Genomic DNA, 103,253 nt, shown 5'->3' on the forward strand with positions numbered 1-103,253 from the left:
TGACGGCCTGTCAGGTTATCAATCCAGCCCGGGCAAACACCCAGCCCCTCAAAACGTCTGCCCCAGGTTCAGGTACACCGCCTGTTCATCGTCGTCGTTGAAGCCATAGCTGAAGTTCAATGGCCCCAACGGTGTATCGAAACCGAGGAAAATGCTGGCGGCGTTGATGTAGCCACTGTCGAATTCATTATCGTTGTTCCAGGCCCGGCCGCGTTCCAACGAGCCGCCGATGTACAACGGGAAATCCAATGGCAGGTAGGCCCGCGGTGTGAGGCGGCGGTAATACACGGCACGCATCAGGCTCATGTTCTGTCCGGACACCCCATCTTCGCGAAAGCCGGACAATTGCCGCGCGCCACCGAGCACAAAGCTGGAGGTCACGACCTCCGCGGTGTCCAGGGTGCGGCCGTAGCGCCCGCCCAGGATGAAGGTGTCCGGGCCGCTGCTAAGCGCCTTGTCCAGTTTGAATTCCCACTGGCGGTAGCGCTGGTCGGAGCCCAGCCCCGGTTCGTATTGGCGCCAGCTCAGGCCGATGTCTTCCCCTTCATGGGGGAAATACACGCTGTCGAGGGAGTCGAACGAGTACTTGAGTTCGTAGAAACCTTCGTTGAAATTCTCGCTGGGCTGGTCGTGGTCGCCGATGCGCACATCGGCCTTGCCCCAGGCCTGGCCGACACCGAAGCGGATTTCGCCGCTGTTGCCGATCTGGCGGCCCACGTTGAGCCCGAAGCCATAACGTTCGACGCGATACTGGGCCACCGGATCGTTGTCCAGGATGGACTCCACATTGCGCGATTCGAATTGCCCATAGGGGGCAATGAAGTAGCGCGAGCCGACGTCCAATGGCTGGTAGAACTCGCTGTACAACTCCTGCTTGTCGCCGATCTGCGCCCGGGTCAGCCACTCGGCGCCCAGGCGATTGATGCCGTTGACCCGATAGCTGGCCCCCAGGTTGAAAGCGCTGTCGCCGCGCATATCGTCCGACAGGCTCAGCCCCAGCCGCAGGTAGTCGGTGCCGGTGCGTCGGCCCCGGGCGCTGATCACCAAGGTGTGGTCCGGGCCCTTGTGGACCACGCGGTATTGCACCTGTTCGAAGTAGTCCAGGCCGTACAGCGTGCCCATGTCGGTCTGCAGGCGGCCCAGGTCCAGCGGCTCGCCGATCTGCTGGCGAATGTAGTAGCGAATCACGTCATCGCCGACTTTCGAGTCGTTCTCTACGCGAATGGCGGTGATGACCGGTGTGCGTTCGCTGGGGGCGCGGGCGGCCATGAGTTCGGCGTCGGGGGCCTCGGAAGGACGTAGAGGGGCCAGGCGTGACTCGAGTATCCGGGTGGCGCGATAGCCGGCGTCGATCATGTCCTGGGCTCGGCCGAAGTCGGTGGAGCCGAAGCTCGCCAGGGCCGGCTGGATCAATACGTCGCTTTTTTTCAGGGTGGCCAGTTGTTCTTCAGAGTTGCGCCGGGTCATCAGGGTGGTCGACTGGTTCAGCACATCCACCACCGTGACCAGTTGCTTGCGGGTGCGCAGCGGGGTGCCGATGTCGACCACGATGGCCACGTCCACGCCCATGTCCCGGGCCACATCCAGCGGGATATTGTCGGCCATGCCGCCGTCCACCAGCAGCCGGCCGTCCAGCTCCACCGGGGCGAACACCGCTGGGATCGACATGCTGGCGCGAATGACCTTGGGCAGGTGGCCTTTGCGGAACACGACTTTTTCGCCTGTGGCGATGTCGGTGGCGACGGCGCGAAACGGGATCGGCAGTTTGTCGAAGTCCCGCGTGTCGCTGGCGTGGGCCAGCAGGCTTTCGAGCAGCAGGGCCAGGTTCTGGCCCTGGATGACCCCCAAGGGCAGGCCGAGGCTGCCATCGTCGCGAAAGCTCAGTTTCTGTTTCACCAGGAAGTCGCGGTCATCCTGCTTGCGCCGGAACGGCACGTCCTTGCGTGGCGGCGCATCGGACAAGGCCTGTTGCCAGTCGATGCCCAGGGCGAGTTTTTCCAGCTCGTCGATCTTGTAGCCCGAGGCATACAGCCCGCCGATCACTGCGCCCATGCTGGTGCCGGCAATGGCATCGATCTTGATGCCTTGCTCCTCCAGGGCCTTGAGCACGCCGATGTGGGCCAGGCCCCGCGCCGCGCCGCCGGACAGCACCAGGCCGATTTTCGGGCGTGGCGTTTCGACGGCGGGCTGGTTGGCATGGCCGGACAGGGGCAACAGCAGCAGAAGCAGGAGGGGGAGCAGGCGGCGCATCGTCTATCTCGGGGCGGGCGATCAAAGGCAGGTATTATAACGACGCCTTCGAACCCAGGAGTTCACCCGCAATGACCGAACACAAGCCCGAAGTTGTCATCACCTATTGCACCCAGTGCCAATGGCTGCTGCGCGCCGCCTGGCTGGCCCAGGAACTGCTCAGTACCTTCGGCGACGACCTGGGCAAAGTGTCCCTGGTGCCGGGCACCGGCGGTGTGTTCCACATCAGTTGCGACGGTGCGCAAATCTGGGAGCGCAAGGCCGATGGTGGTTTTCCCGAGGCCAAGGTCCTCAAGCAGCGGGTCCGCGACCGGATCGATCCGGAGCGGGACCTGGGCCACAACGACCGGGTTCAGTGAGACGCGGCTTGGGCGCCCACCTCCGGTTTCTTCGAACCGCCCAGCTGGCTCGAGATCACGATGGCCGCGATGATCACCACGCCGCCCAGCAGCATGCGCAGCGTCGGGCGTTCGTCGAACAGCCACCAGGCCATGGCGATGCCGTAGACCGGTTCCATGGCGAAGACCACCGCCGCCGTGCGGGCCTTGATCACCGCCAGGCTGGCGACGAACAGGCTGTGGGCCAGGCCGGTGCAGAACACGCCGAGCAAGCCGATCCACAACCAGTCGAGGGGGCGAACGTCGCTCAGTTGTGGCGCGGCCATCGGCAACAGGCACAACCCGACCACCACGTTCTGGCACAGCGCGGCCTGCACGGGCGGTACATGCGCGGAGCCGGCACGGTTGGTCAATGACAGCAGTGAAAACAACAGCCCCGAAGCCACGGCCCAGAGCAGGCCGGTGGTGGCACCGCTGGCCAGGTCGAAGTTCGGGGTGACCAACACCAGGCCGACGCTCACCAGCACCACCAGCCAGATTTCATTGGCGCGAATCCGCTCACGGAAGATCAGCCCCTCGAGCAATACCGTGAAGGCCGGGAAACTGGCGAAGCCCAACGTGGCGATCGCCACGCCGGCCACCTTCACGGCGATGAAGAAACTCACCCAGTGCCCGGCCAGCAACAGGCCGCCCAGCAGCAATCGCCGGCCATCCTGTGCCCGCAGTTTCTGCCAGCGACTGCTGCTGGCGAACCGGGCGAACACCGCCAGGGCCAGCACGGCGAAGACGGCGCGACCGAACACGATAACCGCAGGCGAAGCCGCGGCGAGTTTGCCGAAGACACCGGTCAGGCCAAACATGAGTGCACCAATGTGCAGGGCGCCGAGGGCGGTACGGGGCGTCATTTCAATCCTTTCGACAGACAGTGGGGCAACTGGCGAGTGTCTTCTGTGGGAGCGAGCTTGCTCGCGAAAGCGGTGATTCAGGCAATGCAGATATTGACTGACAGATAGCAATCGTCGGATTGCCGCCCGGAGCAAGCTCCCACAGGACCGCCGCGTCACGGATGTCAGTATTTAAGCGTGGGTGAGGCGGCTATGTCTGTCGCGATCCTAGCGATTTTTAGCGCGCCTCTAGCGCTGACGCCGCAGCTTGCCCGGCGAGGCGCCGAATTCCCGCAGCACCGCTGCGGCGAAAGCGCTCTGGGAGCTGTAGCCGACCCGGTGGGCGATCTCGCCGATGGGCAGGTCCGACTCGCGCAACAACGCCACGGCCTGGTGCAAGCGGCGGCTGCGGATGTACTCCATTGGGGTTTGTCCGCACTCGGCGATGAAGCGCGCATGCAGGCGGGCGCTGGAAAGGCCGGCGACCCGCGCCAGGTCCGCCACTTGCAGCGGGTAGGCGGCGTTCTGGTCGATGTGGGCGTTGAGTGCGGCGTAGGGCAGGCGCCGGCCACCGAGGGGGCGCTGGCGAACGTCATTGAGAGTCGCCAGTAGCAGCACCGCGCCTTGCTGGGCGATCACCGGGTCGTCCACCCGGCTGCCTGCCAGCCAACTGACCAACTGGCTTTGTCCCGGGTCCAGGGGCAGGCGAGCGGTGGCATCGAGCAAGCGGCGGCTGGCGTCGGCGTGATCCCCCAGGCATTGCCCGACCCAATCGTCACTGGGCACATCCAGCACCAGGCAGCGACTGCCCTGGGGACTGCCGCAGGCATGATGGGCACCGGCGGGTACTACCACGAAACTCTGTTGCACCACCTGGCTGCCACGCCCTTCGACCTCGAAATCCAGCGCGCCGGACAACCCGAACACCAGTTGCGCGTGGTCGTGGCTGTGGACAATCAAATCGTGGCTGTAATGGCGTAGCGTGAGGATCGGTCTCATCGCGGTCTCCCGTCTCAGGCCGCCAGCATACACCGAGGGCGCACCGCCCCGCGCTGTCATGTAATTGACTTGTGTTTGTCATGGGCCATTAACCGCTGGCGTGCACAGTGGCGAAAACGATCAGAGGGTTGCCCAATGACCAGCGCCGAGCTCGCCAAACCCAGCCGCAAGCAGCGTGTTCGCACCCTGTGGATTTCCGATGTGCACTTGGGCACCCGGGATTGCCAGGCCGAGCACTTGTCGCAGTTTCTCAAGGGCTACCACGCCGACAAGATCTACCTGGTGGGTGACATCATCGATGGTTGGAAACTGCGCGGTGGCATGTATTGGCCCCAGGCCCACACCAACGTCATTCGTCGCTTGCTGACCATGAGCAAGCGCGGCACCGAAGTGATCTACGTCACCGGCAACCATGACGAATTCCTGCGACGCTATTCGAAGCTGATCCTGGGCAATATCCAGTTGGTGGACGAAGCGGTGCACGTCACCGCCGATGGTCGGCACTTGTTGGTGATCCATGGCGACCAGTTCGATGTCATCACCCGTTACCACCGTTGGCTGGCGTTCCTTGGGGATTCGGCCTACGAGTTCACCCTCACGCTGAACCGCTGGCTCAACCATTGGCGAGCGCGTTATGGCTACGGCTACTGGTCGTTGTCGGCGTACCTCAAGCACAAGGTCAAGACCGCCGTCAGCTTCATCAGCGATTTCGAAGAAGCCATCGCCCACGAGTGTGTGAAGCGCGAACTGCATGGCGTGGTCTGTGGACATATCCACCACGCCGAGATGCGCATGGTGGGCGAGGTGGAATACCTCAATTGTGGCGATTGGGTCGAATCCTGCACGGCGCTGATCGAGCATTGGGACGGGTCGATCGAGCTGTATCGGCTGGCGGAAGCCCAGGCGCGGGAGGCGCTGCTCAAGGCTGAGTTGAAAGTGGCCGAGCCGGTTTAGACCGGTCTGATGCTTTCGCAAGCAAACATATAACCCCCTGTGGCGAGGGAGCTTGCTCCCGCTGGGCTGCGCAGCAGCCCCCAAAAACAGGGCGGCTTCGCCACCCAGCGGGAGCAAGCTCCCTCGCCACGGGTTTTGCTGTGTCTGTCAGGCCGGTATGTCAGCCATCGCCGCCTTGTAGATCGATTGCTTCGGCGTGGCAAAGACCCTTTCCAGCATCGGCTCGAAGAAACTCAACGGCAGGGTGTCGTATTCGGCATCGAATGCCGCCGCGTCGTACTTCGCACAGAACTCAATGGTCGCCTGGTATTGCGGATGGCCACTGAATTGCTCGCGCAGGTGCCGGTCCATGCCCAGGTGATGGAAGAAGTAATAGCCCTGGAAAATCCCGTGCTTCTCCACCATCCACAGGTTTTCGGCGCTGACGAAGGGCTTGAGGATCGCCGCGGCGATGTCCGGGTGGTTGTATGAACCCAAGGTGTCGCCGATGTCGTGGAGCAGGGCACAGACCACGTATTCCTCGTCCCGCCCGTCCCGGTAGGCACGGGTGGCGGTTTGCAGGGAATGAGTCAGGCGATCCACCGGGAACCCGCCGAAATCGCCGTCCAGCAGCTTCAAGTGGGCCAGGATCCGGCCCGGCAATTGCCGCGCGTAGGCGCTGAAGTCGGCCGCGATGATCGCCCAGTCTTGTCGGGTGCCTTCTTTCATGTGGGTAAAGCGTGCGTGGTTGCTCATCGGCAGTCCTTGTTAGAACGCGACCTTGCCCAGCAGCATGTCGCGGTACATGACGAAATCGCCGAGCAGGCTGTAGAGCGGATGCTGGAAGGTGGCGGGACGGTTCTTTTCGAAGAAGAAGTGCCCGACCCAGGCGAAGCCGTAGCCGGCCACGGGCAGGACGAGCCACAGCCACCCGTTACCCACGACCAGAGCGAGGGCGAACACCAGGATAACCAGGGAGGTGCCGATGAAATGCAGTCGCCGGCAGGTGCTGTTGCTGTGTTCGCTGAGGTAATACGGGTAGAACTCGGCGAAGCTATTGAATCGTTTAGCGTTTCCCACGACGGCTGGCTCTGTGGTTATTGTTCCGGTACTTGAAGTCTAGAACCATCAATCGCTACGGCCAGTGACAATCAGCGCCACTTTAGTATCCTTCGCAAATCCAGCCGTACCCTGCGGCTCGTCATGCAAGTAAAACGTCATGAGCGAACGAACCACTTCTTCAAGCTGGGCGATGGGGATTGTCAAGGCGTTGGAAATGGACGGCCTGAATTGTCGGATGCTGTTCAAGCAACTGGGGCTGGACTTCGATGCGCTGGAGGATCCGGATGCGCGTTTCCCCCAGGACTCGATGACCCGGCTCTGGCAACGGGCGGTGGAGTTGTCGGGTAACCCGGCCATTGGCTTGAACATGGGCAAGGTGGTGCGCCCGGCCTCGTTCCATGTGGTTGGCTACGCCTTGATGTCCAGTCGCACCCTGGTGGAGGGTTTCCAGCGGTTGGTGCGTTACCAGCGGATCATTGCCGAAAGCGCCGATTTGAGTTTTCGCCAGTTGGAAGAGGGCTACGGGCTGATCCTGACGGTGCATGGCGACCATCTGCCCCCGACCCGTCAAAGTGCTGAAGCGTCCCTGGCGTGTGCGCTGGCCCTGTGCAGTTGGTTGACCGGGCGCACCCTGCACCCGGTGAAGGTGTTGCTCCAGGGCGCGGAACCGTTGGACCTGGCGCCTTATCACCGAGCCTTCCCCGCGCCACTGGTGTTTGGCGCGCCTTATGACGCGCTGATCTTTGAGCGGGCCGACATGGAGGCGCCGCTGCCGACGGCCAACGAAGCCATGGCACAGCTTCACGACCGGTTTGCCGGGGAGTACCTCGCGCGTTTTTCGGAAAGCCGCGTGACCCACAAGGCGCGACAAGTGTTGTGTCGGCTGTTGCCCCAGGGGGAACCCAAGCGAGACGTGGTGGCGCAGACGTTGCACCTGTCGCAGCGCACCTTGCAGCGGCGCTTGCAGGAAGAGGGCACCAGTTTCCAGAACCTGCTCGAAGACACCCGTCGTGAACTGGCCGAGCAGTACCTGGCGCAGCCAGGCATGACGCTGCTGGAAATCGCCTATCTGCTGGGGTTCGCCGACCCGAGCAATTTTTTCCGGGCCTTTCGCCGTTGGTTCGACACCACGCCCGGCGAATACCGGGCGCGACTGGCAAGCCAGCCTGAACCGGTCAGTGGCGCCAGAACGCCGGGATACACAGCACGAACACCGTGATGATCTCCAGCCGGCCCAGCAGCATGCCCCCGGACAGAATCCACTTGGCCGCGTCCGGCAGCGGTGCGAAGTTGCCGGCTGGCCCGATGGTTTCCCCCAGTCCCGGGCCGACACCGGACACGGTACTGGCCGCGCCGGTCAGGGCCGTCATCCACTCCACGCCCAGCAGCGACAGCAGCAGGGCGATCACGCAAATGGTGATGGCGAAGAAGAACGAGAACGTGAGGATCGAGCGGACGATTTCTTCGTCGAGGCGATGACCGTTGTACTTCTGCTTGATCACCGCACGGGGGTGGATCAGTTGGTTGAGGTTGGCCCGAAGCAGGATGTAGGCGACCTGGAAGCGGAAAATCTTGATCCCGCCAGCCGTCGAGCCTGAACAGCCGCCGACGAACCCCAGGTAGAAGAACAGCATCAACGAGAAATTGCCCCACAGGCTGTAGTCGCCCAGGGCGAAGCCGGTGGTAGTGACGATGGACGTCACGTTCAGCGCCACGTGCCGCAGCGCGTCCAGCCAATGCAGGTCGGTGGTCGCCCAATACCAGGTGCCGAGTACCAGCCAGGTCACCAGCAGCACGCCGATGAGCCCTTGGACCTGCTGGTCCTTGATCAGCGCCCGGCGATTGCCGCGTAGCGTCGAGACATACAGGGCAAACGGCAGGCTGCCGAGGATCATGATGACGATGGCGACCCAGTGCACCGCCGGCTGGGTCCATTTGGCCAGGGACAGGTCCGAGGTGGAGAACCCGCCGGTGGAGATCGCCGACATCGAATGGTTGATGGCATCGAACAGGCTCATCCCGGCCCACCAGAGCGCCAGGGTGCCGAGGATGGTGATGCCCACGTAGGACGCCACGATCAGCCGCGCCACCATATGGGACCGGGGCATGACTTTTTCCGAGCGGTCCGAGGACTCGGTCTGGAACAGCCGCATGCCACCGATGCGCAGCAGCGGCAGGATCGCCACTGCCATGCCGATGAAGCCGATACCGCCGAGCCAGTGCAGCAGCGAGCGCCACATCAGGATGCCCGGGGACATGGTGTCCAGGCCGCTCAGGACGGTGGCGCCGGTGGCGGTGATGCCCGACATGCTTTCGAAGAACGAATCCGTATAGCTGATGTGCTGGGTCAGCAGGAAGGGCAGGGCGGCGAAGATACACACCACCAGCCAGCTGCTGACGGTCAGCAGGTACATGTCCCGCGGACGCAGGTGGATGTGTTCCGGGCGCCCGGGAAGCACCAGTGCCAGGCCGGCGACGAAGGTAATCATGCTCGACCAGAGGAACGACGGCAGGTCGCGGGTGCGCTCGAAGACCAACAGGGTGGCCATGGGCACGACCATGAAGATCGCCAGGGTGATCAGGAAGATGCCGATGATGAAACCAATGATCCGCAGGGTCGGCAACGCCATGAAGTCCGCTCAGGCTGTAAAGGGAAGGGCGCCATTCTACCCGCGACAAGCGGCATGTAAACCGGCAGCCGGCGGCGCTTCCCGCTAGAATAGCCAAACATTTTTTCAGGAGGTGGCCGATGCAGGCTCTCGACGCTTTGCTCAATCGTGTTTCTGTCCCGCGCCTGGTGGAGCCGGCACCCACGCCGGAACAGCGCGAACTCATGTTCGCCGCGGCCATGCGGGCGCCGGATCACGGCCAGTTGCGGCCTTGGCGCTTTCTGACGGTCGAGGGACAGGCGCGGCATCGCATGGGCGAACTGCTGGCCGAAGCGGCGAAATTCAATGACCCGCTCGCCCCTGAAGCCGTCGTGGAAAAAGCCCTCAACGGCCCATTGCGCGCGCCGCTGGTCGTGGTGGTGATTGCCCGTCTGCAGGACCATTTCAAAATCCCGAAATCCGAGCAACTGTTGGCGGCCGGCTGCGCGGCCCATGGCATCTTGCTGGCCGCGTATGCCCAAGGGGTGGGTGGGGTGTGGCGTACCGGTGAACTGGCGTATTCGCCGCATGTGGCCAGGGGGCTTGGCCTTGAAGAGGGGGAAGAGGTGATCGGTTTCCTCTACCTGGGCACACCGCAGAAAGAAGCGCGCACCGCGCCCCAGGAAGATCTCGGGCAGTTTGTCCAGGAGTGGACGGGCTCGTAACGCCTCAAGGGCGGCGGATGACTTCGGGTGTGTTTGATCCACTGTGGCGAGGGAGCTTGCTCCCGCTGGGCGGCGAAGCCACCCCAAGTGCCTGGTTAGAGGCCGCCTGACACTCCGAGGTGCCAGGTTTCAGGGCTGCTGCGCAGCCCAGCGGGAGCAAGCTCCCTCGCCACAGGGGAAGTGCCCGGCCTTGGGTTACTTGCAAGCGTCGGCAATCGCCTCGGCCAGCAGGTCCAGGCGCGTGGCGTCGATGCCGGCCACGTTGGCCCGGCCGGTGCCGACCATGTAGACACTGTGGCGCTCGCGCAGGTGCTTGACCTGCTCCGGCGTCAGGCCAGTGTAGGAAAACATCCCGCGTTGCACGCCGATATGGGCAAAGCGCTCGCGCAAGCCATGGGATTCGAGGGCTTCCAGCAAACCGCTGCGCAATTGCGCGATGCGCAGGCGCATGGCCTGGACTTCATCGGCCCACAGGCTTTTGAGTTCCGGGTCGCCGAGGATGGTCGCCACGACGGCCGCGCCATGGTCCGGCGGTGTCGACCAGAGATTGCGGGCGATGTTTGCCAGTTGGCTGCGGACGTCCACCAGCTTCTCGCCATCCCGGGCGCAGACGATCAACGCACCGGTACGGTCGCGGTAAAGGCCGAAGTTCTTCGAACAGGAACTGGTGACCAGCACTTCCGGCAGGGCCTGGGCAAACAACCGGACCGCCCAGGCGTCCTGCTCCAAGCCATCGCCGAAGCCCTGGTAGGCAAAGTCGATCAGCGGTAGCAGGTCGCGGCTGCGCACCACCTCCAGCACCTGGCGCCATTGCTCATGGGACAGGTCGAACCCGGTGGGGTTGTGGCAGCAGGCGTGCAGTAGCACCACATCGCCTTTGGGCGCCTGGTTCAAGGTCGCCAGCATCGCCTCGAAATCCAGGCGATTATCAGCGCCCACGTAGGGGTAATGACTGGCCTTGACCCCGGCCGCGGCGAAAATGGTTTCGTGGATCGGCCAGGTCGGGTTGCTCAGCCATACGCCACGGCCCGGCAGGCACTGGGCGATGAAGTCGGCGCTCAGGCGCAGGGCGCCGGTGCCGCCCGGTGTCTGGGTGGCGCCCGCGCGTTTTGCTGCGATCAGCGGCGAGTCGGCGCCCAGTACCAGCTCATTGATCAACTGGCCGAACGCGGCGTCACCATGACCACCGATGTAGGTCTTGGTGGTCTGGCGATCCACCAGTCGCTGCTCGGCCCGTTTCACCGACTCAAGAATCGGCGTCAGGCCCTGGGCGTCCTTGTAGACACCCACGCCCAGGTCGAACTTGCTCGGGTTGCTGTCCGCCCCGTAGGCCTCCATCAGGCCGAGGATCGGGTCGCCGGGTACCCGGCCGATGGCATCGAAATGCATTACTTGCGGCCCTCGGCGGTCTTGGCCACGTCATCGGTGCGGGCGGCCATGATGAAGTCGTTGCGGTGCAGGCCCTTGATGGAGTGGCTCCACCAGGTCACGGTGACTTTGCCCCATTCGGTGAGCAGGCCGGGGTGGTGGCCTTCGGCTTCGGAGATCTCGCCGACGGCGTTGGTGAACGCCAGGGCGTGCTTGAAGTTCTTGAACAGGAAAACTTTTTCCAGCTGCATGACGCCGTCGCGCACTTCGATGTTCCAGTCGGGGATCTGCTTGATCAGCACCGGCAGTTCTTCGTCGCTGACTTGCGGGGCATCGGCGCGGCAGGCTTCGCAATGGGCTTGGTTCAGAGTGTTCATGGTGTGTTCCTGGATCGAATATTTGGAAAGCGTCGATGCACCCACGCTAAAGCAAAGCAGCGTCGTGCAACAGACTCAATTGGGATTAAAAGAGGCGGTTCACGCCGCTTTTGGTGGGAATTTCGGGGCATGCAAGCCCAGCTCCCGACCGCGCTTGACCATGCCCATGATGTCTTCGTGAGCCAGGTCGAACAGACGCTTGAGTTCGGGCAGCACGAAATACACCGGTTGCAGGATGTCGATGCGATACGGCGTGCGCATGGCTTCCAACGGATCGAAGGCCTGGTGTTCCGGCTCGTCAGACAGGCAGTACACGGTTTCCTTGGGCGAAGACAGGATGCCGCCGCCGTAGATGCGCCGGCCCTGCGGGGTCTGCACCAGGCCGAACTCGATGGTCATCCAGTACAGGCGCGCCAGGTAAACCCGTTCTTCCTTGGACGCCTGCAGGCCGAGTTTGCCGTAGGTGTGGGTAAATTCCGCGAACCAAGGGTTGGTCAGCAGCGGGCAGTGGCCGAAGATCTCGTGGAAAATGTCCGGTTCCTGCAGGTAATCCAACTCTTCCCGGGTGCGAATAAAGGTCGCCACAGGAAACTGTTTGCTGGCGAGCAATTCGAAGAAGGTCTGGAAGGGAATCAGTGCTGGCACCCGGGCGACTTGCCAGCCCGTGGTCTGGCCCAGCACCTTGTTGATTTCGTCCAGTTGCGGGATACGGTCGTGGGGCAGGCCCAGCTTGTCGATGCCATCCAGGTATTCCTGGCACGCACGGCCTTCGATGACTTTCAGCTGGCGGGTGATCAGCGTGTTCCACACCGCGTGTTCTTCAGCGGTGTAGTGGATAAAACCTTGCGCATCGGGCTCGCGGGCCACGTACTGCGTCTGCTTCATGCTGCTCTCCTGCTGATTTCCCTCAGGGGGATGATGTGTTTGTTGTTATGTCCAGCGATGCAATAGAGATAGCGCGAAGCAGGGATACGTGCAGTAGGGGTGAGCCAGCTAGCGGGGCCAAGAATGGCTCACTTCGTAAACTTATCGTTACACAATTGCCTATACTTCGGCAGTATCAGGATTTTTGAGTGGGAAACGGCCTACAGCTGTCACATAATCTTGACAACTATTTGTGTGCCTAGACAAAAAGCCCTACGCAAAACCCCGTGGCGAGGGAGCAAGCTCCCTCGCCACAGGTGGGTGTCGGGGCTTGAATGGCGCGTCTCTCTCATCCAAATCCGGGCCTTTCCATGCGCATCAAAGTCCATTGCCAGAACCGCATCGGCATCCTGCGGGACATCCTCAACTTGTTGGTGGAATACGGCATCAACGTCGCCCGAGGGGAGGTCGGTGGTGAGCATGGCAACGCGATCTACCTGCACTGCCCAAACCTGATCAACATCCAGTTCCAGGCACTGCGTCCGAAATTCGAAGGCATCGCCGGGGTGTTTGGCGTCAAGCGCGTAGGACTGATGCCCAGTGAGCGTCGGCACATGGAACTCAACGCCTTGCTCGGCGCCTTGGAGTTTCCGGTGCTGTCCATCGATATGGGGGGCTCCATCGTCGCGGCCAACCGGGCGGCGGCGCAGTTGCTCGGGGTGCGTGTCGACGAGGTGCCGGGCATCCCCCTGTCCCGTTACGCCGAGGATTTCGACTTGCCGGAACTGGTGCGCGCCAACCAATCGCGTATCAACGGCCTGCGGGTCAAGGTCAAGGGCGATGTGTTCCTGGCGGACATCGCGCCACTGCAATCGGAACACGACGACAGCGAAGCCATGGCCGGTGCGGTGCTGACGCTGCACCGGGCCGACCGGGTGGGCGAGCGGATCTATAACGTGCGCAAGCAGGAGTTGCGCGGCTTCGACAGTATTTTCCAGAGTTCGAAAGTGATGGCGGCGGTGGTCCGTGAGGCCCGGCGCATGGCCCCGCTGGACGCGCCGCTATTGATAGAAGGCGAAACCGGCACTGGCAAGGAACTGCTGGCGCGCGCTTGTCACCTGGCGAGCCCGCGCGGGCAATCGCCCTTGATGGCACTCAACTGCGCCGGGCTGCCCGAGTCCATGGCCGAGACCGAACTGTTCGGCTACGGGCCGGGGGCCTTCGAAGGCGCCCGGGCCGAAGGCAAGCTCGGCCTGCTGGAACTGACCGCCGGAGGAACGCTGTTCCTCGACGGGGTCGGGGAGATGAGCCCGCGCTTGCAAGTGAAATTGCTGCGCTTCCTGCAGGACGGTTGCTTCCGGCGTGTCGGCAGCGATGAAGAGGTGTACCTGGACGTCAGGGTGATCTGCGCCACCCAGGTCGACTTGTCCGAACTCTGTGCCCGGGGCGAATTCCGTCAGGATTTGTACCACCGCTTGAACGTGCTTTCCTTGCACATCCCACCCCTGCGCGAATGCCTCGATGGCCTGGAGCCGCTGGTGGAACATTTCCTCGACCAGGCCAGCCGCCAGATCGGTTGTGCACTGCCCAAGCTGGCCCCGGCGGCAATGGACCGCCTCAGTCACTACCACTGGCCGGGCAATGTCCGACAGCTGGAAAACGTGCTGTTCCAGGCCGTTTCCCTGTGTGACGGCGGGAAGGTGAAGGCCGAGCATATCCGTCTGCCGGACTACGGCGTGCGTCAGCCCCTTGGCGATTTTTCCCTTGAAGGTGGGTTGGACGAGATCGTTGGGCGTTTCGAGAAAGCCGTGCTGGAGCGCCTGTATTCCGAGCACCCGAGCAGCCGGCAATTGGGCAAGCGGTTGGGGGTTTCCCATACGACCATCGCTAATAAATTGCGTGAGTATGAGGTCGGCAAAGACGCACCGTAAGGCAACCGATTATCGGGGTCACCGGGAGTTGGCCGATTTTTTGCTGGGGTACCTCCACATCAAGAGTCAGCTGTCGGTTTCATGGCGTTGCAGCCCGCCGATATAGACCGCGATGCAACGCCGCGTCAGAGGAGCTCCCGAGCCGTGTGCCATTTTTCAGTCACCCGAGTAGTGTACCCATGGCCGATTCCATTACCGTTACCAGCCCGCTGCTACCTCCTCTGGAAGAGTTCACGCCTTACCTGCAGCGAATCTGGGACAGTAAGCGCCTGACCAATGGCGGACCCTTCCACCAACAACTGGAACAGGAGTTGGCCGAATACCTCGGGGTCGAGCATCTGTCGCTGTTTTCCAACGGCACCCTGGCTTTGGTGACCGCGCTCCAGGCCTTGCGCATTACGGGTGAAGTCATCACGACGCCTTATTCGTTCGTGGCCACCTCCCACTCGCTGCTGTGGAACAACCTCAAGCCAGTGTTCGTGGACATCGACCCAGTGACCAAGAACCTCGATCCACGGCGTATCGCCGAGGCCATCACTCCGGCGACATCGGCGATTCTTCCGGTCCATTGCTATGGCATTCCCTGTGATGTCGAGGGCATCCAGGCCGTCGCCGATACCTACGGACTCAAGGTTATCTATGACGCCGCACATGCCTTCGGGGTCCGGCATAACGGCGCAAGCGTTCTCAACAACGGCGACCTGTCGATCCTCAGCTTCCACGCCACTAAGGTCTTCAATACATTTGAAGGCGGCGCCATCATCTGCCGTGACGAAAAAATCAAGCAGCGTATCGATTACCTGAAGAATTTCGGTTTCGCCGATGAAGTCACGGTCATGGCTCCCGGTATCAACGGGAAGATGAACGAACTGCAGGCGGCGTTCGGAGTGCTGCAGTTACGCTACATCGATGAGGCCCTGAACCGTCGGCAAAAGGTGTTTGAGTATTATCGGAGCGCCCTGGAGGGCATTCCCGGTATCAGCCTGCTGGAGCAACCGCAGGGGCTGGACTGGAATTTCGCTTATTGTCCGATCCTGGTCGATGGTGAGCGGTTCGGGGTGAGTCGGGATGAGCTGTACGACCGCTATCGCGCCGAAAACATTCTCGTGCGCCGGTATTTCTACCCGCTGATATGCGAGTTTCCAATGTATCGCGGTCTTCCCAGTTCGGACCTCTCCCAATTGGGCAATGCCTACAACGTGTCCCGCCAGGTACTTTGCCTGCCGATCTATCCGGATCTCGATCCGCAGACCCAGGCGCGAATCATCGAGGTACTGCTCAGGGCCCGGGTGGCATGAGCCAGGCCAATACCTCGAAGAAGTGCGGCCCTGCAGCTGACGAGCAGTACCGGGTTGCGCTCATGCAACCTTATTTCCTGCCATACCTGGGTTATTTCCAGCTGATCGCCGCTGTCGACTGTTTTGTCATCTACGACAATGTGCAGTTCATCAAGAACGGCTGGATCGAACGCAACCGTTATCTGCTGGAGCAGGAGCCGAAGTGGTTCCGTGTACCACTGAGCAAGGGCAGTCACACTCAGCAGATCATGGAAAAACGTATTGCCGAGACGTTCGATCCTGGCGATATCCTCAACAAGCTGAGTTTCGCCTATCGCCGCGCGCCCCACGCTCCGTACCTGCTGGCGTGGCTGGAAGCGCTGCTGGTCGAACCGGCTTCGAGCATTGCCGAGCTCAACGAACGAATCCTGCGAGCCTGCTGCGCGCTGATAGGGTTGCAAACACCGATCATGCGCTCCAGCGATCTGTCGATTTGCGCGGACAGCAAAGCCCAGGATCGGGTACTCGAAGTGGTCCAGGCCTGCGCCGGCACTCACTACCTCAATCCTGTCAATGGCGGTCACCTCTACCAGGCCGAGGTATTCCAACAGGTTGGTATTACCCTTGAGTTGCTCAAGGCGACCTTGCCCGACTACCGGCAGGGAGGGCGTGAACAACCCTTCGTGCCCGGCCTGTCGATTCTCGACGTCTTGATGTACAACGACGCGCAGACCGTAGGGGCCTGGGCCAAAGGTGGAGAAATTGTCCGTGCCTGAAGCCATCGGCGGTTATTTCGAACTGGAACTGCGTAAAGGACATAATCCTTACCCGCAGGCCGTTGCCTTCAACTCGGCCCGCTCGGCCTTCAAGGCTCTGGTAATGGCGCGCAGCCTGCGCCGGGTTCATTTGCCTTTTTACATCTGCGATGTCATGCAGGACGTGCTGCGCGGATCCGGCATCGAGGTGTTGCGCTATGCATTGACCGAACGGCTTGAGCTGCAGGACTTCCCAGCCCTGCAAGCCGATGAGGCACTGCTGTTCGTCGATTACTTTGGACTCAAGGCCGACTACATCGGCCAAGTACTCGCTGTTCGCTACGGCGAGCAATTGATCGTGGATAATTCCCAGGCGCTGTTTTCCCGGCCGCAGCCTGGGATTGCAACCCTGTATTCACCCCGTAAGTTCGTCGGCGTTGCCGATGGTGGCTGGCTGGCCAATGCGCCCGCTGATCTGCCGCAAGCGCCGACCAGTCGCTCGCAGGGGCGTTTTGCCGCGCTGCTGGGGCGTCTTGAAGACCCTCCACAACATCACTATGCAAGCTTCCAGGCATTGGAACAGGCATTGGAGAGCGATGGCATCAAGGCCATGGCCGCCAGTACCGCGCGCCTGCTCGACAGTATCGATTACCACGAAGTTGCCAGGCGCAGGATAGACAACCTGGCGCATTTGCGCGGGCGCCTGGACCACCTCAACCGCTTTGCCGTCTGGCCCGCGCAGCCCGTTGCCGCATTGTGTTACCCGCTGCTGGTCAAGTCCGCCGAGACGGCGCTCCGGCTACACGCTCAACTGCTGGACCAACACATCTATATACCCAGCTATTGGCGTGAAGTGCTGAGCAGCCCAACGGCGCCGCCCATAGAAAAGGATTGGGCACAGTGCTTGCTGCCGCTGCCGATCGACCAGCGATACAACGTCGATGACATGAATCGTCTCGCCGACGCCATCCTTCAGAACACGGGGAAATCATGAGCATTCTAGGTCAACGCATCCTGCTCAGGGCGCTGGAGCTCGAGGACTTGCCGCTGTTGCATCAGTGGTCCAACGACGAAGCCCTCTGGAGTCTGCTGGGTGGCTGGCATTTCCCCACATCGCGGGAAGCACAACGGGACTGGCTGCTGGGTCTCAAGAACGACTCGCTCAACCAGCGCTTCGGTATAGAGGTCCCGGGCCATGGCCTGATCGGTACGGCGAACCTGGTCAGTATCGACTGGAAAAACCGCACAGCCGAACACGGCATGATGATCGGTGATCCCTCCCTGCGCGGCCAAGGCCACGGCACCGACGTGATCGCCACGGTGATGCGCTATGCCTTCGACGAACTGGGTCTGAGTCGTCTCTCGACCACCATCATCGAGTACAACGCAGCGTCGCTGGCGACCTACACGCGCAAGACCCCTTGGGTCATCGAGGGCGTACAGCGCCAGTGGTACTACCGCAAGGGCCAGCGTTGGGATCGCATCATGCTTGGCGTGAGCGCCGAGGAGTATCGCGTATGGCAAGCTGCGCGGGGGGACAGCCTGTGAATCCGATCTTGCAGGAGCTGCAAGCGAACGGCTACGTCTGCCTGCCCTCGCTGATTACCGATCCGTTGCTCGACCAGCTGCGTGAAGACCTGGCGTGTGCAATAGACCGTTGCCGTCGGGTACAACTGGAGAACGGTATCACTCAGCGAACCGAGCAGACCGCGCACCATATACTTGCGCCAGACACCCGTTTCGTCGAGTTGCTCGATCGATTCGCCGAATGGGGGATCGTCGACGTCCTGCGGCATATGCTGGGCGGTGCTGCGATTCTCAATTCGTTCGGCGGCCTGAACAACCTGAACAGCACTGATGCCTACGTGCGTAACGTGCACCGGGACGTGCGTTCCTGGTCAGCCGAGTCCATGCAGATGGCCCAGGCGCTGGTATTGCTCGACGACTTCACCATCGACAACGGCGCAACCTTGTTTCTGCCAGGCTCGCACTCCGCTCCTGAAAAACCCGACCCTCAGGTATTCGAGGCTCAGGCCCGCAAGGCCTTGGGCAGCGCCGGTTCGATCTACTTGTTCGACTCACGTATCTGGCATGCCGCCGGCGTCAATCGTACCGACCAGCCACGACGCTGCCTGACATTGACCTTCACGCGAAGCTATTTCAAACCGCAGTTCGATTATTGCCGAGCTTTGGGCGAAGACTTCTGCCGCTCGCAAACACCGAGCATGCAACAACTGCTGGGGTGGTATGCCCGTACTCCCTCGACCCTCCATGAGTGGTACCAACCTGAAGAGCATCGTTTCTACAGGAAAAGCCAGGAATAACGCCATGTCCGTACGTGATTACAACAAAGAGTTTCAGGATAACGCTCATCGCAGCTACTTCTACGACTTCGATGCGCGCCTGCGACGCTACATGCTGGACAGCTTCGGCCCCTGGCTGGCGGAGGGACCGACCCTGGAAATGGGCTGCTTCGAGGGGGCTTTTACGACACTGTTCGCAGAGCGCTTTGCCGACCTGACGGTCATCGAGGCGGCCAGCGACCTGATTGACGTCACCCGGAAAAAGGTCGGCTCAGGCGTCAAGTTCGTCTGCAGTACCTTTGAAGAGGCCGAGCTGGAGCCGCGCTTCGATAACATTTTCCTGATCCACACCCTGGAGCACCTCGACGACCGCCAGGCGGTGCTCAAGCGCGTGCGGAACTGGCTCGCTCCCGGCGGTCGCCTGTTCATCGCCGTACCGAACGCCAATGCCCCTTCGCGGCAGATCGCCGTCAAGATGGGCTTGATCGAACACAACAGTGCCGTGACCGAAGGCGAGCGGCTGCATGGCCATCGGATCACCTACACCCTCGACACCCTCGATCACGAAGTACGCAGCGCCGGTTGGCAAGTGAGTCACCGTGGCGGGGTGTTCTTCAAGCCATTGGCCAACTTCCAGCTGGACAAGGCCCTGGAAACCCAATTGATCGATGACCGCTTCATGGATGCCTGCCATGCGCTGGGGATGGTCTATCCAGACCTGTGTGCCAGTGTCTTCGTCATTTGTGAGCAGCCCTCCAGCCCCAAGGCAACCATATGATCACCCCATCCGTGCATGGCAAGCCGCGTCACCCTTACTACATTGGTGCCCCTAACTATCGGGAGACCTCTTCGGGGGTATGCGTGCTGCACTACCTGTGCCACGTCCTGAACCTGTCCGGCTACGAGGCCTATGTCACCCCATGCCAGGTCAACCCGAAACTGCGCACGCCGATCCTGACCGATGAAGTGCGGCGGCATCATCGGTCAATCGGCTTGGCGCCGATTGCGGTCTATCCCGAAGTGATGGACGGCAACCCGGTTGGCGCTCCAATCGTGGCGCGTTATCTCCTCAATCGCGAAGGCTTTCTCACCGGCCGTGCGATCAGCGTGCAGAAGTCAGACCTGTTCTTTTATTACACCCAGGATTTTGGCGGCGACGGCCAGAGCAGCAACTTGCTCCTGTTGCCCGTCATCGACTCGGAGTTGTTTTCGCCGCCAACCGAGCCGGTGCAGCGTAGTGGCAACTACCTGTATCTGCACCGCTTCGACAAGACCAAGGTCGACTATTCGCTGCTGCCGGACGATATCGAAGTCCTGAGCATGGCCAACCCCAAGACCCTGGCCGAGCTGGCGCAGATTTTCCGAACCGCTTCAACGCTTTACAGTTACGAGATCTCAGCGACGTGCACCGAAGCCATGCTCTGTGGCTGCCCGGTTATCTACATGCCCGGCGGTCACGTCAAGACCCAGCCTTTCGTCGAGCAGTTTGGTGATGCGGGCTCGGCGCTCTATGGCGAGGTGGGCGGGCTGGAGCGCGCCCGCGCAACCGTGATGCAGGCGCGCAGGCGCTGGCTGGACCTTGAAAAGGCCTTTTGGCCTCAGTTGGAGCGTTTCATCGATATCACTCAGCAAGCTGCCATCCAGCATGCCATTGATGTCCGCGTACCTTCCGTCAAGGACTGGCTGCGCAACCGCGTACTGACGCCGATCCAGCAGCAACTTGTCGACAAGCGTCGTCAACAACTCAGCGGACAAACCAGCCTGACGCTGTTGGTGCGCGATCCCCTGGGCGATTTCAATGCCTTGAGCGATACCCTGGAAAGTCTTGCGTTGTGGCGATCACGCTCATCGATCAGCTTGCGCATGGTGGTCCTGAGCACCTCGCCATCGCCTGTCAATCTGCCCGACAGCCTGCACTGGCTGACATGCGTCAACCCGGGGGCCTTCGAACTGAACGAGATTCTGCAGGCAGACGACAGCGACTGGATCATGCTGCTGACGGCTGGCGATGAGGTCCTGCCCGCCGGTACGTTGATGCTCGATCTGGAACTGCCGGGTGCCGATGGCTGCCGAATGATCTATTGCGATGGCATGTATCGCTCGGAGAATGGTGCTCAAGCGGTTTTTCGACCTGATATCAACCTTGACTACCTCTTGAGCCTGCCATTGGCCATGGCCAGCCATTGGCTGATCCGTCGCGGGCTGGCGCTGGAGGTTGGCGGTTACGACCCGCAAGTGCCCGCAGCACTTGAATTGGACTTGATCCTGCGACTGATCGAAAGCGGTAGCATGAACGGCATTGCCCACCTGAGCGAACCGCTTGTGGCAAGCAACACCCCCCACCTTGTCGATAACCCGGACGAGCGCCTTGCCCTGCAACGGCACCTGGACAATCGCGGCTACGCGAACGCCAGGGTCCTGCAGGAACCGACCCGCCATTACCACATCAAGTACGGTCATGATCAGCAGCCCTTGGTGTCGATCCTGATTCCTACCCGGGACCAGTTGCCACTCTTGCAGCGCTGCGTGGACAGCCTGTTGTCGAAGACCCGCTACCCCTATTTCGAGATCATTCTGATCGACAATGGCAGCGAGACCGAAGAGGCGCTCACCTGGCTGAGCGAGATGGAGTCGATTGGCGGTGACAAGATCCGTGTCATCCGCTTCTCCTCTGCGTTCAACTTCAGCGCTATGAACAATTTGGCGGTCAGCCGTGCGCGTGGCGAGTACCTGGTGTTGTTGAACAACGATACGGCAATCATTCGCGAAGATTGGTTGGACGAGTTGCTCAATCACGCCTTGCGCCCGGAAGTTGGGGTCGTCGGCGCCAAGCTGATTACTCCGGCGGGCACCGTGCAGCATGCAAGCCTGATCACTGGCCTGCGCGGCCCCGCCGGCAGCCCTTTCATCGATCAGGCTGCCAACGGCGGCGGTTACATGCAGCGCCTGTTGGTCGACCAGAACAGCAGTGCGGTCAGTGCGGCCTGCCTGATGATCCGCACAGCGATCTATCTGGAAGCCGGTGGTATGGATGACGCGCAGTTCCAGGTCACCTGCAACGATCTGGACCTGTGCCTGAAGGTGGCGAACCTTGGCTACCTGAATGTCTGGACACCCCATGCCGTGCTCTTGCATGAGGGTGAAGCGACCTGGTCAAGCGTCGGCAAGGACCCACTCAACCAGCAACGCTTCGCCATGGAACAAGAGCAGGCCTTGAGCAAATGGTTGGGCGTCTTGGCCAATGATCCCGCCTACAACAGCAACCTGTCGTTGCGCGGTTCCGGCTTCGAACTGGAAGCTATCAACGAGTTGACCTGGCGCCCGCTGTCCTGGCGACCTCTTCCGGTGGTGCTGGTACATCCTGCGAAGTCGGCAAAAGCCGCCAATCTACGAGTTGTCGAGCCGTTCACTGCTTTGCGTGACTGCGGCAAAATCGAAGGTTGCATCAGCAGTAGCCTGTTACCGGCAACGACGCTTGCGCGCTACAACCCCGATATCATTGTCTTCCAGCATCAGAACGACCCGCTGCGTCTGGAGCAGATGCAGCGCATCAATACCCTCTCAAAAGCCTTCAAGGTCCTTGAGTTGGATGCATTGACGCCAGCGATCCCTGGGTGGGCGACTTCACTGCAACAAGCGGCAAGCCTGGTCGACCGCATCATTGTGGCGACGCCTGCGATGGCTCAAGCCTGTGCCGGACTGCACCGCGATATTCGCGTCCTTGAAACGCGTCTGGATAGCAGATGGCGCAACCTCCCCAATGTGCGCCAGACGTTTGACATTCCTCGCATAGGCTGCGATATCGACCCGGCGCAGCCCTTCGTTCAGCCGTTGATCATCGAGCTGATGCAAGCGCTGGCCGGTCAGGTGGAGTGGGTACTGTGGGGTGATGTGCCAGCGTATCTGCGACCGCTCGCCAGCGAGGTTCATGATGACGTTCACGACAATCCCGATGTCATGGCAAGCCTCAATCTGGATATTGTCCTCGCACCTCGGGGCTTCGGCCAGGCAGGCGAAGGCGCAAGTTCGCTGGATCATCTGCAGTATGGCGCTTGCGGCTACAGTGTGATCGGCAGCGATACCGCCGATTACCCGGGTGATCTCGCCATCACGCGCGTGGCTGACAGCCGGGAACAATGGCTGGAGGCAATTCGTGATCACCTGGCTGATCGGCAAGCCTCACGGCGCCAAGCCGCGCGACTGCGCGAGCAAGTGCTGGACAACTGGGTCTTCGACGATGCCTATGCGGCGCAATGGATCAAGGGGTGGATGCCTGACTGACGCAGACCTCAGAGGCGGCAGGGGAGTGCACCCAGCCGCCCCCGGGGGGGCAAGGGCCGACACTTGCCACTTACCGGCATAACCGCGCCGGTTTTTCGTCTTCGATACATCTCCACAAGCCCACCAACCCCCTCAAGCCCTTTGTTTACAGGCCTGCGTGGCATCAGGGGGAAGTTGGTCTGCAAATTGCTTGAGGCTGTGCAACACAGCAGTGGACGGCAAACGTCCGGCATGCAGAGGAACGACAGTGGACAAGTACCTTTATGTGGCAATGACCGGCGCCAGCCAGAACGCACTGGCGCAGCGGGCCCATGCCAACAACCTGGCGAACATCTCCACCAATGGCTTTCAGAAAGACCTGGAGCAGGCGCGCTCGATGCCTGTATTCGGTGACAGCTTTCCGGCGCGGGCCTTTGCCCTGTCCGAGCGTCCCGCTACTGACTTCACCCCGGGTGCGCTGGTGGAAACCGGTCGTGACCTCGATGTCGCGGTGAGCGGGCCGGGCTGGATGGCTGTGCAGAACCCCGACGGCGGTGAAAGCTACGTGCGCACCGGCAGCCTCAATGTCGATGCCCTGGGCGTACTGCGGGCCGGCAACGGCATGCCGGTGATGGGCAACGGCGGTCCGATCGCCGTGCCGCCGGAACAGAAAATCGAAATCGGCCAGGACGGCACCATCAGCATTCGCGCCATGGGTGAAGGCCCGCGGGTGATGGCTGAAGTGGACCGCATCAAGCTGGTCAACCCGGACCTCAAGAACATGACCAAGGGCCTGGACGGCTCGATCCGTACCAAGGACGGCCAGCCGGCGCCCATCGATGCCAACGTGCAGTTGGTGTCGGGTTTCCAGGAGGCGAGCAACGTCAACGCCGTGGATGAAATGACTTCGGTGCTGGCCCTGGCCAAGCAGTTCGAGCTTCACGTGAAGATGATGAACACCGCCAAAGAAGGCGACGAGGCCATGGCTCGGGTCTTGCAGATCTAACCATTAATTAAAGCGTCGCGCCGAAAAACAGGCGTACGAGGAGAATCGAATGCTTCCGGCTCTATGGGTTGCCAAAACAGGTCTGTCCGCCCAGGACACCAACCTGACGACCATTTCCAACAACCTGGCGAACGTTTCGACCACGGGTTTCAAACGTGATCGCGCCGAGTTCCAGGACCTGCTGTATCAGGTAAAACGCCAGCCTGGCGCCCAGTCGACCCAAGACAGCGAATTGCCGTCGGGCCTGCAAGTGGGTACCGGTGTACGCATTGTCGGCACCCAGAAGAACTTCAACGCCGGCAGCCTGCAGACCACCGAGCAGCCGCTGGACATGGCCATCGACGGTCGCGGTTTCTTCCAGATCCTGCAGCCGGACGGCACCACGTCCTACACCCGTGACGGTACGTTCCACCTCGACTCCAACGGCCAGATCGTCAACGCCAGCGGTTTCGCCCTGGAGCCGGCGATCATCATTCCGAACGATGCCCAGACCTTTACCGTGGGCCGTGACGGCACCGTGTCCATCACCGTGGCGGGCAACCCGGCCGCCCAGGTGATCGGCAACCTGCAGACCGCCGACTTCATCAACCCGGCCGGCCTGCAAGCGGTGGGCAACAACCTGTTCCTGGAAACCGCTGCCAGTGGCGCGCCGCAAGTCGGCACCCCGGGCCTGAACGGTTTCGGCACCACGCTGCAGAACACCCTGGAAACGTCCAACGTGAGCACCGTCGAGGAGATGGTCAACATGATCACCACCCAGCGTGCCTACGAGATGAACTCCAAGGTGATCTCCACCGCCGACCAGATGCTCTCGTTCGTTACGCAGAATCTGTAATCGTCACAACGCCCGTCATTACGTAGACAGGGCGGCCCCAGGGTCGCCTGCAACACCAAGAGGTAGGGTCATGAAACGCTTCGTATCTGTTCTGGCACTGAGTGGCATCACCGCACTCGCGGGCTGTGTCGCGCCGACACCCAGGCCCAATGACCCGTATTACGCTCCGGTGTTGCCGCGCACGCCGTTGCCGGCCGCCGCCAACAATGGCTCGATCTACCAGGCCGGCTTCGAGCAGAACCTGTACAGCGACCGCAAGGCTTTCCGGGTCGGTGACATCATCACCATCACCCTGAACGAGCGGACCCAGGCCAGCAAGAACGCCAACTCGCAGATCGACAAGACCAGCGAGACCAGCGTCGGCTTGACCTCGTTGTTCGGCTCCAGCCTGACCACCAACAACCCGGTCGGTGGCGGCGACCTGAGCCTCAACGCCGGGTACAACGCTGACCGCGCCACCAAGGGCGACAGCAAGTCCGGCCAGAGCAACAGCCTGACCGGCTCGATTACCGTGACCGTCGCCGATGTGCTGCCCAACGGCATCATCGTCGTGCGCGGCGAGAAGTGGCTGACCCTCAACACCGGTGACGAACTGGTGCGCATCGCCGGCATGGTTCGCGCCGACGACATCGCCACCGACAACACCGTTTCGTCCACCCGTGTGGCCGATGCGCGCATCACCTATTCGGGCACCGGTGCCTTTGCCGATGCGAGTCAGCCAGGCTGGTTCGACCGTTTCTTCCTCAGCCCGAAGTTCCCTTTCTAGGTGGCCCAGTTGAATCTTAAGCAGCTGTTGATAGGTGCCCTGGTGATGTCCGCGGCCTTTACCGCTCAGGCCGAGCGTTTGAAGGACATCGCCAGCATTTCCGGTGTGCGCTCCAACCAGTTGATCGGCTACGGCCTGGTTGTGGGCCTGAACGGCACCGGTGACCAGACCACCCAGACCCCGTTCACCCTGCAGACCTTCAACAACATGTTGTCGCAGTTCGGCATCAAGGTGCCGGCCGGCTCTGGCAACGTGCAGTTGAAGAACGTTGCGGCGGTGTCGATCAGTGCCGATCTGCCGGCGTTCGCCAAGCCCGGCCAGCAAGTGGATATCACCGTTTCGTCCATCGGTAACTCCAAGAGCCTGCGTGGCGGTACGTTGCTGCTGACGCCGCTCAAGGGTATCGACGGCAACGTCTACGCCATCGCCCAGGGCAACCTGGTGGTGGGCGGTTTCGATGCCGAGGGTCGCGACGGTTCGAAGATCACCGTCAACGTTCCGTCGGCCGGCCGCATCCCCGGCGGTGCGTCGGTGGAACGTGCGGTACCGAGCGGTTTCAACCAGGGCAACAGCCTGACGCTGAACCTCAACCGTTCCGACTTCACCACCGCCAAGCGTATCGTCGACAAGATCAACGACATGCTCGGCCCAGGCGTGGCCCAGGCCATCGACGGTGGGTCGATCCGTGTCACCGCGCCGCTGGATCCGAGCCAGCGGGTCGACTATCTGTCGATCCTGGAGAACCTCGAGGTCGATCCGGGCCAGGCGGTGGCGAAAGTCATCATCAATTCGCGCACCGGCACCATCGTGATCGGCCAGAACGTCAAGGTTTCCCCGGCCGCCGTGACCCACGGCAGCCTGACCGTGACCATCACCGAAGACCCGATCGTCAGCCAGCCGGGCCCATTGTCCAACGGTCAGACCGCCGTGGTCCCGCGTTCGCGGGTCAATGCCGAACAGGAAGCCAAGCCGATGTTCAAGTTCGGCCCGGGTACGACCCTGGATGAAATCGTCCGGGCGGTGAACCAGGTCGGCGCGGCGCCGGGCGACTTGATGGCCATTCTCGAAGCCTTGAAACAGGCCGGCGCGTTGCAAGCCGACCTGATCGTGATTTGAGGACCGAGCCATGGATATGCGCAAGGGCGCTTTGATCAGCGGAGATTCAGGTTCCTACTCGGACCTGAACCGTCTGAACCAGCTCAAGGTCGGCGACAAGAACAGCGACGGCAACCTGCGTAAAGTGGCGCAGGAGTTCGAATCGCTGTTCCTCGGTGAAATGCTCAAGTCCATGCGTTCGGCCACCGAGGCCTTGGGCAAGGACAACCCGATGAACACGCCGGAAGCCAAGCAATACCAGGAAATGTACGACCAGCAGTTGGCCGTTTCCATGTCTCGCGAGGGCGGCGGTATCGGCCTGGCCGATGTGCTGCTGCGCCAGATGTCGAAGAACAAGCCACTGGCGCCCGGTGAGGCGGCGACGTTGTCGGCGGCCAAGCAGCAAGAGGCCCTGGACAAGGTCGCCAAGGCGCCGGTCCCGACGCCGGTGGCGGCCGGGACCTTGCCCACCGACGGTCCGTTGTCGCGTACCAGTGGCCAGCGTCCGTTGTGGGCTTCGCGGGCCGTAAGTGCGCCGCAAGGTGCCGAGGGCGTCCACCGCAACGACATGGAACTGCTCAACCAGCGTCGCCTGGCCCTGCCGCCGAAACTGGCCGACCGCCTGCTCGCCGGGCTGGTGCCTTCGGCCTCGGCCAATGCCGATGTCCCAGCGCAGAACCTGCTGCCGGATCGCGCCATCGCCGCCGTCAAGCCGGCCACCGGCGAACTGGCCAATGGCGACTGGCTGGCCGCGCTCAAGGCTTCCGAGCAGAAAGGGGACATGCAGGTCTATGGTCGTGCCGTGGCCCAGCCACCGCTGGCACCGGCGCGCAAGGCCTTCCGCGATGCCGATGAATTCGTCAACGCCATGCTGCCAATGGCCAAGGAAGCCGCCGACCGCATCGGTGTCGACCCCCGTTACCTGGTGGCCCAGGCCGCCCTGGAAACCGGTTGGGGCAAGTCGGTGATGCGCCAGCCCGATGGCAGCAGCAGTCACAACCTGTTCGGCATCAAGGCCAGCGCCAATTGGAAGGGCGATTCGGCACGGGCGATCACCAGCGAATTCCGCAATGGCGCGATGGTCAAGGAGACGGCCGAGTTCCGTTCCTACGCCTCGTATCGCGACAGTTTCCATGACTTGGTCAACCTGTTGCAAAGCAACAGTCGCTATCAAGATGTGCTGAAGTCGGCCGATAACCCCGAACAGTTTGTACGCGAGTTGCAGAAGGCCGGTTACGCCACCGACCCGCACTACGCCAGCAAGATTTCGAACATAGCCCGGCAGATGACGAGTTACCAAAACTACGCTTCTGCAGGCGCCACCACGACTTTATAAGGTCTGAACCATGAGTTTGCTCAATATAGGGATGTCGGGTCTGTCAGCAAGCCAGACTGCGTTGGTGACCACGGGTAACAACATTGCCAACGTCGATACCGCTGGGTATTCGCGTCAGCAGACCGTGCAGACCACCAAGGCGTCGAACCAGTACGGCAACGTGTTCATTGGTTCCGGCACGACCCTGGCCGATGTGCGCCGGGTGTACAACGCCTTCCTTGAAGCACAACTGAAAACCACCACGTCGCTCAACAGTGACGCGGCGGCCTACCAAGGGCAGATCACGCCGCTCGACTCCCTGCTGTCGGACAGCGGCACCGGTCTCAACGGCGCACTGACCAAGTTTTTCGCCTCGGTGCAGAACGTCAACGCCAAGCCGGGTGACGATGCATCCCGGCAGTTGCTGCTCAGCGATGCCCAGGCCTTGAGCAACCGTTTCAATTCGATTTCCAACCAGTTGACGGAGCAGAGCCAGAACATCAATGGCAACCTGTCGAACATGGTCGACCAGGTCAATAACCTGGCGGCCACCGTTGCGCAGTTGAACAAGAAAATTTCCGAAGTCTCCAACGCCGGTGGCGCCCCCAACGACCTGCTCGATGCCCGCAGCGAAACCATTCGCCAACTGTCGACCTTCACCGGCACACAGGTTGTCGAGAGTGGCAACAGCCTGGATATCTACCTGGGCTCCGGTCAACCGTTGGTGATGGGCAACATCGTCAATACCCTGGAAGCGGTGCCTGACAAGAACGATCCAGGGCGCATGGGTATCCAGCTCAACAGCGGTTCCAGCTCCATGGACCTGACGTCGGTGCTTACCGGCGGCGAGATCGGTGGCCTGATGCGTTACCGCAGTACCGTGCTCGACCCGGCCATGAACGAGCTGGGGCGCGTGGCCCTGGTGGTCGCCGACCAGATGAACAGCGTCCAGGCCTCGGGCATCGACATGAACGGGGCCTTCGGCTCCAACCTGTTCACTAACATCAACAGCGCCACGCAGATCAGCCAGCGCAGCGTTGCGTCGTTGAACAACAGCGCCGGCTCCGGCAACTTCAACATCGCCATCAAAGACTCCGGCAAACTGACCACCAACGACTACAAGGTGACGTTCACCAGCGGCACGGACTACACCGTCCAGCGCCTGCCCGACGGCACCTCGATGGGCGCGTTCAACACCGCGACCACGCCACCGCCGGTGATCGACGGTTTTTCGATGACGTTCGCCAACGGCACCGCCGTCGCCGGCGACTCGTTCAAGCTCACGCCGACCCGCAACGCGGCGACCAACATCAAGACCGAGATGACCGACTCCAAGCGGCTGGCGATTGCCGCGCCGTTGGGCGCCGCCATCGTGCCGGGGGGCAGCGGCACACTGACCATCCCGGCCAGCGGCCAGCCGAGCATGACCACCAAGCTGGACATCTACGACGCAGCCACCACGACCATCATCCAGAACGGCATCAAGAACTCCATGCCGGTCAAGGTGGTGTTCGGCGCGACGTCCGCCGATGGCACCAGCCAGGCTTATCAATTGCTCGATGCCAAAGGTGTCCAGATCAGTAATGGCACGATCAAGCCCGGCGAAAGCAACACCTTGAGCCTGAGTGTTCCGCTCAAGGACGCCAGTGGCAACCCGATCATGGATTCGTCCGTGCCGCCGGTACAACGCACCGTCACGTTCGACATGTCCATTGCCGGTGCTCCATCCAACGGCGCCTCGATCAATGTCAGCCTCAGCCAGGCCGGTAGCCTGGACAACCGTAACGGTACTGTCCTGGCCGGTTTGCAGACGGCCAAGACCGTAGACACCGGTTCGGCCAGCAAGGGTATTTCCCTGAACGATGCCTACGGCAAGCTGGTGGAAGGCGTCGGCGCCAAGGCCGCCCAGGGCAAGCTCGACAGCGCCGCCACTGGGGCGATCCTGGACAATGCCAAGACCGCCCGCGATTCGCTGTCGGGTGTGGACCTGGATGAAGAAACCGGCAACCTGGTCAAGTTCCAGCAGTACTACACCGCGTCTTCGCAGATCATCAAGGCGGCGCAGCAAATCTTCAGCACATTGATCAACAGCCTTTAAGGAGCCGTAGCCCATGCGCATTTCTACCTCTCAGTTCTACGAAAGCACGGCTGCGAACTACCAGAAAAACTTCGCCAAGGTGGTCAAGACCAGCGAGGAAGCCAGCAGCCTGGTGCGCGTGAACACCGCCGCGGACGATCCGGTGGGCGCCTCGCGCTTGCTGCAACTGGGCAACCAGGCTTCGATGCTTTCCCAATACGAAACCAACGTCACCACCATCAAGGCGACCCTGGGCACGACCGAAGCGGTCATGACCAGCATCGGCAACGTGCTGCAGCGCGCCAAGGAATTGGCCGTCAGTGCCGGTAACGCCGCCTACACCGACGCGGACCGTAAAGCGGTTGCCTCGGAATTGGGGTCGATCGAAGATCAGTTGCTGAGCCTGATGAACACCAAGGATGAAAACGGCAAATACATCTTCTCCGGTTCCAAGGGCGATGTCGTACCGTTCACCCGCAACGGCGATGGCACCTACAGCTACAACGGCGACCAGGTGACCCTGGATCTGCCGATTGGCGACACCATGTCGATGGCCACCAACAGCACCGGCTGGGAAGTGTTCCAACAGGCTGTCAACACCAGTCGCACCCAAGTCACCATGACTGCGCCGGCGGTGGATGATGGTCGCGTGGTACTGACCAACGGCCAAGTGTCGTCCAGCGTGACCTACAACAGCCAGTTCCGCAGTGGCGAGCCGTACACAGTGGAGTTCGTCAGCGGCACCCAATTGAAAATCACCGACTCGGGTGGCAACGATGTGACCGCCGAAGCCAGCAAGGGCGGGGTCATCGAGCCTAGTAACCAGATCGGGCAGACGGTGAGCTTTCGCGGTGTCGACTTGACCTTGAACGTCAACCTTCAAGCAGGCGATGTTGCAGGCACGGTCTTGCCCGGCCATACCTTCACCCTGGCTGCCAAACCCGATTCGTTCACCCCGGCCCGCAGCCCGGGCAACAGCACCGCGACCCAGATCACCGGTAGCGCAATCACTGATCCGACGGCCTACCACGCCAGCTTTCCGACGGGGGCGGCGGTGCTGAAGTTCACCAGCGCCACGGATTTCGACCTGTACGCCGCGCCACTGACCGCTGACAGCAAACCGGTGTCCAGCGGTACCCTGGCGGGCAACGTCGCCACCGCTTCCGGCGTGAGTTTCACCCTCAATGGTGCCCCGGCCGCCAACGATCAGTTCAGCATCGCGGTCAATACCCACGAGACGCAGAACATCCTGGACACCGTGAACCAGTTGCGGACTGCTTTGAGCACGCCGGCCGATGGCGACAACATCGCCATCCAGAAACTGAACGCGTCACTGGCTTCGGCGATCGGTAACCTGGCCAGCGGCACTGACCAGTTGACCAGTGCATTGAGTTCGGTCGGTGGTCGTGGCCAGTCGCTCGATACCCAGAGCGATACCAATCAGAGCTTTGTCCTCGCCAACTCGCAGACCCAGTCGGCGATTCGTGATTCCGACCCGGCCGAAGTGATGACGCGCTTGACCTTGCAGCAGACGATGCTGCAGGCGTCGCAGTTGGCGTTCAGCAAAATCACGCAATTGGGATTGTTCAACAAAATCTGATCCAGGGCAGGGACCGTGACGCTATAAGCGGTCCCTGACCCGTTCCTCTATACGATTCAGGACGTCCTGCTCTCGCCTGAGTTGACGCCCAACGGTTGAGAGCCATGCGTGTGAAATCAGCTCCTCTTGTCAGCATTGCCATCCCCGCGTACCACCCACGCTTTTTCCGCCTCGCCTTGCAAAGCGCGCTCGAGCAGACCTACGAGAACCTGGAGATTGTCATCTGCGACGACTGCCGCACCGATGCAATCGAGCAGATTGTCCAGGAAGTGGGCATGGGCTCCACAGTTACGGTGCGTTACCTGCGCAACCCGACCCGGCTGGGGTTCCAGCAGAATCTGTTGCGCTGTCTTGAAGAGTCCCGGGGCGAGTTCATCAAGTTCCTGTGCGATGACGACCAGTTGCTGGCGTTCTGCGTCAGCCAACAGGCGGCCATCTTGCAGGAGCATCCTCAAGTATCGCTGGTGATCAACAAGCATCATTTAATCGATGCCGACAACTATGCCTTGCCGGTCCGCGTTGAAAATACGGGCATCACGCAGTTCGATGCGTTGTTCAACGGCAACGACATGCTGGCGTATTTTGAAAAGACCACCCGTAATATTCTCGGTGGTTTGAGTGGCGCATTGATGCGTCGCACAGATGTCGACGCCCTGCTGCCAGCGTTGGCGCGGCCCGGCGAAGGCTTCGAGGCTGTCCTCGATTTTGCCTTGTTCATCTGCCTGTTGCGCCGGGGCAATCTGGTCCAGCTTTATGCCGAGGGAAGCGGCCAGCGGTTGCACCCCGAGCGCCTCGAGCGTCAGCACAAGATGGTTGAGGCTGCCACGGTAGAGCTGACCTGGCTCAAGGAAATGCTGGCTCAGCGCAGTGGCGAGCCGGCGCCAGCCAGTGGCTGGGTGCGTTACCAGTCGCTGGGACAGCCCAAGGAGCCAGGGGCGCCCGAGTGGGAAGAAATCAACGTTTATTCAGTCATTGCGACTCGCCAGGGCGTCATCGGCTCGCAAGTCGGCACGGACATCGAAAGCTACGCAGACCTCTATGCGCAGTGGCTGACATGTCGACGTTTCAGTCCATTGCGCAAGCAAGTCTTGTCCCGGCAGATTGCCCGCTGGGCCTATCGACCGATGATCGTTCCCGTCATCATCGATGAGCAAGATGATCCTTATGCGCTGGGTATTACCCTGCAGAGTATCGCTGCCCAAGCCTATGCCTGCGAATCGGTGCTGTTGCTGTCCAATGGGCGCCAGGCCGTGGACAACCATGTCCTGCGCCTTGGCCTGCAAGCGGACTGGGTGCAGCAGCTCAATGGGCTGTTGCCTCAACTGGACGGCGCCGACTGGTTCTACCTGCTGCGTGCCGGCGATCGCTTGACGGAGTCTGCGCTGCTGATCATGGCCGATCGGATTGTCAGCTCGCCGGCTGCTGCCTGTCTCTACAGCGATGAAGGTGCGCTGGTGGATGAGAAGTCGGTGGAGCCGATCTTCAAACCCGACTTCAATCTCGACCTGATGCGCGCTTATCCCTATGTTGGTCGGACACTGGCTTTCGAGCGTGCCCGATTTGTGGCCTCGGGTGGATTCGATTCGAGCCTGGGCGAGCTGGCACCCCATGACTTGATCTGGCGGCTGGTGGAAACGGACGGGCCACAGGTCATTGGCCACATTCCTGAAGTCCAGGTCGAGTCGACGTTTTCGTTTGCCCAATGGCTGTCGTTGCCGGAAGTCATCGAGCAAAACGTCCGGCTGATCGAAGCTCATCTACAGCGTATCGGCGTGCCTTACCGGCTTCACCCAGGACCGCTACTGGCGTTGGTCCCGCGCATCGAATACCTGTTCGCCGAGCGCCCCCTGGTGTCGATCGTCATCAGCGTCAAGGATGACCTGGGCGCGCTGGAGCGTTGCGTCAACAGCCTGATCAGCACGACTGCGTACCCGCATTACGAAATCATCATTGTCGATAACGCCAGTGAAAACGCCGAGCTGCAGCATTGGCTGCGGGCCATGGCCGAGCTGGGCAGTGAAAAGTTGCGAATATTCCTGCACCCGCAAAGCAGCAGCGAAGCAGTGATCCGCAACTTCGCCGCGCAGCATGCCCGCGGTGAATACCTGTTGTTGCTCAACCCCAATTGCATCGTGCTGGAAGCCGCCTGGCTGGATGAGTTGCTCAATCATGGACAACGTCCCGAGGTCGGTATCGTGGGGCCTCGCACACTCAACCAGCAAGGCCGGGTCATCGACGCCGGCATGATCATGGGGCTGGGTGGGTTGGCGGGCAGGGCCTTCGTCAACGAATCGGTCGCGTCTGGCGGCTATATGCAACGCTTGCAGACGGTACAGAACTGGAGCGCTGTCGGCGATCACTGCCTGTTGGTGCGCAAGCAGGTTCTGGAGGAGGCCGGTGGGTTCGATGAGTCGATCACAACACAGCGCATCAACGCTCTGGAGTTATGCCAGCAGGTCGGAAAAAACGGCTACCTGATCGTCACCACGCCTTACAGTGATGTCGTGCTGGTGTCCGGCGTGGAAGCCAGTCGCGATCCTTCGTGGAAGCAGCGGCTGGAGCTCGAACAAGAGGCGTTCTATCAGCGCTGGTTGCCCAGGATTGCCAACGATCCTGCCTACAACCGTAACCTGACCCTGATCGGCAAAAGCTTCTGCCTCGAGCCCGGACCACGCACCGGCTGGAATCCATTGATCACCCGCAACGTCCCTTCGATCCTGGGGCTGGCGGTCAATACCTCGGCGGTGGGGCATTACCGCGTCAGCCAACCGTTATTCGAACTGGAAGCGGCTGGGCGAGTCGTGGGGCGTGTTGCCTACGATACGCCCTCGATCATCGACATCGAGCGCCAGTCACCGGATGTGATCATCCTTCAGGGTCGCTACAACGTGGGTAAGTTCAAGGACATCACTCAAGTCAAGACTTACTCCAACGCCATGCGCATCTACGAATTGGATGACTACATCGCCAGGGTCCCGGAAAAAAACGAACACCGCCGCAATATGCCGGACAATCTCGAGGACTTGCTACGCCAGGGGATCGGCCTGTGTGATCGGGTGGTAGTGTCCACTCATCCGTTGGCGGATGCTTTGTCGAGCATGCATCACGATATCCGCGTGGTACCGAACATGCTGGCTGCCGGCCTGTGGAACCAGCTCAGAAGCCAGCGTGCAACCTCCAGCAAGCCGCGTATCGGCTGGGGCGGCGGCACCAGCCACCGTGGCGACCTGGAGCTGATTGCCGATGTCGTTCGGGAATTGGCCGACGAAGTCGAATGGGTGTTCTTTGGCATGTGCCCCGATTTGCTCAAGCCTTATATCCATGAGTTTCATCCGGGCGTGAGCCTGGCGGCTTATCCGGCGAAGCTGGCCAGCCTGAACCTCGACCTGGCCTTGGCGCCGTTGGAGTTCCATATCTTCAACGACTGCAAGAGCAACCTTCGCCTGCTGGAATACGGTGCGTGCGGCTATCCGGTCATTTGTTCGGATACCGAGGCTTACCGGGGGCACCTGCCTTGTACCCGGGTCCTCACCAACAGCACCGAAGAATGGCTGGAGGCAATCCGTATGCACCTGGCGGATCCGATTGCCAGCTACCGGATGGGCGACGAATTACGTGAAGTGGTGCTGCGCGACTTTATCTTGCGCGGCGATAACCTGCAGTACTGGGCCAATGGTTGGCTACCGGATTGAGAGTTTCAACTCACGAAACTCCCGGTGTCGCTGATGCGGTCACCCCACTTGTTAAGGAATGAATATGCAAAGCAATGTCCCAACAGGATCGACTGCGCCGTTGAATGAACGGTTTACCCTGGTGCTGCTCGCTCACGACCAGTCGACTGCCCTGCGGCGGGCGTTGCGCCATTACCGCGACAGTTCGTTCGCCGTACTGGTGATCGACTCGTCGAGCCTGGTCGACGCTGATATCAAGGCAGCGTTCCCCGGTGTGCAATACCTGCACGCGCCCACGGCCATTGGTTTCGGCGATAAGGTTCGCCAGGCTGTCGAGCGCGTCGCCACGCCTTATCTGGCGATGGCCGATGCCGAGAGTTTTCTGTTGCCCCAGGCGCTTGAACAAGCGTTGAGTTTCCTGGAAGCGCACGTTGAATACAGCGCCTGTCAAGGCTACAGCCTGGCGTTCGAGGCCCATGCCGATCGTGTCGACTATTACTTGCTCGATCACAAGGGCTGTGAGGATTATTCCGGCCCATCGGCCGAAGCCCGGCTGGCCGTGTTTGCCGAGGATTGCCCGTCCCTGGTGAATGCCCTCACGCGCACTGAAACCCTGCGGCGCAGTTACGCTGCGTTGCCTGCCGGTTTTGATTCGCGGTTGCAGGAGGCTGGCCATTGCTATGGGGTGGTGGCGGATGCCAGGGTTCGCTTGCTGGACATCCCTTATGGCCTGCATGAACGTAGCCGCGTGGCGAAGCCACAGAATCTGGTTGCCACGGCGCCAGGCTCCGTGGACTTGCGTGCGGTCGCTGAGCAGGAGCGTTTTGCCACGGCCTTGGCCGGTGCGTTCGGTACGGATAACTCGGTGCGGGACTATGCCAAGGCCATCGTCAAGAAACTGGACGAGCGTTCAGTGCCACAGACCAGGAAACTGTTCGAGTCGATCTGGGATTCGCGGCGTGGCGAGCCGGTCCGTCGTTTCGAACCGACGCAATACGTTGAGATGCCGTTCTATAACCAGGCTTTTTTCGACGTGCTCACTTCGCTGGAATTCCTGCTGCATGCGGCGCCAAGCGGGCAGGTGCAGTTGAAAGAGCTGGAAGCCGTCATGCTCAAGCAGAAGGAACTGTCTCGCCCCCAGCGCAACACCAGCGCCGAGCCGCTTGATGAACAGCTGGCGAGGGCTTTCCTGAGCTATGCGTTCAACCAGGATCTGGTGAAGCAACTGCTGGAGGTCATGCAGTCCAAAGGTGACAAGCGCTACGTGCAAATGCTCCAGGCCTGGGACCAACGGCTCAAGGCGGCGGCGTTTGAAAATACCGCGAGGCTGTTCGACGTCACACGCTCCGGTCAATTGCTGCGCTGGCTCGAGGCGCGTGAACCGAGCGCCAGTGAAGCCCGGAAAGTGTCCAAGTACCTGGCCGCTCGCAACGGTGGCCCGACGTTTGGCATTTTGATCCTGGACCTGGACGCCGACATCTTCAAGATGCAGGCAACCTTCGACAGCGTGATCAATGGCTATTGCCGGGCGTTCAAAATTGTCGTGTTCACCACTGGTGAGCTGCCGAGCGAGACTACACCGCAGAACGTCCTGCATTTCGTCAAAGTCAACGAAAGCAATTACATCGACAAAATCAATCAGGTTGTCAGCCAGAGCGATTGCGATTGGATGGTCATGGCCGAGGCCGGCGATGAATTGACGCCCGGCGGGCTGTTCCGCGCGGGTGTGGAATTGCTGGCCGCGCCGCACTGCCAGGCCGTGGCAATGGACGAGTTCCAGCGTCAGCCTGACGGGACTCTGGCCGATGTCTTCCGGCCTGGGTTCAACCTTGACTTGCTGCAAAGCGCTCCGGCGTTGATGGCCCGTCATTGGCTGGTACGCCGGGAGACGTTGGTTAAACTCGGCGGTTATTCGCGCGAGTTCAAGAGCGCGATGGAGTTCGACCTGCTGCTGCGTCTTATCGAGCGGGACGGCCTGGAGGGGCTTGCCCATCTGGATGAGCCGCTGCTGATTTGCCAGGCACCTCCAGTGGAAGACAACGTCGATGAGCGCAAGACGTTGCTGCGTCATCTGGCGGTTCGCGGTTATCAGGCCGATGTGAGCGCGGTCGTGTCGGGCACGCATAAAATCGACTACCGCTTTGCCGAGCGCCCCATGGTGTCGATCATTGTCCACGGTGCCTGTGACCTGACGACCCGACAACGCTGCCTGCTCAGCGTCCTGCAGCGCACGCGATATCAGCGCTACGAGGTATTGCTCTGCGCCGCCGCGGCAGACAATGCTGTGCTGCGTACCTGGCTCCAGGGGCAGGGGCACCAGGCAAGTCGTGTTCGCTTGTTGGATATCGAACCAGGCACGGCGACGGGCGCATTGATCAACGCTGCCAGCCAGGAGGCCAAGGGTGACTATCTGGTGACGCTGGCGGCAGACGGTGAAGTGGTCAACGTCAACTGGATCGAATCGCTGCTTAACCAGGCCTTGCGTCCGGAAGTCGGCGTGGTCGGTGCCAAGCTGGTCGAGCGCGACGGACGTATCACCCAGGCGGGCCTGATTCTGGGCTTGAACGGCGAAGTCGGCTCGGCATTCGTGGGCGAGCCGAAGGCTGCCAGAGGCTACATGAACAGGTTGGTCGTCGAGCAGAACTGTTCGGCGGTGTCGTTTGCCTGCCTGATGATTTCCAAGCAACTGTTCGAAGCGGCTGACGGCATAGACAGCGATTTGTTCGACGATGCCTTGGGTGATGTGGACCTGTGCCTCAGGGTCGGCCAGGCCGGTTACCTGACGGTATGGACGCCGCATGTGCAGGTTATCCAGTCCGGCGTGCTGGCGAGTACGCCACAGGCGTGTGCGGCGCTACGTGAGAAGTGGTCCGGGGTGTTCGCTCAGGATCGGTTCTATAACGCCAACCTGGCGCTGCAAGGCGCTGGTTTCGCCCTGGGGCCGGTGCGCAACGTACCCTGGACCGACTTGCTGGCATAACCCCGCCTTCCGAGGCGAGCCATCGACGCTGGCAGGTAAAACCTGCCGGCGCTCTCGCCCAATTGCACCGCCATCCTAAAGATTTCTGTCCAGTACCCAATACTGTCGCGGGAAATGACACGGCTTAGTTTGTCATGAAAAAATGCCCCTTCAGGACAAAACAGCGTGACGCATAGGTCATAAAGTGCATCTTCACTGTATTGTATTCCCCGGAGTGGAGGCCTGTTCGTTCGCCTGATAAGGCGTCCGCCCTTGGAAATCAACCATTTTTGACGCGCCCCTGAGCTTTCGGGGGTGAACCTAGTCGCAGTTCATGATCGGGAAGCCATGATGATTGGCATAAAAAGCATAGCGAGTTATGTGCCGACCGCTGGTGTGGATAACTACGCTCAGGGTGCCAAATTCGAGAAGGATGAAGAGTTCATCCTTGGCAAGATCGGTTCGGCGTTCCTGCCGCGCAAAGACGCTGACCAGGAAACTTCGGACCTGTGTGTCGAAGCAGTGAATGCATTGTTCGCCAACAATCCGCAGCTTTCGCGCGAATCCATCGACGCGTTGATCGTTGTCACCCAGAACGGTGATGAAGAAGGGTTGCCGCACACGGCCGCCATCGTGCAGGACAAGCTCGGGTTGCCGACCCATGTGGCGGCGTTCGATATATCGCTGGGCTGCTCGGGCTATGTATACGGCATTTATGCCCTGAAAGGCTTCATGGAGGCCGCAGGGTTGAAGAACGGGTTGCTGGTGACCGCCGACCCGTATTCGAAAATCGTCGACCCTGAAGACCGCAACACCACCATGTTGTTCGGCGATGCCGCTACGGCTACCTGGATGGCCGAGGGCGCCAGCTGGCAGTTGGGCAAGGCCAAGTTCGGCACCGACGGTTCCGGCGCGCCACACCTGAAGGTCAGCGACGGGGTGTTTTTCATGAACGGTCGCCAGGTGTTCAACTTTGCCTTGCTGAAAGTACCGGCTCATTTGCACGAACTGCTGGACGAATCCTCATTGCAAGCCAGCGACATCGACGCATTCTGTATCCACCAGGGCAGTGCGGCGATTGTCGATGCCGTGGCAAGGCGTTTCGAGGGGGAGCCTGAGAAATTCATCAAGGACATGGTCGAGACCGGCAATACCGTGTCGTCGAGCATTCCGCTGCTGCTGGAAAAGCATGTTCTGGATGCTGACTGGAAGCGCGTGGCGATCAGTGGTTTCGGTGTGGGCCTGTCGTGGGGCTCGGCGATTCTGTATCGCGATTGATCGAACCACGTCCTTCCAATAGCGCTTCAGGTTGACCTGGGGCGCTTTTTTTTGCCCGCGACATTGTTCTGCGGTTTATTGACGCCATTTTTCGGACCTTCCCCCATGGCTAAACCCTTGTTTCACAAGGGGTGGCAGTCTGCTAGCAAATTTTTTGAAAAAAGCCCTCAAGCAAGTTCCCAATCCGACGATAACTATTACGAAGGTTCTCTAGGCCACACCCGGCGGTTGCCAGGGCCGGAAGCCGCAGTACCCAACCAACGAGGAATTCGTCATGGCTTTAACAGTAAACACTAACGTCACATCGTTGAACGTTCAGAAGAACCTGAACAAGGCTTCCGATGCTCTGTCCACTTCGATGACCCGCCTGTCTTCCGGCCTGAAAATCAACAGCGCCAAAGACGACGCCGCCGGCCTGCAGATCGCTACCCGTATGACCTCGCAAATCCGCGGTCAGAACATGGCGATCAAAAACGCCAACGACGGTATCTCCATGGCGCAGACCGCTGAAGGCGCGATGCAGGAGCAGACCAACATTCTGCAACGTATGCGTGAACTGGCCATCCAGTCCCGTAACGACAGCAACAGCGCAGATGACCGTATCGCTCTGAACAAAGAGTTCTCGCAGATGAGCGACGAACTGACCCGTATCGCCAACAGCACCAACCTGAACGGCAAGAACCTGATGGACGGCACCGCGAGCACCATGACCTTCCAGGTCGGTGCTGAAAACGGTTCTGACAACCAGATCACCCTGACTCTGAGCGCCAGCTTCGACGCCGCCACCCTGGGTGTTGACTCGGCAATCACCATCGTTGGTTCCGACAGCGCTACTTCGGAAACCAACTTCTCGGCCGCCATGGATGCAATCACCAGCGCGATCGACACCATCAACAGTGCTCGTGCCGACCTCGGTGCTGCCCAGAACCGTCTGAACAGCACCATCTCCAACTTGCAGAACATCAACGAAAACGCCAGTGCTGCACTGGGTCGCGTACAAGATACCGACTTCGCTGCTGAAACTGCACAACTGACCAAGCAGCAGACTCTGCAGCAAGCGTCTACCTCGGTTCTGGCCCAGGCCAACCAACTGCCATCCGCTGTACTGAAGCTGCTTCAGTAATAGCTGGATGAGTTTTAGCGGGGGAGTGCGCTTGCGTGCTCTCTCGCTTTTTCCGTTCAAGAGGTGATGGACATGGATATGAGCGTGAAGCTGAACTTGTCTTATCCAGCGGCGAAGCCGGCACCTACAGTGGCCGACAAGCCCGTGGAGAAGCCTCAAGCCGACGTTGCTACCGTGACCCCGGTCAAGGAAGCTCCTAAGGACGCTGCCGCCGAGCAGGACAAACTCAAGAAGGCCGTTCAGGAAATCGAGAAGTTCGTCCAGTCGGTCAAGCGCAACCTGGAGTTTTCTATTGACGAGCCTTCAGGCAAAGTAGTGGTCAAGGTGATTGCCAGTGGTTCCGGTGAAGTGATTCGCCAGATCCCGAACGAAGAAGTTCTGAAACTGGCCAACAGTTTGAATGATGCAAACAGCTTGTTGTTCAGCGCCGAAGCCTGACAACCGGCACGAATTTTGTTGTTATGTTCTTTTGGGCGTTGTAAAGGTCAAAAGGCCGGCGACACACTGAAGGGAGTCCCACATGGCAAGTCCAATTCTACCTGGCTTGGGTCTAGGCTCTGGCCTCGATACCACTGCGATCGTCAAGGCGCTGGTCGATTCCGACAAGGCCGCCAAGCAAGGTCAGATCACCCGAGCGACCACGACGACGACCAACAGTATCTCCGGGGTGGGAACCCTGAAGTCGTTGTTGGCGGCGTTCAACACCGCCATGAAGGACTTGTCCAGCACCACGACCCCGCAATTCTCGGGTTTTGCTGCAACATCCTCGACCCCCACTGTTCTGACGGCAACCGCCAGTAACTCAGCGGTGGGCGGTACCTATGCAATCAAGGTCGATAACATCGCAACGGCTTCCAAGGTCACCTCGGCGGCCTTCGCCGGTGGCACTAGCAGTGCCATCCCGAGCGGTACGTTGACCATCAAGCAGAACGGTATCGACTACAACCTCGACGTAGCGTCCGGAGCGACCCTGCAATCGGTTCGTGACGCAATCAACGCCGACACTTCGCTCAAGGCGGCGGGTTTCAGTGCCAACATCATCACTGACTCTTTCGGTTCGCGCCTAGTGCTGGGTTCAAGCACGACCGGCGCCGGTTCCGACATCTCGGTGAGTGGTATTGCGGGGCTGGAGATCGATGGGACGAACGTTGTGGGGGCCGGGGGTGCTGCGCTGACAGCCACTTCGGCGGGCGCCATCGGTGCCCTGGCCCAGGATGCCAAGTTCTCCGTCGATGGCATGGCGCTGACCAGCAAAAGCAATACGGTAAGCACGGCGATTTCCGGGTTGACCTTGAATTTGCTCAGTGGCGGACCGACCGCCAGTTCAACCGTCACCGTGGCGCCGAACAACGATGGCCTGAAAGCCTCGATCCAGAAATTCGTCGATGCCTATAACGCGATCGCCAATAGCATCACCGCACTGACCAAGCCGTCGCTCGACAGTGATGGGAAGCTGACGGTGTCGGCAAAATTGACGGGTGACGCGTTGCCGCGCGCGCTGCTGGCATCGATTCGAACGCCTTTGTCTGAAACCGGCGCTGGCGACAAGCTGACGTCGCTGGCCCAGTTGGGTATTACCACCGACCAGAAGACGGGCGCGTTGAACTTCGATACCACCAAGTTCAACACGGCGATGAACGACAAGAAGCTCAGCGGTGAAGTCCAGACGTTGTTCACTGGCACCAATGGCCTGCTGGAGCGCATGGGCAAGGCCATCGAACCCTACAGCCAGACGGGCGGCATCCTCGATCAGCGCACTACGGCGCTGACCAGGACCCAGACCCGCCTGAAGAACGATCAGGAGGCTTTGGATCGCCGGGTCGAGACCCTGACCGCCACGCTGACCAAAAAGTACAACGACATGGATACCCTGGTCGGCAAGCTGAAGGCGACTGCGAGCAACATCACCTCGATGTTCGAGGCATTGACGGCGCAACAGAAAAACAGCTGATTTTCGATGGATGCAAAAAGCCCGGCAACGTTTTGACAACGTTCCGGGCTTTCGGCTTTTAGGTCTAAAGTTTTTTGACGCAGCGTCGATACGCTGTTTATACGAACCGAAGTTTTTTGATGAGGTAGAACATGAATCCGATGTTAGCCCTTCGCCAATACCAGAAGATTGGCGCCCAGGCGCAAACCTCCGAAGCAAGTCCCCATCGTCTTGTACAGATGCTCATGGAAGGAGGGCTGGATCGTATCGCCCAGGCCAAGGGTGCGATGGAGCGCAAGGATATTGCAAACAGAGGCATCCTGATCAGCAAGGCCATCGGCATCGTCGGTGGTTTGCGTGAAGGCCTGGACCTGGAAAACCAGGCCGAGTCGGTCGCTGAATTGGATGCTCTTTACGCTTACATGATGAAACGCCTGGCCGAAGCCAACGCCAAGGCTGATTCGAAGATCCTCGACGAAGTGGCAGATCTGCTTCGTACCGTCAAGGAAGGCTGGGACGCCATTGCCGCACCTGGTCCGCAATTCTAAGGAGCACGTTCATGAGTCTTGTCCTGCAGCGAATCGAACAAACCCGTGATGCCTTGGTCGATGCCCTGGCCGAGCGAAACTGGGAAGCCATCGGTCAGTTGGACCTGGCTTGCCGTTCCTGCATGGAAGACGTCCTGGGCGAGTCCCAGGTGGACGAGGCGGCGTTGCGGATCAATCTTGAGGAATTGCTGGGGGTGTACCGGCAATTGCTGGAGGCGGCCACAGGAGAGCGTCAGGCGATCGTCGACGAGATGCAACAGATCCATCAAGCACAGAACGCCGCAAAGGTTTACCATCTGTTCGGTTAATGCTCAGTTAATCCGAGTCCGTTGCGCCATAAATTTGACTGTGCACGGTTTTTTGACTTAACTAGTAGCTGTTTACAGATTTAAGGCGTCTACAGGCATGACAAGTCTGCAAGCGTCTAGCTTGCCCCCTAATTTCGGGCATTGGGTTGACTAGGGAAGTTGCTATTGCATGTGGCGTGAAACCAAAATTCTCCTGATCGATGACGATAGCGTCCGCCGCCGCGACCTGGCGGTGATCCTGAATTTTCTTGGCGAAGAAAATTTACCCTGCGGAAGCCATGATTGGCAGCAGGCTGTCGGCTCATTGTCGTCCAGTCGTGAAGTCATCTGTGTCCTTATCGGGACCGTAAATGCTCCCGCAACGCTTTTGGGCTTGCTAAAGACACTCTCGACCTGGGATGAGTTCCTTCCGGTTTTGTTAATGGGCGAAAATTCTTCCCTTGACTTGCCTGAAGACCAGCGTCGCCGGGTACTTTCCACGCTCGAAATGCCGCCCAGCTACAGCAAGCTGCTCGATTCGCTGCACCGCGCGCAGGTTTATCGCGAGATGTACGATCAGGCTCGTGAGCGCGGCAGGCATCGCGAACCCAACCTGTTCCGCAGTCTCGTCGGCACCAGCCGGGCGATCCAGCACGTGCGCCAGATGATGCAGCAGGTCGCCGATACCGACGCCAGCGTGCTGATCCTGGGTGAGTCGGGCACCGGCAAGGAAGTGGTCGCGCGCAACCTGCATTACCACTCCAAGCGCCGCGAAGCGCCATTCGTGCCAGTCAACTGCGGCGCGATCCCGGCCGAGTTGCTGGAAAGCGAACTGTTCGGCCATGAGAAAGGCGCCTTCACCGGCGCGATCACCAGCCGCGCCGGGCGTTTCGAACTGGCCAACGGCGGTACGCTGTTTCTCGACGAGATCGGCGACATGCCGCTGCCGATGCAGGTCAAGCTGTTGCGGGTCCTGCAGGAGCGCACCTTCGAACGCGTGGGCAGCAACAAGACCCAGAGCGTCGATGTGCGCATCATTGCCGCCACGCACAAGAACCTCGAGAGCATGATCGAGGTCGGCAGTTTCCGCGAAGACCTCTATTACCGCCTCAATGTTTTCCCGATCGAAATGGCGCCACTGCGTGAGCGCGTCGAAGACATCCCGTTGCTGATGAACGAACTGATCTCGCGCATGGAGCACGAAAAGCGCGGTTCTATCCGCTTCAATTCGGCGGCGATCATGTCCCTGTGTCGCCATGGTTGGCCGGGCAACGTCCGCGAGCTGGCCAACCTGGTGGAGCGCATGGCGATCATGCACCCGTACGGGGTGATCGGCGTGAACGAGTTGCCGAAGAAGTTCCGCTACGTCGACGACGAAGACGAACAGATGGTCGACAGCCTGCGCAGCGACCTGGAAGAGCGGGTGGCGATCAACGGTCACACGCCGGACTTTACCGCCAATGCCTTGTTGCCACCCGAAGGCCTGGATCTCAAGGATTACCTGGGAGGCCTTGAACAAGGGCTGATCCAGCAGGCGCTGGACGATGCCAACGGTATCGTGGCTCGCGCGGCAGAACGCCTGCGCATCCGTCGTACCACCTTGGTGGAGAAGATGCGCAAGTACGGCATGAGCCGTCGCGAAGGAGATGAACAGGCGGATGATTGACGCCTGTTTTCCAACCGCCTGATTCTTGGGCGGTTTTTTTTCGGCACGGGTATTGCTATAGCCCTCGCAACGTTCCGTTTAACTGACGGTCAGCCAAGCGAGAGAGCACGATGACCCAAGCCGCCCAGATGTCTCCTGTCCCCGAACCGGGACACATGCCGTCCGCCGAACAGGCAGGCCGGCTTGGACTTGAGCAGGCATTTTCGCTGTTCAGCCAGATGTCCAGCCAACTCACTGATTCCTACAGCCTGCTCGAAGCCCGGGTCACCGAGCTCAAGGGCGAGTTGGCCGTGGTCAGCGCCCAGCGCATGCAGGAACTGGCGGAAAAGGAGCGCCTGGCCAATCGTCTGCAAAATCTCCTCGACCTGTTGCCCGGTGGCGTGATCGTCATCGACGCCCACGGCCGTGTGCGCGAAGCCAACCCGGCGGCCTGCGAGTTGCTCGGCCTGCCCTTGGAAGGCGAACTGTGGCGGCACGTCATCGCCCGCTGCTTTGCGCCCCGGGACGACGACGGCCATGAAGTGTCCCTCAAGGACGGCCGGCGCCTGTCCATCTCGACGCGCTCGCTGGACGCCGAGCCTGGGCAGTTGGTGCTGCTCAATGACTTGACTGAAACCCGTCACCTGCAAGACCAGTTGGCTCGCCACGAGCGCCTGTCTTCCCTGGGGCGGATGGTGGCCTCGCTGGCCCACCAGATTCGTACGCCGCTTTCCGCCGCGCTGCTCTATGCCAGTCACCTGACCGAGCAGCAATTGCCGATGGAAACCCAGCAACGCTTCGCCGGGCGCTTGAAAGAGCGCCTGCACGAACTGGAGCACCAGGTGCGCGACATGCTGGTGTTCGCTCGCGGCGAGCTGCCGTTGACCGACCGTGTCACCCCCAAGGCCTTGTTGCAATCGCTGCAGGCCGCGGCGTTGACTCATGTGCAGGAGTTGCCGATCCGCTGGCAGTGCGACAGCCATGTCGGTGAAGTGCTGTGCAACCGCGACACACTGGTGGGCGCGGTGTTGAATCTCATCGAAAACGCGATCCAGGCCAGCGGCGGCGACGTTCGGCTGAAAGTGCACTTGTACACACGCGACAACACCTTGCGCCTGTCTGTCAGTGACAACGGCAGCGGTATCGAGCCGGCCGTGCTGGCGCGCCTGGGCGAGCCATTCTTCACCACCAAGACCACCGGCACGGGCCTGGGCCTGACCGTGGTCAAGGCCGTGGCCCGCGCTCATCAGGGAGAATTGCAATTGCGCTCGCGGTTGGGCCTTGGCACTTGTGCGACGGTGTGCTTGCCGCTGTTTTCCAATGCGCCAGGGGTGGAGTGAAAGCAATGGCGATCAAGGTGTTGCTGGTTGAGGATGACCGGGCCCTGCGCGAAGCGCTGGCCGACACGCTGGTGCTGGCCGGGCACGACTACGCCGCCGTCGGTTCGGCGGAAGAGGCGCTGCAGGCGGTAGGCCGCGAAGCGTTCAGCCTGGTGGTCAGTGACGTCAACATGCCGGGCATGGACGGTCATCAATTGCTCGGCCTGTTACGGGCCCGTCAGCCGCAACTGCCGGTCTTGCTGATGACCGCTCACGGCGCCGTCGAGCGAGCGGTGGACGCCATGCGTCAGGGCGCTGCGGATTACCTGGTCAAGCCGTTCGAGCCAAAAGCACTGCTGGACCTGGTCGCGCGCCATGCCTTGGGCAGTCTCGCGGTCGAGGGCGAAGGCCCGGTGGCCATCGAACCGGCCAGCGCGCAACTGCTGGAATTGGCCGCACGGGTCGCTCGCAGTGATTCAACCGTGTTGATTTCCGGCGAGTCCGGTACGGGCAAGGAAGTGCTGGCCCGCTACATCCATCAACAATCCCGGCGTGCCGGGGAGCCGTTCATTGCCATCAATTGCGCGGCGATTCCCGACAACATGCTCGAGGCGACACTGTTCGGCCACGAAAAGGGTTCGTTCACCGGCGCCATCGCGGCCCAGGCCGGCAAGTTCGAGCAGGCCGACGGTGGCACGATCCTGCTCGATGAAATTTCCGAAATGCCGTTGGGCCTGCAAGCCAAGCTGCTGCGGGTATTGCAGGAGCGGGAAGTGGAGCGGGTGGGGGCGCGCAAGCCCATCAGCCTGGACATTCGCGTGGTGGCGACCACCAACCGCGACCTGGCCGGCGAAGTGGCGGCGGGGCGTTTCCGTGAAGACCTCTATTACCGTCTGTCGGTGTTCCCGCTCGCCTGGCGTCCGTTGCGCGAGCGCACCGCCGATATCCTGCCGCTGGCCGAGCGCCTGCTGAACAAGCACGTCAATAAAATGAAGCACGCGGCGGCCCGGCTTTCAGCCGAGGCCCGGGCCTGCCTGGTCGCCTACCCGTGGCCGGGCAATGTCCGAGAGCTGGATAACGCCATTCAGCGGGCCTTGATCCTGCAACAGGGCGGTTTGATCCAGCCGGAGGATTTCTGCCTGGCCGGTCCGGTGGCCTGCGCGCCATTGCCCGCATTGGCGCCGGCACCGACCGCAACCCCCGTGCCGCCGATGGACGTCGAGGGCGATTCGGTCGGCGCCTTGGGCGATGACCTGCGGCGTCGCGAGTTCCAGATGATCATCGACACCCTGCGCGCCGAACGCGGTCGTCGCAAGGAGGCCGCCGAACGCCTGGGGATCAGCCCGCGCACCCTGCGCTACAAGTTGGCGCAAATGCGTGATGCCGGTATGGATGTCGAGGCTTATCTGTTCGCCAGTTGAACAAGCACCAATACCCCCTGTGGGAGCGAGCTTGCTCGCGATAGCGGTGGGTCAGTCAAGTCGAGGTCGGATGTGATGGGTTATCGCGAGCAAGCTCGCTCCCACAATGGGATTGCGCGCGCATTTGTTTTCTATCGCCATGGAGCTGGCACCCTTGTTGCTAATACCTGAATACCCGCTGAGTAAGTGTCAAAAAAATGCGGGCCGCCAGAGAGAGTAGACCATGAGCCAAGGTATTGAATTTAATCGGTTGATGTTGGACATGCGGGCCATGCAAATGGACGCCATGGCCCAGCCTAAATCGGTCGCGGTCCCCCAGGTGGGTGGCAGCAGCTTTTCCGACATGCTCGGTCAGGCCGTCAATAAAGTGAACGATACCCAGCAGGCGTCGAACCAGTTGGCCAGTGCTTTCGAGATTGGCAAAAGTGGCGTCGACCTGACGGACGTAATGATCTCCTCGCAGAAAGCCAGTGTCTCGTTTCAGGCGCTGACCCAGGTTCGCAACAAACTGGTTCAAGCCTACCAAGACATCATGCAGATGCCGGTTTAAGGAAATTATTGAGTCATGGCAGAAGCAGCCGTTGATAACGTTCCAGCCAAGGCCACTCCGGTAGACGGCAAACCGCCGTTGTTCGGCCTGTCCTTCCTGGAAAATCTCTCCGAGATGACCATGCTGCGTCAGGTGGGCCTGTTGGTCGGCCTGGCTGCCAGCGTGGCGATTGGTTTTGCCGTGGTGCTGTGGTCCCAGCAACCGGACTACCGTCCGCTGTATGGCAGCCTGGCGGGCATGGACGCCAAGCAAGTCATGGAGACCCTGGCTTCCGCCGACATTCCTTACACCGTCGAACCCAATTCCGGCGCCTTGCTGGTCAAGGCCGATGACGTCGCTCGTGCGCGCCTCAAGCTCGCCGCGGCCGGCGTGACGCCGACCGATGGCAACATCGGTTTCGAGATCCTCGACAAGGACCAGGGCCTGGGCACCAGCCAATTCATGGAAGCGACCCGTTATCGTCGCGGCCTGGAAGGTGAGCTGGCGCGGACCATTTCCAGCCTGAACAATGTCAAGGGTGCCCGCGTGCACCTGGCGATTCCGAAAAGCTCGGTGTTCGTGCGCGATGAGCGCAAGCCCAGTGCTTCGGTATTGGTCGAGCTGTATTCGGGCCGTTCCCTGGAGCCAGGCCAGGTCGTGGCCATCGTCAATCTGGTGGCGACCAGCGTACCCGAACTGAGCAAGTCGCAGATCACCGTGGTCGACCAGAAGGGCAACCTGCTGTCCGACCAGGCGGAAAACTCCGAACTGACCATGGCCGGCAAGCAATTCGATTACAGCCGTCGCATGGAAGGCATGCTGACCCAGCGGGTGCACAACATCCTGCAACCGATCCTGGGTAACGATCGCTATAAAGCCGAAGTGTCGGCCGATGTCGACTTCAGCGCCGTCGAGTCCACTTCCGAGCAGTTCAACCCGGACCAGCCTGCGTTGCGCAGCGAGCAGTCGGTAAATGAACAACGTACCGCCAGCAATGGCCCGCAAGGCGTCCCGGGTGCCCTGAGCAACCAGCCGCCGTCGCCGGCCAGTGCGCCGCAAACCACCGGTGGCGCCACGGCGGCCGCCGGCATGGTGCAGCCAGGCCAGCCGCTGATCGATGCCAACGGCCAGCAGATCATGGACCCGGCCACCGGCCAGCCGATGCTGGCGCCGTACCCGGCCGACAAGCGTCAGCAGTCGACCAAGAACTTCGAGCTCGATCGTTCCATCAGCCACACCAAGCAACAGCAGGGCCGTTTGAATCGCCTGTCGGTCGCGGTGGTGGTGGACGATCAGGTCAAGGTCAACCCGGCCAACGGCGAAACCAGCCGTGCGCCATGGAGCGCCGATGAATTGGCGCGCTTTACCCGCCTGGTGCAGGACGCCGTCGGTTTCGACGCCAGCCGCGGCGACAGCGTCAGCGTGATCAACGTGCCGTTCTCCCTGGAGCGCGGTGAAGTGGTCGCCGATATTCCATTTTATTCGCAACCCTGGTTCTGGGATGTGGTCAAGCAAGTACTGGGTGTGCTGTTCATCCTGATACTGGTGTTCGGCGTGCTGCGTCCGGTGCTCAACAACATCACCAATGGCGGCAGGAACAAGCAGTTGGCCGGCTTGGGTGATGTGGAGCTGGGCGGCATGGGCGGCCTGGATGGCGAATTGGCCAATGATCGCGTCAGCCTCGGCGGGCCGCAGAGCATTCTGCTGCCAAGCCCGAGCGAAGGCTATGACGCTCAGTTGAACGCTATCAAGAGTCTGGTGGCAGAAGACCCGGGTCGTGTGGCCCAGGTCGTGAAAGAGTGGATTAACGCAGATGAGTGATAATCGAGCCGCTGTTGCCAAATTGTCCCGGGTCGACAAAGCCGCAATCCTGCTGCTGTCCCTGGGTTCGACCGACGCCGCCCAAGTGCTGCGCCACATGGGACCCAAGGAGGTCCAGCGTGTGGGCGTGGCCATGGCGCAGATGGGTAACGTGCACCGTGAGCAGGTCGAGCAGGTGATGAGCGAGTTCGTCGATATCGTCGGCGATCAGACCAGCCTGGGCGTGGGTTCCGACGACTATGTGCGCAAGATGCTCACCCAGGCACTGGGCGAGGACAAGGCCAACGGTCTCATCGACCGGATCCTGCTGGGTGGCAATACCAGCGGCCTGGACAGCCTCAAGTGGATGGAGCCGCGGGCGGTTGCCGACGTGATCCGTTACGAGCATCCGCAGATCCAGGCGATCGTGGTGGCTTACCTCGACCCGGACCAGGCCGGCGAAGTGCTGGGCAACTTCGACCACAAGGTGCGCCTGGACATCATCCTGCGTGTTTCTTCGCTCAATACCGTGCAGCCGGCGGCCCTGAAGGAATTGAACCAGATTCTCGAGAAGCAGTTCTCGGGCAACTCCAATGCCTCGCGCACCACCCTGGGTGGCATCAAGCGTGCGGCGGACATCATGAACTTCCTCGACAGCTCGATCGAAGGTCAGTTGATGGACTCGATCCGCGAATTCGACGAAGACCTGTCCGGTCAGATCGAAGACCTCATGTTCGTGTTCAACAACCTGGCCGATGTCGACGACCGGGGCATCCAGGCCCTGTTGCGCGAAGTGTCGTCCGACGTGCTGGTACTGGCCCTCAAGGGCTCGGACGAAGGCGTCAAGGAAAAAATCTTCAAGAACATGTCCAAACGGGCGGCCGAACTGTTGCGCGACGACCTCGAGGCCAAAGGCCCGGTGCGCGTCAGCGATGTGGAAACCGCACAGAAGGAAATCCTCACCATCGCCCGCCGCATGGCCGAAGCCGGGGAGATCGTTCTCGGTGGCAAGGGCGGCGAAGAGATGATCTAAGGTCGTTATGTCTGCCAAGAGTGATGAAGCGCCCAGCGACCTGATCCGCGCCCGGGACGTCGGTGGTTTCGACGTCTGGTCGCTGCCCAGCTTCGACCCCCATGTGCCCGAGCCTGAGCCGGAACCGGTGGAAGAGCTGCCGGAGATGGAGGAGGTGCCGCTGGAAGAAGTCCAGCCACTGACCCTCGAAGAAGTCGAGAGCATTCGCCAGGAAGCCTATAACGAAGGCTTTGCCGTGGGTGAAAAGGAAGGCTTCCACAGCACCACGCTCAAGGTTCGCCAGGAAGCCGATGTGGCGCTGACGGCCAAGCTCCGTGCGTTGGAATCGCTGATGCTCAACCTGTTCGACCCCATCGCCGAGCAGGACACCCAGATCGAGAAATCCCTGGTGGGCCTGGTGCAACACATCGCCAAGCAAGTGATCCAGCGCGAACTGGCCATCGATTCGAGCCAGATCGAACACGTCATGCGTGAGGCGCTCAAGTTGTTGCCGTTGGGCGTGGGTAACGTGCGGCTGTACATCAATCCCCAGGACTTCGAACTGGTCAAGGCCCTGCGCGAGCGCCATGAAGAAACCTGGCGCATCGTCGAGGACGCGGCGCTGCTGCCGGGTGGTTGCCGGGTGGAAACCGAACACAGCCGCATCGACGCCACCGTTGAAACCCGCATCAGCCAGATCATGGCCAAATTGTTCGACCAACTGCACGAACAGGCCCTGCATCCGGCCGCCGCCGACCTGAGCTTGGAGTTGCCGGACGATCCGCAGATCAGTGCCGATGCCGCGCCGGCCGATGTGGAGCTGGAGGTGCCTGAATTGGACGCTTCTGTACCGGACAACCGCGATGCGCCTTGAGCGAACCAGCTTCGGCAAGCGCCTGGGCAGCTACGCCGAGGCCAGTGAACTGGCCGGCCAACCGATCCTGGAAGGTCGCCTGCTGCGCATGGTCGGCCTGACCCTTGAAGCCGAGGGCCTGCGTGCCGCCATGGGTAGCCGCTGCATGGTGATCAACGACGACAGCTACCACCCGGTACAGGTCGAAGCCGAAGTCATGGGCTTCTCCGGCAGCAAGGTCTTCTTGATGCCGGTGGGCAGCGTCGCCGGTATCGCACCGGGCGCGCGCGTCGTGCCCCTGGCCGACAATGGTCGCTTGCCCATGGGCATGAGCATGCTCGGGCGTGTGCTGGACGGGGCCGGGCGCGCGCTGGACGGCAAGGGCGGCATGAAGGCCGAGGATTGGGTGCCGATGGACGGCCCGACGATCAACCCCCTCAAGCGTGACCCCATCAGCGTGCCGCTGGACGTGGGTATCCGTTGCATCAACGGTTTATTGACGGTCGGTCGCGGCCAACGCCTGGGCCTGTTTGCCGGTACCGGGGTGGGTAAGAGTGTGCTGTTGGGCATGATGACCCGCTTCACCGAAGCCGACATCATCGTGGTGGGGCTGATCGGTGAGAGGGGCCGTGAGGTCAAGGAATTCATCGAGCACATCCTCGGCGAGGAAGGGCTCAAGCGTTCGGTGGTAGTGGCTTCGCCAGCGGACGATGCGCCGTTGATGCGGCTGCGGGCTGCCATGTATTGCACGCGCATCGCCGAGTATTTCCGCGACAAGGGCAAGAACGTCCTGTTGCTGATGGATTCGCTGACCCGCTTCGCCCAGGCCCAGCGGGAAATCGCCCTGGCCATTGGCGAACCGCCGGCGACCAAGGGCTATCCGCCTTCGGTCTTCGCCAAGCTGCCGAAACTGGTGGAGCGCGCCGGCAATGCGGAAAAGGGTGGCGGCTCGATCACCGCGTTCTATACCGTGCTGTCCGAAGGTGACGACCAGCAAGACCCCATCGCCGACTCGGCCCGGGGTGTGCTGGACGGTCACATCGTGCTGTCCAGGCGCCTGGCCGAAGAAGGTCACTACCCGGCCATCGACATCGAGGCTTCCATCAGCCGGGTCATGCCGTCGGTGATCAGTGCCGAACACATGAAACGGGCCCAGCAGTTCAAGCAGTACTGGTCGCGCTATCAGCAAAGCCGTGACCTGATCAGCGTCGGTGCCTATGTGCCCGGCGGTGACCGCGAGACCGACACCGCCATCAGTCTTTACCCGGCCATGGCCGTCTACCTGCGCCAAAGCTTGAACGACAACATCGGCATGGGCGCCAGCGAGGCGCACTTGCAGACTATTTTCGCCCCGGTCTCAGGCACGTAACCGGCCATGGCCACGAGTCGTGCGGCGCGCCTGGCACCGGTGGTGGACATGGCGGAAAAGGCCGAGAAGACCGCCGTCCAGCGGCTGGCGTATTTCCAGGGGCAAGTGGCCGTTGCCGAGAGCAAGCTGGCAGACCTGGAGAACTTTCGACTCGAATACCAGGAGCAGTGGATTGCCCGGGGCAGCCACGGGGTGTCCGGGCAATGGTTGCTGGGTTACCAGGGGTTCCTGGCGCAGCTGGGTACCGCCATCGACCAGCAGCGCCAGAGCCTGGTCTGGCACCAGAACAACCTGGAGAAGGCTCGCCAGAGCTGGCAAGAGGCGTTTGCCCGGGTCGAAGGGTTGCGCAAACTGGTGCAGCGCTATATCGATGAGGCGCGACAGTTGGAAGACAAGCGCGAACAGAAACTGCTCGATGAGCTGTCCCAGCGCCTGCCACGCCAGAATCCTTATTGATGCGAAACCAGGATTTTGTCGTATGAACTAGGCAAAACCTTGCTCAGACCTTTACCAGATGCTACACCTTGTACACGTATGTCCATGACAAGGAAGCCGATCATGTCAGTCGTTACCGAAGTATCCCCCGATAGGCAGAAATTGACGATTTCGATCAAGGGTCGATTCGATTTCGGTCGGCATCAAGAGTTTCGTGAGGCGTATGAGCGGCTCGATCCATTGCCAGGATCCGTCGTGGTGGATTTGAAAGACGCCACTTATCTCGACAGTTCCGCCTTGGGCATGCTCCTGCTGTTGCGCGATCATGCTGGCGGCGATGAGTCGGATATCCGGGTCGTCAACAGCAGCTCCGACGTCAAGAAAATCCTCGCGATCTCCAATTTCGACAAGCTGTTCGACATCAGTTGATCGCCATGCAATCGTCGTCGGAGTCACTGACGGTCCTGATTGCCGAAGACAGTGCCGCTGATCGACTGCTGTTGTCGACCATTGTCCGCCGCCAGGGTCACCACGTGCTTACCGCGGCCAATGGCGCCGAAGCGGTCGACGTCTACCTGGAGCAGCGTCCGCATCTGGTGCTGATGGACGCGATGATGCCCGTGATGGACGGCTTCGAAGCTGCGCAGAGAATCAAGCAACTGGCTGGGGACCAATTGGTCCCGATCATTTTCCTCACCTCCCTGACTGAGAGCGAAGGCCTGGCCCGTTGCCTGGAAGCGGGCGGCGACGACTTCCTGGCCAAGCCCTATAACCAGGTGATCCTGGCAGCCAAGATCAAGGCCATGGACCGCTTGCGCCGGTTGCAGGCCACGGTGGTGGAGCAGCGCGACCAGATCGCCCGGCACCATGACTACCTGCTCAACGAACAACGGGTCGCCAAGGCCGTGTTCGACAAGATCGCCCACTCCGGCTGCCTGAGCGCGCCGAACATCCGCTACCTGCAATCACCTTACGCCTTGTTCAATGGCGACTTGCTGCTGGCCGCGTTCAACCCGGCTGGCGACATGCACGTCTTGCTGGGGGATTTCACCGGGCACGGTTTGCCGGCGGCGGTCGGGGCGATGCCGCTGGCGGAAGTGTTCTACGGGATGACGGCCAAGGGCTACGGCCTGGCGCAGATCCTGCGGGAGATGAATGCCAAGCTCAAGCGCATCCTGCCGGTGGACATGTTCTGTTGTGCAACGCTGTTGTGCCTCAGTTTCCAGCGTTGCACGGTGGAAATCTGGAACGGTGGCATGCCCGATGGTTACCTGCATGACAGCCTCAGCGGCGAGCGTACGCCGTTGCCGGCGCGGCACTTGCCGTTGGGCGTGCTCACGCCGCACTTGTTCGATGACCGCACCGAAGTGCATTCGATGTCGCTGGGAGACCGGGTGTTCCTGTTGTCCGATGGCGTAATAGAGACCAGTGACCGCGATGACCAGCCGTTTGGCGTGGAGCGGTTGCAGCAGGTGTTTTCGGCCAACCGTGAACCTGACTGTCTTTTTGAGGACATCCAGCAGGCCCTGCGGGATTTTCGCGGTGAGGCCCGTGACGACTTCAGCATGGTCGAGGTGCGGCTGGTCGCACCGACACAACTCAATCCGCCGCCACCGGTCTATTCCGATAGTGGACAGTCCAGCCCACTGGACTGGTCGGTGAGCTTCGAGTTCCGGGCGCAGACCCTCAAGCGCTTCAACCCGATGCCCTACCTGTTGCAGTTGCTGCTTGAGGTCCATGGGCTCAGGGCGCAGAGTGGCGCCCTTTATAGCGTCATGTCTGAGCTCTATTCCAATGCCCTGGATCACGGGGTGCTGGGGCTCGACTCGAGCCTCAAGTGTGATGCGGCGGGTTTTGCTCGCTACTACAGCGAGCGCAATACGCGCCTGGATGAACTGAGTGACGGTTACGTGCGGGTGCACTTGCACGTTTCGCCAAACGGCGAGGGTGGTCGCCTGGCCATCGAGGTTGAAGACAGCGGCGAGGGTTTCGATGTCGCCCGGGTGCTGGCACGGCCCGTGGACAGTGATCGGTTGTCGGGGCGTGGCGTGAGCCTGGTGCGCCAGTTGAGCCATCAGGCCTGCTGGTCAGACGATGGTCGTAGTGCGCGCGTGGAGTTTTTCTGGGAGGCTCTGGCATAATTGGCGCTATTCTTGATCAGGGAGCGAACAAGTGAACGAGATTCATCTGGACCGCGACGTGCTCAGCACGTTGAAGGAAGTCATGGAGGAGGGGTATCTGGAGTTGCTGGATACGTTCCTCAACGACTCCGAGGCTCGCCTGCGCGTGCTGCATGAAGCGCGGGACGCTGAGAAATTGAGCGCCACCGCCCACAGCTTCAAGGGCAGCAGCAGCAACATGGGCGCCATCCGTCTGGCCGAGCTGTGCGGCGAACTGGAACAGCGTGCCAAGCAGCCGTCACTGGGCGGTATCGAAAATCTGGTCAACGAAATCGACAGCGAGTTCGCCCATGTCCGCAAGCTTTGCCGGGAGGAGCGTGAAGGCTTCCACTGCTGAGATTTGACGGCCACGCAAACGTTGGCCCGTGCCTTGCATTGTTTAGTCTCGACTGTACCTATGATTCCAGTGCAGCGGAGACCTTTTTATGCCCGTTACCCCCAATTCACTGCTTCAGGCCTCTGTCCAGGCCAAGCCCAAGGTCGCCGTCAATTCGCCGGCAGCGGCCCCGGACCTCGGGGATAGAGCCTCCAGCTTCGCTCAAGTCTTCGCCAAGCAGGCGCCTGCCAAAGCGGCGGCGGCCCCGGAGCCTGTGGTGAAATCGGCGCGCGACAAGGCCGCCGATAACACCGTCAAAAAAGACACCGGCAACGAAAGCCCTGCCGCCCCGGAACCGACGGTTGCCGTTAGCGGCAAACCCTTGCCCGCGGACAAACCAGCCAGCACCGACGACAAGGCCGCCAGCGATACCAGCGCCGACTCGGCTGAAACGCCCGTGGCGGATGCGGCGCCGGTCGATCCGAGCCTTGATCCTGGTGTGCTGCCGGACATGACGGTGCCGGTCGCGACAGCTCCGGCGGAACCTGCCCCCGTGGCGGTCACGGCTGAGGCCCCGGTCGCCACGGCAGTCGCGGCGCCCGTTGTCCCTTTGGCCGCCGCGGCCCAGCCAGCAGCCCCGGTCGTCGATCCAGCCTTCGACCCGGAAGCCGACCCTCTCGACGCATTGCCCGCCTTGCGCTTGGCGATGGAGCAGGGTGGTCATGTTTCCGCCACCAGCCAGGCGCAGCCCAAGAGCGCTGCCCCGGTGTCGCTCGACGGTGAGCCAACGTCAGCGCAGACCTTTGCCGCCGGTATGGCCAGCATGCTCAGCGTGCAAGCCGATCAAAACAGTACCGAATCCGGTAGCCAGGGGGGCGACAAGGCTTTCGGCGGCTTGATCAGCGAAGGCCTCAAGGACCTGGGCGCCGCGTCCAGCGACACCCGCGTGGATGATTTCGCCAACCGCCTGGCCGCACTGACCCAGGCCGCTACACCCAAAACCGCCAACGCAGTGCCAGTCAACCAACCTATCGCGATGAATCAGAGCGGTTGGACCGAAGAGGTGGTCAACCGGGTGATGTACCTGTCCAGTGTCAATCTCAAGGCGGCCGACATCCAATTGCAGCCTGCGGAGCTCGGACGCCTGGATATCCGGGTGAACATGGTTCCGGACCAGCAGACCCAGGTCACGTTCATGAGCGCCCACTCCGGCGTTCGTGAAGCCCTCGAAGGCCAGTTGCATCGCCTGCGGGACAGTTTTAGCCAGCAGGGCATGGGCCAGGTCGACGTCAGCGTGTCGGATCAATCCCGGGGTTCGCAGAACCAGGAGCAGCAAGCCCAGCAGCAGGCCCGGGCCGGACGTACGACGACATCTGGCGGGCGGGTGGATTCAGCAGAGGAAGCAGGCCCGGCCGGCATCGCTGAAGTGGCCGCCAGCACGACCAGCGTCATTGGCACCAGCGCGGTGGACTACTACGCCTGATCCAACGATGCTCACCCCTGTGGGAGCGAGCTTGCTCGCGATAGCCGATTGTCAGTCATCCTTGCAGGGGCTGGTTCATCGCTATCGCGAGCAAGCTCGCTCCCACATTGGTTTCATGGGGACTGAAGAGCGTATCTGCCCGTCATCCCAAGTACCGACACTTCTGGCATAACACTTGCTCCTGCCTTGCCGTGCAACAGTGAAAACCCCGATTAGTGACGGATTATTGGCATGGCGAAGAGTGAAGCAGCAGCTGTAAAAGACCCTGCAACCAAAGGCAAACTCAAGCTGATCATCATGATCGTGGTGGGTTTGCTCCTGGCGATCGGCGTGTCCGTGGGGGCGACCTGGTATTTCATGCACAGCGCTCAAAGCAAGCCGGCAGTGGCGGTCGAGGCTGCGCCGGTGGGCAAGCAGCCGGCGATTTTCGAACCGATGGCGCCCGCCTTCGTGGCCAACTACACCGTGAACGGTCGTCAACGCTACATGCAGGTCAGCATTACTCTGCAGGGTCGCAACCAGGCTGACCTGGAAGCGCTGCGGGTACACATGCCACTGATCCGCAATAACCTGGTGATGCTCTTTTCCGGACAGAGTTTCGACACCTTGGCCACGCCCGTCGGCCAGGAAATGCTGCGCCAGAAAGCCACGGCCAGCGTGCAGGAAGTGGCTCAGAAAGAGCTCGGCAAAGTGGTGATCGAACAGTTGCTCTTCACTAACTTCGTATTGCAGTAGGAACACGACATGGCCGTGCAGGACCTGCTGTCCCAGGACGAAATCGACGCGCTGTTGCATGGTGTCGACGATGGTCTGGTACAGACCGAAAACGCTGCTGAACCGGGCAGCGTCAAAAGCTACGACCTGACCAGCCAGGATCGCATCGTTCGCGGACGCATGCCGACCCTGGAAATGATCAACGAGCGTTTCGCCCGGTACACTCGCATCAGCATGTTCAACATGCTGCGCCGCTCGGCCGACGTGGCTGTCGGCGGCGTGCAGGTGATGAAGTTCGGCGAGTACGTGCATTCGTTGTACGTGCCCACCAGCCTCAACCTGGTGAAGATCAAGCCGTTGCGCGGCACCGCGTTGTTCATCCTCGACGCCAAGCTGGTGTTCAAGCTGGTGGACAACTTCTTTGGTGGTGACGGTCGTCATGCCAAGATCGAAGGGCGTGAATTCACCCCGACCGAGCTGCGGGTGGTGCGCATGGTGCTGGAACAGGCCTTCATCGATTTGAAGGAGGCCTGGCAGGCGATCATGGAAGTGAACTTCGAGTACATCAACTCGGAAGTGAACCCGGCCATGGCCAACATCGTCGGGCCGAGCGAAGCCATCGTGGTCTCGACCTTCCACATCGAACTCGATGGCGGTGGCGGCGACCTGCACGTGACCATGCCGTATTCGATGATCGAGCCGGTGCGCGAAATGCTCGACGCCGGTTTCCAGTCGGACCTCGACGACCAGGACGAACGCTGGATCAACGCCTTGCGCCAGGACGTGCTCGATGTCGATGTACCGATCGGCGCGACGGTCGCCCGGCGCCAACTGCGTCTGCGGGACATCCTGCACATGCAGCCGGGGGACATCATCCCCGTCGAGATGCCGGAAGATATGATCATGCGCGCCAATGGCGTGCCGGCCTTCAAGGTCAAGATGGGCTCTCACAAAGGCAACCTGGCGTTGCAGGTGATCGAGCCGATCGAACGCCGCTGAGCGGTGTCAACTTCTTAAGTTTGTAACGGATTTTACGTTTTTTACTGATTTTTGCCCGCCGAGGACAAATGATGGCTGACGATATGAATACCCAGGATGACCAGGCGCTGGCCGACGAATGGGCTGCGGCCCTGGAAGAAACCGGCGACGCCGGGCAGGCTGATATCGATGCCTTGCTGGCCGCCGATAGCGGCAATCAGGGGTCCAGCCGCCTGACGATGGAAGAGTTCGGCAGCGTGCCCAAGAGCAACGAGCCAGTCACGCTGGATGGGCCGAACCTGGATGTGATCCTCGACATCCCGGTATCCATCTCCATGGAAGTGGGCAGCACCGATATCAACATTCGCAACCTGCTGCAGCTCAACCAGGGCTCGGTGATCGAGCTGGACCGCCTGGCCGGCGAGCCGCTCGACGTGCTGGTCAACGGCACCTTGATCGCCCATGGCGAAGTGGTGGTGGTCAACGAGAAGTTCGGCATTCGCCTGACGGACGTGATCAGCCCGAGCGAACGCATCAAGAAGCTGCGCTGAGTGAAAGGTTTCTTCGCCGCAGCGTCGATGCTGCCATTGAGCGTGCTGGCGGCCGAACCGGTTGCCACGGCGGCCGTTGCGCCGGCGGCAGGCAGCGGGGTCGCCGGGCAACTGGCGCAACTGGTGCTCGGTTTGCTGTTGGTGCTGGGCTTGATCTTCTTTCTCGCCTGGTTGTTGCGCCGCGTGCAACAGGCGGGACCGACCGGCAAGGGCCAGGTCATCGACATCGTCGGTTCGCGCGCGCTCGGGCCGCGCGACCGGCTGGTGCTGGTGCAGGTCGGCAACGAGCAGATCCTGCTGGGCTTGAGCCCGGGCACCATCACCGCCTTGCACGTCCTCAAGGAGCCGGTGCAGGTACCCTCCACCGAGCCGGCCAGCCCCGAATTTGCCCAGCGCCTCATGGAGCTGCTGGGGAAAGACCAGAAGGATAAAAAGTAATGCCGTTGCGCATTCTGTTGGCATTGGCCCTGATGCTGGCCGCACCGTTGGCGTTCGCCGCCGACCCGCTGTCGATCCCGGCGATCACCCTGGGGACCAACGCCGAAGGGGCCCAGGAATACTCGGTCAGCCTGCAGATCCTGCTGATCATGACCGCGCTGAGTTTCATTCCGGCGTTCGTCATGCTGATGACCAGTTTCACCCGCATCATCATTGTCTTTTCGATCCTGCGCCAGGCCCTGGGCCTGCAACAGACCCCCTCGAACCAGATCCTCACCGGCATGGCGCTGTTCCTGACCATGTTCATCATGGCGCCCGTGTTCGATCGGGTGAACCAGGATGCGCTGCAACCCTACCTGGCAGAAAAAATCACTGCCCAGGATGCCGTGGCCAAGGCTCAGGTGCCGATCAAGGATTTCATGCTGGCCCAGACCCGCAGCAGTGACCTGGAGCTGTTCATGCGCCTGTCCAAGCGCACCGACATCCCCAGTGCCGACCAGGCGCCACTGACCATCCTGGTGCCAGCGTTCGTGACGTCCGAGCTGAAAACCGCGTTCCAGATCGGTTTCATGATTTTCATCCCGTTCCTGATCATCGACCTGGTGGTCGCCAGCGTGCTGATGGCCATGGGTATGATGATGCTGTCGCCGCTGATCATTTCCCTGCCGTTCAAGATCATGCTGTTTGTGCTGGTGGACGGCTGGGCGTTGATCATCGGTACGCTGGCGGGCAGTTTCGGCGGTGTTTAGGCCTTTTGTGCGGGTAGGACGATATGACGCCTGAAGTAGCGGTAGACCTGTTCCGTGAAGCGCTCTGGCTGACGACCATGATGGTTGCCATCCTGGTGATCCCCAGCCTGCTGGTGGGGTTGCTGGTGGCGATGTTCCAGGCCGCGACCCAGATCAACGAACAGACCTTGAGCTTCCTGCCGCGCCTGCTGGTGATGCTGGTGACGTTGATCGTCGCCGGCCCCTGGATGGTACAAACCTTCATGGAATACATCCTGCAGCTGTACGGCAGTATTCCGCAGTTGATCGGCTGACCCCATGTCGATGCTCGCGCTGACGGACACCCAGATCAGTTCCTGGGTGGCATCGTTCATCCTGCCCTTGTTTCGTGTCACCGCGGTGCTGATGAGCATGCCGGTCTTCGGCACGACCCTGGTGCCCCGGCGTGTGCGCTTGTATTTCGCCCTGGCGATCACAGTGGTCATCGCGCCCGGGCTACCCCCGATGCCGCCGGTCAATGCCCTGGACCTCAGCGCGCTGATGCTGGTGGCCGAGCAAATTCTCATCGGTGCCTTGATGGGCTTCTCGCTGCAGCTGTTCTTTCAGGCTTTCGTGGTGGCCGGGCAAATCATTTCGATCCAGATGGGCATGGCCTTCGCGTCCATGGTCGACCCCACCAATGGCGTGACGACGGCGGTGATCGGTCAGTTCCTGACGATGCTGGTGACGCTGTTGTTCCTCGCCATGAATGGGCATCTGGTGGTGTTCGAGGTGTTGACCGAGAGCTTTACCACCATGCCGGTGGGCAGTGCGTTCCTGGTCAATCACTTCTGGGAAATCGCCGGCAAGCTCGGCTGGGTTCTGGGTGCGGCGATGGTGCTGGTATTGCCGGCGATCACCGCGTTGCTGGTGGTCAACATCGCGTTTGGCGTGATGACCCGCGCGGCGCCGCAATTGAATATTTTCTCCATTGGCTTCCCGCTCACCCTCGTGCTGGGCATGGTGATTTTCTGGGTCAGCCTGGGGGATATCCTCAATCAGTATCAGCCGCTGGCCACCCAGGCCTTGCAGCTTTTACGCGACATGGCACAGGCACGCTGAACCATGGCCGAGAGCGAGAGTGGTCAGGACAAGACAGAAGACCCCACGGAAAAGCGCCTGCGCGAGTCCCGGGAAAAGGGCGAGACCGCCCGCTCCAAGGAGCTCAACACGCTGGCGATCATGCTGGCCGGGGCGGGTGGGTTGCTGATTTATGGCGGCGGGTTGGCCCTGGACCTGCTGGAAATCATGCGCCTGAATTTCTCCCTGCCCCGCGAGGTGCTGCTGTCTCCGGGGGCCATGTCCCAGCATCTGCTGCACTCGGGCAAGATCGCGATCCTGGCGGTGCAGCCGGTCTTGATCTGCTTGCTGCTGGCTGCTCTCATCGGCCCGATTTCCCTGGGCGGCTGGTTGTTCGCTGCCGGCAGCCTGGCTCCCAAGTTCAGCCGGATGAACCCGGCCGCCGGTCTCAAGCGCATGTTTTCCACCACGGCGCTGATGGAGTTGCTCAAGGCGTTTGGGAAATTCCTGCTGGTCCTGTTCGTCGCGCTGACGGTGTTGCAGGCCGACATCGACGATCTGCTGCGCATTGCTCACGAGCCGCTGGAGCAGGCGATTATCCACAGCGTGCAGTTGGTGGGCTGGAGTACGTTGTGGATGGCTTGCGGCCTGATCCTGATCGCGGCCATCGACGTGCCGATCCAGCTGTATCAGAGCAAGCAGAAGCTGATGATGACCAAGCAGGAAGTGCGCGACGAGCACAAGGACGCGGAGGGCAAGCCGGAGGTCAAGCAGCGTATCCGTCAATTGCAGCGCGAGGTCTCCCAGCGGCGGATGATGGCGGCCATCCCCGATGCCGATGTGGTCATCACCAACCCGACTCACTACGCCGTCGCCCTCAAGTACGACCCTGAAAAAGGCAACGCGCCCGTGTTGCTGGCCAAGGGCAGTGACTTCCTGGCGCTGAAGATCCGTGAGATCGCCGTGGCCAATGAGGTGATGCTGCTCGAGTCCCCGGCACTGGCGCGATCGATTTACTACTCCACCGAACTCGACCAGGAAATCCCTGGAGGCCTGTACCTGGCCGTGGCCCAGGTATTGGCCTATGTCTACCAGATCCGCCAGCACCGCGCGGGCAAGGGCAAGCGCCCCGAACCGCTCAAGGACCTGCCGATCCCGCCGGATTTGCGCCGCGATTCCTGAGTCAGGCCTCCGTCCCGGCCTGCGACGGGCGCTTGGTGTGCCCTGTACCTGTCAGTCCTGACAGTAGACAGCTGTTTTCTCTAGCCATGTAATGCTTCTGGATGCTCACTCAACCCAGGGGTATGACATGACAATGCGCGAATACAAGAATCTTGGAGGCATGGCGCTGGAGTTTGTGACGGGGGTGGTCGAAGCCAATTTCGGCGAACGGGCTATCGCTTGTGCGTTCACGTTTGACCTGGCACTCGATTTCGCGCGCTTCAAGGCCGCGGCAAACAAGTACGTGCCCAGTTATCTGGAGAATGAGATCAATGCCATTCGGCCGGAATTGGAAGGCCTGGCTTACCACATCTCCTACGATTACTTCGCTGATCAGGCAGGAAAAATCACCAGCAACGAGGTGCTGTTTCATATTTTCACCGGTGCTGACAGCTATTTTGACGGGTGGTCGAGTGGGGTCATGGAGCAGCGTTATCACAAACCGATTTTCCAGATCCTTGACGGTAAATTGAGGCTGGCCGCGCGTACGGATTTTCGATGGGAGGACCCCCAGCGGCTCATCACGATCGCGGATCTCCCGATCATTCGGTTCCAATGGGCGCTCAACGTGATGGAGGGCCACCAGATAAACGCGCCTGAACAACCTTTGTCCGATACCAAGGCGCCGACTTCGATGGTGGTGTTCACGTACACGAGCGAAGACCGGGTGGAAGTCGATGGTCAGCAAATGTACAGGGGGACGCGTTATGTCAGGGGCTGGAAACTGGATTTTGGCCCGATCACACCGCAGCAGATACTGACAGCGCAGTGACCAACCGGTGAGTTGAACCCCGGCTGAATGCATGCTGTTGCGAATGTTGGCTGCAAGTTGGAAGGCTTCTTGCAATACCCCGTTTGCGCCCCCTTCGGGCGTCAAAAGTTTGCTTCACAGGAACGGGGAAAATCGGTGGATCGCTCACAGTTATTCAGCACTGCGCGCAGCAATGTCGTAGACCTCAGCCGGGGTAATCTGGGCGTGCCGCTGTTGCTGCTGGTCATGCTTGCCATGATGATGCTGCCGGTGCCGCCGTTCCTGCTGGACGTGTTCTTCACGTTCAACATCGCCCTGTCGATCGTCGTGCTGCTGGTATGCGTCTACGCCCTGCGGCCACTGGATTTTGCCGTCTTCCCGACCATCCTGCTGGTGGCCACGCTGCTGCGCCTGGCGCTGAACGTGGCGTCCACCCGCGTGGTGATGCTCCACGGCCAGGACGGGCACGCCGCCGCCGGTAAGGTGATCCAGGCCTTCGGTGAGGTGGTGATCGGCGGTAACTACGTGGTCGGTATCGTGGTCTTCGCCATCTTGATGATCATCAACTTCGTCGTGGTGACCAAGGGTGCCGGGCGGATTTCCGAGGTGAGCGCGCGTTTCACCCTCGATGCGATGCCCGGCAAGCAGATGGCGATCGACGCCGACCTCAACGCCGGTCTCATCGACCAGAGCCAGGCCAAGCTGCGTCGCCTGGAAGTGGCCCAGGAAGCCGAGTTCTACGGTTCCATGGACGGTGCCAGCAAATTCGTGCGCGGTGACGCCATCGCCGGCCTGCTGATTCTGTTCATCAACCTGATCGGCGGCATGGCTGTCGGCATCTTCCAGCACAACATGTCGTTTGGCGACGCCGGCAGGGTCTACGCCTTGCTGACCATTGGTGACGGTTTGGTGGCGCAATTGCCATCACTGTTGTTATCCACAGCGGCCGCGATCATGGTGACCCGTGCTTCGGGCTCCGAAGACATGGGCAAGCAGATCGGTCGGCAGATGTTCGCCTCGCCCAAGGCCCTGGCCGTTGCCGCCGGCCTGATGGCCGTGATGGGCCTGGTGCCGGGGATGCCGCACATTTCCTTCCTGACCATGGCCGCCGCCGCCGCGGGTGGTGCCTACCTGTTCTGGAAGAAGCAGAACGTGCAGAAAGTCCAGGCCCTGCAAGAGGTCAAGCGTCAGCAGGAGTTGCTGCCGTCGCCGGCCCGCGCCATGGAAACCAAGGAGCTGGGCTGGGATGACGTGACCCCGATCGACATGATCGGCCTGGAAGTCGGCTATCGCCTGATTCCCTTGGTCGACCGTAACCAGGGTGGGCAGTTGCTGGCGCGGATCAAGGGCGTGCGCAAGAAGCTCTCCCAGGACCTTGGCTTCCTGATGCCCACCGTACACATTCGCGACAACCTCGACCTGGCGCCGAGCGCCTATCGCCTGACCTTGATGGGGGTGATCCTGGCCGAAGCCGAGATCTACCCCGACCGCGAATTGGCGATCAACCCTGGCCAGGTCTATGGCAGCCTCAACGGCATCACCGCCAAGGATCCGGCTTTCGGCCTGGAAGCGGTGTGGATCGAAATCAGCCAGCGGGCCCAGGCCCAGTCCCTCGGTTATACCGTGGTGGACGCCAGTACCGTGGTGGCGACCCACTTGAACCAGATCCTGTACAAGCACTCCAGCGAGCTGATCGGCCACGAAGAAGTCCAGCAACTCCTGCAAGTGCTGGCCAAAGGCTCGCCGAAGCTGGCTGAAGAGCTGGTGCCGGGCGTGGTTTCGCTGTCGCAGTTGCTCAAGGTGCTGCAGGCGCTGCTGGCCGAACAAGTGCCCGTGCGCGACATACGCAGTATCGCCGAGGCCATCGCCAACAACGCCTCCAAGAGTCAAGATACCGCCGCCTTGGTGGCTGCGGTTCGGGTCGGTGTGTCCCGCGCAATCGTCCAAAGCATTGTAGGCACTGAGTCTGAGCTGCCTGTGATCACCTTGGAGCCAAGGTTGGAACAGATATTGCTCAATAGTCTGCAGAAGGCAGGACAAGGCTCGGAAGAGGGTGTTCTGCTGGAGCCAAGCATGGCCGAGAAGCTGCAGCGTTCGCTGATCGAAGCAGCCCAGCGGCAGGAGATGCAAGGCCAACCGGTGATCCTGCTGGTGGCCGGTCCGATTCGCGCGATGCTCTCGCGATTCGGTCGCCTCGCGGTCCCGGGGCTGCATGTGCTGGCGTACCAGGAAATACCGGACAACAAGCAAGTGACCATCGTTGCGACAGTAGGGCCCAACGGCTGAGGTAGTGGTTTATGCAAGTGAAGCGTTTTTTCGCCGCCGACATGCGTCAGGCCATGAAACTGGTTCGTGACGAGCTGGGCGCTGAAGCAGCCATCATTGGCAACCGTCGTATCGCCGGCGGTGTCGAGCTGACGGCGGCCCTGGATTACAAACTGTCTGCGCTGGCCCCGCGGGTTCCGAACATGGAACTCGAAGACGAGCTGCGCAAGACCCAGTCGCGCATCGCCAGCGCCCAGGCCGAACTGAGCCTGCGCAGCAGCGAAGGCGAGGGTGCCGCGGGCACCAATCGTCAATTGTTCGCCGGTCAGCCGCTGACCGCCGGCCTGCCGTTGACCGCTGCCGAGCCGCTGATCGAGCAGGCCCAGGCCGAACCGCGTCGTCCGGAGCCGGCACCCGCCGCGCCTGCCCGCGGGCTCGACCCGCGCGCCCTGGACTCGATGCGCTTCGAGCTCAACAGCCTGCGCGAGCTGATGGAAGTCCAGCTCGGCTCCCTGGCCTGGAACCAACTGCAAGGCAGCCGTCCGGCCCAGGCCAACCTGTGGCGTCGCCTGCAACGCATCGGCTTGTCCGGCCCGTTGTCCCGGGACCTGCTGGCGCTGATCAATGGTATCGAAGAGCCTCGCCAGGCCTGGCGCATGTTGCTGGCGCACCTGGCGCGGATGATCGCCACGCCGGAAGTCGAGCCGCTGGAGGAGGGCGGGGTGATTGCCATGGTCGGTCCTGCCGGCATGGGCAAGACCACCACCCTGGCCAAGCTCGCCGCCCGCTATGTACTCAAGTACGGCGCCCAGAGCATCGCCCTGGTGAGCATGGACAGTTTCCGCATCGGTGCCCAGGAACAACTCAAGACCCTGGGCCGGATCCTCAATGTGTCGGTGACCCATGTGGATCCGGGCCAATCCCTGGCCCAGGCGCTGGAGCCGCTGCTGCGCAAACGCGTCGTGCTGATCGATACCGCCGGCCTGCAAGCCAGCGATCCGGCCCTGCGCATGCAGCTCGAAAGCCTGGCCGGACGCGGTATCAAGTCAAAAAATTATCTCGTGTTGGCAACCACCAGCCAGAAACAGGTTCTAACCGCCGCATACCACAGCTACAAACGCTGCGGACTGGCTGGCTGCATCCTGACTAAGCTGGACGAAACGGCAAGCCTGGGCGAGGTGTTGAGCCTGGCGATCGGTCATGAACTGCCGGTGGCCTACCTGACCGATGGGCCGCGGATCCCGGATGATTTGCATCTGCCGCGCCGTCATCAACTGGTCAGCCGTGCCGTGAGTGTGCAAATGCAGGAAGAACCCAGCGAAGAAGCCATGGCTGACATGTTCGCTGACATCTACCACAGCCCGACCAAGCAGGTCGGCTGAGGTAATCATGAATATTTTTTGTACCTACATCGATGGTCTGCCATGCATTGTTCCTTATGCGAACGCGCAGCCAGTAATGTGGCCTCCGTCTAAGAAGACAAGGTAAAGAACGAACATGGGCAGCATGCATCCCGTACAGGTGATCGCGGTGACCGGCGGCAAAGGTGGCGTCGGGAAGACTAACGTGTCAGTGAACTTGTCCCTGGCTCTGGCAGAGCTTGGCCGACGGGTCATGCTGCTGGACGCCGACCTGGGCCTGGCGAACGTCGACGTGCTGCTGGGGCTTACCCCCAAACGCACCCTGGCGGACGTGATCGAGGGCCGTTGCGAACTGCGCGACGTGCTGCTGCAGGGACCTGGCGGGATTCGCATCGTGCCGGCTGCCTCCGGCACCCAGAGCATGGTTCACCTGACCCCGGCCCAGCACGCGGGCCTGATCCAGGCCTTCAGCGACATCGGCGACAACCTCGATGTGCTGGTGATCGACACCGCGGCCGGCATCGGCGACTCGGTCGTCAGTTTCGTCCGCGCCGCCCAGGAAGTGCTGCTGGTGGTCTGCGACGAACCGACGTCCATCACCGATGCCTACGCCCTGATCAAACTGCTGAACCGCGACTATGGCATGAACCGCTTCCGCGTCCTGGCCAATATGGCCCAGAGCCCGCAGGAAGGGCGCAACCTGTTCGCCAAGTTGACCAAGGTCACCGATCGCTTCCTGGACGTCGCCCTACAATACGTCGGCGCCGTGCCGTACGACGAAAGCGTACGCAAGGCCGTCCAGAAGCAACGCGCCGTTTATGAAGCTTTTCCACGTTCCAAATGCGCGCTGGCGTTCAAGGCGATCGCCCAGAAGGTCGATACCTGGCCACTGCCGGCCAACCCCCGCGGGCATCTGGAATTTTTCGTCGAGCGTCTTGTGCAACAAACAGCAGGGCCCGTGCTATGACAGCCAGCGGTTACAACCATCTCTACAAAAAATCGGCACGGGACGCCCAGTACGAATTGATCGAGCGTTATGCGCCACTGGTCAAGCGTATTGCCTACCACTTGCTGGCGCGGTTGCCGGCCAGTGTCCAGGTCGAGGACTTGATCCAGGCCGGCATGATCGGCCTGCTTGAAGTGTCGAACAAATACGACGCCAGCAAAGGTGCCAGTTTCGAGACCTATGCCGGTATCCGCATTCGCGGGGCGATGCTCGATGAGGTCCGCAAGGGCGATTGGGCGCCGCGTTCGGTGCACCGCAATACCCGCATGGTCAGTGACGCGATTCGGGCAATTGAAGCTAAAACCGGGCGTGACGCTAAAGATCACGAAGTTGCGGCCGAACTCCAGTTGAGTCTCGACGATTATTACGGGATTTTGAACGATACCTTGGGCAGCCGCCTGTTCAGTTTCGACGACCTGTTGCAGGACGGCGAACACGAAGGGCTGCACGAGGATAACGCGAGTGCTCACATGGAGCCGTCGCGTGACCTGGAAGATGAACGTTTCCAGAGTGCGCTGGCGGATGCGATTGCCAATTTGCCGGAGCGTGAGCGGCTGGTCTTGGCGCTGTACTACGACGAAGAGCTGAACCTCAAGGAAATCGGTGAGGTCCTGGGGGTCAGCGAATCGCGGGTCAGCCAGTTACACAGCCAGTGCGCGGCCCGTTTGCGGGGGCGTTTGGGGGAGTGGCGAGCGCGTTGACAGGCAGTGTGGGGACACTGCGACGAGGCTGGCCTGGCAGGTGCTGTGCCAGTCTCCATCCGTTGTGCTCCAGACCGTTGTCGAGTGTTGTGCCGGATTGATTGAAATGGCGCGTCCAGGTGCTGGGCGCGTTTAAGACTGCTTGGAGGTCGAATTGGACAAGAACATGAAAATCCTCATCGTTGATGACTTCTCAACGATGCGGCGGATCATTAAAAACCTGTTGCGTGACCTTGGGTTCACCAACACGGCCGAAGCAGATGACGGGACCACTGCGCTCCCGATGTTGCACAGTGGCAACTTCGATTTTCTGGTCACCGACTGGAACATGCCAGGCATGACCGGTATCGACCTGCTGCGCCAGGTGCGTGCCGACGAAAAACTCAAGCATCTCCCGGTGTTGATGGTCACTGCCGAAGCCAAGCGCGAGCAGATCATCGAAGCGGCCCAGGCCGGTGTGAACGGCTATGTGGTCAAACCCTTCACGGCCCAGGCGTTGAAAGAGAAGATCGAAAAAATCTTCGAACGCATCGGTTAACGGCGCCACGGGGGAGCTATGGACAACGAATCTTCAATGGGCGATTTCGAATCGACCCTGAAAAAACATGCCCGCGAACTGGTCGACAGCCTTGAAAAAGGTCGCTTTGGCGATGCGGTTCAAATGATCCATGAGCTCAACCAGACCCGTGACCGCGGTCTGTATCAGGAAGTGGGCAAGCTCACGCGTGAACTGCACAGCGCGATTGTCAATTTCCAGATCGACCCGCACATGCCGCAGGCCGAGGAAGTCTCGCAGATCACCGACGCCACCGAGCGCCTGGGGTATGTGGTCAAGCTGACCGAAGCCGCGGCCAACCGCACCATGGATCTGGTGGAAAGCGCAACGCCGCTGGTCAATGGCCTGAGCGAAGAGGCCCAGGCCTTGAGCACCGACTGGGGCCGGTTCATGCGTCGTGAAGTCGGTGCTGAAGAGTTTCGGGAGCTGGCCCGCCGGGTCGACGGTTTCCTGACGCGCAGCAGCACCGAGAACCGCGCCGTGGCAAGCAACCTCAACGACATTCTGCTGGCCCAGGACTATCAAGACCTGACCGGCCAGGTAATCAAGCGTGTGACCCAGTTGGTCACCGAAGTGGAAAGCAACCTGCTCAAACTGGTGTTGATGGCCAGCCAGGTCGACCGCTTTGCAGGCATCGAACACGACCGTGAAGCGATGCTTGCTGAAAAAGATCCACAAAAACATCTCTCTCAGGGTGAAGGTCCGCAAATTCATGCCGATAAAAGAGAAGACGTTATGTCCGGTCAGGACGATGTGGACGATTTGCTGTCCAGCCTTGGATTCTGAGTTTTAGCCCTGTTTTAGGAGCAGCCATTAATGAGCTTCGGCGCCGATGAAGAGATCCTTCAGGATTTCCTGGTTGAGGCCGGCGAGATTCTAGAGCAACTGTCTGAGCAACTGGTCGAGCTGGAAAGTCGACCCGATGATGCAGACTTGCTCAATGCAATTTTTCGCGGTTTCCACACTGTAAAAGGAGGCGCCGGCTTCCTCCAGCTCAACGAGCTGGTGGAGTGCTGTCACATTGCCGAGAACGTGTTCGACATCCTGCGCAAGGGTGAGCGTCGCGTTGACTCGGAATTGATGGACGTGGTGCTCGAAGCGCTGGATGCGGTCAACAGCATGTTCAGCGAAGTGCGCGAGCGCTCGCCGATCACCCCTGCCACCCCTGAGTTGCTCGCCGCGCTGGCACGCCTGGCCGAGCCGCAATCGGCTGACGAAGCGGCGCCGGTTGCCGAAGCGGTGGTTGAAGAGCCGGTCGCCGAAGAATCGGGCGACATCACCGATAACGAATTCGAACAACTGCTGGACTCCCTGAATACCGTCAAGGCCGAGGCCGAGGCGCCGGCTGCTCAGGTCGCACCTGCTGCGCAAGCCGCCGGGGCTGGCAGCGATGAAATCACCGATGCCGAGTTCGAGTCGCTGCTCGACCAGCTTCACGGCAAGGGCCAGTTCGCGCCGGATGCGGTCGTCCCGCCGACGGCACCGGTCGCCGCGAAAGCGGCGGGCGACAGCTCCGACATCACCGACGACGAATTCGAAGCGTTGCTCGACCAGTTGCACGGCAAGGGCACCTTTGCCGTTGACGCACTGGATTCGGCCATCGCTTCGGCGCCGACCCCGGCCAAGCCTGCCGCCGCTGCCGCTGGCAGCGATCTGATCAGCGACCACGAATTCGAATCGCTGCTCGATGAGCTGCATGGCAAGGGCAAGTTCAGCGAAGTCGGTACGGCGTCTGCCGCGCCTGCCGCCACTGCGGCGGCACCGGCGGCCAAGGCTGCGCCCAAACCCGCTGCCAAGGCACCGGAACCCAAGGCCGAGCCCGCCAAGCCTGCCGCTGCCGCTGCCGCGGCGCCAGCCCGGGCTCCGGCGGCTGCGCCAGCGGAAAAACCGGCCAGCGAAGCCGAGACCACCGTTCGGGTCGACACCGCACGCCTGGACGAGATCATGAACATGGTCGGCGAACTGGTGCTGGTGCGTAACCGTCTGGTGCGCCTGGGCCTCAACAGCCAGGACGAAGCCATGTCCAAGGCCGTGTCGAACCTCGACGTGGTCACGGCCGACTTGCAGACCGCGGTCATGAAGACCCGGATGCAGCCGATCAAGAAAGTCTTCGGGCGCTTCCCGCGCCTGGTTCGCGACCTGGCTCGCCAGCTCAAGAAAGAAATCAACCTGGAACTGGTGGGTGAAGAGACCGACCTCGACAAGAACCTTGTCGAGGCCCTGGCCGACCCGCTGGTCCACTTGGTGCGCAACGCGGTCGACCACGGCATCGAGTCGCCGGAAGAACGCGAAGCCTCGGGCAAGGTCCGCAGCGGCAAGGTAATCCTGGCCGCCGAGCAGGAAGGCGACCACATCCTGCTGTCGATCTCCGATGACGGCAAAGGCATGGACCCGAACGTGCTGCGTTCCATCGCGGTGAAACGCGGTGTAATGGACAAGGATGCCGCCGACCGCCTGAGCGACACCGAGTGCTACAACCTGATCTTCGCCCCGGGTTTCTCGACCAAGACCGAGATTTCCGACGTGTCGGGCCGTGGCGTGGGCATGGACGTGGTGAAAACCAAGATTTCCCAGCTCAACGGTTCGATCAACATCTACTCGACCAAGGGCCAGGGCTCGAAGATCGTCATCAAGGTCCCGTTGACCTTGGCGATCATGCCGACCTTGATGGTGATGCTGGGCAACCAGGCCTTCGCCTTCCCGCTGGTCAACGTCAACGAGATCTTCCACCTCGACCTGTCGCGCACCAACGTGGTGGACGGCCAGGAAGTGGTGATCGTACGGGACAAGGCATTGCCGCTGTTCTACCTCAAGCGCTGGCTGGTCAGCTCCGCGGCTCATGTGGAGCAGGGCGAGGGCCATGTGGTGATCCTTTCGGTGGGCACCCAGCGGATCGGCTTCGTCGTCGACCAGTTGGTGGGCCAGGAAGAAGTGGTCATCAAGCCGTTGGGCAAGATGCTCCAAGGCACCCCGGGCATGTCCGGCGCCACCATCACCGGCGACGGCCGCATCGCGTTGATTCTCGATGTGCCAAGCATGCTCAAGCGTTACGCCGCCCGGCGTATTTGATTCTGGAGGGGGGCGGCCCAGCGCCGCGCCTCGTCTAACGGAGTGTTTATGGTAGTTAAAGTCCTGGTGGTGGACGATTCGGGTTTTTTCCGTCGCCGCGTCTCGGAAATTCTTTCGGCGGACACGAGTATTCAGGTCGTCGGTACCGCGACTAATGGCAAAGAGGCGATCGATCAGGCCCTGGCACTCAAGCCGGACGTGATTACCATGGACTACGAGATGCCGATGATGGATGGCATCACGGCCGTGCGGCATATCATGCAGCGCTGCCCGACCCCGGTCTTGATGTTCTCGTCCCTGACTCACGAAGGCGCCCGGGTAACCCTCGATGCGCTGGACGCCGGGGCGGTGGATTTCCTGCCGAAGAATTTCGAAGACATTTCGCGCAACCCCGACAAAGTCCGGCAGTTGCTGTGCGAAAAGGTCCATAGCATTTCCCGCAGCAATCGTCGTGTCGGTGCCTACAGCGCACCGGCGCCAGCCCCGGTTGCGGCGCCAAGCCCTGCGCCAGCGCCGACGGCATCGAGCAGCTTCAATCCGGCCCCGGTACGCAGCGCCCCGGCACCCGCGCCGACGCGTTCGGCACCTGCCAGTGCAACGTCGCCGGCACCCAAGCGCAAAGCCTACAAGCTGGTGGCGATCGGTACGTCCACGGGCGGCCCGGTGGCACTGCAACGGGTCCTGACCCAATTGCCGGCCAACTTCCCGGCGCCCATCGTGCTGATCCAGCACATGCCGGCGGCGTTCACCAAGGCGTTTGCCGAGCGTCTGGACAAGCTGTGCAACATCAACGTCAAGGAAGCCGAGGATGGTGACATCCTGCGTCCGGGCCTGGCATTGCTGGCGCCGGGTGGCAAACAGATGATGATCGACGGCCGTGGTGCGGTGAAGATCCTGCCGGGCGATGAGCGCCTGAACTACAAGCCTTGCGTGGACATTACCTTCGGTTCCGCGGCCAAGTCCTACGGTGACAAAGTTCTGGCGGTGGTGCTCACCGGCATGGGCGCCGACGGTCGCGAAGGCGCACGGTTGCTCAAGCAGGGCGGCAGTGCGATCTGGGCCCAGGACGAAGCCAGTTGCGTGATCTACGGCATGCCGATGGCTATCGTCAAAGCCGATCTTGCCGACGCGGTGTACGGGTTGGACGACATCGGTAGACACCTGGTCGAGGCCTGCCTGTAATGGATGTGCTCAGCCTGATTGGCATCATCATGGCGTTCGTCGCCATCATTGGCGGCAATTATCTGGAAGGCGGTCATCTGGGCGCGTTGGCCAACGGCCCGGCGGCGTTGATCGTGCTCGGTGGCACCATTGGCGCGGCGCTGTTGCAGTCGCCCATGAGCGCTTTCAAGCGGGCCATGCAGGTGCTGATCTGGATTCTGTTCCCGCCTCGCGTCGACCTGGCCGGTGGCATCGACCGCGTGGTGAACTGGAGCCTGACCGCTCGCAAGGAAGGCCTGCTGGGCCTGGAAGGAGTGGCCGACGCCGAACCCGACAGCTACTCACGCAAAGGCCTGCAATTGCTGGTGGACGGCGCCGAGCCGGAAGCCATTCGCAGCATCCTGGAAGTGGATTTCTACACTCAGGAAAGCCGCGACATCGAAGCGGCCAAAGTATTCGAAAGCATGGGCGGCTACGCGCCGACCATCGGCATCATCGGTGCGGTGATGGGCCTTATCCACGTAATGGGCAACCTGGCTGATCCATCGCAGCTGGGCAGTGGTATCGCCGTGGCGTTCGTCGCCACGATCTACGGCGTGGCCAGTGCCAACCTGGTGTTGTTGCCGATCGCGGCCAAACTCAAGTCCATCGCGTTGCGCCAGTCGCGCTATCGCGAAATGCTGCTGGAAGGGATCCTGTCGATCGCCGAAGGTGAAAACCCGCGCTCCATTGAGTTGAAGCTCCAGGGCTTCATGGACTGATGGGAGACATGGGAAATGGCACGTCGCAGGCATCGTGAAGAGCACGTCAACCATGAACGCTGGCTGGTTTCCTACGCCGACTTCATCACGCTGCTGTTCGCTTTTTTCGTGGTCATGTATTCGATTTCATCGGTCAACGAAGGCAAGTACAAAGTCATTTCCGAGGCGTTGATCGGGGTCTTCACCGATTCCGACCGAGCCCTCAAGCCCATCCCCATCGGTGAGGAACGGCCCAAGACTACCACCCCGGCCAAACCCTTGGTCAAGGACAGCGAGCAGGTCGATGCCGGTATCGCCGGCAGCAGCGATCCGTTGAAAAGCATCGCCGACGATATCAGCGCGGCGTTCGGTGACCTGATCAGCTCCAACCAGATGACCGTGCGTGGCAACGAGCTGTGGGTCGAGATCGAACTCAATTCCAGCCTGTTGTTCGGCAGCGGCGATGCCATGCCCAGCGACATGGCGTTCAACATCATCGATAAGGTCGCGGCGATCCTCAAGCCCTTCGACAATCCGATCCATGTCGAAGGCTTCACGGACGACCAGCCGATCCGTACCGCGCAATACCCGACCAACTGGGAACTGTCCTCGGCCCGTTCGGCGAGCATCGTGCGCATGCTGGCGATGCAGGGCGTGAACCCCGGTCGCCTGGCCTCGGTGGGCTACGGTGAGTTCCAGCCAGTGGCCAACAACGCCACGGCCGAGGGGCGTGCGCGCAACCGGCGGGTGGTGCTGGTGGTGTCGCGTAATCTCGATGTTCGTCGTAGCCTGACCGGTACCGGTACGGCCAATGCAACCCCGGATGCGGCATTGAAGCGGGCTGGCACACAAACTGCACCGGCTCCGGTCAAGTCGCCGGGAAGACAGAGTGCCGTCAATTCTCCGTCACCCGCTTTATAACCGAGCTATTTCTCGGTCGAGCCTGTTTCGGCCGGGAGGAACGATCCGAATGAGAGTCTGGGCAGTCGCCAATCAAAAAGGTGGTGTGGGCAAGACCACATCTTCCATCGCTTTAGCCGGGTTGCTGGCCGAGGCGGGCAAGCGCGTGGTCATCGTCGATCTGGACCCCCATGGCTCGATGACCAGCTATTTCGGTTACGATCCCGACAGCCTGGAGCACAGCAACTTCGACCTGTTCCTGCACAAAGGCGTCGTGCCCGAGGGCTTGCCGGGGCAATTGTTGTTGTCCACCAGCGACGAGCGGATTTCCCTGTTGCCGTCGAGCACCGCCCTGGCCACCCTGGAGCGACAATCGCCCGGGCAGAGCGGTCTGGGCCTGGTGATCGCCAAGAGTCTGGCGCAGCTTTGGCAGGATTTCGACTACGCGATCATCGACAGCCCGCCGTTGCTGGGGTTGCTGATGGTCAATGCCCTGGCCGCCAGTCAGCAATTGGTGATCCCCGTGCAGACCGAGCATTTGGCCGTCAAGGGGTTGGAACGCATGGTCAATACACTGGCAATGGTCAACCGCTCGCGCAAGCAGACGCTGGCCTTCAACATCGTGCCGACGCTGTTCGACCGTCGCACCCAGGCGTCCCTGGGAACCCTGCGGGTGTTGCGGGACAAGTACCCGGATGACATCTGGCAGGGTTATATCCCTGTCGACACCCGGCTGCGGGATGCCAGCCGGGCCGGTGTGACCCCTTCGCAATTCGATGGCAAGAGCCGTGGCGTGCTGGCTTACCGAGCGCTGCTCAAGCATCTGCTGGCCCAACAGCTTGTTCCGCAGCAGGTGGCTTAAGGTGACGAGGCTTTCCATTGGTAGTGTGTTCGCTTGCGAACGCTCAAGTCCTGCCGCATTCATGCCGATAACCTCTTCAAGTGGCGCACTGTTCCCATGAACCGCCCAGTAAAGACAACCTCGCGTCCGCAAATGGCCCTGCAGTCCTATCTGGATGGGCTGTTGCAGGAAGCGACCGAAGAACTGCCACCGCCGCCAAGCGTGATCGAGGCGTTGCCCGAACACGTCGAAGCCGAGGGTGTGCTGGATGAATTTCAAGCGGCCGTGCTCGAAGAGCAGGCCCGTGACGCACGGAAATCAGTGGTGGCCGCGGCGGTCGAAGCACCGTTCATCAAGCCACAGCTGGCGGTAATGGAGGCACCTGCTCCGATTCTGGCGCCGGTCTCGACCGTTGCCCCGTTGCTGCAGGGGTTGGTGACGCCAGTGGTGGAAGTCCACTTGCCACCGAGCAACCCACCGCCACCGGTGCCGGGCGACGACCGTCCGGCCTGGGCTGCCGAGCCGTTCGAGTGTTTGTTGTTCGATGTGGCCGGGTTGACCCTGGCGGTGCCGCTGGTTTGCCTGGGATCGATTTACTCCCTGGCCGGGCAGGAGCTGACGCCGTTGTTCGGCCAGCCGGAATGGTTTCTCGGGATCCTGCCGAGCCAGGCGGGCAACCTGAAGGTACTGGATACGGCGCGCTGGGTGATGCCGGACCGTTATCGCGATGATTTTCGCCAGGGCCTGCAATACGTGATTTCGGTGCAAGGTTACGAGTGGGGATTGGCGGTGCACCAGGTCAGCCGTTCGCTGCGCCTGGATCCGAACGAGATCAAGTGGCGCAGCCATCGAGGGCAACGGCCATGGCTGGCCGGTACGGTGATCGAGCACATGTGCGCCTTGCTGGACGTTGCCGAGCTGGCGGAGTTGATCGCCAGCGGCGGGGCAAAACACCTGGGTGGCAGCAAGAAGCCGGTCCAGAAACCGAAATAAGACAACCGGTGGCGCACAGCGTCGCCGGACAGAATACACGCCGCCACAGGCGGTTTTTCGAGGGGTCAAGGTATGAATGATAAGGCGTCGTCTCAAAAGGGTTCTGAAGATCCGATTCTGCAATGGGTGACCTTCAAGCTCGATAACGAAACCTACGGCATCAACGTGATGCGCGTTCAGGAAGTGCTGCGCTATACCGAGATCGCCCCGGTACCGGGTGCACCCAGCTATGTGCTGGGCATCATCAACCTGCGTGGCAACGTGGTCACCGTGATCGATACCCGTCAGCGCTTCGGCCTGATGAACGCCGAGATCAGCGACAACACCCGGATCGTCATCATCGAAGCCGACAAGCAAGTGGTTGGCATCATGGTCGACAGCGTCGCCGAAGTGGTTTACTTGCGCCAGTCGGAAATCGAGACGGCGCCGAACGTGGGTAACGAAGAATCCGCCAAGTTCATTCAAGGCGTGTGCAACAAGAATAACGAGTTGCTGATTCTGGTTGAACTGGACAAGATGATGAGCGAAGAAGAGTGGTCGGAACTGGAGAGTATCTGATTGATTCTTGAGGTAGCAGTCATTGTCCTGTTCCTTTTCTGGGCAGGTACGCTGGCGATGTTCTTGGCATACATACGTGGCCAGCGGCAGATTGCCGCTCAGCAGGCCCAGGGCGATGCGCTGCGCGACCAGCGCATCAAGGACCTGGCCAAGCGCGTCGACGATTACCAGAACGGCACCGTGCGCATGGGCGAAGCGCTCCATGAGCTGCGTGCCGTGGTTGCGCCGTTGCCGGACAAACTCGCCCAGTTGGAACAGCGTGACCCCTCCAGCCTGTCCTTCGCCCAGGCCGCCCGCCTGGTGGGCATGGGCGCCAGCGTCGACGAACTGACCCAAGCCTGCGGCCTGACCCAAGCCGAGGCGGAGTTGATGAGCAAGCTGCACCGAGGCGGCTGATCGTTTTCTTCACAGACCCCATGTGGGAGCGAGCTTGCTCGCGATAGCGGTGTGACCGTCGACAGCGATGTTGAATGTGCGCCCGTCATCGCGAGCAAGCTCGCTCCCACAGGTTTTTCTGGTGTTCACTCTGATCATTCCAGCCAGCCTATCGCTCTTGTGGCTGTGATCAGTAGTCGTCGCCGCGGTCGGTCACATCCTTTTCGACACTCGGCGCATTCGGGTCATGGCCTTGGGGGAACTTGCCCTTGAGGTTCCAGGCGAACGCGATGATCTCGGCAATCGTGCGGTACAGCTCTTCCGGGATGCTATCGCCCAATTCCATCCGTGCCAGCAGCTTCACCAGCTCGGCATTTTCATAGATCGGTACTTCACTGTCCCGGGCGATGCGCAGGATTTCCTCGGCCAGGGCTTCGTCGCCCTTGGCAGTAAGGGTCGGGGCGTGGTGGCCGTCGTATTTGAGGGCGATGGCCTGGCGGGGTTCGGTGTGGGTTGTCATGCGGTTTCGTCCACCCAGCGTTGTTCCAGGCGAGTCTTGGGGCCTTGGGGCGGGGTGCCAAGGTGGCAGTCCAAGTCGCCGACGTTCAGGCCACAGGTCACCAGGCGCTCACGCAGTGCTGTCAGGTTGCTTTCGATCAGGCTCGCGGTGTACGGCCGTTCTGCCCACAATTGGCTGGACAGGCTGCCGCTGAGCAACTGGGCTTGAATCTGCAGCGGACCGAGCGGTTCCATGTCGAATGCCAGTTCGACCCGCCAGAGCTGCTGTTTCGGCTCGCGCTCTTCCCGGCGTTCGTCTGGTTGTTCCCGGGGTGGGGTTTCCTCGCGCTGGAACTTGACCTGCAACGGCACGATGTCCTGCAGGTTGCGCATCGGGATCTCCAACTGCCAGGTGCTCATCAAGCGACCGTCGTCGGTCAGGCCGGTTTGTTCCAGGCTCGACAACTGATGGCTTTGCAGGCGCGACACGGCAGCGGCGGCCAGACGCAGCAGGTGCTCCAGATCACCGCCTTCGTCCTGGTCTTTCAACTGGCGGGAGGGCAGCGGAAAACTGGTGGGTTGCGGCTTGGCGCTGACCTGGCCGAGCATCCCCAGGGCGCTGCGCACGAAACTCGGCAGGACCTGGGCCAGCGTATTGGCGGCAATGATGGCGCTGAGGTTGGTGGAGGCGGGCAGGGCCGGTGTCAGTTGGGCAATCAGTTTCAGCAGGTCGCCTTTCATGTCCGGCGCCAGGCTCGGTGGCTGGCCGGCGAGCAGTTTGCTTTCCAGGAACACCCCGCTGGCGACCATGGCCTGGGCCAAGCCCTTGGGCGTGCTCAGTTGCTGGACATCCGGCAGCCCAGCCAGCAAGCGAGTCACCGCGGCGCGCAGCTCGGTGCCGGTGTCGTCGGTGACCGGCAGGTTTTGCAGGGCAGTGATCAGGCTGTCCAACGAGCCCTGGCGGCTCACTTGGGTGAGCAGTTGCTGGCTCACCGCCAGTTGCTCCTGGCGGTTGCTCAGGGGAACGAATTTCAGCGTCTGGGCATCTTGCACCTGGGCGCTCAAGAGCGTGCCGATGCGCAGCGGTCGGGGGCTGTCGATGTCCAGGGTACTGCCGGCCTGGGCGGTGTTGAGCAGGCTCACCAATGACCGGTAGACCGCCGGCTGCCCAGGCAATGACGGCAATGCCTGGCTGGTCAGCACCTTGCCTTGCAGCAGCGTGCCGACCGGCATCTGCGCTGTGTCGATGCGCGTCAAGGTGGCGACGCTGGAGGCAACGGCCTGTTGCACGGCAATCGTCAGGTTGCTGGGGGACGGTTGGGTCACGGCCAGGCTGGTGCCCTGGGGTAATGGCTGCGTGCTGGTGGCTTGCACGGTGGTCTGGCGACCGCTCTCCAGGGTGACCTTGAGCAACAGCTGGAAAGTCTGGTCGGCCTGCTTGAGCGACAGCACTTCGGCCTGGGCGGTCTGGCCGGGGCCGATCAGCCCTTCCGCCGGAGCCAGCAATTTGAGCAGCTCCCCCGTCACCGCTGGCATACGCGCCGTTGCCGTGGCCTGGGGCAGCGGCGGGATGTTGATGTCGCCTGTCATCTGCGGTCTTACCCTGGGAAAAATAAGCCCTCTTGAGAGTAGGGCATCACATGTATAATGCCGCCCGTCTTTCAGGGAGTGGCGAAAACCTTGCAATTGTTTGACGCAGCTCTGTGGAACAGGCCGTCAAAGCATCTATGCTGCACCTCTTTAACGGCTGCTGCACCGCCGACTTGAACCGTATAAGGCCCGCGATCCCTTGACCAGTCCTCTCCTGCAAACCGTTGGCCTCGCCTGTGAGCGAGACTTGCGGCTGCTTTTCGAAAATCTCGAATTGAGACTCTCGCCTGGCGATATGGTGCAGATCAGTGGCCCCAACGGTAGCGGCAAGACCAGCCTGTTGCGCCTGCTCGCCGGATTGATGCAGCCCACCGCAGGCCAAGTGTTGCTCAATGGCCAGCCCTTGCACAGCCAGCGCAGCGAGCTGGCCCGTAACCTGCTCTGGATCGGCCATGCCGCCGGCATCAAGGACTTGCTGACCCCCGAAGAAAACCTCAGTTGGCTCTGCGCTCTGCATACGCCGGCCGGTCGCGAGGCGATCTGGCAGGCGTTGGCGGCGGTCGGGCTGCGCGGCTTCGAGGATGTACCGAGCCATACCCTGTCCGCCGGCCAGCAGCGCCGAGTGGCCCTGGCCCGGTTGTACCTGGACGGTCCACCGCTGTGGATCCTCGACGAGCCGTTCACCGCCCTGGACAAGCAGGGCGTCGCGCAGCTCGAGGAACACCTGGCACGGCATTGCGAAAACGGCGGCATGGTGCTGTTGACCACCCACCATACGCTGGCGCGGATGCCGTCCGGCTATCGCAACATCGATCTGGGGAACTGGGCCGTATGAGTGTGTTTGGCCTGTTACTGGCCCGCGAGGCGCGCCTGCTTTTTCGTCGTCCGGCCGAATTGGCCAATCCGTTGGTGTTCTTCGCGATCGTCATCGCGCTGTTCCCGCTGGCGGTCGGTCCGGAGACTCAATTGTTGCAAACCTTGTCTCCGGGACTGGTCTGGGTGGCCGCGCTTTTATCGGTCCTGCTCTCGCTGGACGGGCTTTTCCGCAGTGATTTCGAAGACGGTTCCCTGGAACAGTGGGTCCTTTCGTCGCACCCCCTGGCCCTTCTGGTTTTGGCCAAGGTACTGGCACACTGGGTTTTTTCCGGGCTGGCGCTGGTGCTGCTCTCGCCGCTGTTGGCGATGATGCTGGGTTTGCCTGTCGCGTGCATGCCGGTATTGCTGGTGTCGCTGCTGCTGGGCACGCCGGTGTTGAGCCTGCTCGGTGCGGTAGGCGCGGCGTTGACGGTGGGGTTGAAGCGCGGTGGCCTGTTGCTGGCGCTGCTGATCCTGCCCTTGTATATCCCGGTGCTGATCCTGGGCAGTGGTGCCTTGCAAGCGGCGTTGCAAGGCATGCCCGCGACCGGTTATCTGCTATGGCTTGGGAGCCTGACCGCCCTGGCGATAACCCTGACACCCTTTGCAATAGCCGCTGGCCTGAAGATCAGCGTCGGCGAATAATAATGAGGCCTGGTCAAGCATTGACCACTTCTGCGGAAGTTAAGGCAGACCTGGCAGCTCGTGATGACGAGCCGCAACCGTGATGGAAACAGCAATGAACTGGACCTGGTTTCATAAGCTCGGCTCACCCAAGTGGTTCTACGGCATCAGCGGCAAGATGCTGCCCTGGTTGAGCATCGCCGCTCTGCTGCTGATCGGCTCCGGCGTCGTCTGGGGCCTGGCCTTCGCCCCACCGGATTACCAGCAGGGCAACAGCTTCCGCATCATCTACATCCACGTTCCCACCGCGATGCTGGCCCAGTCCATCTACGTGATGCTGGCCGTGTGTGGTGTGGTCGGGCTGGTGTGGAAGATGAAGCTGGCCGACGTGGCCCTGCAATGCGCCGCGCCTATCGGCGCCTGGATGACCGCCGTGGCGCTGGTCACCGGGGCCATCTGGGGCAAGCCGACCTGGGGGTCGTGGTGGGTCTGGGATGCCCGACTGACGTCGATGCTGATCCTGCTGTTCCTGTACTTCGGTCTTATTGCGCTGGGCAACGCCATCAGCAATCGTGACAGTGCCGCCAAGGCCTGCGCGGTGCTGGCGATTGTCGGCGTGATCAACATCCCGATCATCAAGTACTCGGTGGAGTGGTGGAACACCCTGCACCAGGGCGCGACGTTCACCCTCACCGAAAAACCGGCGATGCCCGTGGAAATGTGGCTGCCGCTGTTGCTCACCGTATTGGGCTTCTACTGTTTCTTCGGCGCGGTGCTGTTGCTGCGCATGCGCCTGGAAGTGCTCAAGCGCGAATCCCGGGCCAGTTGGGTGAAGGCCGAAGTACAGAACAGCCTGGAGGCCGCTCGATGAGTTTCGCTTCATTCGGCGATTTCCTCGCCATGGGCCATCATGGCCTGTATGTCTGGTCAGCCTATGGCATTTGCCTGGTGGTGCTGGCCCTCAACGTGGCGGTGCCGATCCTGGCCCGCAAGCGGTATCTGCAACAAGAGGCGCGTCGTCTGCGCCGGGAGAACGGTCAGTGAATCCGCTGCGCAAAAAACGTCTTGTCATCATTCTGGCGATCCTGGTGGGTGTCGGTGCCGCGGTCGGCCTGGCCTTGAGCGCCTTGCAGCAGAACATCAACCTGTTCTACACCCCGACCCAGATCGCCAGTGGCGAAGCGCCCAAGGACACCCGCATCCGCGCTGGCGGCATGGTGGAAAAAGGCTCGCTGGTGCGCTCCGGGGATTCACTGGACGTGAAATTCAATGTCACCGACTTCAACAAGACCGTGACCATCACCTATCGCGGCATCCTCCCGGACCTGTTCCGCGAAGGGCAGGGCATCGTCGCCCTGGGCAAGCTCAACGCCGATGGCGTGGTGGTGGCCGACGAAGTGCTGGCCAAGCACGATGAAAAATACATGCCGCCGGAAGTGACCAAGGCCTTGAAAGACAGCGGCCAGTCGGCGCCCGCTCCCGTGAAGGAGGGCTGATCGATGACTGCTGGCATCTTTATTCCCGAGTTGGGCCACCTGGCGATGATCCTGGCCCTGTGTTTCTCCCTGGTACAGGCTGTGGTGCCGCTGCTCGGTGCCTGGCGCGGCGACCGCTTGTGGATGAGCCTGGCCCAGCCGGCGGCGTGGGGGCAGTTCGCCTTCATGCTGTTCGCCTTCGGTTGCCTGACCTATGCGTTCATGGCCGACGACTTTTCCGTGGAGTACGTCGCCAGCAACTCCAACAGCGCCTTGCCCTGGTACTACAAGTTCAGCGCCGTGTGGGGCGCCCACGAAGGTTCGCTGTTGCTTTGGGCGTTGATCCTCGCCGGCTGGACCTTCGCGGTCTCGGTGTTTTCCCGGCAGTTGCCCCAGGTGATGCTGGCACGGGTGCTGGCGGTGATGGGCATGATCAGCACCGGTTTCCTGTTGTTCCTGATCGTCACGTCCAACCCGTTCAAGCGCATCCTGCCGCAGATGCCGATGGATGGCCGCGACCTCAACCCATTGCTGCAGGACATCGGCCTGATCGTTCACCCACCGATGCTCTACATGGGCTACGTCGGTTTTTCCGTGGCCTTCGCCTTCGCCATCGCCGCGTTGCTCGGCGGTCGCCTCGATGCCGCGTGGGCACGCTGGTCGCGCCCGTGGACCATCGTCGCTTGGGCCTTCCTCGGTATCGGCATCACCCTCGGTTCGTGGTGGGCCTACTACGAACTCGGTTGGGGCGGCTGGTGGTTCTGGGACCCGGTGGAAAACGCCTCGTTCATGCCCTGGTTGGTGGGCACGGCGCTGATTCACTCCCTGGCTGTCACGGAAAAGCGCGGTGTGTTCAAGAGCTGGACCGTGTTGCTGGCCATCGCGGCGTTCTCCCTGAGCCTGCTGGGAACGTTCCTGGTGCGTTCCGGCGTGCTGACGTCGGTGCATGCCTTCGCCTCGGACCCTGAGCGTGGCGTGTTCATCCTGATGTTCCTGCTGTTCGTCGTCGGCGGTTCGCTGACGTTGTTCGCCCTGCGTGCGCCAGTGGTCAAGAGCCAGGTCGGTTTCAACCTCTGGTCACGGGAAACCCTGTTGCTGGGCAACAACCTGGTGCTGGTGGTGGCCGCGTCGATGATCCTGCTGGGGACGTTGTACCCGCTGGTGCTCGATGCGCTGTCCGGCGCCAAGCTGTCGGTCGGCCCGCCGTATTTCAACGCGTTGTTCATCCCGCTGATGGCAATCCTGATGGTGGTGATGGCCATCGGTGTGCTGGTGCGCTGGAAGGACACGCCGGTCAAGTGGCTGCTGGGCATGTTGACCCCGGTGCTGCTGGGCACGGCCGCCCTGGCCGTGGTGGCCGGCGTGGCCTATGGCGACTTCAATTGGGCGGTGCTGGCGACGTTCGTGCTGGCGGCCTGGGTGTTGCTGGCCGGTGTCCGGGATATCTTCGACAAGACCCGCCACAAAGGCCTGATCAAAGGCCTGCCGACCCTGACCCGCAGTTACTGGGGCATGCAGATCGCCCACCTGGGCATCGCCGTCTGCGCCCTGGGCGTGGTGCTGTCCAGCCAGAACAGTGCCGAGCGCGACCTGCGCCTGGCGCCGGGCGAGTCCATGGACCTGGGCGGTTATCAATTCGTGTTCGAGGGCGCCAAGCATTTCGAGGGGCCGAACTTCACGTCCGACAAAGGCACCGTGCGGGTGATTCGCAACGGTGAGGAAATCACCGTGCTGCATCCGGAAAAACGTCTCTATACCGTGCAGAACTCGGTCATGACCGAGGCTGGGATCGATGCCGGTTTCACCCGCGACCTCTACGTGGCCCTGGGCGAATCCCTGGGCGACGGCGCATGGGCGGTGCGGGTCCACGTCAAGCCGTTCGTGCGCTGGATCTGGTTCGGTGGCTTGCTCACCGGCCTGGGTGGGGTGCTGGCGGCGCTGGATCGGCGCTATCGGGTCAAGGTGAAAACCCGGGTGCGTGAAGCCCTGGGCGTGACGGGAGCCACTGCATGAAACGTTGGTTGATGGTGTTGCCGCTGGCGCTGTTCCTGTTGATGGCGGTGTTTTTGTTCCGGGGGTTGTACCTGAACCCGAGCGAATTGCCCTCGGCAATGATCGGCAAGCCATTCCCGGAGTTTTCCCTGCCCTCGGTGCAAGGTGACAAGACCCTGACCCGCGCCGACCTGCTGGGCAAGCCGGCGCTGGTCAACGTGTGGGGCACCTGGTGCATTTCCTGCCGGGTCGAACACCCGGTACTGAACAAGCTGGCCCAGAACGGCGTGGTGATCTACGGCGTCAATTACAAGGACGTCAATGCCGACGCCTTGAAGTGGCTGGCCGAATTCCACAACCCGTATCAATTGGACATTCGTGATGAAGATGGCTCCCTGGGCCTGAACCTGGGTGTCTATGGCGCACCGGAAACCTTCTTCATCGATGCCAAGGGCGTGATCCGCGACAAGTTCGTCGGCGTGATCGACGAGCAGGTCTGGCGCGAGAAACTGGCCGCCAAGTACCAGGCCCTGGTGGACGAGGCCAAGCCATGAAGCGTTGGTTAGCCGCCGCCATCCTCGGCTTGAGCCTGGTCGGTGTGGCCCAGGCCGCCATCGACACCTACGAATTCGCCAACGATGGCGAGCGCGAGCGGTTTCGCGAACTGACCAAGGAACTGCGCTGCCCCAAGTGCCAGAACCAGGACATCGCCGACTCCAACGCCCCGATTGCCGCCGACTTGCGCAAGGAAATCTTTCGCATGCTCGGCGAGGGCAAGGACAACCAGCAGATCATCGACTTCATGGTCGATCGCTACGGTGAGTTCGTGCGCTACAACCCCGCCCTGTCCTCCAAGACCGCGCTGCTCTGGTTCGGCCCCGCCGGGCTGTTGCTCGGCGGTTTCGTTGTCATCGCGGTGATCGTGCGCCGCCGCCGGGTCCAGCGTACAGCCGCCCCGGACACGCTTTCCGTCGAAGAGCGCCAGCGCCTCGACCAACTGTTGGATAAAACCAAGCATGATTGATTTCTGGCTCGCCGCAGGTCTGCTTCTTCTGGTTGCCCTGAGTTTTCTGTTGATCCCTGTGCTGCGTGGTCGTCGCGCTCAACGCGAAGAGGACCGAACTGCGCTCAACGTGGCGCTGTATCAGGAGCGCGTCGCCGAATTGCAGGCTGAACGGGAGGAGGGCGTGCTCAACGCCGCGCAACTGGACACCGGTCGCGCCGAAGCCGCCCGTGAACTGCTCGCCGACACCGAGGGTGCCGACGCACCGCGCGAATCCCGGTTGGGCAAGCCATTGCCGTTGCTCGCCGCCGTGCTGGTGCCGGTGTTGGGCCTGGCGCTGTACCTGCATTTCGGTGCCAGTGACAAGGTCGAGCTGACCCGTGAATTCGCCCAGGCGCCGCAGTCGATGGAAGAGATGACCCTGCGCCTGGAACGCGCGGTGGCGGCGCAGCCGGATAATGCCGAGGGGCTGTACTTCCTCGGGCGTACCTACATGGCTCAGGATCGGCCGGCGGACGCGGCGAAGGTCTTCGAGCGCACCGTGGCCGTCGCCGGTCGTCAACCGGAACTGTTGGGCCAGTGGGCCCAGGCGCAGTACTTCGCCGATGGCAAGAAATGGTCGGATAAAGTCCAGGCCTTGACCGACGAAGCGCTCAAGCTCGACCCGAAGGAGGTTACCAGCCTCGGCCTATTGGGCATCGCCGCGTTTGAAGGCGAGCGTTATCAGGATGCGATCGACTACTGGGGGCGTCTGCTCGCGCAACTGCCGGAAGGCGACAAATCCCGCGAGGCGCTGCAGGGCGGTATTACCCGTGCCACCGAGAAGCTGCAAGCCAGCGGTGGTAAAGTCACCCAGGCCCCGGTGGCCAAGACCGGGGCGTTGCTCAAGGTCCGCGTCGATCTGGCCCCGGCACTCAAGGCCAAGGTGCAGCCGGGCGACAGCGTGTTCATCTTCGCCCGTGCCGTTTCCGGCCCACCGGCGCCGTTGGCCGCCAAACGCCTGACGGTGGCCGATCTGCCTGTCACGGTGGAATTGGGCGATGCGGACGCCATGATGCCGCAGTTGAAACTGTCGAACTTCCCCGAAGTCCAACTGATGGCGCGCATCTCCCGGGCCGGTCAGCCGACCGCCGGTGAGTGGATCGGCCGCAGCCAGCCCCTGGCGAGCAGCACCACTGCGCAACAACAATTGACCATCGACAGCCCGGACAAATAACAGGAATTCGCACCATGACCGCCATCGCTCGTATCACCCTGCTCACGCTCGTCATGGGCCTGAGCGCTTGTGCGGTCCAGCGTCCGTCGGAGCCCTCGGCGCCGCTGCCACCGATTCCACCGTCTACCCCAACCACCAAGCCGGCCCCGTCCACGCCGCCAGGCAAGCCGGCCATCCCGAACAAACCGGCCAAGCCGCTGCCGCGCACTTCCGCCAGCTTCGCCCCGCCACCGGGTGGCAACAGCCATTGGGACGCCAAGCTGGGGGTCTACGTGTTGGACAACCAGACTAATACGTTCTATCGCCAGCGTACCTATTACCGCTGGAACAACGGCTGGAGCCGTTCCGTCAGCCCGAATGGCCCATGGGAAGACACCACCATCGAAGGCGTGCCGGCGGGTCTTGGACGGCAATTTCACTAAGCACCGGGCTCCTGGAGCCAGGGGCATCTGTGGGAGCAAAGCTTGCTCGCGATGAAGGCGATGCGGTCTTTCAGAAATTGTGGCGTCTGTTTCGCGAGCAAGCTTTGCTCCCACAGATAAATCCCCTCGCCACCCTAGTGTTCGGCTCAACCGCATTACCAGGCCGGGGATTTTTGTGTTTCTGGATATTCTTTGAACGAAATTTTCACTAAATCTTGCGGACAATCCCCCGCGCTCATCTCGCCGTCGGTTATTTAATGGCAATGCCATAGCCGTTCGTGCAACATTTGCGCACTCGCGCAAGCCCCGGGGCCAGGCTTTGGCCAACAGAGGGCGCGCCGTTGTTTCTCTTTTGTCACTCCAATTCCAATAGGGTCCTTAAACGACATGGCAATCCCGGACGCCCTGAGTCAGCAGCGCACCACGCATCGCCTGCTGCAACCGACCGTCAAATCGCACCTGGCCTACACGTTGCTTTGCGCCCTGGTGATGATGGTTATGTTAAGCCTGCTGCGCGTGGCGCTGCTGGTCTATAACCGCGAGATGATTCTCGACACCCCGGCCTCGACCTTCGTTGAAGCGTTCCTCAACGGCCTGCGCTTCGACTTGCGCCTGGTGATCTACCTCTGCATCCCGTTGCTGCTGGCGTTGTTCAGCGCAAGGGCCATGGCTGCCCGTGGTTTTTTTCGTTTCTGGCTGACCGTCACCTCCAGCATCGCGCTGTTCCTCGGCTTGATGGAGATGGACTTCTACCGTGAATTCCACCAGCGCCTCAACGGCCTGGTCTTCCAATATGTGAAGGAAGACCCGAAAACCGTGATGAGCATGCTCTGGTACGGTTTCCCGGTGGTGCGCTACCTGCTGGCCTGGGTTGGCGGTACCCTCATCCTCGCCCTGGCGTTCAAGGGCGCCGACCGCGCCACCCGTCCCCGTGGGCCGTTCAGTGGCGGTACTATCGGCACCCGGCAGATCGCCCCGTGGTATGGGCGTGTCGCGGTGTTCATGGTTTGCCTGCTGGTGGCCGTGGCCGCCGCGCGCGGCACCTTGCGCCAAGGTCCGCCGCTGCGTTGGGGGGATGTCTACACCACCGATTCGAACTTCGCCAACCAGTTGGGACTCAATGGCACGTTGTCGCTGGTGGCGGCGGCCAAGAGCCGGATGTCCGAAGACCGTGACAACATCTGGAAAGCCACCCTCGAGCAGCCGCTGGCGCAGCAGACCGTGCGTGACATGCTGGTGATGTCTGACGACAAACTCGTGGACACCGAGACCGCCGCCGTGCGCCGCGACTACACGCCGCCGGCGGACAAGACCCTGCCGATCAAGAACGTGGTCGTGATCCTCATGGAAAGCATGGCCGGTCACTCGGTGGGCGCCCTGGGCGCGCCGGGCAACATCACGCCTTACATGGACAAATTGTCCAAGGAAGGTCTGCTGTTCGACCGTTTCTTCTCCAATGGCACCCACACCCACCAGGGTATGTTCGCCACCATGGCGTGCTTCCCGAACCTGCCGGGTTTCGAATACCTGATGCAGACGCCGGAGGGCAGCCACAAGCTGTCAGGCTTGCCGCAACTGCTCAGCGCCCGGGACTACGACGACGTGTATGTCTACAACGGTGATTTCGCCTGGGACAACCAGTCGGGGTTCTTCAGCAGCCAGGGCATGACCAACTTCATCGGGCGTAACGACTTCGTGAACCCGGTGTTTTCCGACCCCACCTGGGGCGTGTCCGACCAAGACATGTTCGACCGTGGCCTGATCGAGCTCAAGGCGCGGGAAAATGGCAAGCCGTTCTATGCCTTGCTACAAACCCTGTCCAACCACACGCCTTATGCGTTGCCGACACCGTTGCCGGTCGAGCCGGTCACCGACCGTGGCAGCCTGAACGAACACTTGACGGCCATGCGCTACGCCGACTGGGCGCTGGGCCAGTTCTTCGAGAAAGCCCGCAAGGAGCCTTACTTCAAGGAAACCCTGTTCGTGGTGGTGGGCGACCATGGCTTTGGCAACGAACGCCAGATCACCGAAATGGACCTGGGCCGTTTCAACGTGCCGATGCTGTTGATCGGCCCGGGCGTCCAGGAAAAATTCGGCCAGCGCAGCCACACCGTGGGGACCCAGGTCGACATCGTGCCGACCATCATGGGCCGGCTCGGTGGGCAGGTACGGAACCAGTGCTGGGGCCGTGACCTGTTGAACCTGCCGGAAGGCGACACCGGTTTTGGCGTGATCAAGCCGTCGGGCAGTGAACAGACGACGGCGATCATTCGCGACGACAAGATCCTGGTCCTGCCGAAGGAGAAGGAAATGCCGCCGAAGATGTACCGCTATGAACTGGGCGCCAACCCTCATGCGCAAATCATCCCGGACGCACCGGACACCGCCGAGATGAAACTCAAGCTCGAATCGTTCCTGCAAACCGCGACCAAGAGCCTGTTGGATAACACCGCCGGCGTCGTCGACGGCAAGCCGGACTGATAAACGGCGAGCATAAAAAAGAGGCCTGTAAAGGCCTCTTTTTTTTTGCACTTACTTAGTGGTTTATATCTTGCCCAGTAATAGCAGGACCAACAGCACCACCAACACTACACCAATGATACCGGACGGACCGTAACCCCAACTTCTGGAGTGCGGGAAGACCGGAAGACCACCGATCAGCAGGAGGATCAGGATGATGATAAGTATTGTGCCCATTTGTAGATTTCCTTATTGGTCAGTTTTGGAGTGTTGTAACTTCCAACTACCAGCACGCATGCGTTAAATCCGGGCGGCTTAATAAGTCCGACCGTAACGTCTGGTAAAAAATTCAAAGTTTTTGTAGCGGCTACGGTTTGCCCTCGCCATTCAGCAATTTGATGGAGCGTGGGTCCGGCAGGCGCCTTCGCTACACTCGGCCTATCTCTCCCGGAACAAGGCTGTTTGCTATGCAAAATCGCATGATGATCACTGGCGCCGGCTCCGGCCTGGGTCGCGAAATCGCGCTGCGTTGGGCCCGCGAAGGCTGGCACCTGGCCTTATCGGATGTCAGCGAACCAGGCCTTGTGGAAACCCTCAAACTCGTGCGCGCGGCGGGTGGCGACGGCTTCACCCAGCGCTGCGATGTGCGCGACTACAGCCAATTGACTGCGTTCGCCCAGGCTTGCGAAGAGAAGCTCGGCGGCATCGATATCATCGTCAACAATGCCGGCGTCGCTTCGGGCGGGTTCTTCAGCGAACTCTCCCTGGAGGATTGGGACTGGCAGATCGCGATCAACCTGATGGGCGTGGTCAAGGGCTGCAAGGCGTTCCTGCCGCTGCTGGAAAAAAGCCGCGGCAAGATCATCAACATTGCTTCCATGGCCGCCCTGATGCAGGGGCCAGCCATGAGCAACTACAACGTGGCCAAGGCCGGTGTGGTGGCGTTGTCGGAAAGCCTGCTGGTTGAACTGGCGCAGCAGGAGGTGGGCGTACACGTGGTGTGCCCGTCGTTCTTCCAGACCAATCTGCTGGACTCCTTCCGCGGTCCGACCCCGGCCATGAAAGCCCAGGTTGGCAAATTGCTGGAAAGCTCGCCGATCAGCGCCGCCGACATTGCCGACTACATCTACCAGCAAGTCGCCCAGGGCCAGTTCATGATCCTGCCCCATGAACAGGGACGCATGGCGTGGGCCCTCAAGCAGAAGAACCCACAGTTGCTGTACGACGAAATGACCGTCATGGCCGACAAGATGCGCGCCAAGGCCCGGCAGAACCTGAATTGACCTGGCTGCCCGATGTCCTCAGGATGGCGCCATTCGGCCTTCCTGATGGACATCTGCATGCTCAATTACTTGTGGTTTTTTCTCGCCGCGCTGTTTGAAATCGCCGGTTGCTACGCCTTCTGGATGTGGCTGCGCCAGGGCAAGAGCGCGTGGTGGATCGCCCCGGCGCTGCTCAGCCTGACCTTGTTCGCCCTGTTGTTGACTCGCATCGAAGCGACGTACGCCGGGCGTGCCTACGCCGCCTATGGCGGCATCTATATCATTGCCTCGATTGGCTGGCTGGCCGTGGTGGAGCGGGTCCGGCCACTGGGTTCCGACTGGATTGGCGTGGCACTCTGCGTGTTGGGGGCGAGCGTGATTCTATTCGGCCCACGGCTCTCGGCGTCCTGAAATAACCTACGGTTCGGCAGGGTTTTGCAGGAAGTTTCCTTCAGTCGCAAGAACTTTGCTTGTAGGGCCTTACTGAATTCTCGCCGGTGTCTTGAGAACGGAAAGCAGGCCGGGCATGGTCAGGGTCCAGACATTCTTAAGGACAAGAACCATGCTCGTATTAAGCCGCGCTGTGGGTGAGTTGATTTCCATCGGTGACGATATTTCCGTCCGTGTGTTGTCGGTCAGCGGCACCACCGTGCGTTTTGGCGTGGAAGCGCCACGGCACGTCGATGTCCATCGCTCCGAAATCTACGAAAAGATCCAGAGGAAAAAGGCCCACGCCGCCCGCAAGGCGTGTTCAGTCGAATAGGTGCTTGGGCACGTCGTGCTTGAGCATCAGTTGGCACTGTTCGCTTTCGGGGTCGAAGACGATCAACGCCTGGCCTTTGGTCAGCGCTTGCCGGACCCGTAGAACCCGCGTTTCCAGGGGCGTGTCGTCACCGTTGTCGGTGCCGTCGCGGGTCACGAAGTCCTCGATCAGGCGAGTGAGTGTGTCGACTTCGAGTTGGTCGTGGGGGATGAGCATGGGGTACCTCGGCTAGACAATGAGGCGATGCTACGGCCAATGGGCTTTTGCGGCTAGCCTTGGGTTTTGTGGGGCCTGTTCTGGCCTCATCGCGAGCAAGCTCGCTCCCACAGGGGAATGCATCTCAAGTGTGGGAGCGAGCTTGCTCGCGATGGCAATAGCCCAGGCAGTGAATGTTGGATCAGCTATCCGACCGCTGCCCCACCAGGCTATCCACCGATGGCACCCGAGTATCGCTTTCCATCTGTGCATCGTGCTCGATCTGGTGACTGAAGCGGTCCAGCGAGCCTTGGGCCGGTTGTGCGTCGCTGGCGAACACCGGTGGGCTGAGAATGTAGGCGCCGAGCAGGCGGCTGAGGGCGGCCAGGCTGTCGATGTGGGTGCGTTCGTAGCCATGGGTGGCGTCGCAGCCGAAGGCGAGCAGGGCGGTACGAATATCGTGGCCGGCGGTGATGGCCGAATGAGCGTCGCTGAAGTAATAGCGGAACAGGTCCCGGCGTGCCGATATGTCGTTCTCCTTGGCCAGTTTCAGCAAGTGCCGCGACAGGTGATAGTCGTAGGGGCCTCCGGAGTCCTGCATCGCCACGCTGACCGAATGTTCGCTCGAGTGCTGGCCGGGGGCGACGGGGGCGATGTCGATGCCGACGAATTCACTGACGTCCCAGGGCAGCGCGGCCGCGGCGCCGCTACCGGTTTCCTCGGTGATGGTGAACAGTGGGTGACAATCGATCAGCAGTTCTTCACCGCTGTCGACAATCGCCTTGAGCGCCGCCAGCAGCGCCGCGACCCCGGCCTTGTCGTCCAGGTGCCGGGCGCTGATGTGGCCGCTTTCGGTGAATTCCGGCAGGGGATCGAAGGCCACGTAATCGCCGATGCCCACCCCGAGGGTTTCGCAGTCGGCGCGGGTGGCGCAATAGGCGTCCAGGCGCAATTCGATGTGGTCCCAACTGATGGGCATTTCGTCCACGGCGGTGTTGAACGCGTGCCCGGACGCCATCAATGGCAGTACGCTGCCGCGAATCACGCCGGTGTCGGTAAACAGGCTGACCCGGCTGCCTTCGGCAAACCGGCTGGACCAGCAACCTACCGGGGCCAGGGTCAGGCGACCGTTGTCCTTGATGGCCCGCACCGCGGCACCGATGGTATCCAGGTGCGCCGAGACGGCCCGGTCGGGGCTGCTCTTGCGGCCCTTGAGCGTGGCGCGGATCGTGCCGCGACGGGTCATTTCGAACGCGATACCCAGCTCCTCGAGCCGCTCGGCGACGTAGCGCACGATGGTGTCGGTAAAGCCGGTAGGGCTGGGAATGGCGAGCATTTCCAGCAGGACTTTCTGCAGGTATTCGAGATCCGGTTCGGGAATTTTACTGATCATGGAAACTCCTGATGGGTTGAGCGCATCGATGGTTTCGATGAGTGAGTCCGACTGTTGGATGACGGTGCCTGCACTGGCCTTATCGCGAGCAAGCTCGCTCCCATAGAGTTTTTGCAGTGAACACAGAATGTATAAACACCAAAAATTCCATGTGGGAGCGAGCTTGCTCGCGATGAGGACTGTTCAGGCACCACAGTTCTGCTAGGCCACCGTCTGGCTATGAGGAAACAACAAATCCACAAAGCGCTCGGCGGTGGGCTGGGGTTCGTGGTTGGCCAGGCCGGCGCGTTCGTTGGCTTCGATGAACACGTACTCGGGTTGATCGGCCGCCGGCACCAGCAGGTCGAGGCCGACCATGGGAATGTCCAACGCCCGCGCGGCGCGCACCGCCGCATCGACGAGGGTCGGATGCAGGATGGCGGTGACATCCTCCAGCACGCCGCCGGTATGCAGGTTTGCCGTACGCCGGACGAACAGGTGTTCCCCGGCCGGCAGCACGCTGTCGTAGTCGAACCCCGCCGCGTTGAGTGTGCGCAGGGTCTCGGCATCCATCGGGATCTTGCTTTCACCGCCCGTGGCGGCCTGCCGTCGGCGGCTTTGGGCTTCAATCAACGCGCCGATGGTGTGCCGGCCGTCGCCGATCACCTCCGCCGGACGCCGGATCGCCGCCGCCACCACTTCAAAGCCGATCACCAGGATGCGCAGGTCCAGCCCTTCGTGGAAGCTTTCCAGCAACACCTGGCTATCGAACTGCCGAGCCGTCTCGATGGCGCTCTGCACTTCCTCGATGGTGCGCAGATCCACCGCCACGCCTTGGCCCTGTTCCCCGTCCAGCGGCTTGACCACCACCCGTTCGTGCTCATCGAGGAACGCCAGGTTGTCATCGGCATTGCCCGCCAACTGTTGGGCCGGCAGGTTCAGGCCGGCGCTTTTCAGCACCTTGTGGGTCAGGCTTTTGTTCTGGCACAAGGTCATGCTGATGGCGCTGGTCAGGTCGCTCAGGGATTCGCGGCAGCGCACCCGGCGGCTGCCGTGGACCAGGGTGAACAAGCCGGCCTCGGCATCGTCCACCTGCACTTCGATGCCTCGACGGTGAGCTTCTTCGACAATGATCCGCGCATAAGGATTGAACTGCGCCTCGGGACCTGGGCCGAGGAACAACGGCTGGTTGATGCCGTTCTTGCGCTTGATGGCGAAGGTCGAGAGATGGCGAAAACCGAGTTTGGCGTAGAGGTTTTTCGCCTGGCGATTGTCATGCAGCACCGACAGGTCGAGGTAACTCAAGCCCCGGCTCATGAAATGCTCGATGAGGTGACGCACCAGCACTTCGCCCACACCGGGCCGTGGGCATTGCGGATCGACGGCCAGGCACCAGAGGCTGCTGCCGTTTTCCGGGTCGTTGAAGGCCTTCTGATGATTCAGGCCCATGACGCTGCCGATTACCGTACCGGTGTCGTCGTCTTCGGCCAGCCAGTAGACCGGGCCGCCCTCGTGGCGCGGGGTCAGTCGCAGCGGGTCGATGGGCAACATGCCCCGGGCCTGGTAGAGCTGGTTGATGGCCTGCCAGTCGGTCTCGCTCTGGGCCCGGCGAATTCGGAAACCGCGAAACACCCGGGTGGACTGGCGATAGTCGCTGAACCACAGGCGCAAGGTGTCGGATGGATCGAGGAACAGTTGCGCCGGTTCCAACCCCAGCACTTGCTGGGGCGCGGCCACGTACAAGGCAATGTCGCGTTCACCGGGTTGTTCGTTGAGCAGTTCCCGGGCCAGGCTCGCCGGGTCCGGAAAGGTGTGGCCGATCAGCAGTCGGCCCCAGCCGCAATGCACCGCGATCGGGTCGGCGCCCAATTCGCTGCCGTCTTCGGCCAGGCGTGCCTGCAGGCGTTCGTAAGAAGGCGCCTGGCCGCGCAAGAGGCGTTGGTTGTGAACGGTTGCGTGAGGTTTCATCGATCAGATTCCTTGCTCGCTGAGCCACAGGTTCAGCGCCGCCAGTTGCCACAGTCGCGAACCGCGCAACGGCGTGAGCTGGCCGTTGGGGTCGGTGAGCAGGCGGTCGAGCATGGCCGGGTTGAACAGGCCGCGATCCTGGCTCGGATCCAGCAGCAGCTCGCGGACCCAGGCCAGGGTATGGCCTTCCAGGTGCTTGAGGCCCGGCACCGGGAAATAACCTTTCTTGCGGTCGATCACCTCGCTGGGGATCACCCGTCGGGCGGCTTCCTTGAGCACCTGCTTGCCGCCATCGGGCAACTTGAACTGCGCCGGGACCCGGGCCGAAAGCTCCACCAAGCGGTAGTCCAGGAACGGCGTGCGCGCTTCCAGGCCCCAGGCCATGGTCATGTTGTCGACGCGCTTGACCGGGTCGTCCACCAGCATCACGGTGCTGTCCAGGCGCAGGGCCTTGTCCACCGCGGCATCGGCTCCGGGTTGGGCGAAATGTTCCTTGACGAAGTCACCGGCCGCGTCATTGGCCGTCAGCCAGTTGGGTTGCACAGTGGCGGCATATTCTTCGTAGCTGCGGTCGAAGAACGCAGCGCGATAGGCGGCGTACGGATCGCTGGCGCCATCGACCTGCGGGTACCAGTGGTAACCGGCGAACAGCTCGTCGGCACCCTGGCCGCTTTGTACGACTTTGCAATGCTTGGCCACTTCCCGCGACAGCAGGTAGAAGGCGATGCAATCGTGGCTGACCATCGGCTCGCTCATGGCGCGGAACGCGGCGGGCAGTTGCTCGATGATCTCTTTTTCGTCGATGCGCAGTTGGTGGTGGCGGGTGCCGTAGTGCTTGGCGATCAGGTCCGAATATTGGAATTCGTCACCGCGTTCGCCGCCGGCATCCTGGAAACCGATGGAGAACGTGGACAGGTCTTCCACGCCCACTTCTCGCAACAGACCCACCAACATGCTTGAGTCGACGCCCCCGGACAGCAGCACGCCGACATCCACGGCGGCACGCTGGCGAATGGCTACGGCTTCACGGGTGCTGTCGAGCACACGGTCGATCCAGTCTTCCAGGTTCAGGTGCTGTTCGTCGGCCCGAGGGCCGTAGGGCAGGGTCCACCAGATTTTCTGCTCGGTGGTGCCGTCGGCTTCGATTCGCATCCAGGTAGCGGGCGGCAGTTTTTCAACACCGGCCAGCAAGGTACGGGGCGCCGGAACCACGGCGTGGAAATTCAGATAATGGTTGAGAGCCACCGGGTCGAGCATGGGGTTGATGTCGCCGCCCTTGAGCAACGCCGGCAATGCCGAGGCGAAGCGTAGCCGCTGGCCGGTGCGCGACAGGTACAGCGGCTTGACGCCGAGGCGGTCGCGGGCGATGAACAGCCGCTTGGCATCGCGCTCCCAGATAGCGAACGCGAACATGCCGTTGAGCTTGGGCAGCAGCGCTTCGCCCCAGGCGTGGTAGCCCTTGAGCAGCACTTCGGTGTCGCCACCGGAATAGAAGGTGTAGCCCAGGGCTTCGAGTTCGGTGCGCAGTTCCGGGTAGTTGTAGATCGCGCCGTTGAAGGCCAGGGACAGGCCCAGTTGATTGTCGATCATCGGCTGGGCCGAGCCGTCCGACAGGTCCATGATTTTCAGGCGCCGATGGCCCAGGGCGATCGGCCCCTGGCTATGAAAACCCCACGCATCGGGGCCGCGAGGGGCCAGGTGATGGGTGATCCGCTCTACGGCCGCAAGGTCCGCAGGTTGTTGATCGAAACGTAACTCTCCAGCTAATCCGCACATAAGTCCTTACCGGTTTTTCCGTTGGGGAGGGGTCAAGCAGCACGCGCCAAAAGGGCGGGTACCCTGAAACTGACCGGAGGGATTGCTGTGAGTTTTAGATCGATGCGTTATAAGCCGGCGGGCGGGTGGGTTGGTCTGCCATGGGATTTAAAGATAGGCGAACCTGTGGGAGCCATCCATCGGGGTCAGGCCTTGCCCCGAATCAAGGCCCGCAACGCAAACCGGTTCGGGTGGCAGGCTTCGGCCACGCTGCGGGGCAGTGGCAGGGGTTCGTTGTCCAGCCAGGCGGCGATCAGTTCGCCCGACAGGGGCGCGGTGATCAGGCCTCGGGAACCGTGGCCGCTGTTGATGTACAGGCCCGCGAGCCACGGGCAAGGGGCGTCCGGTACTTGGCGGGCGTCTTTGCCCAAGGCCGCATAGGCGTCGGTAAAGGCCTGGCGGTCGGCCAACGGTCCGACAATCGGCAGGTAATCCGGGCTGGTGCAGCGAAACGCCACGCGGCCTTCGAGGTGCTCCGGGTCCAAGGTAGCGGCGTTCAAGCGCTGCACCAGGTCTTGGGAGATTTCTTCGAGCATCTGCAGGTTGCCAGCGTGCTCGGCGGCGGTGGGAGTCAGGTCGTCGCTGTTGAAGTCGAAACTGGCGCCCAGGGTGTGTTCGCCCTGCCGCGGCGGCGCCACATAACCTTCGGCGCAGACCACCGTCGCCAGGCTCTGGCTGCGGTGGGTTTGCGGCAGACGGGTGATCTGCCCGCGAATGCGCTTGAGCGGCAAGTCGGCAGCCGGTTCGAAGCGTTTGATCTCGGCAGCACTGGCGAGAATCACCACCGGTGCGCTGGCCAGGCAGCGTTCGCTGTCCCACGCCTGCCATTGGCCGTCGACGCGGCGCAAGTGCAGCACGTCATGATGGGGTTGCACATCGATCGCCGGTCCCGAGGCTTGCCAGCGACACAATGCTGGCGGATGCACCCAGCCGCCCTCGGGATAAAACAAGCCTCCACAAGCCAGGCCGATGCCGGATCGGGCCTGGGCTTCGGACTGATCCAGGGTGTGCAGTAAATCCGTTGGGAACGCCTCGGCCAATTGCGCCTGACGCTCGGCTTCCTTGCTGTTGAAGGCCAGTTGCAAGACGCCACAGGCATCCCAATCAACGCCGCGTTGCAGTTGCTCCAGCACACGTCGGGTGTAGCCGAAGCCGCTGAGGATCATCTGTGACAATGCGGTGCCGTGGGCCGACAACTTGAGGTACAGCACGCCCTGGGGGTTGCCGGAGGCCTCCTCGGCCAACCCGGCATGCCGCTCCAGCAGTGTCACCTGCCAGCCACGGGCGGCGAGGCTCGCCGCGCTGGCACAACCGGCCAGGCCACCGCCGATCACCAGGGCCCGGCGCTCGCCGGTGGGTGGCACGGGGCGGGCGTACCAGGGTTTTGCCGGGGACGGCGTCGCTGTCTGCTCCGGCCAGCCAAGAAACACGCCCCGCAGGATTTCCCACTTATGGCCGATGCCCGGCGTGCGCTTCATCTTGAAGCCCGCCGCGTTCAGCAGGCGCCGGACCCAGCCGGTGCTGGTGAAAGTACTGAGGGTGGCGCCGGGTGCGGCCAGCCGGGCCAGTTCGGCGAACAGCTCGGCGGTCCACATTTCGGGGTTTCGGGCCGGTGCGAAACCGTCCAGGAACCAGGCGTCGATCTGCCCGTCCAACTGCGGCAACTGCTCCAGGGCATCGCCGATCAACAGGGTCAGCGTCACCCGCCCATTGGCCAGGACCAGGCGCTGGAAACCCTGATGGATCGCCACGTATTGCCCAAGCAGTTGCTCGGCCTGGAGGGCGAGCTGCGGCCAGAGGGCCAGGGCCCGACACAGGTCCTGCGGGGTCAATGGGTACTTCTCGACGCTGACGAAATGCAGCCTCGCCCCGGTCGGCGCGCATTGTTCGAACAACTGCCAGGCGCAGAGGAAGTTCAAGCCGGTGCCAAAGCCGGTTTCGCCGATCACCAGGCGCCCGTCGGCGGGCAGCGCGGCAAAGCGCTCGGCCAGGTTGTTCTGCTCGAGGAACACGTAACGGGTTTCTTCCAGCCCGGACTGATCGGAGAAATACACGTCGTCGAATACCCGCGAGCGCGGGCGACCCTGGTCGTCCCAGTCGAGTTGGGCGTGGTGCTGTACAGGCGTCATGGCAGGCTCGGTCGAAACTGAGCGGCCATTCTAGCCGATCGGTATCGGCTTGCTTGACCCATCGCAACACAGCGTTGTTCTTGATGGAATCTGCTGCACAGGGCCGCATCCAATCCGCTAGTCTTGCCCCAATCCCTGGAAGGAGCTGTCCATGTTCGAATCCGCTGAAATCGGTCACGTCATCGATAAAGAAACCTTTGAAGCCGAGGTGCCGGCCCTGCGTGAAGCACTGCTGGAAGCGCAGTTCGAGTTGCAGCAGCAGGGTCGGTTTCCGGTCATCGTGTTGATCAACGGCATCGAAGGCGCGGGCAAGGGCGAGACGGTGAAGTTGCTCAACGAATGGATGGACCCGCGGCTGATCGAAGTGCGCACCTTCGATCAGCAGACCGACGAGGAACTGGCGCGGCCTCCCGCGTGGCGTTATTGGCGGATGCTGCCGGCCAAGGGGCGCATGGGGATTTTCTTCGGCAACTGGTACAGCCAGATGCTGCAAGGCCGGGTCCATGGCGAATTCAAGGACCCACGGCTCGACCAGGCGATCGCCGGTGCCGAGCGCCTGGAAAAAATGCTCTGCGATGAAGGCGCGCTGATCTTCAAGTTCTGGTTCCACCTGTCCAAGAAACAGATGAAGGCCCGGCTCAAGGGGCTCAAGGATGACCCGCTGCACAGTTGGCGCATCAGCCCGCTGGATTGGCAGCAATCCCAGACCTATGACAAGTTCGTCAAATACGGCGAGCGTGTGCTGCGCCGCACCAGTCGTGATTACGCGCCCTGGCATGTGATCGAAGGCATGGACAGCTGTTATCGCAGCCTCACCGTCGGGCGGATCCTGCTCGACGGCTTGCGCCAGGCCCTGGACCGGCCGAAGATCAAGCCGCAAAAGGTCAGCGTGGCGCCGCTGCCCGAGTTGGATGGCCAGATCACGTTGCTCGACAGCCTGGACATGACCCGGCGCCTGGACAAGGCCGACTACGAAGAACAACTGATCACCGAGCAGGCGCGCTTCGCCGGGCTGCTGCGGGACAAACGCATGCGCCAGCATGCCCTGGTGGCGGTGTTCGAAGGCAACGACGCGGCGGGCAAGGGCGGGGCGATCCGGCGGGTCACGGCGGCCCTGGACCCGCGCCAATACAGCATCGTGCCCATTGCCGCACCCACGGAAGAAGAACGCGCCCACCCCTACATGTGGCGGTTCTGGCGGCATATTCCCGCACGCGGCAAGTTCACCATGTTCGACCGCTCCTGGTACGGCCGGGTGCTGGTGGAGCGGGTCGAAGGGTTTTGCAGCCAGGCCGACTGGCTGCGGGCCTACGGGGAAATCAACGATTTCGAGGAACAGCTCGCCGATGCCGGCGTGGTGGTGGTCAAGTTCTGGCTGGCCATCGACAAGGAAACCCAGCTGGAGCGTTTCCAGGAGCGCGAGGACATCCCGTTCAAGCGCTTCAAGATCACTGAGGATGACTGGCGCAACCGCGACAAGTGGGATGCCTACCGCGCCGCGGTGTGCGACATGGTCGACCGCACCAGCACCGAGATTGCCCCCTGGACCTTGGTGGAGGCCAATGACAAGCGCTGGGCGCGGGTCAAGGTGTTGCGCACCCTCAACCAGGCGCTGGAGGCGGCTTTCGAGCGCAGTGCGAGACAGGCTCGCAAGAAGAAGCGCTAGGGCGATGGGCGCGCATACGCGAGGTGAATGATTGTCGCGGTCGGTTATCCAGTGGATCTATGCTCGATCCACTCTCAACCGACTACAACAATGAGGTACAGCCATGCGTGAAGTGGTGATCGTCGACAGCGTACGGACCGGCCTGGCCAAGTCCTTTCGTGGCAAGTTCAACATGACCCGTCCGGATGACATGGCGGCCCATTGCGTCAATGCCTTGCTGGCGCGCAACGACATCAACCCGGCCAGTGTCGAGGACTGTATCGTCGGGGCCGGGTCCAATGAAGGTGCCCAGGGCTACAACATCGGGCGCAACGTGGCGGTGCTCTCGCAATTGGGCATCGGCACGGCCGGCATGACCCTCAACCGCTTCTGTTCTTCGGGCCTGCAAGCCATTGCCATCGCCGCCAACCAGATCGCTTCCGGTTGCAGCGACATCATCGTGGCCGGCGGGGTGGAGTCCATCAGCCTGACGATGAAAAGCGTCAACACCGACAACCTGATCAACCCGCTGCTCAAGGAGCAGGTGCCCGGGATTTATTTTCCCATGGGCCAGACCGCCGAGATCGTCGCCCGCCGTTACCAGGTCAGCCGCGAGGAGCAGGACCGCTACGCATTGCAGAGCCAGCAACGCACCGCCACGGCCCAGGCGGCGGGGTTGTTCGATGACGAAATCATCCCGATGGCGGTCAAGTACCGGGTCGAGGACAAGAACACGGGTGTCGTGCAGATCCTCGATGGCGTGGTCGATCGTGATGACTGCAACCGTCCCGACACCACCTATGAAAGCCTCGCGGGCCTGAAGCCGGTGTTCGCCGAAGACGGCTCGGTGACGGCGGGCAACTCCTCGCAGTTGTCCGACGGTGCCTCGATGACCTTGGTGATGAGCCTGGAAAAGGCCCTGGCCCTGGGGCTCAAGCCCAAGGCGTTTTTCCGTGGCTTTACGGTGGCCGGTTGCGAGCCGGACGAAATGGGCATCGGCCCGGTGTTTTCGGTGCCCAAGCTGCTCAAGGCCAAGGGCTTGCAGATCGCCGATATCGACCTGTGGGAACTCAACGAGGCGTTCGCTTCCCAGTGCCTGTACAGCCGCGACCGGCTGGAAATCGATCCGCAGAAATACAACGTCAACGGCGGCTCGATCTCCATCGGCCATCCGTTCGGCATGACCGGTTCGCGGCAGGTGGGGCATCTGGTGCGTGAGCTGCAACGGCGCAACCTG

96 protein-coding genes are annotated in these 103,253 nt (G+C 61.5%); 79 read left to right on the plus strand and 17 right to left on the minus strand.

Annotated features, from left to right (window positions below; genetic code table 11):
• Positions 1–48: 48 nt before the first annotated feature.
• On the minus strand, positions 49–2,250 hold the full coding sequence (locus tag J4E53_RS01320) for a patatin-like phospholipase family protein (protein WP_060738679.1): 2,202 nt from the start codon (positions 2,248–2,250) through the stop codon (positions 49–51).
• A gap of 71 nt (positions 2,251–2,321) precedes the next feature.
• Here J4E53_RS01320 and J4E53_RS01325 point away from each other — a divergent pair, with 71 nt between their 5' ends.
• Positions 2,322–2,609, plus strand: coding sequence for a SelT/SelW/SelH family protein (locus J4E53_RS01325; RefSeq protein ID WP_060738678.1), 288 nt, complete (start codon positions 2,322–2,324; stop codon positions 2,607–2,609).
• On the opposite strand, the gene J4E53_RS01330 is transcribed toward J4E53_RS01325, so the two are convergent.
• Positions 2,603–3,493, minus strand: a complete 891-nt coding sequence (locus tag J4E53_RS01330) for a DMT family transporter (RefSeq protein ID WP_103307881.1) — start codon at positions 3,491–3,493, stop codon at positions 2,603–2,605. The two genes, J4E53_RS01325 and J4E53_RS01330, sit on opposite strands and share 7 nt — an antisense overlap.
• Positions 3,494–3,721: 228 nt before the next feature.
• Entirely contained in the window at positions 3,722–4,471 is a 750-nt protein-coding gene (locus tag J4E53_RS01335) for an AraC family transcriptional regulator (protein WP_060738676.1), read from the minus strand.
• 135 nt (positions 4,472–4,606) lie between these two features.
• Here J4E53_RS01335 and J4E53_RS01340 point away from each other — a divergent pair, with 135 nt between their 5' ends.
• Entirely contained in the window at positions 4,607–5,425 is an 819-nt protein-coding gene (locus tag J4E53_RS01340) for a UDP-2,3-diacylglucosamine diphosphatase (RefSeq protein WP_060738675.1), read from the plus strand.
• A 147-nt stretch (positions 5,426–5,572) separates the two neighbouring features.
• On the opposite strand, the gene J4E53_RS01345 is transcribed toward J4E53_RS01340, so the two are convergent.
• Both J4E53_RS01345 and J4E53_RS01350 read right to left on the minus strand, forming a co-directional pair.
• Entirely contained in the window at positions 5,573–6,160 is a 588-nt protein-coding gene (locus tag J4E53_RS01345; RefSeq protein ID WP_060738674.1) for an HD domain-containing protein, read from the minus strand.
• Between the two features lie 12 nt (positions 6,161–6,172).
• A complete protein-coding gene (locus J4E53_RS01350; protein WP_103307880.1) occupies positions 6,173–6,484 on the minus strand; it encodes a DUF962 domain-containing protein in 312 nt (103 codons plus the stop codon).
• A 139-nt stretch (positions 6,485–6,623) separates the two neighbouring features.
• On the opposite strand from J4E53_RS01350, the gene J4E53_RS01355 reads away from it, so the two are divergent.
• Entirely contained in the window at positions 6,624–7,685 is a 1,062-nt protein-coding gene (locus J4E53_RS01355; RefSeq protein WP_207268097.1) for an AraC family transcriptional regulator, read from the plus strand.
• On the opposite strand, the gene J4E53_RS01360 is transcribed toward J4E53_RS01355, so the two are convergent.
• Positions 7,642–9,096: a TrkH family potassium uptake protein gene (locus tag J4E53_RS01360; protein WP_060738671.1), complete on the minus strand. Its 1,455-nt coding sequence runs from the start codon at positions 9,094–9,096 to the stop codon at positions 7,642–7,644. The two genes, J4E53_RS01355 and J4E53_RS01360, sit on opposite strands and share 44 nt — an antisense overlap.
• A 119-nt stretch (positions 9,097–9,215) precedes the next feature.
• On the opposite strand from J4E53_RS01360, the gene J4E53_RS01365 reads away from it, so the two are divergent.
• Positions 9,216–9,779: an NAD(P)H nitroreductase gene (locus J4E53_RS01365; RefSeq protein ID WP_060738670.1), complete on the plus strand. Its 564-nt coding sequence runs from the start codon at positions 9,216–9,218 to the stop codon at positions 9,777–9,779.
• Between the two features lie 195 nt (positions 9,780–9,974).
• Here J4E53_RS01365 and J4E53_RS01370 read toward each other — a convergent pair whose 3' ends face one another.
• The 3 genes from J4E53_RS01370 to phhA all read right to left on the minus strand — a co-directional run bounded on the left by J4E53_RS01370 (position 9,975) and on the right by phhA (position 12,409).
• On the minus strand, positions 9,975–11,168 hold the full coding sequence (locus J4E53_RS01370; RefSeq protein WP_103307878.1) for an amino acid aminotransferase: 1,194 nt from the start codon (positions 11,166–11,168) through the stop codon (positions 9,975–9,977).
• The gene (locus J4E53_RS01375; protein WP_003184087.1) at positions 11,168–11,524 is read right to left on the minus strand and encodes a 4a-hydroxytetrahydrobiopterin dehydratase; all 357 of its coding nucleotides are present in this window, start codon (positions 11,522–11,524) and stop codon (positions 11,168–11,170) included. Before J4E53_RS01375 ends, J4E53_RS01370 begins: the two co-directional genes overlap by 1 nt.
• Before the next feature lie 99 nt (positions 11,525–11,623).
• Positions 11,624–12,409, minus strand: coding sequence for a phenylalanine 4-monooxygenase (phhA, locus tag J4E53_RS01380; protein WP_060738668.1), 786 nt, complete (start codon positions 12,407–12,409; stop codon positions 11,624–11,626).
• A 350-nt stretch (positions 12,410–12,759) separates the two neighbouring features.
• On the opposite strand from phhA, the gene J4E53_RS01385 reads away from it, so the two are divergent.
• The 59 genes from J4E53_RS01385 to J4E53_RS01675 all read left to right on the plus strand — a co-directional run bounded on the left by J4E53_RS01385 (position 12,760) and on the right by J4E53_RS01675 (position 78,753).
• The gene (locus J4E53_RS01385) at positions 12,760–14,319 is read left to right on the plus strand and encodes a sigma-54-dependent transcriptional regulator (RefSeq protein ID WP_060738667.1); all 1,560 of its coding nucleotides are present in this window, start codon (positions 12,760–12,762) and stop codon (positions 14,317–14,319) included.
• Positions 14,320–14,498: 179 nt separating this feature from the next.
• Positions 14,499–15,617 carry a dTDP-4-amino-4,6-dideoxy-D-glucose aminotransferase VioA gene (vioA, locus tag J4E53_RS01390; protein ID WP_060738666.1) on the plus strand — a complete coding sequence of 373 codons (1,119 nt, stop codon included), beginning with the start codon at positions 14,499–14,501 and terminating at the stop codon, positions 15,615–15,617.
• Positions 15,618–15,679: 62 nt separating this feature from the next.
• Complete coding sequence (locus J4E53_RS01395; protein WP_177431669.1) at positions 15,680–16,372, plus strand: WbqC family protein; 693 nt, start codon at positions 15,680–15,682, stop codon at positions 16,370–16,372.
• Positions 16,359–17,345, plus strand: coding sequence for a hypothetical protein (locus J4E53_RS01400; protein ID WP_177431668.1), 987 nt, complete (start codon positions 16,359–16,361; stop codon positions 17,343–17,345). Before J4E53_RS01395 ends, J4E53_RS01400 begins: the two co-directional genes overlap by 14 nt.
• The gene (locus J4E53_RS01405) at positions 17,342–17,899 is read left to right on the plus strand and encodes a GNAT family N-acetyltransferase (RefSeq protein ID WP_060738663.1); all 558 of its coding nucleotides are present in this window, start codon (positions 17,342–17,344) and stop codon (positions 17,897–17,899) included. Before J4E53_RS01400 ends, J4E53_RS01405 begins: the two co-directional genes overlap by 4 nt.
• Positions 17,896–18,675 carry a phytanoyl-CoA dioxygenase family protein gene (locus tag J4E53_RS01410; protein ID WP_060743068.1) on the plus strand — a complete coding sequence of 260 codons (780 nt, stop codon included), beginning with the start codon at positions 17,896–17,898 and terminating at the stop codon, positions 18,673–18,675. The genes J4E53_RS01405 and J4E53_RS01410 overlap by 4 nt, the downstream gene beginning before the upstream one ends.
• Before the next feature lie 4 nt (positions 18,676–18,679).
• Positions 18,680–19,432, plus strand: coding sequence for a bifunctional 2-polyprenyl-6-hydroxyphenol methylase/3-demethylubiquinol 3-O-methyltransferase UbiG (locus J4E53_RS01415; protein WP_060738662.1), 753 nt, complete (start codon positions 18,680–18,682; stop codon positions 19,430–19,432).
• Positions 19,429–22,935 (plus strand): glycosyltransferase family 2 protein, encoded by a 3,507-nt coding sequence (locus tag J4E53_RS01420; RefSeq protein WP_103307876.1) that lies wholly within the window; start codon positions 19,429–19,431, stop codon positions 22,933–22,935. The genes J4E53_RS01415 and J4E53_RS01420 overlap by 4 nt, the downstream gene beginning before the upstream one ends.
• A gap of 247 nt (positions 22,936–23,182) precedes the next feature.
• Positions 23,183–23,920, plus strand: a complete 738-nt coding sequence (locus J4E53_RS01425; protein ID WP_060738660.1) for a flagellar basal body rod protein FlgF — start codon at positions 23,183–23,185, stop codon at positions 23,918–23,920.
• A gap of 49 nt (positions 23,921–23,969) precedes the next feature.
• The gene (gene flgG, locus J4E53_RS01430; RefSeq protein WP_053146447.1) at positions 23,970–24,755 is read left to right on the plus strand and encodes a flagellar basal-body rod protein FlgG; all 786 of its coding nucleotides are present in this window, start codon (positions 23,970–23,972) and stop codon (positions 24,753–24,755) included.
• 70 nt (positions 24,756–24,825) lie between these two features.
• Positions 24,826–25,521, plus strand: coding sequence for a flagellar basal body L-ring protein FlgH (flgH, locus tag J4E53_RS01435; RefSeq protein WP_060738659.1), 696 nt, complete (start codon positions 24,826–24,828; stop codon positions 25,519–25,521).
• A gap of 45 nt (positions 25,522–25,566) precedes the next feature.
• A complete protein-coding gene (locus J4E53_RS01440) occupies positions 25,567–26,637 on the plus strand; it encodes a flagellar basal body P-ring protein FlgI (RefSeq protein ID WP_161798353.1) in 1,071 nt (356 codons plus the stop codon).
• A 10-nt stretch (positions 26,638–26,647) separates the two neighbouring features.
• Entirely contained in the window at positions 26,648–27,952 is a 1,305-nt protein-coding gene (gene flgJ, locus J4E53_RS01445) for a flagellar assembly peptidoglycan hydrolase FlgJ (protein ID WP_103307875.1), read from the plus strand.
• Between the two features lie 10 nt (positions 27,953–27,962).
• Positions 27,963–30,029 carry a flagellar hook-associated protein FlgK gene (flgK, locus tag J4E53_RS01450; protein WP_060738657.1) on the plus strand — a complete coding sequence of 689 codons (2,067 nt, stop codon included), beginning with the start codon at positions 27,963–27,965 and terminating at the stop codon, positions 30,027–30,029.
• A 13-nt stretch (positions 30,030–30,042) separates the two neighbouring features.
• Entirely contained in the window at positions 30,043–31,608 is a 1,566-nt protein-coding gene (locus J4E53_RS01455) for a flagellar hook-associated protein 3 (protein ID WP_060738656.1), read from the plus strand.
• Positions 31,609–31,718: 110 nt separating this feature from the next.
• Positions 31,719–35,300 carry a glycosyltransferase gene (locus J4E53_RS01460; RefSeq protein ID WP_103307885.1) on the plus strand — a complete coding sequence of 1,194 codons (3,582 nt, stop codon included), beginning with the start codon at positions 31,719–31,721 and terminating at the stop codon, positions 35,298–35,300.
• Positions 35,301–35,364: 64 nt separating this feature from the next.
• On the plus strand, positions 35,365–38,259 hold the full coding sequence (locus J4E53_RS01465; RefSeq protein WP_103307874.1) for a TIGR00180 family glycosyltransferase: 2,895 nt from the start codon (positions 35,365–35,367) through the stop codon (positions 38,257–38,259).
• A gap of 330 nt (positions 38,260–38,589) precedes the next feature.
• Positions 38,590–39,516: a ketoacyl-ACP synthase III gene (locus J4E53_RS01470; RefSeq protein ID WP_027912745.1), complete on the plus strand. Its 927-nt coding sequence runs from the start codon at positions 38,590–38,592 to the stop codon at positions 39,514–39,516.
• A 274-nt stretch (positions 39,517–39,790) separates the two neighbouring features.
• Entirely contained in the window at positions 39,791–40,639 is an 849-nt protein-coding gene (locus tag J4E53_RS01475) for a flagellin domain-containing protein (protein WP_053178496.1), read from the plus strand.
• Positions 40,640–40,711: 72 nt separating this feature from the next.
• On the plus strand, positions 40,712–41,077 hold the full coding sequence (locus J4E53_RS01480) for a flagellar protein FlaG (protein ID WP_060738654.1): 366 nt from the start codon (positions 40,712–40,714) through the stop codon (positions 41,075–41,077).
• Between the two features lie 82 nt (positions 41,078–41,159).
• Positions 41,160–42,590: a flagellar filament capping protein FliD gene (fliD, locus tag J4E53_RS01485; RefSeq protein WP_060738653.1), complete on the plus strand. Its 1,431-nt coding sequence runs from the start codon at positions 41,160–41,162 to the stop codon at positions 42,588–42,590.
• Between the two features lie 131 nt (positions 42,591–42,721).
• Entirely contained in the window at positions 42,722–43,117 is a 396-nt protein-coding gene (fliS, locus tag J4E53_RS01490; RefSeq protein WP_103307873.1) for a flagellar export chaperone FliS, read from the plus strand.
• Positions 43,118–43,128: 11 nt separating this feature from the next.
• Positions 43,129–43,425 (plus strand): hypothetical protein, encoded by a 297-nt coding sequence (locus tag J4E53_RS01495; protein ID WP_003199075.1) that lies wholly within the window; start codon positions 43,129–43,131, stop codon positions 43,423–43,425.
• Between the two features lie 169 nt (positions 43,426–43,594).
• A complete protein-coding gene (locus J4E53_RS01500; RefSeq protein WP_003199076.1) occupies positions 43,595–45,070 on the plus strand; it encodes a sigma-54 dependent transcriptional regulator in 1,476 nt (491 codons plus the stop codon).
• Positions 45,071–45,180: 110 nt separating this feature from the next.
• Entirely contained in the window at positions 45,181–46,389 is a 1,209-nt protein-coding gene (locus tag J4E53_RS01505; RefSeq protein WP_103307872.1) for a PAS domain-containing sensor histidine kinase, read from the plus strand.
• 5 nt (positions 46,390–46,394) lie between these two features.
• Positions 46,395–47,789: a sigma-54-dependent response regulator transcription factor FleR gene (gene fleR, locus J4E53_RS01510; RefSeq protein ID WP_103307871.1), complete on the plus strand. Its 1,395-nt coding sequence runs from the start codon at positions 46,395–46,397 to the stop codon at positions 47,787–47,789.
• Between the two features lie 223 nt (positions 47,790–48,012).
• Positions 48,013–48,339, plus strand: a complete 327-nt coding sequence (gene fliE, locus J4E53_RS01515) for a flagellar hook-basal body complex protein FliE (protein ID WP_003199082.1) — start codon at positions 48,013–48,015, stop codon at positions 48,337–48,339.
• A 15-nt stretch (positions 48,340–48,354) separates the two neighbouring features.
• Complete coding sequence (fliF, locus tag J4E53_RS01520; RefSeq protein WP_060738649.1) at positions 48,355–50,139, plus strand: flagellar basal-body MS-ring/collar protein FliF; 1,785 nt, start codon at positions 48,355–48,357, stop codon at positions 50,137–50,139.
• A complete protein-coding gene (fliG, locus tag J4E53_RS01525) occupies positions 50,132–51,151 on the plus strand; it encodes a flagellar motor switch protein FliG (protein ID WP_024778656.1) in 1,020 nt (339 codons plus the stop codon). Before fliF ends, fliG begins: the two co-directional genes overlap by 8 nt.
• A 7-nt stretch (positions 51,152–51,158) precedes the next feature.
• A complete protein-coding gene (fliH, locus tag J4E53_RS01530; RefSeq protein ID WP_060738648.1) occupies positions 51,159–52,004 on the plus strand; it encodes a flagellar assembly protein FliH in 846 nt (281 codons plus the stop codon).
• A complete protein-coding gene (gene fliI, locus J4E53_RS01535) occupies positions 51,994–53,352 on the plus strand; it encodes a flagellar protein export ATPase FliI (protein ID WP_003199089.1) in 1,359 nt (452 codons plus the stop codon). Before fliH ends, fliI begins: the two co-directional genes overlap by 11 nt.
• A gap of 6 nt (positions 53,353–53,358) precedes the next feature.
• On the plus strand, positions 53,359–53,808 hold the full coding sequence (gene fliJ / locus J4E53_RS01540; RefSeq protein WP_053182982.1) for a flagellar export protein FliJ: 450 nt from the start codon (positions 53,359–53,361) through the stop codon (positions 53,806–53,808).
• Positions 53,809–53,910: 102 nt separating this feature from the next.
• Positions 53,911–54,216, plus strand: coding sequence for an STAS domain-containing protein (locus J4E53_RS01545; protein ID WP_060738647.1), 306 nt, complete (start codon positions 53,911–53,913; stop codon positions 54,214–54,216).
• A gap of 5 nt (positions 54,217–54,221) precedes the next feature.
• Positions 54,222–55,928 (plus strand): fused response regulator/phosphatase, encoded by a 1,707-nt coding sequence (locus J4E53_RS01550; RefSeq protein WP_103307870.1) that lies wholly within the window; start codon positions 54,222–54,224, stop codon positions 55,926–55,928.
• 31 nt (positions 55,929–55,959) lie between these two features.
• Positions 55,960–56,304: an Hpt domain-containing protein gene (locus J4E53_RS01555; protein WP_053178502.1), complete on the plus strand. Its 345-nt coding sequence runs from the start codon at positions 55,960–55,962 to the stop codon at positions 56,302–56,304.
• Positions 56,305–56,392: 88 nt separating this feature from the next.
• Positions 56,393–57,766, plus strand: coding sequence for a flagellar hook-length control protein FliK (locus tag J4E53_RS01560; protein ID WP_060738645.1), 1,374 nt, complete (start codon positions 56,393–56,395; stop codon positions 57,764–57,766).
• A 231-nt stretch (positions 57,767–57,997) separates the two neighbouring features.
• Positions 57,998–58,501 carry a flagellar basal body-associated protein FliL gene (fliL, locus tag J4E53_RS01565; RefSeq protein ID WP_060738644.1) on the plus strand — a complete coding sequence of 168 codons (504 nt, stop codon included), beginning with the start codon at positions 57,998–58,000 and terminating at the stop codon, positions 58,499–58,501.
• A 9-nt stretch (positions 58,502–58,510) separates the two neighbouring features.
• A complete protein-coding gene (fliM, locus tag J4E53_RS01570; protein ID WP_053120288.1) occupies positions 58,511–59,479 on the plus strand; it encodes a flagellar motor switch protein FliM in 969 nt (322 codons plus the stop codon).
• Positions 59,480–59,550: 71 nt separating this feature from the next.
• A complete protein-coding gene (gene fliN, locus J4E53_RS01575) occupies positions 59,551–60,009 on the plus strand; it encodes a flagellar motor switch protein FliN (RefSeq protein ID WP_060738643.1) in 459 nt (152 codons plus the stop codon).
• The gene (gene fliO / locus J4E53_RS01580; RefSeq protein ID WP_060738642.1) at positions 60,010–60,447 is read left to right on the plus strand and encodes a flagellar biosynthetic protein FliO; all 438 of its coding nucleotides are present in this window, start codon (positions 60,010–60,012) and stop codon (positions 60,445–60,447) included.
• Complete coding sequence (gene fliP / locus J4E53_RS01585) at positions 60,447–61,196, plus strand: flagellar type III secretion system pore protein FliP (protein WP_060738641.1); 750 nt, start codon at positions 60,447–60,449, stop codon at positions 61,194–61,196. Before fliO ends, fliP begins: the two co-directional genes overlap by 1 nt.
• 23 nt (positions 61,197–61,219) lie before the next feature.
• Positions 61,220–61,489, plus strand: a complete 270-nt coding sequence (fliQ, locus tag J4E53_RS01590) for a flagellar biosynthesis protein FliQ (RefSeq protein WP_038858957.1) — start codon at positions 61,220–61,222, stop codon at positions 61,487–61,489.
• Between the two features lie 4 nt (positions 61,490–61,493).
• Positions 61,494–62,276, plus strand: a complete 783-nt coding sequence (gene fliR, locus J4E53_RS01595) for a flagellar biosynthetic protein FliR (protein ID WP_060738640.1) — start codon at positions 61,494–61,496, stop codon at positions 62,274–62,276.
• Positions 62,277–62,279: 3 nt separating this feature from the next.
• Positions 62,280–63,416 (plus strand): flagellar biosynthesis protein FlhB, encoded by a 1,137-nt coding sequence (flhB, locus tag J4E53_RS01600; RefSeq protein ID WP_060738639.1) that lies wholly within the window; start codon positions 62,280–62,282, stop codon positions 63,414–63,416.
• A gap of 127 nt (positions 63,417–63,543) precedes the next feature.
• A complete protein-coding gene (locus tag J4E53_RS01605) occupies positions 63,544–64,227 on the plus strand; it encodes a hypothetical protein (protein ID WP_060738638.1) in 684 nt (227 codons plus the stop codon).
• Positions 64,228–64,362: 135 nt separating this feature from the next.
• Positions 64,363–66,492: a flagellar biosynthesis protein FlhA gene (flhA, locus tag J4E53_RS01610; RefSeq protein ID WP_060738637.1), complete on the plus strand. Its 2,130-nt coding sequence runs from the start codon at positions 64,363–64,365 to the stop codon at positions 66,490–66,492.
• An 11-nt stretch (positions 66,493–66,503) separates the two neighbouring features.
• Entirely contained in the window at positions 66,504–67,853 is a 1,350-nt protein-coding gene (gene flhF / locus J4E53_RS01615; RefSeq protein ID WP_060738636.1) for a flagellar biosynthesis protein FlhF, read from the plus strand.
• A 115-nt stretch (positions 67,854–67,968) separates the two neighbouring features.
• Entirely contained in the window at positions 67,969–68,799 is an 831-nt protein-coding gene (gene fleN / locus J4E53_RS01620) for a flagellar synthesis regulator FleN (RefSeq protein WP_003184001.1), read from the plus strand.
• Complete coding sequence (fliA, locus tag J4E53_RS01625; protein WP_014337177.1) at positions 68,796–69,539, plus strand: RNA polymerase sigma factor FliA; 744 nt, start codon at positions 68,796–68,798, stop codon at positions 69,537–69,539. Before fleN ends, fliA begins: the two co-directional genes overlap by 4 nt.
• Before the next feature lie 166 nt (positions 69,540–69,705).
• Entirely contained in the window at positions 69,706–70,077 is a 372-nt protein-coding gene (locus J4E53_RS01630) for a chemotaxis response regulator CheY (protein ID WP_003199125.1), read from the plus strand.
• 18 nt (positions 70,078–70,095) lie between these two features.
• The gene (locus J4E53_RS01635) at positions 70,096–70,881 is read left to right on the plus strand and encodes a protein phosphatase CheZ (protein ID WP_060738635.1); all 786 of its coding nucleotides are present in this window, start codon (positions 70,096–70,098) and stop codon (positions 70,879–70,881) included.
• 30 nt (positions 70,882–70,911) lie between these two features.
• Positions 70,912–73,164, plus strand: a complete 2,253-nt coding sequence (locus J4E53_RS01640) for a chemotaxis protein CheA (protein WP_103307869.1) — start codon at positions 70,912–70,914, stop codon at positions 73,162–73,164.
• Between the two features lie 48 nt (positions 73,165–73,212).
• A complete protein-coding gene (locus J4E53_RS01645) occupies positions 73,213–74,346 on the plus strand; it encodes a chemotaxis response regulator protein-glutamate methylesterase (protein WP_060738633.1) in 1,134 nt (377 codons plus the stop codon).
• Positions 74,346–75,086: a flagellar motor protein gene (locus tag J4E53_RS01650; RefSeq protein WP_003199135.1), complete on the plus strand. Its 741-nt coding sequence runs from the start codon at positions 74,346–74,348 to the stop codon at positions 75,084–75,086. The genes J4E53_RS01645 and J4E53_RS01650 overlap by 1 nt, the downstream gene beginning before the upstream one ends.
• A gap of 15 nt (positions 75,087–75,101) precedes the next feature.
• Complete coding sequence (motD, locus tag J4E53_RS01655; RefSeq protein WP_060738632.1) at positions 75,102–75,986, plus strand: flagellar motor protein MotD; 885 nt, start codon at positions 75,102–75,104, stop codon at positions 75,984–75,986.
• Positions 75,987–76,035: 49 nt separating this feature from the next.
• Positions 76,036–76,827 (plus strand): ParA family protein, encoded by a 792-nt coding sequence (locus tag J4E53_RS01660; RefSeq protein WP_060738631.1) that lies wholly within the window; start codon positions 76,036–76,038, stop codon positions 76,825–76,827.
• Positions 76,828–76,923: 96 nt separating this feature from the next.
• Complete coding sequence (locus tag J4E53_RS01665) at positions 76,924–77,799, plus strand: CheW domain-containing protein (RefSeq protein ID WP_103307868.1); 876 nt, start codon at positions 76,924–76,926, stop codon at positions 77,797–77,799.
• 72 nt (positions 77,800–77,871) lie between these two features.
• Entirely contained in the window at positions 77,872–78,357 is a 486-nt protein-coding gene (locus J4E53_RS01670; RefSeq protein WP_003199144.1) for a chemotaxis protein CheW, read from the plus strand.
• The gene (locus tag J4E53_RS01675) at positions 78,358–78,753 is read left to right on the plus strand and encodes a DUF2802 domain-containing protein (RefSeq protein WP_060738629.1); all 396 of its coding nucleotides are present in this window, start codon (positions 78,358–78,360) and stop codon (positions 78,751–78,753) included. It abuts the gene before it with no gap.
• Between the two features lie 169 nt (positions 78,754–78,922).
• On the opposite strand, the gene J4E53_RS01680 is transcribed toward J4E53_RS01675, so the two are convergent.
• Together J4E53_RS01680 and J4E53_RS01685 are read right to left on the minus strand one after the other, a co-directional pair.
• Positions 78,923–79,252, minus strand: a complete 330-nt coding sequence (locus J4E53_RS01680) for an EscU/YscU/HrcU family type III secretion system export apparatus switch protein (RefSeq protein ID WP_060738627.1) — start codon at positions 79,250–79,252, stop codon at positions 78,923–78,925.
• A complete protein-coding gene (locus tag J4E53_RS01685) occupies positions 79,249–80,820 on the minus strand; it encodes a flagellar hook-length control protein FliK (RefSeq protein WP_103307867.1) in 1,572 nt (523 codons plus the stop codon). Before J4E53_RS01685 ends, J4E53_RS01680 begins: the two co-directional genes overlap by 4 nt.
• Positions 80,821–81,019: 199 nt before the next feature.
• Here J4E53_RS01685 and ccmA point away from each other — a divergent pair, with 199 nt between their 5' ends.
• From ccmA to J4E53_RS01740, 11 genes are all read left to right on the plus strand, one after another.
• Entirely contained in the window at positions 81,020–81,655 is a 636-nt protein-coding gene (ccmA, locus tag J4E53_RS01690; protein ID WP_060738625.1) for a cytochrome c biogenesis heme-transporting ATPase CcmA, read from the plus strand.
• Positions 81,652–82,320, plus strand: coding sequence for a heme exporter protein CcmB (ccmB, locus tag J4E53_RS01695; RefSeq protein ID WP_103307866.1), 669 nt, complete (start codon positions 81,652–81,654; stop codon positions 82,318–82,320). Before ccmA ends, ccmB begins: the two co-directional genes overlap by 4 nt.
• A 94-nt stretch (positions 82,321–82,414) precedes the next feature.
• Positions 82,415–83,170 carry a heme ABC transporter permease gene (locus J4E53_RS01700; protein WP_103307865.1) on the plus strand — a complete coding sequence of 252 codons (756 nt, stop codon included), beginning with the start codon at positions 82,415–82,417 and terminating at the stop codon, positions 83,168–83,170.
• Positions 83,167–83,343, plus strand: coding sequence for a heme exporter protein CcmD (gene ccmD, locus J4E53_RS01705; protein ID WP_003199159.1), 177 nt, complete (start codon positions 83,167–83,169; stop codon positions 83,341–83,343). Before J4E53_RS01700 ends, ccmD begins: the two co-directional genes overlap by 4 nt.
• Positions 83,340–83,795 (plus strand): cytochrome c maturation protein CcmE, encoded by a 456-nt coding sequence (gene ccmE, locus J4E53_RS01710; protein WP_060738623.1) that lies wholly within the window; start codon positions 83,340–83,342, stop codon positions 83,793–83,795. The genes ccmD and ccmE overlap by 4 nt, the downstream gene beginning before the upstream one ends.
• A gap of 3 nt (positions 83,796–83,798) precedes the next feature.
• Entirely contained in the window at positions 83,799–85,787 is a 1,989-nt protein-coding gene (locus J4E53_RS01715; protein ID WP_060738622.1) for a heme lyase CcmF/NrfE family subunit, read from the plus strand.
• Positions 85,784–86,320 carry a DsbE family thiol:disulfide interchange protein gene (locus J4E53_RS01720; RefSeq protein ID WP_060738621.1) on the plus strand — a complete coding sequence of 179 codons (537 nt, stop codon included), beginning with the start codon at positions 85,784–85,786 and terminating at the stop codon, positions 86,318–86,320. The genes J4E53_RS01715 and J4E53_RS01720 overlap by 4 nt, the downstream gene beginning before the upstream one ends.
• The gene (locus tag J4E53_RS01725) at positions 86,317–86,790 is read left to right on the plus strand and encodes a cytochrome c-type biogenesis protein (protein WP_060738620.1); all 474 of its coding nucleotides are present in this window, start codon (positions 86,317–86,319) and stop codon (positions 86,788–86,790) included. Before J4E53_RS01720 ends, J4E53_RS01725 begins: the two co-directional genes overlap by 4 nt.
• Positions 86,783–87,985 carry a c-type cytochrome biogenesis protein CcmI gene (gene ccmI, locus J4E53_RS01730; RefSeq protein ID WP_103307864.1) on the plus strand — a complete coding sequence of 401 codons (1,203 nt, stop codon included), beginning with the start codon at positions 86,783–86,785 and terminating at the stop codon, positions 87,983–87,985. Before J4E53_RS01725 ends, ccmI begins: the two co-directional genes overlap by 8 nt.
• A gap of 14 nt (positions 87,986–87,999) precedes the next feature.
• The gene (locus tag J4E53_RS01735; protein ID WP_060738618.1) at positions 88,000–88,407 is read left to right on the plus strand and encodes a hypothetical protein; all 408 of its coding nucleotides are present in this window, start codon (positions 88,000–88,002) and stop codon (positions 88,405–88,407) included.
• A 387-nt stretch (positions 88,408–88,794) separates the two neighbouring features.
• Positions 88,795–90,888, plus strand: coding sequence for an LTA synthase family protein (locus J4E53_RS01740; RefSeq protein ID WP_060738617.1), 2,094 nt, complete (start codon positions 88,795–88,797; stop codon positions 90,886–90,888).
• A gap of 63 nt (positions 90,889–90,951) precedes the next feature.
• Here J4E53_RS01740 and J4E53_RS01745 read toward each other — a convergent pair whose 3' ends face one another.
• Positions 90,952–91,104 (minus strand): DUF3309 family protein, encoded by a 153-nt coding sequence (locus J4E53_RS01745; RefSeq protein WP_003183939.1) that lies wholly within the window; start codon positions 91,102–91,104, stop codon positions 90,952–90,954.
• A 230-nt stretch (positions 91,105–91,334) separates the two neighbouring features.
• Here J4E53_RS01745 and J4E53_RS01750 point away from each other — a divergent pair, with 230 nt between their 5' ends.
• The 3 genes from J4E53_RS01750 to csrA all read left to right on the plus strand — a co-directional run bounded on the left by J4E53_RS01750 (position 91,335) and on the right by csrA (position 92,892).
• Complete coding sequence (locus J4E53_RS01750; RefSeq protein WP_103307863.1) at positions 91,335–92,150, plus strand: SDR family oxidoreductase; 816 nt, start codon at positions 91,335–91,337, stop codon at positions 92,148–92,150.
• A 57-nt stretch (positions 92,151–92,207) separates the two neighbouring features.
• Positions 92,208–92,540: a YnfA family protein gene (locus tag J4E53_RS01755; protein WP_060743066.1), complete on the plus strand. Its 333-nt coding sequence runs from the start codon at positions 92,208–92,210 to the stop codon at positions 92,538–92,540.
• A gap of 151 nt (positions 92,541–92,691) precedes the next feature.
• The gene (gene csrA, locus J4E53_RS01760) at positions 92,692–92,892 is read left to right on the plus strand and encodes a carbon storage regulator CsrA (RefSeq protein WP_060738615.1); all 201 of its coding nucleotides are present in this window, start codon (positions 92,692–92,694) and stop codon (positions 92,890–92,892) included.
• On the opposite strand, the gene J4E53_RS01765 is transcribed toward csrA, so the two are convergent.
• The 5 genes from J4E53_RS01765 to mnmC all read right to left on the minus strand — a co-directional run bounded on the left by J4E53_RS01765 (position 92,881) and on the right by mnmC (position 100,371).
• Entirely contained in the window at positions 92,881–93,108 is a 228-nt protein-coding gene (locus J4E53_RS01765; RefSeq protein ID WP_003199186.1) for a YheU family protein, read from the minus strand. The two genes, csrA and J4E53_RS01765, sit on opposite strands and share 12 nt — an antisense overlap.
• A gap of 181 nt (positions 93,109–93,289) precedes the next feature.
• On the minus strand, positions 93,290–94,480 hold the full coding sequence (locus J4E53_RS01770) for an osmoprotectant NAGGN system M42 family peptidase (protein WP_060738614.1): 1,191 nt from the start codon (positions 94,478–94,480) through the stop codon (positions 93,290–93,292).
• A 201-nt stretch (positions 94,481–94,681) separates the two neighbouring features.
• Positions 94,682–96,427 (minus strand): N-acetylglutaminylglutamine synthetase, encoded by a 1,746-nt coding sequence (ngg, locus tag J4E53_RS01775; RefSeq protein ID WP_060738613.1) that lies wholly within the window; start codon positions 96,425–96,427, stop codon positions 94,682–94,684.
• A gap of 3 nt (positions 96,428–96,430) precedes the next feature.
• Entirely contained in the window at positions 96,431–98,203 is a 1,773-nt protein-coding gene (locus J4E53_RS01780) for an N-acetylglutaminylglutamine amidotransferase (RefSeq protein ID WP_103307862.1), read from the minus strand.
• Between the two features lie 185 nt (positions 98,204–98,388).
• Positions 98,389–100,371: a bifunctional tRNA (5-methylaminomethyl-2-thiouridine)(34)-methyltransferase MnmD/FAD-dependent 5-carboxymethylaminomethyl-2-thiouridine(34) oxidoreductase MnmC gene (gene mnmC / locus J4E53_RS01785; RefSeq protein WP_103307861.1), complete on the minus strand. Its 1,983-nt coding sequence runs from the start codon at positions 100,369–100,371 to the stop codon at positions 98,389–98,391.
• Between the two features lie 151 nt (positions 100,372–100,522).
• Here mnmC and pap point away from each other — a divergent pair, with 151 nt between their 5' ends.
• Both pap and J4E53_RS01795 read left to right on the plus strand, forming a co-directional pair.
• Complete coding sequence (gene pap / locus J4E53_RS01790) at positions 100,523–102,037, plus strand: polyphosphate:AMP phosphotransferase (protein WP_060738610.1); 1,515 nt, start codon at positions 100,523–100,525, stop codon at positions 102,035–102,037.
• Between the two features lie 103 nt (positions 102,038–102,140).
• Positions 102,141–103,253: thiolase family protein (locus J4E53_RS01795; protein ID WP_207268098.1), on the plus strand; the 1,113-nt coding region annotated here is incomplete at its 3' end.

The organism is Pseudomonas sp. FW305-28 (genome assembly GCF_017351395.1).
In the GTDB taxonomy this organism is placed as follows: Bacteria; Pseudomonadota; Gammaproteobacteria; order Pseudomonadales; family Pseudomonadaceae; genus Aquipseudomonas; species Aquipseudomonas fluorescens_AA.

Bases quoted from the DNA above. Each gene is read 5' to 3' on its own strand.
- J4E53_RS01320 (WP_060738679.1), bottom strand. From the start codon at position 2,250: ATGCGCCGCCTGCTCCCCCTCCTGCTTCTGCTGCTGTTGCCCCTGTCC.
- J4E53_RS01325 (WP_060738678.1), top strand. From the start codon at position 2,322: ATGACCGAACACAAGCCCGAAGTTGTCATCACCTATTGCACCCAGTGC.
- J4E53_RS01330 (WP_103307881.1), bottom strand. From the start codon at position 3,493: ATGACGCCCCGTACCGCCCTCGGCGCCCTGCACATTGGTGCACTCATG.
- J4E53_RS01335 (WP_060738676.1), bottom strand. From the start codon at position 4,471: ATGAGACCGATCCTCACGCTACGCCATTACAGCCACGATTTGATTGTC.
- J4E53_RS01340 (WP_060738675.1), top strand. From the start codon at position 4,607: ATGACCAGCGCCGAGCTCGCCAAACCCAGCCGCAAGCAGCGTGTTCGC.
- J4E53_RS01345 (WP_060738674.1), bottom strand. From the start codon at position 6,160: ATGAGCAACCACGCACGCTTTACCCACATGAAAGAAGGCACCCGACAA.
- J4E53_RS01355 (WP_207268097.1), top strand. From the start codon at position 6,624: ATGAGCGAACGAACCACTTCTTCAAGCTGGGCGATGGGGATTGTCAAG.
- J4E53_RS01360 (WP_060738671.1), bottom strand. From the start codon at position 9,096: ATGGCGTTGCCGACCCTGCGGATCATTGGTTTCATCATCGGCATCTTC.
- J4E53_RS01365 (WP_060738670.1), top strand. From the start codon at position 9,216: ATGCAGGCTCTCGACGCTTTGCTCAATCGTGTTTCTGTCCCGCGCCTG.
- J4E53_RS01370 (WP_103307878.1), bottom strand. From the start codon at position 11,168: ATGCATTTCGATGCCATCGGCCGGGTACCCGGCGACCCGATCCTCGGC.
- J4E53_RS01375 (WP_003184087.1), bottom strand. From the start codon at position 11,524: ATGAACACTCTGAACCAAGCCCATTGCGAAGCCTGCCGCGCCGATGCC.
- phhA (WP_060738668.1), bottom strand. From the start codon at position 12,409: ATGAAGCAGACGCAGTACGTGGCCCGCGAGCCCGATGCGCAAGGTTTT.
- J4E53_RS01385 (WP_060738667.1), top strand. From the start codon at position 12,760: ATGCGCATCAAAGTCCATTGCCAGAACCGCATCGGCATCCTGCGGGAC.
- vioA (WP_060738666.1), top strand. From the start codon at position 14,499: ATGGCCGATTCCATTACCGTTACCAGCCCGCTGCTACCTCCTCTGGAA.
- J4E53_RS01395 (WP_177431669.1), top strand. From the start codon at position 15,680: ATGCAACCTTATTTCCTGCCATACCTGGGTTATTTCCAGCTGATCGCC.
- J4E53_RS01405 (WP_060738663.1), top strand. From the start codon at position 17,342: ATGAGCATTCTAGGTCAACGCATCCTGCTCAGGGCGCTGGAGCTCGAG.
- J4E53_RS01415 (WP_060738662.1), top strand. From the start codon at position 18,680: ATGTCCGTACGTGATTACAACAAAGAGTTTCAGGATAACGCTCATCGC.
- J4E53_RS01420 (WP_103307876.1), top strand. From the start codon at position 19,429: ATGATCACCCCATCCGTGCATGGCAAGCCGCGTCACCCTTACTACATT.
- flgG (WP_053146447.1), top strand. From the start codon at position 23,970: ATGCTTCCGGCTCTATGGGTTGCCAAAACAGGTCTGTCCGCCCAGGAC.
- flgH (WP_060738659.1), top strand. From the start codon at position 24,826: ATGAAACGCTTCGTATCTGTTCTGGCACTGAGTGGCATCACCGCACTC.
- J4E53_RS01440 (WP_161798353.1), top strand. From the start codon at position 25,567: ATGTCCGCGGCCTTTACCGCTCAGGCCGAGCGTTTGAAGGACATCGCC.
- flgJ (WP_103307875.1), top strand. From the start codon at position 26,648: ATGGATATGCGCAAGGGCGCTTTGATCAGCGGAGATTCAGGTTCCTAC.
- flgK (WP_060738657.1), top strand. From the start codon at position 27,963: ATGAGTTTGCTCAATATAGGGATGTCGGGTCTGTCAGCAAGCCAGACT.
- J4E53_RS01455 (WP_060738656.1), top strand. From the start codon at position 30,043: ATGCGCATTTCTACCTCTCAGTTCTACGAAAGCACGGCTGCGAACTAC.
- J4E53_RS01465 (WP_103307874.1), top strand. From the start codon at position 35,365: ATGCAAAGCAATGTCCCAACAGGATCGACTGCGCCGTTGAATGAACGG.
- J4E53_RS01470 (WP_027912745.1), top strand. From the start codon at position 38,590: ATGATTGGCATAAAAAGCATAGCGAGTTATGTGCCGACCGCTGGTGTG.
- J4E53_RS01475 (WP_053178496.1), top strand. From the start codon at position 39,791: ATGGCTTTAACAGTAAACACTAACGTCACATCGTTGAACGTTCAGAAG.
- J4E53_RS01480 (WP_060738654.1), top strand. From the start codon at position 40,712: ATGGATATGAGCGTGAAGCTGAACTTGTCTTATCCAGCGGCGAAGCCG.
- fliD (WP_060738653.1), top strand. From the start codon at position 41,160: ATGGCAAGTCCAATTCTACCTGGCTTGGGTCTAGGCTCTGGCCTCGAT.
- fliS (WP_103307873.1), top strand. From the start codon at position 42,722: ATGAATCCGATGTTAGCCCTTCGCCAATACCAGAAGATTGGCGCCCAG.
- J4E53_RS01495 (WP_003199075.1), top strand. From the start codon at position 43,129: ATGAGTCTTGTCCTGCAGCGAATCGAACAAACCCGTGATGCCTTGGTC.
- J4E53_RS01500 (WP_003199076.1), top strand. From the start codon at position 43,595: ATGTGGCGTGAAACCAAAATTCTCCTGATCGATGACGATAGCGTCCGC.
- J4E53_RS01505 (WP_103307872.1), top strand. From the start codon at position 45,181: ATGACCCAAGCCGCCCAGATGTCTCCTGTCCCCGAACCGGGACACATG.
- fleR (WP_103307871.1), top strand. From the start codon at position 46,395: ATGGCGATCAAGGTGTTGCTGGTTGAGGATGACCGGGCCCTGCGCGAA.
- fliE (WP_003199082.1), top strand. From the start codon at position 48,013: ATGAGCCAAGGTATTGAATTTAATCGGTTGATGTTGGACATGCGGGCC.
- fliF (WP_060738649.1), top strand. From the start codon at position 48,355: ATGGCAGAAGCAGCCGTTGATAACGTTCCAGCCAAGGCCACTCCGGTA.
- fliG (WP_024778656.1), top strand. From the start codon at position 50,132: ATGAGTGATAATCGAGCCGCTGTTGCCAAATTGTCCCGGGTCGACAAA.
- fliH (WP_060738648.1), top strand. From the start codon at position 51,159: ATGTCTGCCAAGAGTGATGAAGCGCCCAGCGACCTGATCCGCGCCCGG.
- fliI (WP_003199089.1), top strand. From the start codon at position 51,994: ATGCGCCTTGAGCGAACCAGCTTCGGCAAGCGCCTGGGCAGCTACGCC.
- fliJ (WP_053182982.1), top strand. From the start codon at position 53,359: ATGGCCACGAGTCGTGCGGCGCGCCTGGCACCGGTGGTGGACATGGCG.
- J4E53_RS01545 (WP_060738647.1), top strand. From the start codon at position 53,911: ATGTCAGTCGTTACCGAAGTATCCCCCGATAGGCAGAAATTGACGATT.
- J4E53_RS01550 (WP_103307870.1), top strand. From the start codon at position 54,222: ATGCAATCGTCGTCGGAGTCACTGACGGTCCTGATTGCCGAAGACAGT.
- J4E53_RS01560 (WP_060738645.1), top strand. From the start codon at position 56,393: ATGCCCGTTACCCCCAATTCACTGCTTCAGGCCTCTGTCCAGGCCAAG.
- fliL (WP_060738644.1), top strand. From the start codon at position 57,998: ATGGCGAAGAGTGAAGCAGCAGCTGTAAAAGACCCTGCAACCAAAGGC.
- fliM (WP_053120288.1), top strand. From the start codon at position 58,511: ATGGCCGTGCAGGACCTGCTGTCCCAGGACGAAATCGACGCGCTGTTG.
- fliN (WP_060738643.1), top strand. From the start codon at position 59,551: ATGGCTGACGATATGAATACCCAGGATGACCAGGCGCTGGCCGACGAA.
- fliP (WP_060738641.1), top strand. From the start codon at position 60,447: ATGCCGTTGCGCATTCTGTTGGCATTGGCCCTGATGCTGGCCGCACCG.
- fliQ (WP_038858957.1), top strand. From the start codon at position 61,220: ATGACGCCTGAAGTAGCGGTAGACCTGTTCCGTGAAGCGCTCTGGCTG.
- fliR (WP_060738640.1), top strand. From the start codon at position 61,494: ATGTCGATGCTCGCGCTGACGGACACCCAGATCAGTTCCTGGGTGGCA.
- flhB (WP_060738639.1), top strand. From the start codon at position 62,280: ATGGCCGAGAGCGAGAGTGGTCAGGACAAGACAGAAGACCCCACGGAA.
- J4E53_RS01605 (WP_060738638.1), top strand. From the start codon at position 63,544: ATGACAATGCGCGAATACAAGAATCTTGGAGGCATGGCGCTGGAGTTT.
- flhF (WP_060738636.1), top strand. From the start codon at position 66,504: ATGCAAGTGAAGCGTTTTTTCGCCGCCGACATGCGTCAGGCCATGAAA.
- fleN (WP_003184001.1), top strand. From the start codon at position 67,969: ATGGGCAGCATGCATCCCGTACAGGTGATCGCGGTGACCGGCGGCAAA.
- fliA (WP_014337177.1), top strand. From the start codon at position 68,796: ATGACAGCCAGCGGTTACAACCATCTCTACAAAAAATCGGCACGGGAC.
- J4E53_RS01630 (WP_003199125.1), top strand. From the start codon at position 69,706: ATGAAAATCCTCATCGTTGATGACTTCTCAACGATGCGGCGGATCATT.
- J4E53_RS01635 (WP_060738635.1), top strand. From the start codon at position 70,096: ATGGACAACGAATCTTCAATGGGCGATTTCGAATCGACCCTGAAAAAA.
- J4E53_RS01640 (WP_103307869.1), top strand. From the start codon at position 70,912: ATGAGCTTCGGCGCCGATGAAGAGATCCTTCAGGATTTCCTGGTTGAG.
- J4E53_RS01645 (WP_060738633.1), top strand. From the start codon at position 73,213: ATGGTAGTTAAAGTCCTGGTGGTGGACGATTCGGGTTTTTTCCGTCGC.
- J4E53_RS01650 (WP_003199135.1), top strand. From the start codon at position 74,346: ATGGATGTGCTCAGCCTGATTGGCATCATCATGGCGTTCGTCGCCATC.
- motD (WP_060738632.1), top strand. From the start codon at position 75,102: ATGGCACGTCGCAGGCATCGTGAAGAGCACGTCAACCATGAACGCTGG.
- J4E53_RS01660 (WP_060738631.1), top strand. From the start codon at position 76,036: ATGAGAGTCTGGGCAGTCGCCAATCAAAAAGGTGGTGTGGGCAAGACC.
- J4E53_RS01665 (WP_103307868.1), top strand. From the start codon at position 76,924: ATGAACCGCCCAGTAAAGACAACCTCGCGTCCGCAAATGGCCCTGCAG.
- J4E53_RS01670 (WP_003199144.1), top strand. From the start codon at position 77,872: ATGAATGATAAGGCGTCGTCTCAAAAGGGTTCTGAAGATCCGATTCTG.
- J4E53_RS01680 (WP_060738627.1), bottom strand. From the start codon at position 79,252: ATGACAACCCACACCGAACCCCGCCAGGCCATCGCCCTCAAATACGAC.
- J4E53_RS01685 (WP_103307867.1), bottom strand. From the start codon at position 80,820: ATGACAGGCGACATCAACATCCCGCCGCTGCCCCAGGCCACGGCAACG.
- ccmB (WP_103307866.1), top strand. From the start codon at position 81,652: ATGAGTGTGTTTGGCCTGTTACTGGCCCGCGAGGCGCGCCTGCTTTTT.
- J4E53_RS01700 (WP_103307865.1), top strand. From the start codon at position 82,415: ATGAACTGGACCTGGTTTCATAAGCTCGGCTCACCCAAGTGGTTCTAC.
- ccmD (WP_003199159.1), top strand. From the start codon at position 83,167: ATGAGTTTCGCTTCATTCGGCGATTTCCTCGCCATGGGCCATCATGGC.
- J4E53_RS01715 (WP_060738622.1), top strand. From the start codon at position 83,799: ATGACTGCTGGCATCTTTATTCCCGAGTTGGGCCACCTGGCGATGATC.
- J4E53_RS01720 (WP_060738621.1), top strand. From the start codon at position 85,784: ATGAAACGTTGGTTGATGGTGTTGCCGCTGGCGCTGTTCCTGTTGATG.
- J4E53_RS01725 (WP_060738620.1), top strand. From the start codon at position 86,317: ATGAAGCGTTGGTTAGCCGCCGCCATCCTCGGCTTGAGCCTGGTCGGT.
- ccmI (WP_103307864.1), top strand. From the start codon at position 86,783: ATGATTGATTTCTGGCTCGCCGCAGGTCTGCTTCTTCTGGTTGCCCTG.
- J4E53_RS01735 (WP_060738618.1), top strand. From the start codon at position 88,000: ATGACCGCCATCGCTCGTATCACCCTGCTCACGCTCGTCATGGGCCTG.
- J4E53_RS01740 (WP_060738617.1), top strand. From the start codon at position 88,795: ATGGCAATCCCGGACGCCCTGAGTCAGCAGCGCACCACGCATCGCCTG.
- J4E53_RS01745 (WP_003183939.1), bottom strand. From the start codon at position 91,104: ATGGGCACAATACTTATCATCATCCTGATCCTCCTGCTGATCGGTGGT.
- J4E53_RS01750 (WP_103307863.1), top strand. From the start codon at position 91,335: ATGCAAAATCGCATGATGATCACTGGCGCCGGCTCCGGCCTGGGTCGC.
- J4E53_RS01755 (WP_060743066.1), top strand. From the start codon at position 92,208: ATGCTCAATTACTTGTGGTTTTTTCTCGCCGCGCTGTTTGAAATCGCC.
- csrA (WP_060738615.1), top strand. From the start codon at position 92,692: ATGCTCGTATTAAGCCGCGCTGTGGGTGAGTTGATTTCCATCGGTGAC.
- J4E53_RS01765 (WP_003199186.1), bottom strand. From the start codon at position 93,108: ATGCTCATCCCCCACGACCAACTCGAAGTCGACACACTCACTCGCCTG.
- J4E53_RS01770 (WP_060738614.1), bottom strand. From the start codon at position 94,480: ATGATCAGTAAAATTCCCGAACCGGATCTCGAATACCTGCAGAAAGTC.
- ngg (WP_060738613.1), bottom strand. From the start codon at position 96,427: ATGAAACCTCACGCAACCGTTCACAACCAACGCCTCTTGCGCGGCCAG.
- J4E53_RS01780 (WP_103307862.1), bottom strand. From the start codon at position 98,203: ATGTGCGGATTAGCTGGAGAGTTACGTTTCGATCAACAACCTGCGGAC.
- mnmC (WP_103307861.1), bottom strand. From the start codon at position 100,371: ATGACGCCTGTACAGCACCACGCCCAACTCGACTGGGACGACCAGGGT.
- pap (WP_060738610.1), top strand. From the start codon at position 100,523: ATGTTCGAATCCGCTGAAATCGGTCACGTCATCGATAAAGAAACCTTT.